The sequence below is a fragment of the Stenotrophomonas sp. YJH_SMC_48-3 genome, assembly GCF_059369375.1.
On record NZ_JCAFSQ010000007.1, the window covers coordinates 57467 to 166146 of the forward strand.

The 108680-nt window shown below is 66.0% G+C and carries 123 protein-coding genes, 1 other RNA gene and 1 pseudogene (1 of these 125 cut by a window edge); 54 read left to right on the top strand and 71 right to left on the bottom strand.

Going from position 1 to position 108680, the window contains the following annotated elements:
• The 4 genes from secD to queA form a co-directional block, all read right to left on the bottom strand.
• Window positions 1-723: the start of a protein translocase subunit SecD gene (secD, locus tag AC5P65_RS12390; RefSeq protein ID WP_019661260.1), read on the bottom strand. Its footprint begins 1134 nt before the window's first position; 723 of the gene's 1857 nt are visible here — the first part of the coding sequence; the start codon lies at window positions 721-723; the stop codon falls past the left edge of the window.
• A gap of 61 nt (window positions 724-784) precedes the next feature.
• Entirely contained in the window at window positions 785-1129 is a 345-nt protein-coding gene (gene yajC, locus AC5P65_RS12395; protein ID WP_006434333.1) for a preprotein translocase subunit YajC, read from the bottom strand.
• 133 nt (window positions 1130-1262) lie between these two features.
• Window positions 1263-2393 (bottom strand): tRNA guanosine(34) transglycosylase Tgt, encoded by a 1131-nt coding sequence (tgt, locus tag AC5P65_RS12400; RefSeq protein ID WP_005409256.1) that lies wholly within the window; start codon window positions 2391-2393, stop codon window positions 1263-1265.
• Between the two features lie 237 nt (window positions 2394-2630).
• On the bottom strand, window positions 2631-3707 hold the full coding sequence (gene queA, locus AC5P65_RS12405) for a tRNA preQ1(34) S-adenosylmethionine ribosyltransferase-isomerase QueA (protein WP_111104032.1): 1077 nt from the start codon (window positions 3705-3707) through the stop codon (window positions 2631-2633).
• 211 nt (window positions 3708-3918) lie between these two features.
• Between queA and AC5P65_RS12410 the strand changes: the two genes are divergently transcribed.
• Window positions 3919-5415, top strand: a complete 1497-nt coding sequence (locus AC5P65_RS12410) for an aminotransferase class III-fold pyridoxal phosphate-dependent enzyme (protein WP_111104026.1) — start codon at window positions 3919-3921, stop codon at window positions 5413-5415.
• A 183-nt stretch (window positions 5416-5598) separates the two neighbouring features.
• A complete protein-coding gene (locus tag AC5P65_RS12415; RefSeq protein ID WP_019661256.1) occupies window positions 5599-6192 on the top strand; it encodes an LOG family protein in 594 nt (197 codons plus the stop codon).
• Between the two features lie 20 nt (window positions 6193-6212).
• Here AC5P65_RS12415 and AC5P65_RS12420 read toward each other — a convergent pair whose 3' ends face one another.
• A complete protein-coding gene (locus AC5P65_RS12420) occupies window positions 6213-9053 on the bottom strand; it encodes a bifunctional diguanylate cyclase/phosphodiesterase (RefSeq protein WP_495215601.1) in 2841 nt (946 codons plus the stop codon).
• Window positions 9054-9300: 247 nt separating this feature from the next.
• Between AC5P65_RS12420 and AC5P65_RS12425 the strand changes: the two genes are divergently transcribed.
• The 5 genes from AC5P65_RS12425 (at window position 9301) to AC5P65_RS12445 (ending at window position 13484) form a co-directional block, all read left to right on the top strand.
• Window positions 9301-9819, top strand: coding sequence for an RNA polymerase sigma factor (locus AC5P65_RS12425; RefSeq protein WP_229301621.1), 519 nt, complete (start codon window positions 9301-9303; stop codon window positions 9817-9819).
• Window positions 9816-10820 carry a hypothetical protein gene (locus tag AC5P65_RS12430; RefSeq protein ID WP_180832330.1) on the top strand — a complete coding sequence of 335 codons (1005 nt, stop codon included), beginning with the start codon at window positions 9816-9818 and terminating at the stop codon, window positions 10818-10820. Before AC5P65_RS12425 ends, AC5P65_RS12430 begins: the two co-directional genes overlap by 4 nt.
• 40 nt (window positions 10821-10860) lie before the next feature.
• Complete coding sequence (locus AC5P65_RS12435; protein ID WP_021202638.1) at window positions 10861-11454, top strand: IMPACT family protein; 594 nt, start codon at window positions 10861-10863, stop codon at window positions 11452-11454.
• Window positions 11447-13219 carry an ABC transporter transmembrane domain-containing protein gene (locus AC5P65_RS12440; protein ID WP_021202639.1) on the top strand — a complete coding sequence of 591 codons (1773 nt, stop codon included), beginning with the start codon at window positions 11447-11449 and terminating at the stop codon, window positions 13217-13219. The genes AC5P65_RS12435 and AC5P65_RS12440 overlap by 8 nt, the downstream gene beginning before the upstream one ends.
• 70 nt (window positions 13220-13289) lie before the next feature.
• Window positions 13290-13484, top strand: coding sequence for a hypothetical protein (locus AC5P65_RS12445; RefSeq protein WP_019661251.1), 195 nt, complete (start codon window positions 13290-13292; stop codon window positions 13482-13484).
• Window positions 13485-13714: 230 nt separating this feature from the next.
• On the opposite strand, the gene AC5P65_RS12450 is transcribed toward AC5P65_RS12445, so the two are convergent.
• The 3 genes from AC5P65_RS12450 to AC5P65_RS12460 form a co-directional block, all read right to left on the bottom strand.
• The gene (locus AC5P65_RS12450) at window positions 13715-14839 is read right to left on the bottom strand and encodes a prephenate dehydrogenase (protein WP_180832332.1); all 1125 of its coding nucleotides are present in this window, start codon (window positions 14837-14839) and stop codon (window positions 13715-13717) included.
• Window positions 14836-15744 carry a pyridoxal kinase gene (gene pdxY, locus AC5P65_RS12455; protein ID WP_019661249.1) on the bottom strand — a complete coding sequence of 303 codons (909 nt, stop codon included), beginning with the start codon at window positions 15742-15744 and terminating at the stop codon, window positions 14836-14838. The genes AC5P65_RS12450 and pdxY overlap by 4 nt, the downstream gene beginning before the upstream one ends.
• Before the next feature lie 575 nt (window positions 15745-16319).
• Window positions 16320-17519 (bottom strand): MFS transporter, encoded by a 1200-nt coding sequence (locus AC5P65_RS12460; RefSeq protein WP_180832333.1) that lies wholly within the window; start codon window positions 17517-17519, stop codon window positions 16320-16322.
• 72 nt (window positions 17520-17591) lie between these two features.
• Between AC5P65_RS12460 and AC5P65_RS12465 the strand changes: the two genes are divergently transcribed.
• Window positions 17592-18389, top strand: coding sequence for an AraC family transcriptional regulator (locus AC5P65_RS12465; protein ID WP_019661247.1), 798 nt, complete (start codon window positions 17592-17594; stop codon window positions 18387-18389).
• Window positions 18390-18448: 59 nt separating this feature from the next.
• Here AC5P65_RS12465 and dnaJ read toward each other — a convergent pair whose 3' ends face one another.
• The 4 genes from dnaJ to hrcA form a co-directional block, all read right to left on the bottom strand.
• Window positions 18449-19570, bottom strand: a complete 1122-nt coding sequence (gene dnaJ, locus AC5P65_RS12470; RefSeq protein WP_111104896.1) for a molecular chaperone DnaJ — start codon at window positions 19568-19570, stop codon at window positions 18449-18451.
• Window positions 19571-19724: 154 nt separating this feature from the next.
• Window positions 19725-21647 carry a molecular chaperone DnaK gene (dnaK, locus tag AC5P65_RS12475; RefSeq protein ID WP_021202053.1) on the bottom strand — a complete coding sequence of 641 codons (1923 nt, stop codon included), beginning with the start codon at window positions 21645-21647 and terminating at the stop codon, window positions 19725-19727.
• Between the two features lie 181 nt (window positions 21648-21828).
• Entirely contained in the window at window positions 21829-22344 is a 516-nt protein-coding gene (gene grpE, locus AC5P65_RS12480; protein ID WP_111099308.1) for a nucleotide exchange factor GrpE, read from the bottom strand.
• A gap of 63 nt (window positions 22345-22407) precedes the next feature.
• Entirely contained in the window at window positions 22408-23472 is a 1065-nt protein-coding gene (gene hrcA / locus AC5P65_RS12485) for a heat-inducible transcriptional repressor HrcA (RefSeq protein ID WP_019661243.1), read from the bottom strand.
• Between the two features lie 115 nt (window positions 23473-23587).
• On the opposite strand from hrcA, the gene recN reads away from it, so the two are divergent.
• Window positions 23588-25249 carry a DNA repair protein RecN gene (gene recN / locus AC5P65_RS12490; RefSeq protein ID WP_180832335.1) on the top strand — a complete coding sequence of 554 codons (1662 nt, stop codon included), beginning with the start codon at window positions 23588-23590 and terminating at the stop codon, window positions 25247-25249.
• Between the two features lie 110 nt (window positions 25250-25359).
• Here recN and AC5P65_RS12495 read toward each other — a convergent pair whose 3' ends face one another.
• Window positions 25360-26277 carry a LysR family transcriptional regulator gene (locus AC5P65_RS12495; protein ID WP_019661241.1) on the bottom strand — a complete coding sequence of 306 codons (918 nt, stop codon included), beginning with the start codon at window positions 26275-26277 and terminating at the stop codon, window positions 25360-25362.
• A gap of 98 nt (window positions 26278-26375) precedes the next feature.
• Here AC5P65_RS12495 and AC5P65_RS12500 point away from each other — a divergent pair, with 98 nt between their 5' ends.
• The gene (locus tag AC5P65_RS12500) at window positions 26376-27620 is read left to right on the top strand and encodes an SGNH/GDSL hydrolase family protein (protein ID WP_111099306.1); all 1245 of its coding nucleotides are present in this window, start codon (window positions 26376-26378) and stop codon (window positions 27618-27620) included.
• Window positions 27621-27678: 58 nt separating this feature from the next.
• Here AC5P65_RS12500 and fur read toward each other — a convergent pair whose 3' ends face one another.
• On the bottom strand, window positions 27679-28095 hold the full coding sequence (gene fur / locus AC5P65_RS12505; protein WP_014646807.1) for a ferric iron uptake transcriptional regulator: 417 nt from the start codon (window positions 28093-28095) through the stop codon (window positions 27679-27681).
• A 103-nt stretch (window positions 28096-28198) separates the two neighbouring features.
• On the opposite strand from fur, the gene AC5P65_RS12510 reads away from it, so the two are divergent.
• The gene (locus AC5P65_RS12510) at window positions 28199-28591 is read left to right on the top strand and encodes an outer membrane protein assembly factor BamE (protein ID WP_005409234.1); all 393 of its coding nucleotides are present in this window, start codon (window positions 28199-28201) and stop codon (window positions 28589-28591) included.
• A gap of 36 nt (window positions 28592-28627) precedes the next feature.
• On the opposite strand, the gene AC5P65_RS12515 is transcribed toward AC5P65_RS12510, so the two are convergent.
• Window positions 28628-28885: an RnfH family protein gene (locus AC5P65_RS12515; protein WP_021202446.1), complete on the bottom strand. Its 258-nt coding sequence runs from the start codon at window positions 28883-28885 to the stop codon at window positions 28628-28630.
• A 3-nt stretch (window positions 28886-28888) separates the two neighbouring features.
• Window positions 28889-29314 carry a type II toxin-antitoxin system RatA family toxin gene (locus AC5P65_RS12520; RefSeq protein ID WP_312545608.1) on the bottom strand — a complete coding sequence of 142 codons (426 nt, stop codon included), beginning with the start codon at window positions 29312-29314 and terminating at the stop codon, window positions 28889-28891.
• Between the two features lie 57 nt (window positions 29315-29371).
• Here AC5P65_RS12520 and smpB point away from each other — a divergent pair, with 57 nt between their 5' ends.
• Window positions 29372-29875: an SsrA-binding protein SmpB gene (gene smpB / locus AC5P65_RS12525; RefSeq protein WP_019661238.1), complete on the top strand. Its 504-nt coding sequence runs from the start codon at window positions 29372-29374 to the stop codon at window positions 29873-29875.
• Between the two features lie 125 nt (window positions 29876-30000).
• Here the strand turns inward: smpB and AC5P65_RS12530 are convergent, their stop codons facing one another.
• A complete protein-coding gene (locus AC5P65_RS12530; protein WP_019661237.1) occupies window positions 30001-30573 on the bottom strand; it encodes a hypothetical protein in 573 nt (190 codons plus the stop codon).
• Between the two features lie 219 nt (window positions 30574-30792).
• Here AC5P65_RS12530 and ssrA point away from each other — a divergent pair.
• Both ssrA and AC5P65_RS12540 read left to right on the top strand, forming a co-directional pair.
• Window positions 30793-31146, top strand: a transfer-messenger RNA (tmRNA) gene (gene ssrA, locus AC5P65_RS12535).
• 105 nt (window positions 31147-31251) lie between these two features.
• Window positions 31252-32517 (top strand): tyrosine-type recombinase/integrase, encoded by a 1266-nt coding sequence (locus AC5P65_RS12540; protein ID WP_495215659.1) that lies wholly within the window; start codon window positions 31252-31254, stop codon window positions 32515-32517.
• A 3-nt stretch (window positions 32518-32520) separates the two neighbouring features.
• Here the strand turns inward: AC5P65_RS12540 and AC5P65_RS12545 are convergent, their stop codons facing one another.
• The 10 genes from AC5P65_RS12545 to AC5P65_RS12590 form a co-directional block, all read right to left on the bottom strand.
• Entirely contained in the window at window positions 32521-33033 is a 513-nt protein-coding gene (locus AC5P65_RS12545; RefSeq protein WP_495215604.1) for a hypothetical protein, read from the bottom strand.
• A 477-nt stretch (window positions 33034-33510) separates the two neighbouring features.
• Window positions 33511-34374, bottom strand: coding sequence for a hypothetical protein (locus AC5P65_RS12550; RefSeq protein WP_495215605.1), 864 nt, complete (start codon window positions 34372-34374; stop codon window positions 33511-33513).
• A 240-nt stretch (window positions 34375-34614) separates the two neighbouring features.
• Entirely contained in the window at window positions 34615-35361 is a 747-nt protein-coding gene (locus tag AC5P65_RS12555) for a LamG-like jellyroll fold domain-containing protein (RefSeq protein WP_495215607.1), read from the bottom strand.
• Entirely contained in the window at window positions 35358-37520 is a 2163-nt protein-coding gene (locus AC5P65_RS12560; RefSeq protein ID WP_495215609.1) for a hypothetical protein, read from the bottom strand. The genes AC5P65_RS12555 and AC5P65_RS12560 overlap by 4 nt, the downstream gene beginning before the upstream one ends.
• A gap of 9 nt (window positions 37521-37529) precedes the next feature.
• On the bottom strand, window positions 37530-38564 hold the full coding sequence (locus AC5P65_RS12565) for a hypothetical protein (RefSeq protein WP_495215610.1): 1035 nt from the start codon (window positions 38562-38564) through the stop codon (window positions 37530-37532).
• Window positions 38561-38836: an Rz1-like lysis system protein LysC gene (gene lysC, locus AC5P65_RS12570; protein ID WP_134730541.1), complete on the bottom strand. Its 276-nt coding sequence runs from the start codon at window positions 38834-38836 to the stop codon at window positions 38561-38563. The genes AC5P65_RS12565 and lysC overlap by 4 nt, the downstream gene beginning before the upstream one ends.
• Window positions 38812-39246, bottom strand: a complete 435-nt coding sequence (locus AC5P65_RS12575) for a hypothetical protein (protein ID WP_495215611.1) — start codon at window positions 39244-39246, stop codon at window positions 38812-38814. The genes lysC and AC5P65_RS12575 overlap by 25 nt, the downstream gene beginning before the upstream one ends.
• Window positions 39233-39457, bottom strand: a complete 225-nt coding sequence (locus tag AC5P65_RS12580; protein ID WP_495215612.1) for a DUF7940 domain-containing protein — start codon at window positions 39455-39457, stop codon at window positions 39233-39235. Before AC5P65_RS12580 ends, AC5P65_RS12575 begins: the two co-directional genes overlap by 14 nt.
• Window positions 39454-39771 carry a hypothetical protein gene (locus tag AC5P65_RS12585; RefSeq protein WP_100446478.1) on the bottom strand — a complete coding sequence of 106 codons (318 nt, stop codon included), beginning with the start codon at window positions 39769-39771 and terminating at the stop codon, window positions 39454-39456. Before AC5P65_RS12585 ends, AC5P65_RS12580 begins: the two co-directional genes overlap by 4 nt.
• Window positions 39768-40259 carry a glycoside hydrolase family 24 protein gene (locus AC5P65_RS12590; RefSeq protein ID WP_279920434.1) on the bottom strand — a complete coding sequence of 164 codons (492 nt, stop codon included), beginning with the start codon at window positions 40257-40259 and terminating at the stop codon, window positions 39768-39770. The genes AC5P65_RS12585 and AC5P65_RS12590 overlap by 4 nt, the downstream gene beginning before the upstream one ends.
• A 124-nt stretch (window positions 40260-40383) precedes the next feature.
• On the opposite strand from AC5P65_RS12590, the gene AC5P65_RS12595 reads away from it, so the two are divergent.
• The 3 genes from AC5P65_RS12595 (at window position 40384) to AC5P65_RS12605 (ending at window position 41798) form a co-directional block, all read left to right on the top strand.
• Complete coding sequence (locus AC5P65_RS12595) at window positions 40384-40863, top strand: hypothetical protein (RefSeq protein WP_495215613.1); 480 nt, start codon at window positions 40384-40386, stop codon at window positions 40861-40863.
• A 244-nt stretch (window positions 40864-41107) separates the two neighbouring features.
• Complete coding sequence (locus AC5P65_RS12600; RefSeq protein ID WP_495215614.1) at window positions 41108-41329, top strand: hypothetical protein; 222 nt, start codon at window positions 41108-41110, stop codon at window positions 41327-41329.
• 94 nt (window positions 41330-41423) lie between these two features.
• Window positions 41424-41798 (top strand): hypothetical protein, encoded by a 375-nt coding sequence (locus tag AC5P65_RS12605; protein WP_134730550.1) that lies wholly within the window; start codon window positions 41424-41426, stop codon window positions 41796-41798.
• A 145-nt stretch (window positions 41799-41943) separates the two neighbouring features.
• Here AC5P65_RS12605 and AC5P65_RS12610 read toward each other — a convergent pair whose 3' ends face one another.
• The 11 genes from AC5P65_RS12610 to AC5P65_RS12660 all read right to left on the bottom strand — a co-directional run bounded on the left by AC5P65_RS12610 (window position 41944) and on the right by AC5P65_RS12660 (window position 53410).
• Window positions 41944-44079 (bottom strand): hypothetical protein, encoded by a 2136-nt coding sequence (locus AC5P65_RS12610; protein WP_495215615.1) that lies wholly within the window; start codon window positions 44077-44079, stop codon window positions 41944-41946.
• Window positions 44079-45248 carry a hypothetical protein gene (locus AC5P65_RS12615; RefSeq protein WP_495215616.1) on the bottom strand — a complete coding sequence of 390 codons (1170 nt, stop codon included), beginning with the start codon at window positions 45246-45248 and terminating at the stop codon, window positions 44079-44081. The genes AC5P65_RS12610 and AC5P65_RS12615 overlap by 1 nt, the downstream gene beginning before the upstream one ends.
• Before the next feature lies 1 nt (window position 45249).
• Entirely contained in the window at window positions 45250-45906 is a 657-nt protein-coding gene (locus tag AC5P65_RS12620; protein ID WP_495215617.1) for a hypothetical protein, read from the bottom strand.
• Window positions 45903-46340, bottom strand: a complete 438-nt coding sequence (locus AC5P65_RS12625) for a hypothetical protein (RefSeq protein WP_495215618.1) — start codon at window positions 46338-46340, stop codon at window positions 45903-45905. Before AC5P65_RS12625 ends, AC5P65_RS12620 begins: the two co-directional genes overlap by 4 nt.
• The gene (locus AC5P65_RS12630; protein WP_111097957.1) at window positions 46337-46951 is read right to left on the bottom strand and encodes a hypothetical protein; all 615 of its coding nucleotides are present in this window, start codon (window positions 46949-46951) and stop codon (window positions 46337-46339) included. Before AC5P65_RS12630 ends, AC5P65_RS12625 begins: the two co-directional genes overlap by 4 nt.
• The gene (locus tag AC5P65_RS12635) at window positions 46951-47403 is read right to left on the bottom strand and encodes a hypothetical protein (RefSeq protein WP_495215619.1); all 453 of its coding nucleotides are present in this window, start codon (window positions 47401-47403) and stop codon (window positions 46951-46953) included. The genes AC5P65_RS12630 and AC5P65_RS12635 overlap by 1 nt, the downstream gene beginning before the upstream one ends.
• A 94-nt stretch (window positions 47404-47497) precedes the next feature.
• Window positions 47498-49978 (bottom strand): hypothetical protein, encoded by a 2481-nt coding sequence (locus tag AC5P65_RS12640; protein WP_495215620.1) that lies wholly within the window; start codon window positions 49976-49978, stop codon window positions 47498-47500.
• Window positions 49978-51390 (bottom strand): phage adaptor protein, encoded by a 1413-nt coding sequence (locus AC5P65_RS12645; protein ID WP_495215621.1) that lies wholly within the window; start codon window positions 51388-51390, stop codon window positions 49978-49980. The genes AC5P65_RS12640 and AC5P65_RS12645 overlap by 1 nt, the downstream gene beginning before the upstream one ends.
• A 69-nt stretch (window positions 51391-51459) precedes the next feature.
• Window positions 51460-51990 carry a hypothetical protein gene (locus AC5P65_RS12650; protein WP_495215622.1) on the bottom strand — a complete coding sequence of 177 codons (531 nt, stop codon included), beginning with the start codon at window positions 51988-51990 and terminating at the stop codon, window positions 51460-51462.
• A complete protein-coding gene (locus AC5P65_RS12655; RefSeq protein WP_495215623.1) occupies window positions 51990-52301 on the bottom strand; it encodes a hypothetical protein in 312 nt (103 codons plus the stop codon). The genes AC5P65_RS12650 and AC5P65_RS12655 overlap by 1 nt, the downstream gene beginning before the upstream one ends.
• Before the next feature lie 47 nt (window positions 52302-52348).
• Complete coding sequence (locus AC5P65_RS12660) at window positions 52349-53410, bottom strand: phage major capsid protein (RefSeq protein WP_482984793.1); 1062 nt, start codon at window positions 53408-53410, stop codon at window positions 52349-52351.
• Window positions 53411-53648: 238 nt separating this feature from the next.
• Between AC5P65_RS12660 and AC5P65_RS12665 the strand changes: the two genes are divergently transcribed.
• Window positions 53649-54137: a hypothetical protein gene (locus AC5P65_RS12665; RefSeq protein WP_146256785.1), complete on the top strand. Its 489-nt coding sequence runs from the start codon at window positions 53649-53651 to the stop codon at window positions 54135-54137.
• Between the two features lie 35 nt (window positions 54138-54172).
• On the opposite strand, the gene AC5P65_RS12670 is transcribed toward AC5P65_RS12665, so the two are convergent.
• The 7 genes from AC5P65_RS12670 to AC5P65_RS12700 all read right to left on the bottom strand — a co-directional run bounded on the left by AC5P65_RS12670 (window position 54173) and on the right by AC5P65_RS12700 (window position 60773).
• Entirely contained in the window at window positions 54173-55258 is a 1086-nt protein-coding gene (locus tag AC5P65_RS12670) for a hypothetical protein (RefSeq protein ID WP_495215624.1), read from the bottom strand.
• Between the two features lie 24 nt (window positions 55259-55282).
• Window positions 55283-57328 (bottom strand): hypothetical protein, encoded by a 2046-nt coding sequence (locus AC5P65_RS12675; protein ID WP_495215625.1) that lies wholly within the window; start codon window positions 57326-57328, stop codon window positions 55283-55285.
• The gene (locus AC5P65_RS12680) at window positions 57325-58680 is read right to left on the bottom strand and encodes a phage terminase large subunit (RefSeq protein WP_495215626.1); all 1356 of its coding nucleotides are present in this window, start codon (window positions 58678-58680) and stop codon (window positions 57325-57327) included. The genes AC5P65_RS12675 and AC5P65_RS12680 overlap by 4 nt, the downstream gene beginning before the upstream one ends.
• Window positions 58667-59185 (bottom strand): terminase, encoded by a 519-nt coding sequence (locus tag AC5P65_RS12685; protein ID WP_313216112.1) that lies wholly within the window; start codon window positions 59183-59185, stop codon window positions 58667-58669. The genes AC5P65_RS12680 and AC5P65_RS12685 overlap by 14 nt, the downstream gene beginning before the upstream one ends.
• A gap of 234 nt (window positions 59186-59419) precedes the next feature.
• Window positions 59420-59833 (bottom strand): hypothetical protein, encoded by a 414-nt coding sequence (locus AC5P65_RS12690; protein WP_495215627.1) that lies wholly within the window; start codon window positions 59831-59833, stop codon window positions 59420-59422.
• A gap of 29 nt (window positions 59834-59862) precedes the next feature.
• Complete coding sequence (locus tag AC5P65_RS12695; RefSeq protein WP_495215628.1) at window positions 59863-60393, bottom strand: hypothetical protein; 531 nt, start codon at window positions 60391-60393, stop codon at window positions 59863-59865.
• Window positions 60378-60773 (bottom strand): Ref family recombination enhancement nuclease, encoded by a 396-nt coding sequence (locus AC5P65_RS12700; protein WP_495215629.1) that lies wholly within the window; start codon window positions 60771-60773, stop codon window positions 60378-60380. Before AC5P65_RS12700 ends, AC5P65_RS12695 begins: the two co-directional genes overlap by 16 nt.
• Before the next feature lie 37 nt (window positions 60774-60810).
• On the opposite strand from AC5P65_RS12700, the gene AC5P65_RS12705 reads away from it, so the two are divergent.
• Window positions 60811-61029, top strand: a complete 219-nt coding sequence (locus AC5P65_RS12705) for a hypothetical protein (protein WP_495215630.1) — start codon at window positions 60811-60813, stop codon at window positions 61027-61029.
• Between the two features lie 33 nt (window positions 61030-61062).
• Here AC5P65_RS12705 and AC5P65_RS12710 read toward each other — a convergent pair whose 3' ends face one another.
• The 6 genes from AC5P65_RS12710 to AC5P65_RS12735 all read right to left on the bottom strand — a co-directional run bounded on the left by AC5P65_RS12710 (window position 61063) and on the right by AC5P65_RS12735 (window position 64958).
• Window positions 61063-61515: a recombination protein NinB gene (locus AC5P65_RS12710; RefSeq protein ID WP_495215631.1), complete on the bottom strand. Its 453-nt coding sequence runs from the start codon at window positions 61513-61515 to the stop codon at window positions 61063-61065.
• Window positions 61512-61682: a hypothetical protein gene (locus AC5P65_RS12715; RefSeq protein ID WP_495215632.1), complete on the bottom strand. Its 171-nt coding sequence runs from the start codon at window positions 61680-61682 to the stop codon at window positions 61512-61514. Before AC5P65_RS12715 ends, AC5P65_RS12710 begins: the two co-directional genes overlap by 4 nt.
• Window positions 61679-63160: a replicative DNA helicase gene (dnaB, locus tag AC5P65_RS12720; protein WP_495215633.1), complete on the bottom strand. Its 1482-nt coding sequence runs from the start codon at window positions 63158-63160 to the stop codon at window positions 61679-61681. The genes AC5P65_RS12715 and dnaB overlap by 4 nt, the downstream gene beginning before the upstream one ends.
• Entirely contained in the window at window positions 63157-64074 is a 918-nt protein-coding gene (locus AC5P65_RS12725) for a hypothetical protein (protein WP_482995144.1), read from the bottom strand. The genes dnaB and AC5P65_RS12725 overlap by 4 nt, the downstream gene beginning before the upstream one ends.
• On the bottom strand, window positions 64071-64442 hold the full coding sequence (locus AC5P65_RS12730) for a hypothetical protein (RefSeq protein WP_482984806.1): 372 nt from the start codon (window positions 64440-64442) through the stop codon (window positions 64071-64073). The genes AC5P65_RS12725 and AC5P65_RS12730 overlap by 4 nt, the downstream gene beginning before the upstream one ends.
• Before the next feature lie 261 nt (window positions 64443-64703).
• A complete protein-coding gene (locus tag AC5P65_RS12735; RefSeq protein ID WP_135273357.1) occupies window positions 64704-64958 on the bottom strand; it encodes a transcriptional regulator in 255 nt (84 codons plus the stop codon).
• A gap of 116 nt (window positions 64959-65074) precedes the next feature.
• Here AC5P65_RS12735 and AC5P65_RS12740 point away from each other — a divergent pair, with 116 nt between their 5' ends.
• The 23 genes from AC5P65_RS12740 to AC5P65_RS12850 all read left to right on the top strand — a co-directional run bounded on the left by AC5P65_RS12740 (window position 65075) and on the right by AC5P65_RS12850 (window position 75222).
• Complete coding sequence (locus AC5P65_RS12740) at window positions 65075-65536, top strand: hypothetical protein (RefSeq protein WP_253900843.1); 462 nt, start codon at window positions 65075-65077, stop codon at window positions 65534-65536.
• Between the two features lie 154 nt (window positions 65537-65690).
• Complete coding sequence (locus AC5P65_RS12745; RefSeq protein WP_157805986.1) at window positions 65691-65852, top strand: hypothetical protein; 162 nt, start codon at window positions 65691-65693, stop codon at window positions 65850-65852.
• Window positions 65853-66116: 264 nt separating this feature from the next.
• The gene (locus AC5P65_RS12750; protein WP_495215634.1) at window positions 66117-66467 is read left to right on the top strand and encodes a hypothetical protein; all 351 of its coding nucleotides are present in this window, start codon (window positions 66117-66119) and stop codon (window positions 66465-66467) included.
• 109 nt (window positions 66468-66576) lie between these two features.
• Window positions 66577-66852, top strand: a complete 276-nt coding sequence (locus AC5P65_RS12755; protein WP_495215635.1) for a hypothetical protein — start codon at window positions 66577-66579, stop codon at window positions 66850-66852.
• Window positions 66845-67168, top strand: a complete 324-nt coding sequence (locus AC5P65_RS12760; protein ID WP_495215636.1) for an XkdD/Y8K6 family phage-associated protein — start codon at window positions 66845-66847, stop codon at window positions 67166-67168. The genes AC5P65_RS12755 and AC5P65_RS12760 overlap by 8 nt, the downstream gene beginning before the upstream one ends.
• Window positions 67165-67314, top strand: coding sequence for a hypothetical protein (locus AC5P65_RS12765; protein ID WP_495215637.1), 150 nt, complete (start codon window positions 67165-67167; stop codon window positions 67312-67314). Before AC5P65_RS12760 ends, AC5P65_RS12765 begins: the two co-directional genes overlap by 4 nt.
• 43 nt (window positions 67315-67357) lie before the next feature.
• Entirely contained in the window at window positions 67358-67885 is a 528-nt protein-coding gene (locus tag AC5P65_RS12770; protein ID WP_495215638.1) for a hypothetical protein, read from the top strand.
• Between the two features lie 83 nt (window positions 67886-67968).
• Window positions 67969-68391 (top strand): hypothetical protein, encoded by a 423-nt coding sequence (locus tag AC5P65_RS12775; RefSeq protein ID WP_495215639.1) that lies wholly within the window; start codon window positions 67969-67971, stop codon window positions 68389-68391.
• A 72-nt stretch (window positions 68392-68463) separates the two neighbouring features.
• Complete coding sequence (locus tag AC5P65_RS12780) at window positions 68464-69213, top strand: ERF family protein (protein WP_495215640.1); 750 nt, start codon at window positions 68464-68466, stop codon at window positions 69211-69213.
• 3 nt (window positions 69214-69216) lie between these two features.
• A complete protein-coding gene (locus AC5P65_RS12785) occupies window positions 69217-69831 on the top strand; it encodes a lambda exonuclease family protein (protein ID WP_433897368.1) in 615 nt (204 codons plus the stop codon).
• Entirely contained in the window at window positions 69828-70343 is a 516-nt protein-coding gene (locus AC5P65_RS12790; protein WP_495215641.1) for an HNH endonuclease signature motif containing protein, read from the top strand. Before AC5P65_RS12785 ends, AC5P65_RS12790 begins: the two co-directional genes overlap by 4 nt.
• Entirely contained in the window at window positions 70340-70561 is a 222-nt protein-coding gene (locus AC5P65_RS12795) for a sigma factor-like helix-turn-helix DNA-binding protein (protein WP_111104734.1), read from the top strand. Before AC5P65_RS12790 ends, AC5P65_RS12795 begins: the two co-directional genes overlap by 4 nt.
• Window positions 70558-70779 carry a hypothetical protein gene (locus AC5P65_RS12800; protein ID WP_032962321.1) on the top strand — a complete coding sequence of 74 codons (222 nt, stop codon included), beginning with the start codon at window positions 70558-70560 and terminating at the stop codon, window positions 70777-70779. Before AC5P65_RS12795 ends, AC5P65_RS12800 begins: the two co-directional genes overlap by 4 nt.
• A complete protein-coding gene (locus tag AC5P65_RS12805) occupies window positions 70776-71081 on the top strand; it encodes a hypothetical protein (RefSeq protein ID WP_495215642.1) in 306 nt (101 codons plus the stop codon). The genes AC5P65_RS12800 and AC5P65_RS12805 overlap by 4 nt, the downstream gene beginning before the upstream one ends.
• On the top strand, window positions 71078-71296 hold the full coding sequence (locus tag AC5P65_RS12810; protein WP_495215643.1) for a hypothetical protein: 219 nt from the start codon (window positions 71078-71080) through the stop codon (window positions 71294-71296). Before AC5P65_RS12805 ends, AC5P65_RS12810 begins: the two co-directional genes overlap by 4 nt.
• A complete protein-coding gene (locus AC5P65_RS12815) occupies window positions 71293-71661 on the top strand; it encodes a hypothetical protein (RefSeq protein ID WP_495215644.1) in 369 nt (122 codons plus the stop codon). Before AC5P65_RS12810 ends, AC5P65_RS12815 begins: the two co-directional genes overlap by 4 nt.
• Entirely contained in the window at window positions 71658-72299 is a 642-nt protein-coding gene (locus AC5P65_RS12820) for a hypothetical protein (protein WP_495215645.1), read from the top strand. The genes AC5P65_RS12815 and AC5P65_RS12820 overlap by 4 nt, the downstream gene beginning before the upstream one ends.
• On the top strand, window positions 72299-72811 hold the full coding sequence (locus AC5P65_RS12825) for a hypothetical protein (protein WP_495215646.1): 513 nt from the start codon (window positions 72299-72301) through the stop codon (window positions 72809-72811). Before AC5P65_RS12820 ends, AC5P65_RS12825 begins: the two co-directional genes overlap by 1 nt.
• Window positions 72808-73008 (top strand): hypothetical protein, encoded by a 201-nt coding sequence (locus AC5P65_RS12830; RefSeq protein WP_313216152.1) that lies wholly within the window; start codon window positions 72808-72810, stop codon window positions 73006-73008. Before AC5P65_RS12825 ends, AC5P65_RS12830 begins: the two co-directional genes overlap by 4 nt.
• Complete coding sequence (locus AC5P65_RS12835) at window positions 73001-73207, top strand: hypothetical protein (RefSeq protein WP_313216154.1); 207 nt, start codon at window positions 73001-73003, stop codon at window positions 73205-73207. Before AC5P65_RS12830 ends, AC5P65_RS12835 begins: the two co-directional genes overlap by 8 nt.
• Window positions 73204-74256: a DNA cytosine methyltransferase gene (locus AC5P65_RS12840; protein ID WP_495215647.1), complete on the top strand. Its 1053-nt coding sequence runs from the start codon at window positions 73204-73206 to the stop codon at window positions 74254-74256. Before AC5P65_RS12835 ends, AC5P65_RS12840 begins: the two co-directional genes overlap by 4 nt.
• An 11-nt stretch (window positions 74257-74267) precedes the next feature.
• Window positions 74268-74486, top strand: coding sequence for a helix-turn-helix transcriptional regulator (locus AC5P65_RS12845; RefSeq protein WP_065183319.1), 219 nt, complete (start codon window positions 74268-74270; stop codon window positions 74484-74486).
• Between the two features lie 253 nt (window positions 74487-74739).
• Complete coding sequence (locus tag AC5P65_RS12850) at window positions 74740-75222, top strand: hypothetical protein (protein ID WP_031270551.1); 483 nt, start codon at window positions 74740-74742, stop codon at window positions 75220-75222.
• Between the two features lie 14 nt (window positions 75223-75236).
• On the opposite strand, the gene AC5P65_RS12855 is transcribed toward AC5P65_RS12850, so the two are convergent.
• Window positions 75237-75698, bottom strand: a complete 462-nt coding sequence (locus AC5P65_RS12855; RefSeq protein ID WP_111104902.1) for a methyltransferase family protein — start codon at window positions 75696-75698, stop codon at window positions 75237-75239.
• 145 nt (window positions 75699-75843) lie between these two features.
• On the opposite strand from AC5P65_RS12855, the gene AC5P65_RS12860 reads away from it, so the two are divergent.
• The 6 genes and pseudogenes from AC5P65_RS12860 to AC5P65_RS12885 all read left to right on the top strand — a co-directional run bounded on the left by AC5P65_RS12860 (window position 75844) and on the right by AC5P65_RS12885 (window position 81125).
• Window positions 75844-77856 (top strand): esterase/lipase family protein, encoded by a 2013-nt coding sequence (locus AC5P65_RS12860; RefSeq protein WP_111099303.1) that lies wholly within the window; start codon window positions 75844-75846, stop codon window positions 77854-77856.
• An 84-nt stretch (window positions 77857-77940) separates the two neighbouring features.
• Window positions 77941-78813, top strand: a complete 873-nt coding sequence (hchA, locus tag AC5P65_RS12865; protein ID WP_049483081.1) for a glyoxalase III HchA — start codon at window positions 77941-77943, stop codon at window positions 78811-78813.
• Window positions 78814-78818: 5 nt separating this feature from the next.
• Window positions 78819-79521, top strand: a pseudogene (locus AC5P65_RS12870) (PA1136 family autoinducer-binding transcriptional regulator).
• An 87-nt stretch (window positions 79522-79608) separates the two neighbouring features.
• Window positions 79609-79845: a hypothetical protein gene (locus AC5P65_RS12875; protein WP_021203968.1), complete on the top strand. Its 237-nt coding sequence runs from the start codon at window positions 79609-79611 to the stop codon at window positions 79843-79845.
• Between the two features lie 59 nt (window positions 79846-79904).
• Window positions 79905-80132, top strand: a complete 228-nt coding sequence (locus AC5P65_RS12880) for a hypothetical protein (protein WP_227200225.1) — start codon at window positions 79905-79907, stop codon at window positions 80130-80132.
• Window positions 80133-80270: 138 nt separating this feature from the next.
• Window positions 80271-81125 (top strand): endonuclease/exonuclease/phosphatase family protein, encoded by an 855-nt coding sequence (locus AC5P65_RS12885; RefSeq protein ID WP_021203969.1) that lies wholly within the window; start codon window positions 80271-80273, stop codon window positions 81123-81125.
• Between the two features lie 19 nt (window positions 81126-81144).
• Here the strand turns inward: AC5P65_RS12885 and AC5P65_RS12890 are convergent, their stop codons facing one another.
• Complete coding sequence (locus AC5P65_RS12890; RefSeq protein ID WP_021203970.1) at window positions 81145-81408, bottom strand: hypothetical protein; 264 nt, start codon at window positions 81406-81408, stop codon at window positions 81145-81147.
• A 140-nt stretch (window positions 81409-81548) separates the two neighbouring features.
• On the opposite strand from AC5P65_RS12890, the gene AC5P65_RS12895 reads away from it, so the two are divergent.
• Entirely contained in the window at window positions 81549-81926 is a 378-nt protein-coding gene (locus AC5P65_RS12895) for a VOC family protein (protein ID WP_111104702.1), read from the top strand.
• A 41-nt stretch (window positions 81927-81967) separates the two neighbouring features.
• Here the strand turns inward: AC5P65_RS12895 and AC5P65_RS12900 are convergent, their stop codons facing one another.
• From AC5P65_RS12900 to AC5P65_RS12925, 6 genes are all read right to left on the bottom strand, one after another.
• On the bottom strand, window positions 81968-83389 hold the full coding sequence (locus AC5P65_RS12900) for an efflux transporter outer membrane subunit (protein ID WP_019661226.1): 1422 nt from the start codon (window positions 83387-83389) through the stop codon (window positions 81968-81970).
• Window positions 83383-84120: an SDR family oxidoreductase gene (locus AC5P65_RS12905; protein ID WP_021203972.1), complete on the bottom strand. Its 738-nt coding sequence runs from the start codon at window positions 84118-84120 to the stop codon at window positions 83383-83385. The genes AC5P65_RS12900 and AC5P65_RS12905 overlap by 7 nt, the downstream gene beginning before the upstream one ends.
• 64 nt (window positions 84121-84184) lie before the next feature.
• A complete protein-coding gene (locus AC5P65_RS12910; protein ID WP_099494590.1) occupies window positions 84185-87355 on the bottom strand; it encodes an efflux RND transporter permease subunit in 3171 nt (1056 codons plus the stop codon).
• A 127-nt stretch (window positions 87356-87482) separates the two neighbouring features.
• Window positions 87483-88709, bottom strand: a complete 1227-nt coding sequence (locus tag AC5P65_RS12915; protein ID WP_019661223.1) for an efflux RND transporter periplasmic adaptor subunit — start codon at window positions 88707-88709, stop codon at window positions 87483-87485.
• Between the two features lie 91 nt (window positions 88710-88800).
• Window positions 88801-89571 (bottom strand): SDR family NAD(P)-dependent oxidoreductase, encoded by a 771-nt coding sequence (locus AC5P65_RS12920; RefSeq protein WP_019661222.1) that lies wholly within the window; start codon window positions 89569-89571, stop codon window positions 88801-88803.
• Window positions 89568-89795: a hypothetical protein gene (locus AC5P65_RS12925; RefSeq protein WP_019661221.1), complete on the bottom strand. Its 228-nt coding sequence runs from the start codon at window positions 89793-89795 to the stop codon at window positions 89568-89570. Before AC5P65_RS12925 ends, AC5P65_RS12920 begins: the two co-directional genes overlap by 4 nt.
• A gap of 146 nt (window positions 89796-89941) precedes the next feature.
• Here AC5P65_RS12925 and AC5P65_RS12930 point away from each other — a divergent pair, with 146 nt between their 5' ends.
• A complete protein-coding gene (locus tag AC5P65_RS12930) occupies window positions 89942-90973 on the top strand; it encodes a LysR family transcriptional regulator (RefSeq protein ID WP_005409107.1) in 1032 nt (343 codons plus the stop codon).
• A 222-nt stretch (window positions 90974-91195) separates the two neighbouring features.
• On the opposite strand, the gene AC5P65_RS12935 is transcribed toward AC5P65_RS12930, so the two are convergent.
• A complete protein-coding gene (locus tag AC5P65_RS12935; protein WP_005416156.1) occupies window positions 91196-91891 on the bottom strand; it encodes a YiaD family glycine zipper/OmpA-like lipoprotein in 696 nt (231 codons plus the stop codon).
• 140 nt (window positions 91892-92031) lie between these two features.
• A complete protein-coding gene (locus AC5P65_RS12940; protein WP_155030425.1) occupies window positions 92032-93447 on the bottom strand; it encodes a cryptochrome/photolyase family protein in 1416 nt (471 codons plus the stop codon).
• Between the two features lie 109 nt (window positions 93448-93556).
• Between AC5P65_RS12940 and AC5P65_RS12945 the strand changes: the two genes are divergently transcribed.
• A complete protein-coding gene (locus tag AC5P65_RS12945) occupies window positions 93557-94141 on the top strand; it encodes a hypothetical protein (RefSeq protein ID WP_495215648.1) in 585 nt (194 codons plus the stop codon).
• Between the two features lie 19 nt (window positions 94142-94160).
• Here the strand turns inward: AC5P65_RS12945 and AC5P65_RS12950 are convergent, their stop codons facing one another.
• Genes AC5P65_RS12950 through AC5P65_RS12965 form a run of 4 tightly spaced genes read right to left on the bottom strand, consistent with a single transcriptional unit; the run spans window position 94161 to window position 99778 of the window.
• Window positions 94161-94775, bottom strand: coding sequence for an inorganic diphosphatase (locus AC5P65_RS12950; protein ID WP_021203979.1), 615 nt, complete (start codon window positions 94773-94775; stop codon window positions 94161-94163).
• A gap of 10 nt (window positions 94776-94785) precedes the next feature.
• Window positions 94786-96135 carry a purple acid phosphatase family protein gene (locus tag AC5P65_RS12955; RefSeq protein WP_242015487.1) on the bottom strand — a complete coding sequence of 450 codons (1350 nt, stop codon included), beginning with the start codon at window positions 96133-96135 and terminating at the stop codon, window positions 94786-94788.
• A gap of 14 nt (window positions 96136-96149) precedes the next feature.
• Entirely contained in the window at window positions 96150-97268 is a 1119-nt protein-coding gene (locus AC5P65_RS12960; RefSeq protein ID WP_495215649.1) for a phytase, read from the bottom strand.
• A complete protein-coding gene (locus AC5P65_RS12965; RefSeq protein WP_495215660.1) occupies window positions 97265-99778 on the bottom strand; it encodes a TonB-dependent receptor in 2514 nt (837 codons plus the stop codon). Before AC5P65_RS12965 ends, AC5P65_RS12960 begins: the two co-directional genes overlap by 4 nt.
• Before the next feature lie 218 nt (window positions 99779-99996).
• Here AC5P65_RS12965 and upp point away from each other — a divergent pair, with 218 nt between their 5' ends.
• Window positions 99997-100629, top strand: a complete 633-nt coding sequence (gene upp, locus AC5P65_RS12970) for a uracil phosphoribosyltransferase (protein ID WP_005409099.1) — start codon at window positions 99997-99999, stop codon at window positions 100627-100629.
• Window positions 100630-100815: 186 nt separating this feature from the next.
• Window positions 100816-101109, top strand: coding sequence for a PsiF family protein (locus tag AC5P65_RS12975; protein ID WP_019661214.1), 294 nt, complete (start codon window positions 100816-100818; stop codon window positions 101107-101109).
• A gap of 40 nt (window positions 101110-101149) precedes the next feature.
• Here AC5P65_RS12975 and AC5P65_RS12980 read toward each other — a convergent pair whose 3' ends face one another.
• From AC5P65_RS12980 to rsmD, 6 genes are all read right to left on the bottom strand, one after another.
• Entirely contained in the window at window positions 101150-102037 is an 888-nt protein-coding gene (locus AC5P65_RS12980) for an MBL fold metallo-hydrolase (RefSeq protein ID WP_155029342.1), read from the bottom strand.
• A gap of 119 nt (window positions 102038-102156) precedes the next feature.
• Window positions 102157-103887 (bottom strand): gamma-glutamyltransferase, encoded by a 1731-nt coding sequence (gene ggt / locus AC5P65_RS12985; protein ID WP_207049292.1) that lies wholly within the window; start codon window positions 103885-103887, stop codon window positions 102157-102159.
• Window positions 103884-104165 (bottom strand): YfhL family 4Fe-4S dicluster ferredoxin, encoded by a 282-nt coding sequence (locus AC5P65_RS12990; RefSeq protein WP_010484376.1) that lies wholly within the window; start codon window positions 104163-104165, stop codon window positions 103884-103886. Before AC5P65_RS12990 ends, ggt begins: the two co-directional genes overlap by 4 nt.
• 132 nt (window positions 104166-104297) lie before the next feature.
• The gene (locus AC5P65_RS12995; RefSeq protein ID WP_010484374.1) at window positions 104298-104789 is read right to left on the bottom strand and encodes a hypothetical protein; all 492 of its coding nucleotides are present in this window, start codon (window positions 104787-104789) and stop codon (window positions 104298-104300) included.
• Window positions 104790-104849: 60 nt separating this feature from the next.
• Complete coding sequence (gene coaD, locus AC5P65_RS13000) at window positions 104850-105359, bottom strand: pantetheine-phosphate adenylyltransferase (protein WP_005416145.1); 510 nt, start codon at window positions 105357-105359, stop codon at window positions 104850-104852.
• Window positions 105360-105385: 26 nt separating this feature from the next.
• Window positions 105386-105964 (bottom strand): 16S rRNA (guanine(966)-N(2))-methyltransferase RsmD, encoded by a 579-nt coding sequence (rsmD, locus tag AC5P65_RS13005; RefSeq protein WP_021203984.1) that lies wholly within the window; start codon window positions 105962-105964, stop codon window positions 105386-105388.
• 648 nt (window positions 105965-106612) lie between these two features.
• Here rsmD and htpG point away from each other — a divergent pair.
• Window positions 106613-108505, top strand: a complete 1893-nt coding sequence (gene htpG / locus AC5P65_RS13010; RefSeq protein ID WP_058980285.1) for a molecular chaperone HtpG — start codon at window positions 106613-106615, stop codon at window positions 108503-108505.
• Window positions 108506-108680: the final 175 nt, after the last annotated feature.

Below are 108680 nucleotides of genomic sequence, written 5' to 3' on the forward strand. Positions count from 1 at the left end.
CTGGTTCACACGGTTGCGCAGGGTGTTGATGTTCTGCTCGATGGCGCCATTGGCGATCTGGGTGATCTCGGTCTCCGGCACGGTGACCGTGATGCGGTTGCCACTGACGTCATAGCCCAGCGTCGGCTGCGCCTTCACGAGGGCGGCGCGCGCACGCTGCGCGGCGTCGTCGCCGGCGGACGGGCTCAGGTTGGCCACGATGCTGTTGTCGGCACGGCGTTCCACCGACTGGTACGGAATGCGGGCGTCGCGCAGCGTGCTGCGCACGTCTTCGGTATAGGCATCCAGGCGCTTGTCGAGGGCAGCCTTCTGGTCAACCTGCAGCACGAAGTGCACGCCGCCCTGCAGGTCCAGGCCGAGCACCATCGGGCGGCCACCGAGTTTGGCCAACCAGTCCGGCACGGTCGAGGCCAGGTTCAGGGCCACGGTGTAGTTCTCGCCGACGGTGTCACGCAGGGCGTCGCTGGCGGCGGACTGCGCCTTCAGGTCCGGCAGGCGGACGATCAGGCTTTCCCCTTCCTTCTCGGCGCCGACGGGGGTGATACCGGCCTTCTTCAGGTCGGCCAGCACACGGTCGCGCAGCGCATCATCGATCTGCCCGCCACGGTTGGCGGTGATCTGGACGGCCGGGTCCTTCTGGTAGATGTTGGGCAGCGCATACAGCGCACTGAGCGCCAGTACGATCAGGATGACGACGTACTTCCAGCGTGGAAATTCGAGCATTGCTTGGGTCCCGCGCGGCGCCATCCCCGGCGCCGCGGTTGTGCATCGGAAAGGGAGTGGCTTACTGGGCCGACTTCAGGGTACCGGCCGGCAGCACGTTGCCGACAGCGCCCTTCTGCACGCGGATGCGCACGTTGTCAGCCACTTCAATGGTGATGAAGTTGTCGCCGATGTCGGTGACGATGCCGGCGATGCCGCCGTTGGTCAGCACTTCATCGCCACGCTTGATCTTCTCCAGCATGGCCTTGTGCTCCTTCTGCCGCTTCATCTGCGGGCGGATCATCAGGAAGTACATGATGGCGATCAGGATGATCGGGAACAGCAGCGTGGTCAGGCCCATGCCCTGCGGTTGGCCGCCGGCGGCCTGGGCGTGGGCGGCGGGAATCAGGAAAGCAAGCAGGTTCATCGTTGGTCCTTTGGTTGGGCGGCGCTCCCGTCCCTTGAGGGCCGGGGGTGTCGACCGCGGATCTGGGTCAGCCTTGAAGTATGCCACGGCCCCGGGCGTTCGTCCTTGGACCGTTTGGCAGGGGGCGTCCGGGTTAGAGGGGCGGGGCCACCGCCCCGCGTGCCGCGTAGAAAGACTCACGGAAGGCCAGGAAGGTTCCCGCCTCGATGGCCGCACGGATGTCGGCCATGAGCTTTTCGTAATAGAACAGGTTGTGCAGGGTGCCCAGCATCGGCGCCAGCATCTCGTTGCAGCGGTCCAGGTGGCGCAGGTAGGAACGGGTATAGCCACCGGTGCAGGCCACGCAGCCGCAGCCCGGCTCGATCGGGTCCATGTCGCGCGCGTACTGGGAATTACGGATGCGGACGGTGCCGAACGAGGTGAAATAATGGCCGTTGCGCGCATTGCGGGTCGGCATCACGCAGTCGAACATGTCCACGCCACGTGCGACACCCTCGACCAGGTCCTCCGGCCGGCCCACACCCATCAGATAGCGCGGACGGTCGCTTGGCAGCTCCGGGTCCAGGTGGTCGAGCATGGCGTTGCGCTCGTGCTCCGGCTCGCCCACGGCCAGGCCGCCGATGGCATAGCCGTCGAAGCCGATCGCCTGCAGGGCCTCGGCCGAACGGCTGCGCAGATCGGTGTGCACGCCCCCTTGGACGATGCCGAACAGGGCCGCGTCGTTGCCGAGCTCGTCATGCGCGTTGCGGCTGCGCTGGGCCCAGCGCAGGCTCAGCTCCATCGAGCGGCGCGCCACATCCTCGGTGGCCGGATAAGGGGTGCACTCGTCGAAGATCATCACCACGTCCGAATCGAGCACCTTCTGGATCTTCATGCTCTCTTCCGGGCCCAGGAACACGCGGGCACCATCGGTGGGCGAGGCGAAGGTCACGCCCTGCTCGGTGATCTTGCGGCGGTGGGCCAGCGAGAACACCTGGAAGCCACCCGAATCGGTCAGGATCGGGCCATCCCAGCGGCAGAAGCCATGCAGGCCGCCGTGGTCGGCGATGATGTCCAGGCCCGGGCGCAGGTACAGGTGGAAGGTGTTGCCGAGGATGATCTCGGCGCCCAGCGCCCGCACCTGGTCCGGCAGGATGCCCTTGACCGAGCCATAGGTCCCCACCGGCATGAAGGCCGGCGTTTCCACCGTGCCACGCGGGAAGGTCAGGCGGCCACGGCGGGCACGGCCGTCGCGGGTCTGGAGCTGGAACTGCAATCGGGACATGGAGCGGTCATTCGGGCAAATAGTTGCCCATTGTCTCCCAAAACCGCCCTCCCTGCTCCGGTAGCGCCGGGCCATGCCCGGCGGAGCGGTTTGCCCGGGATGGCCAGGGCTACCGGATTCATCACGCATGGTGTGGATCTACCTGGGCAGTAGAGCCACGCCATGCGTGGCTTTCCTGGTCTCCAGGCACCTGCAAGTGCGCACCAACGGTGCGCACCCACCACAAGCAGGCAGAGGTCAGCGCCCTACCCCCGCCTGCGGGAACAGCAGCATCGCGTCGCCGTAGCTGAAGAAGCGGTAGCGCTGCTCGATCGCGTGCCGGTAGGCCTCGAACACCCGCTCCTTGCCGGCAAACGCGGAAATCATCATCAGCAGGGTGCTTTCCGGCAGGTGGAAGTTGGTCACCATCGCGTCGACGCTGCGGATGCGGTAGCCCGGGGTGATGAAGATCTGCGTTTCACCGGCAAACGGCAGCAGCTCGCCATCGCGCATCGCACTTTCCAGCGCGCGCACCACGGTGGTGCCGACGCCGATCACCCGGCCGCCGGCGGCGCGCGTGCGCCGCACCTGCTGCACCAGTTCGGCGCCGACGTTCAGCCACTCGCGGTGCATCACGTGGTCCTTCAGGTCATCGGCGCGCACCGGCTGGAAGGTGCCCGCCCCCACGTGCAGGGTGACGTGGCCGAAGTCCACGCCCTTCTCCTTCAGCGCGGCCAGCAGCGGTTCGTCGAAATGCAGGCCGGCGGTCGGTGCCGCCACCGCGCCCACTTCGCGCGCGAACACGGTCTGGTAGCGCTCGCGATCGTCCACGCCCGGCTCACGCTGGATGTACGGCGGCAACGGCAGGCGGCCGGCGTGCAGCAGCCACTGCTCCAGCGACTCAGGCACGTGGAACTGCAGCACGTAGAACTCGCCGTCGCGACCCAGCACCTCGGCCTCCCCACCGGCATCCAGCGCAATGCGGCTGCCGGCCTTCGGCGACTTGCTGGCGCCGACCTGGGCACGGGCCTGCTGGCCACCGAGCAGGCGCTCGATCAGGATCTCCACGCGGCCGCCGCTGGCCTTCTGCCCGAACAGGCGCGCCGGGATCACGCGGGTGTCGTTGAACACCAGCAGGTCGCCCGGCTGCAGCAGGGACGGCAGGTCGCGCACCTGCAGATCGGTGAAGGCCGCAGGTGCGGCCGGCACCAGCATCAGGCGGCTGGCGGAACGTTCGGCCAAGGGAGCCTGCGCGATCAGTTCAGCCGGCAGGTCGTAGTGGAAATCGGACTTCTTCAAGGCAGTGGGCGGCAACAGGTCGACAATGGCGCGCATTGTACGTCCAGCGTCTGCGAGCCGGCGCGCTTCGCGGCGAACGTCGCGCAAAATGCTGCTATGCAGCAGGTTTCTGCGGGGTTATCGCGCAAAAAAACAAGTGCTAGCATCGAGTTGGAAGTCCGCTGCACGAGCCTGCCCCCAAGCGCGCGTGATGACGCGCGTTTTGCTTTTGATGGCCCGTGCGACCCATTGTTTCAGGAGATCTGCAATGAGCTTCATCGAACGCCTCGCCACCCTGCGCAACCAGCCCGGCACCCGCCTCACCACTGGCCTGGACGATGCCACCCTGACCGCCCTGTCCGCCAACCACCCGCAGCTGATCGCCGCGGTGGACGCCGCCGCCGAGGAATTCGCGCGCGTGCAGGCCGACCTGGGGCCGCTGCTGGCGCAGGACGAACAGGCGCAGATCGACGCGATGCAGGATGGTTTCGTCAACTTCTACGCCGATGACGCGGTGACCCCGTACGTGGCACTGGCTGCGCGCGGCCCGTGGGTGGTCACCCTGAAGGGCGCCGTGCTGTACGACGCTGGCGGCTACGGCATGCTCGGCTTCGGGCACACCCCGGACGCCGTGTTGGAGGCAATGGCCCGCCCGCAGGTGATGGCCAACATCATGACCCCCAGCCTGTCGCAGCAGCGCTTCATCACCGCCCTGCGCGCCGAGATCGGCCATCGCCGTGGCGGCTGCCCATTCGCCCGTTTCATGTGCCTGAATTCCGGCTCCGAAGCGGTCGGCCTGGCCGCGCGCATCGCCGACGTCAACGCCAAGCTGCAGACCGACCCGGGTGCGCGCCACGCTGGCGCTGCGATCAAGCGCGTGGTGGTCAAGGGCAGCTTCCATGGCCGTACCGACCGCCCTGCCCTGTATTCCGATTCCAGCCGCAAGAGCTACATGCAGCACCTGGCCAGCTACCGTGGCGAGGATTCGGTGATCACCGTGGCGCCGTACGATGAGGCCGGCCTGCGCAAGGTGTTCGAGGACGCCGCACGCAACCAGTGGTTCATCGAGGCGGTGTTCCTGGAGCCGGTGATGGGCGAAGGCGACCCGGGCCGCTCGGTGCCGCCGTCGTTCTACGCCGTGGCCCGCGAACTGACCCGTGCGCATGGCAGCCTGCTGCTGCTCGACTCGATCCAGGCCGGCCTGCGCGCGCATGGCGTGCTCTCGGTGGTCGATTACCCGGGCTTCGAAGGCCTGGACCCGCCGGACATGGAAACCTATTCGAAGGCGCTGAACGCCGCGCAGTACCCGCTGTCGGTGCTGGCGGTGACCGAGCATGCCGCGCAGCTGTACCGCAAGGGCATCTACGGCAACACCATGACCAGCAACCCGCGTGCGCTGGACGTGGCCTGCGCCACGCTGGCCCAGCTGACCCCACAGGTGCGCGCCAACATCGCCGAACGTGGCGCCGAAGCCGTACGCAAGCTGGAGCAGCTGAAGAACGAGCTGGGCGGCCTGATCACCAAGGTGCAGGGTACCGGCCTGCTGTTCTCCTGCGAGCTGGCGCCGCAGTTCAAGTGCTACGGCGCCAATTCCACCGAAGAATGGCTGCGCCAGCACGGCATCAACGTGATCCACGGTGGCGAGAACTCGCTGCGCTTCACCCCGCACTTCGGCATGGACAGCGAGGAGCTGGACCTGCTGGTGGGGATGGTCGGCCGTGCCCTGCGTGAAGGCCCGCGCCGCGAACAGGCCGCTGCCGCGTAAGCCTGCTTGGCGTTTGTAGAGTCGAGCCATGCTCGACTCGGCCTTTGCCGCGATCTGAACGAAGAGCAGCCGAGCATGGCTCGGCTCTACAGAAGGGCTCATAATCCAAGGACACCCCGTCCCCGACCGCCCTGCGGTTGGCGACGGGGCGTTTTCGTTTCCGGCCAAGAGACAGGAAGATCCATGAAATCGATCTGTGTGTACTGTGGTTCCAACGCTGGCAGCAAGCCGGCCTACACCGAACGCGCCATTGCCCTGGGCGACCGCATTGCCCGCGACGGCCTGCGCCTGGTGTATGGCGGCGGCAACGTCGGCCTGATGGGAACCGTGGCCAATGCCGTGCTCGCCGCTGGCGGCGAGGTGACCGGCGTGATCCCGCGCCAGCTGGCCGACTGGGAAGTGGCCCACCGCGGCCTGACCGAACTGGAGATCGTCGGTTCGATGCATGAGCGCAAGTCGCGCATGTTCGATCTTGCTGACGGCTTCGTCGCCCTGCCCGGCGGCTTCGGCACCATGGAAGAGATCTTTGAAATGCTGACCTGGCGCCAGCTGGGCATCGGCAACAAGCCGTGCGCCTTCCTCGATGTGGAAGGTTTCTACGCCCCGCTGATCGGCATGATCGATCGCATGGTGGAAGAGCGCTTCCTGCACCCGGACCAGCGCCAGGACCTGTGGTACGGCTCGGACATCGAAGCGATGCTGGAGTGGATGCAGAACTACCAGCCGGCCCAGGCCTCGAAGTGGATCGACGAGAAGCGTCGCGCTGCCCTGCGTTGATGCAGCCGCACGCGGTGGGCTCAGGCCGCCGCGTGCGACCACGGGGCGGGCCGCCCCAACAGGTAGCCCTGGCCGTAGTCGCAACCCAGTTCGCGCAGGGTCTGCCGCTGCGCCTCGGTCTCGATTCCTTCGCCGATGGTTTCGATGCCCAGCGTGCGCGCCAGCGACAGCACGCCCTCGACCAGCGCGCGCGTGCTCTGCACTTCCGGCCCATGCAGGCCAGCGATGAAACTCTGGTCGATCTTCAACGTGCTGATCGGGAAACGGTGCAGGTAGGACAGCGCGGAGAAGCCCGTACCGAAATCGTCCAGCTGCACCTGGATGCCGCGCTCGCGCAGCCCCTGCAGGATGCGCAGGGTGTGCGGGGCATCATCCAGCAGCGCCACCTCGGTTATTTCCAGCCGCAGCCGCTGCGGATCGGCCCCGTATGCGTCCAGCAGGCCGAACAGGCGGCCGCTGAACTCTGCAGAGCGGAAATGCCGCGGTGATACGTTGACCGATACATAGCTGTGCCCGCCTTCGGCGAGGCCAATGATCACCTGTTCGTAGATCAGCCAGTCGACCTGCTCGATCAGGCCGCTTTCCTCGCCCAGCTCCAGGAACGCGCCGGGCAGCAGCAGGCCACGGCGCTCATGCTGCCAGCGCAGCAGCGCCTCGTGGCCGACCACTTCACCGTCGGACAAGCGCACGATCGGCTGGTAGAACGGTACGAAATCGCGGTTGTTGATCGCACGGCGCAGGTCGGCTTCCAGGTCCAGGCTGCGCATGGCTTCTTCGCGCATGTCCTCGTCGAAAATCGCACAGCGGTCATGGCCCTGCGCCTTGGCCCGGTACATGGCCGCATCCGCATCGCGCAGCAGCTCTTCTCCGGTGCGGTAGCGCGGATTCCAGAGGGCAATGCCCAGGCTGCCGGACGGAAACAGTTCGCGCCCGGCGATCCACATCGATTCCTGCAACGCCAGCAGCAGCCGCTGGCCGAAATCCAGTGCCTGGGCCAGACCTTGCGGGCATTGCAGCAGCACCGCGAATTCATCACCGCCCAGCCGTGCCACCACGTCGTCGGCGCCGGCCATCGATACGATGCGCTTGGCCACTTCCTCCAGCATGCGGTCGCCGGCGGCATGCCCGATGCTGTCGTTGACCAGCTTGAAGCGATCCAGATCGAGGAACAGTACGGCGAACACCGGGCCACCCTCACGCCTGGCCAGCACCAGCGCATCCTGCAGTCGATCCAGCAGGTGCAGGCGATTGGGCAGGCCGGTCAGCGCATCGTGCATGGCCTGATGGGTGAGCCGCTGCTCGGCCCGCAGCCGCTCGCCGATCTGCCCGAGCAGCTTTTCGTTGACCTCGGCCAGCTCGCGGGTACGTTCTTCCACGCGCTTTTCCAGTTCGGCATGCGCCGAACGCAGCCGCTGCTGGTCGCGTTGACGGGCCAGGCCGGTACCGATGTTCTGCGCGACGAAGGTCAGCAGGCGCTGGTCGTGAACGCTGAACGTGCTGTTCTCGCTGTAGCTCTGCACCACGATCGCGCCGACCACTTCGTCGTCGCGCAGCAGCGGCACGCCCAGCCAGCAGTGCGAACGTGCACCGGATTCACGCACCTCGCCACTGGCCAGCAGCGCATCGATCTGCGCGCGCGAGGCCAGCAGCGGGCGCCGGTTGCGCACCACGTATTCGGTCAGGCCCCGGCTGAAGGGCCGTGGCGCGCGGCTGGCATTGTGCTCGTCCACCGAATACACGAAATCCAGGCCGTTGCCGGCCGGGTTGACCAGGGCGATGTAGAAATTGCGCGCGTCGAGCAGGCGCCCGACCACGCCGTGCACCTGCCCGTAGAACTGAGCCAGGCTGTCGGCCGACATCGCCATTTCGGCGATGTTGTACAGGGCGGTCTGCAGCTGTTCGGCACGACGACGCTCGGCTACCTCGTCCTGCAGGCTGTGGTTGGCCCGCTGCAGTTCCTGGGTGCGCCGCGCCACCTGCTGTTCCAACCGGACCTGCGCCTGGCGCCGATCCATCGCGGTCTGCACGTGCTGGGCGACGAAGCCCAGCAGTGCGCGCTCGGCCTCGCCGTAGCGGGCGGCCTGTTCATAGCTCTGAACCACGATGGCCCCGCAGACGCGGCCGTCGCGCAGCATCGGCACGCCCAGCCAGTCCAGGCTTTCGGGACCGCGCTGCGGGTCATGCTCCTGTTCCATCACCTGCGCCAGCAGTTTGCGCGAAGGGCCACTGAGCGGCTTGCCATGGCGCAGCAGCGCCACGGTCAGGCTGCGCGACATCTCGCTGGCGTCATGGCTCTGCGTGGGATCGGCGACGAAGTCATCGACCTGATCGGCGAAGTACAGGAACCGGATCTGGTCGCGCACATCGTCGTATTCGACGATGTAGCAGTTCTCGGCATACATCAGCGTGCCCAGCACGCCATGCACGTGGCGCAGCATCTCGGGCATTTCAAGGTCGGCACCGGCCAGGTCTGCAATCTGGAACAGGGCCTGCTGCAACCGCTCGGCCTCTTCCAGTGCCTTGATCTGGCCGGCCTGGCGGCCGCGCTGCAGCGCCAGCTCCATCGCCTGCCGGGCAACGCCCCACCATGCCGGCGAAGGCACTGCGCCTTCGACCGACAACAGCAGGCGCGCACCATCATGTTCCCAGCCGTGCTGGCCATCGCCCGCGCCGGGTGCCGCCGCATCACCTCCGGCAGCCGCTGTCGGCCAGCCCCCCTGGCCACGACCGAGCTGCGGGTCGTCCCAGCCGACGCGGACCACGGCCGTTTCCGGCAAAAGCGCATGCAACGCGCGCACCAGCGCCGTGCTCAGCACGGCCTCGTGTGGTGACTCTTCCGCCGGTTCAGCATGCGTGGACAAATGACAATCTCTTGGCGCCGTCTGTGCGTCGCCTCCCCTGAGCCGCCGAGCATAGCGCGCCACCCGGGGGGCAATGGAAGCCCGTAAACCCCGAATCGTGCACCCGTACGTTTTTCCTGCTGTCCGTAGCCCCATCCGAGCCATGACCCTCGCCCTGCCCGCCCCCGCCACCGGCTATGCGCCATCGCCCGCAGGCCTTACCCTGTACGCCGTGGAAGCCAGCGCACTGCCAACCGATGAAGCCTTGATGCTGGCCTGGGCCGGTGGCGACCTGCGCGCCTTCGAAAGCCTGTATGCGCGCCACCGCAAGCGCCTGTTCGGCTTCCTGCTGCGGCAACTGCGCGACAACGCGCTGGCCGAGGAGATCTTCCAGGACGTCTGGCAGCGGGTGATCAGCGCCCGCGCCGGCTGGCAGCCCGAGGCCGCGTTCAGCACCTGGCTGTTCCGCATCGCCCACAACCGCCTGAATGACCATTGGCGTGCCGCCCGTCATCGCCCCGCCGCGCCGGCCGACGCCGACCTGCGCCTGGCCGCGATCGAGGATGGGCAGACCCCGGAGGGCGAGCTATCCGAATTCGAGCAACGTCGCCGCATCCAGCTGGCGATGGAACAACTGCCGCCGGAGCAGCGCGAAGTGCTGCAGCTGCGGCTGGATCAGGAACTGAGCCTGGAGGAGATCGGCCAGATCACCGGCGTAGGCCGGGAAACCGTGAAATCGCGGCTGCGCTATGCGATGGACAAGCTGCGTGCGGGATTGAACGCATGAACCGAGACGAACCACTGACGCCGGAAGAACGCGAGCTGTCCCGGCTGCTCGGCCGTCGCGCCGAACAGGCACCGCCGGCTGCACTGGACACCGCCATTCTGGCCGCGGCCCGTGCCGCCGTGGATGCTCCGCCTGCCGATGCAGTGGCCTCTCCGGAGGCGCCGCGCACGCAGCGCACACGCCCGCGTTGGCCGGCCGTGTTCGGCATCGCCGCCTCGATGGTGTTCGCCATCGGCATCGCCTGGCAGCTGCGTCCGGAACCGCCGCCGATTCCGGCCGGTGAGGCGGCCGTGGCTGCGGCACCGGCTGCGGCAGAAGACAGCGCGGCTGCCGATCAGGCCGCTGGCAACCGCGCAGCCGACAGCGCGGTGGTGGCAGCGGATCCTGCTACTGCGCCCGCAGCACCCGAGGCGGCCCCCGTTGCCGCCGCCCCGGCACCGGCCATCGCGCGGGCGTCCAAGCCCGTTCCGGCCGAACCCGATGAAGCGTCGGCCCAGGCAGCACGATCGATGGCTGCGGATGCGGCCGCCGATGTCTCCTTTGCGGCCCTCCCGCCCGCACCGGCAGCGGCGCCGCCTGCGCCACCTGCGCCACCGGCACCGGCCGCCTACCCGGCACCCACACCGGCACCGGCCCTCGCGCCGGCAGCGTCCGGGGCACTGAAAGCACGCGCGGCCAGCGCACCGGCCGCCAATGCAGCCGAGGTCGAGCGGGCGCAGGCGCTGGATCGGGTGGAGATCACCTCGATGAAGCGTGAGGCTCCCAGCCGTTCCGCACCGGGCATCATGCGCCGCGGCAGCGATGCGCGCCTGAGCGCGGATGCCGTGCAGGCCGAAGTGGACGCCGACGCACGACTGCCGCGCCGGCAGTGGCTGCAGAAAATCCGCACACGACGCGACGACGGCCAGCGCGATCTGGCCCGTGCCAGCCTGGAGCGCTACATGCAGCAGTACCCGGAAGCGCGCCTGCCGCGCGACCTGCGGCCGCTGCTGGACGATTGAAGCGGACGGGAACACCCGGCAACCCCGTAGAATGACGGGAATGCTCGATACCCTCGCCCAGCCGGTCAGCCACACGCTGGAAGTCAAACACAGCCGTTTCATCGCCCAGGCCGCGCCCATCGACGGCGCCGCAGCGGCCATGGCGTTCCTGCAGCAGGTCGCGGTGACCGATGCCACCCACAACTGCTGGGCCTACCGGCACGGCCAGGACTATCGTTCCAGCGACGATGGCGAGCCGGCCGGCACGGCTGGACGTCCGATCCTGGCGGCAATCGACGGGCAGGGCTTCGACCGGGTGATGGTGGTGGTGACGCGCTGGTTCGGCGGCATCAAACTCGGCGCCGGTGGCCTGGTACGCGCCTACGGTGGCGCCGCCGCCGAGTGCCTGCGCACCGCCCCGCGCCTGCCGCTGGTGGCGCTGGCCCGGTTGCAGCTGCTGGCTGGCTTTGAGGACCTCGGCACCCTGCACGCCACCCTGCCCGCCTTCAGCGCGGAAAAGCGCGATGAACAGTTCGATGCCAACGGTGTGTGCCTGCGGATCGAACTGCCTGCCGATCAGGTCGACGCATTGAAAATCCGCCTGCGCGACGCCACCCGTGACCGTATCCGCATAGAAGACGACCAGGATGACTGACAAGGACGACGCCCCCGCTTCGACCCCGCCGCTGCGGCGCCTCGGCAGCCTGCGCACGCTGTGGCCATTCGTACGCCGCCACAGCGGGCTGTTCACCGCCTGGCTGCTGGCCCTGGCGGTGTCTTCGGCCGCCACGCTGAGCCTGCCTCCGGCGGTGAAGCAGATGATCGATCATGGTTTCAGCAGCGGCGGCCAGATCAACCGTGCGTTCGCCCTGCTGATGCTGGTGGCGGTAGTGATGGCGTTGGGCACGGCCGCGCGCTTCTACTTCGTGTCGCTGCTTGGCGAGAAAGTCGTGGCCGACCTGCGCAGCCAGCTGTATGCCCACCTGATCCAGCTGGGCGCCGGCTTCCACGACCGCAGCCGCAGCGGAGAGCTGGTTTCGCGCCTGACCGCAGACACCGAACTGCTGCGCAGCGTGGTCGGCTCGACCATGTCGGTGGCTCTGCGCAGCACGGTCACTGTCATCGGCAGCCTGGCGATGCTGTTTGTGACCAGTCCCCGGCTGGCGGCGTGGTCGCTGCTTGGCATCCCACTGGCGGTGCTGCCCATCATCATCGGCGCACGCAAGCTGCGCACCGTCGCACGCAACAGCCAGGACCGCATCGCCGACGCCAACAGCCTGGCCAGTGAGACGCTGGGAGCGGTGCGCACGGTACAGGCACATGCGCGCGAACCCTATGAACGCGGACGCTTTGACAAGGCACTCGGTGATGCCATCGGTGCCGCTCGGCGCCGCATCGGCGCGCAGTCGCTGGTCACCGCCAGCGCCATCCTGCTGGTGTTCGGCGCCATCGTCGGCGTGTTGTGGCTGGGCGCGCACGACGTCATCGACGGCCGCCTCAGCGCCGGCACGCTGGGTCAGTTCGTGCTGTATGCATTGATCGGCGGCGGTTCGGTGGGCGCGCTGGCCGAAGTATGGAATGAGCTGCAGCGCGCCGCCGGCGGCATGGGCCGCATCGGCGAGCTGCTGCAGGAAGACATCGAGATCCGCGCGCCGGCCCAGCCGCACGCGTTGCCGCAACCGCTGCGTGGCGAGATACGATTCGACGACGTGGTGTTCCACTACCCGCAGCGACCAGACCAGGCCGCACTGGACCACTTCAACCTGCATGTGCGCCCCGGCGAGACCGTAGCGCTGGTGGGTCCGTCAGGGGCGGGCAAGAGCACGGTGCTTTCGATGCTGCTGCGCTTCCATGACCCAGCCAGCGGCCACATCGACGTGGACGGCATCGACGTTCGCCAGGTCGACCCGGCCGAGCTGCGCGCGCAGCTGGCGCTGGTGCCGCAGCAGCCGACGCTGTTCGCGGCCAGTGCACGCGACAACATCCGCTATGGCCGCCTGCAGGCCAGCGACGCGGAAGTCGAGGATGCCGCGCGTGCCGCCGAGGCCGATGCTTTCCTGCGCGCGTTGCCGCAGGGCTATGACAGCGAGCTGGGTGAGCGCGGTGCCCGCCTTTCCGGTGGCCAGCAGCAGCGTGTGGCGATTGCCCGCGCGCTGCTGAAGGATGCGCCGATCCTGCTGCTGGATGAAGCCACCAGCGCGCTGGATGCACAGAGCGAACACAGCGTGCAGCAGGCATTGGAACGGTTGATGGCGGGTCGCACCACGCTGGTCATCGCCCACCGCCTGGCCACCGTGCTCAAGGCCGACCGCATCGTGGTGATGGACCAGGGCCGCATCGTCGCCGAGGGCACGCATGCACAGCTGCTGGCCGAAGACGGACTGTACGCTGAACTGGCACGCCTGCAGTTCATCGATTGATGACATCCGGCTAACATCGGCGCGGCCAAGCTGGCCGCGCAACAGCAGCATCCGCTGAAGGAGGTGCACGATGTCGTTCCGTCAGTTCCCCGCCGTCGACAGCAACGGCGAAAGCCACATCATCATCGAGTTCAAGCCCGAAGCGAGTGGCAGCGGGCACCACTCCGAAGCTACGCCACGCTATGAGCTGGATGACGGGCGCCAGCTGGTGCGCAATGGCCGCGAATTCACGACAAGCGGCGGTGAGCTGAGGCTGACGATCTGAGGCTCGCCAGGCATGCCCGGCGCTACCGGATTTCATTCCGCCCCGCTCTGGTGGGTGTCGACCTTGGTCGACATGCTTTTTGCCAAAGGCGGTCGAGCATGGCTCGACGCTACAAAAAAGCATGGTCAATTTTTCACCAGACATCTTGACAGCCTTGGCTGCCAAGGGCTGCGCGCGGTTATCCACACCTTTGCTCAGAAACCATCCACACCACCTGTGGATGAATGTGCTCAGCCCAGCACCCGTCCGATGCCGCTGGCGTCCACCTCGGCCGCTGCCCGACGGATCGCCGTCGGATCACTGCCGGCCACGAATCCGATACGGAAATGCAACTCGCCCCCGGGCGTGCGTGAGGAATGGATCGAGGCCAGGCTGATGCGGTGCTGCTCGAACACGTTCAACAGTTCACGCAGCGAGCCCGGCCGGTCCTCCGGCAAATGCACCGACAGCGCGTTGCGCTCGGTGAGGTCCGCCAACAGGTAACCCACGCGTTCGAACGTGTAGTTGCCGTCAGCCAGTTCCTGCTCGCCGAAGGCATTGCGATTGGCCAACAACAGCTGCTCACGGAATGCACTGCGTGCAGTGTCGTCGCCCTGCCCGACCTGGGCCTGCAGGGCTTGCAGCTGGCCGACCAAGCGCTCCAGCATCGGCGCCACGTACGGGTTGCCGAACTGGATGTCCTCGTAGATCGCGGGGTTCAGCGACAGGATGCGCGAGATGATCGCCGTATCCAGTTCGAACGATGCCGACCGGTACGGCATCATCGCGGCCAGGTCGCCCAGCTGCGGCTGGTACTGGCGCAGCACGCCGGCCTGGGCCAGGTGGGTGGCATGCACCATCGCCTGCACCAGCGCCATCATCTGGTCGTGATGCTGCGGCGTGGCGCGCACGCACTCAGCCTGCAACGCCGTGCACAGCGTATCAACCCACGGTTGCCAGTGCCGCAGCCGCGCTTCGCAGACCACCATCACCCGGCCCTTCAGGGTCGGCGCCTTGGGCGGCGCGGTCATCGGGTGCAGGCCGACCACTTCGGCTTGAGAGGCCAACATCGCCTGCACCGGCGCTTCTTTTACCGAGGTCACGTCCAGCCACAGCCGGTCCTGCTCGCGGCCGGCCGACTGCTGCATGTACGCGGCAATCAGAGCCGGCGTATGCCGGATCGGTGCCGAGAACACCAACACGTCAGCCTGCGCCAGCAGCTGTTCCGGCGTATGCGAGTCCGGATCGGCCGGATCGTGGCCGATCACCTGCAGCTGCATGTGCTGCTGGAAGAAGCGGGTCAGCCAGCGCCCGTAGGCGCCGGCACTGCCGATGATGCCGACCGTGCGCGGCGTGCGTGGGTCCAGGCCGCTCATGCCACGCGTTCGGCGCGGAAGCGCGTTCCTTCGGCCAGCGCCGCCGGCGCTGCAGCAATCACGTCGAACTCTTCGAAGCCGTTGTCGAGGGTCGCCTCCAGCGCCGCATGGGTGCCGGCAATCGCGCGCGAGATAGCTTGCTGCATCGATTCGCCGCGCAGCAGGAACGACACCACCAGCGACATCAGCACATCACCGGTGCCTGCCACGTCCACTGGCAGCAACGGCGAGGTCCAGCGCCAGGTTTCCTCGCGGCCAACGGCCAGGGTTACCAGTTCACCCGGGGTGCCGCCCACGCTGTGCGCGATCACCCAATGCGGGCCGCGATCCAGCAGCGTGCGCGCGGCGGCGATGGCATCGGCCTCGGCCAGCGCTGGCATGCCGGTCAGGCGATTGAGTTCAAAGGCGTTCGGGGTCACCAGCCAGGCATGGGGCAGCAGGCGCTCGGCGAAGATCGCTTCCAGGCCCGGTTCCACGTACGGGCCGGTGTGGGTGTCACCGATCACCGGGTCCAGGCAATAACGCAGTTGCGGGCAGCCCGGCAGGATCGCGTCCAGCCAGTCGGCGAAGGCGGCACCGTTGGCGGTGCTGCCGAAGTAGCCGGACACCAGCATCTTCGCGCGTTGCGGCAGGCCGCGCTCGTGGCTGCCGAGCAGCAGGTCGGCGAACCAGTCGGCCGGCAGCACGCGGCCACGCGTGGTGTCGTAGAACGGCGCGTTGCTGAGCAGCACCGTCGGAATGCTTGCCACACGCACGCCCAGCGCGCGCATCGGCGGGATTGCCGCGCTGTTGCCGGCATGACCGTAGACGAGTTGCGACTGGACCGAGATGACATCGATCGGCGACGGACCGTCGGGCCGCTGGCGGCGGCCGTGGACCAGGTGGTTATCAAGGGATTCGCTCATGGCCGCATTCTACGCCCAAGGGGGTTTTCGGCAGGGCTTGCAGCCCTGCACCTGCCGAAGCTGCAAGCAACGGCAACGGCAACGGCAACGGCAAAAGCGAGCTATCCGTGGGGTGGCGGGGCGGTGTCGGAGTGCGGGGACGCCGCAAGTACGTCCGTGTAGGCTTGGCAGCCGCATCCATGCGGCTGACACCCCGCACTCCGACACCGCCCCGCCTTCGACAGGTTCACGCGGCTGTTGGTAACTGCGGCTGTTGGTGGGTGTCGACCTTGGTCGACACATCTGTCAGATATCGAATGAATTCATCCACGCATGGCATGGATCTACCGTGTCGACCAAGGTCGACACCTACCAGTGCCGGACGCTGTTCCAACAGATCGCGGAAAACCGTCGAAGGCGGGGTGGGTCCGGTGGCGGGGGCGTGAGCCGCATGGATGCGGCGACCGAGCTTACATGGACGTACTTGCAGCGGCCCCCGCCACCGGACCCACCCCGCCACCCCACGGATAGCGCGCTTCGGCTGTTGCCGTTGCCTCTGCGGGTGCAGGGCTGCAAGCCCTGCAAACCAAAACCCCTCAGTGAGCAGCAGGCCGCGACGGCGGCAGCCACGCCGCCACGATGCCCAGCAGCGGCAGGAACGCAGTCAGCTGATAGACGTACTCGATGCTGGTCTTGTCCGCCAGCAGGCCCAGCACGGCGGCACCCAGCCCGCCCATACCGAACGCGAAACCGAAGAACAGGCCGGACACCATGCCGATCCGGTGCGGCATCATTTCCTGCGCATAGACCACGATGGCCGAGAACGCAGAGGACAGCACGAAACCGATCAGCACCGCCAGCACCGTGGTCCAGAACAGATCGGCATGCGGCAGCATCAGTGCGAACGGCGCAACGCCCAGGATCGAGGTCCAGATGATCGGCTTGCGGCCGATGCGGTCACCCAGCGGGCCGCCGAGGAAGCCACCGGCGGCGGATGCCACCAGGAACGCGAACAGATGCAGCTGCGCCTGTGCCACCGGAATGCCGAAGTGGTGGATCAGGTAGAAGGTAAAGTAGCTGCCGATGCTGGCCATGTAGAAGTATTTGCTGAAGATCAGCACCAGCAGGATCGCCAGCACCTTGGCCACGGTGCGCGACGGATGCCGCAGGGCCATCGACGCGGTACTGGCCGGACGCGGTGTGCCCAGGTGCAGTGCATACCAGCGGCCCACATAGGTCAGCAATGCGATGCCGATCAGGGCGGCGCCGGCAAACCACGATGCGGCATGCTGGCCATACGGCACGATCACCGCCGCTGCAATCAGCGGGCCCAGCGCGGTACCGAAGTTGCCACCGACCTGGAACACCGACTGCGCGAAACCATGGCGACCGCCCGAGGCCAGCCGCGCGATGCGCGAGGCTTCCGGATGGAAGATGGCCGAACCAATGCCGACCATCGCCGCCGCCATCAGCACCACCGCGTAGTTCGGTGCGAAGCCCAGCAGCAGCATGCCGCACAGGGTCGAGGCCATGCCGATCGGCAGCGAGTACGGCGCCGGGCGGCGGTCGGTAGCCATGCCGATCAACGGCTGGAAGATCGAGGCGGTGAGCTGGTAGGTCAGCGTGATCAGGCCGATCTGGGTGAAGCTGAGGTTGAAGCCGCCCTTGATCACTGGATAGATGGCCAGGATCAGCGACTGCATCATGTCGTTGACGACATGCGAGGTGGAGATGGCGGCCAGCACGCCGGGGGCCACCGGGCGTGAGGTGGTTGCGGGAGAAGCCAGGGTCGACATGGATACAGTCAGGTTGGGGGCGAGCCACGCATGCTACGGTGACCTCCCCCTCCCTTCTGCCGCGTTCGGGTCATGGCATATCGCAAAAAGGACATCCCCTGCCAGGTCCGCGAGACCGCGCCGTGGAACGAGGTTCCGGTGCACCGCCCAGTGACCTGCCGCGCCCGCCATTACAAGCCCGGGACCCACATCGCGCCCCACCGGCACCGGCGTCACCAGCTGGTGTTCGCCATGTCCGGACTGATGGTGGTGCGTGCAGACGGCGGCCGCTGGGTAGTGCCTTCAACCCGCGCGATCTGGGTCCCGGCCGGCATGGCCCATGCGGTGGACTGCATCGCCGAAGTACACATGCGCAGCCTGTACGTGGAGCCGGACTTCGCGCCGCAGCTGCCGGACGAAGCGTTCGCGGTACAGGTGGCGCCGCTGCTGCGCGAGCTGCTGCTGGCCGCCAGCCTGATCGAGACCGCGCATGTGGACGACAGCCGCGACGGCCGCGTGGTGCGCCTGCTGCTGGACGAGCTGCACCGCATGGACGTGCTGCCGCTGCACCTGCCCTCGCCCACCGACCCGCGCCTGCAGCGGATCTGCCAGCACATCCAGAAGCATCCCGGCGACGACGCCACGCTGCAGGATTGGGCGCAGGCCCTGCAGGTGGACGTGAAAACCATCCAGCGCCATTTCGCCAGCGAACTGGGCATGACCTTCGGGCAGTGGCGACAACAGGCGCGGCTGCTGGCCGCACTGGAACGGCTGGCCGTCGGCGACAAGGTCATCGATGTCGCGCTGGCGATGGGTTACGACAGCCCAAGCGCGTTCACCAGCATGTTCAAGCGGCAGCTGGGGCAGACACCTGCGGCGTTTTTCCGCTGACCGCATACGAAAACGCCGGGCATGGCCCGGCGCTACCGTTCAATGCTTGCGTTGAGAACTCAGGACGTCATGCGGTCCCAGAAGCCCTTCACGCCATCGATGAAGGTGGCCGACTTCGGCGAATGCTTGCGCGCTTCCTCACCAACGAAGGTGGCTTCGAACTGCTCCAGCAGCTTGCGCTGCTCGTTGGTGAGGTTGACCGGGGTCTCCACCACCACACGGCAGTACAGGTCACCCTCGCTGCGGCTGCGCACCGAACGTACGCCCTTGCCACGCAGGCGGAACAGCTTGCCGGTCTGGGTCTCGGCCGGGATGCGGATCTCCGCCTCGCCGCCGAGCGTGGCCACGCGCACGGTGTCACCCAGTGCCGCCTGCGAGATGCGGATCGGCACTTCGCAGTGCAGGTCGTCGCCATCGCGCTGGAAGATCGCATGCTCGCGCACGCGCACTTCCACGTACAGGTCGCCCGGCGGCGTACCGGCCGGCCCGGCTTCACCCTCGCCCTGCAGGCGGATGCGGTCACCGGTATCGACGCCGGCCGGCACCTTCACTGACAGCACCTTGTCTTCCTCGACACGGCCGTTGCCATGGCAGGTCTTGCAGGGCTTGGCGATGATCTGGCCACGGCCGCCGCAGTTGTGGCAGGCCTGCTGCATGGCGAAGATGCCGCGCTGGATGCGCACCTGGCCACGGCCATGGCAGACGTTGCAGGTCTCGACCTTGCCGTCCTCGGAGCCACTGCCATCGCAGTCGCTGCACTCGGCCAGGGTCGGAATCTCGATGCGGCGCTCGACGCCGCGCACGGCTTCTTCCAGGTCCAGCTCCATCACGTAGCCGATGTCGGCGCCGCGACGGGCCTGGCGCGGACCACCGCCGCCACCAAAGATGTTGCCGAAGATATCGCCGAAGATATCGTTCATGTCCGGGCCGCCCGGACCACCGCCGCCCATGCCGTGCTCGAACGCGGCGTGGCCATGGCTGTCGTACATGCGGCGCTTGTTGCCGTCGGACAGCACTTCGTAGGCTTCCTTGCACTCCTTGAAGGAGGCCTCGGCCGCCGCATCACCCGGGTTGCGGTCCGGGTGGAACTTCATCGCGCAGCGGCGGTAGGCCTTCTTCAGCTCGTCGTCGGTGGCGGTGCGGGCAACGCCCAGCACTTCGTAGTAATCGCGCTTGCTCATATCGTGAATCGGGTTCCGGAACGTCGGGATTCGTCAAAGCGGAAGAGCGGAACCAGGTCCGCTCTTGCGTCGGGCGCCCCGACACGCCGGTGGGCGGTCAGGACCCTGATGCGACAACGGGACGCTGGTGGCCAGCGTCCCGCGTCGGTCCGGATCAGGACTTCTTGTCGTCCTTGACTTCGGTGAACTCAGCGTCGACCACGTCGTCCTGCGCCTTGCCGGCATTGCCGGCGTCGGCACCCGGGGCACCGCCCTGGTCGGCCGAAGCAGCGGCGAACAGCGACTGGCCAGCTTCTTCCAGTGCCTTCGACTTGGCTTCGATCTGTGCCTTGTCGTCGCCCTTCATCGCGGTTTCCAGGTCAGCCAGCGCTGCCTCGACCTTGCCGATGACATCGCCGCCGACCTTGCTGCCGTGCTCGGTGATCGCGCTGCGGGTGCCGTGGATCAGGGCGTCGGCCTGGTTGCGGGCCTGCACCAGTTCCTGGAACTTCTTGTCTTCTTCGCGGTTGGCTTCCGCGTCGGCGACCATGCGCGCGATCTCCTCCTCGGACAGGCCCGAACCGGCCTTGATCTCGACCTTCTGTTCCTTGTTGGTCTTCTTGTCCTTGGCCGACACATGCAGGATGCCGTTGGCGTCGATGTCGAAGGACACTTCCACCTGCGGCAGACCGCGCGGGGCCGGCTCGATGCCGGACAGGTCGAACTTGGCCAGCGACTTGTTGAAGCGGGCCTGTTCGCGCTCACCCTGCAGCACGTGCACGGTCACGGCCGACTGGTTGTCCTCGGCGGTGGAGAACACCTGCGAGGCCTTGGTCGGGATGGTGGTGTTCTTCTCGATGATCTTGGTGAACACGCCACCCATGGTCTCGATGCCCAGCGACAACGGGGTCACGTCCAGCAGCAGCACGTCCTTGACGTCGCCGCCCAGCACGCCGCCCTGGATCGCCGCACCCAGTGCCACGGCCTCGTCCGGGTTGACGTCCTTGCGCGGTTCCTTGCCGAAGAACTCGGTCACGGCCTGCTGCACCTTCGGCATGCGGGTCTGGCCGCCGACCAGGATCACTTCGCTGATGTCGCTCGAACGCAGGCCGGCATCGTTCAGGGCGACGCGGCACGGCTCGATCGACTTCCTGATCAGGTCGTCCACCAGCGCTTCCAGCTTGGCGCGGGTCAGCTTGATGTTCAGGTGCTTCGGACCCGACGCGTCGGCAGTGACGTACGGCAGGTTCACTTCGGTCTGCTGGGCGCTGGACAGCTCGATCTTGGCGCGCTCGGCAGCGTCCTTCAGGCGCTGCAGGGCCAGCGGATCCTTGCGCAGGTCGATGCCCTGGTCCTTGTTGAACTCTTCAACCAGGTACTCGATGACGCGGTTGTCGAAGTCTTCGCCGCCCAGGAAGGTGTCGCCGTTGGTGGCCAGCACTTCGAACTGCTTTTCACCGTCGACGTTGGCGATCTCGATCACCGAGACGTCGAAGGTGCCGCCGCCCAGGTCGTACACCACGATCTTGCGATCCTTGTTGTCGCCCTTGTCCAGGCCGTAGGCCAGCGCGGCCGCGGTCGGCTCGTTGATGATGCGCTTGACGTCCAGGCCGGCGATGCGACCGGCGTCCTTGGTCGCCTGGCGCTGGCTGTCGTTGAAGTAGGCCGGCACGGTGATGACCGCTTCGGTGACCTTCTCACCGAGGAAGTCCTCGGCGGTCTTCTTCATCTTCTCCAGCACCTTGGCCGAGATTTCCTGCGGGGCCATCTTCTTGCCGTCGCTGGTGGCCACCCAGGCGTCGCCATTGTCATGGGCCAGGATGCTGTACGGGACGTGGGCGATGTCCTTCTGCACCTCACCGTCGGTGAACTTGCGGCCGATCAGGCGCTTCACCGCGTAGAAGGTGTTCTTCGGGTTGGTCACGGCCTGGCGCTTGGCCGAGGCACCGACCAGGACTTCGCCGTCCTTGGTGTAGGCGACGATCGACGGGGTGGTGCGATCGCCTTCCGAATTCTCGATGACGCGGGCCTTGCCGCCGTCCATGATCGCCACGCACGAGTTGGTGGTGCCGAGGTCGATACCAATGATCTTGCCCATGGGGGAGACTCCTGAGGATGCTTGTTGGGGTCAGTCCGGCCGTTCGGCCGGTGGATGAATACGATGTGGGGGAGGCCCGTGGAACATTCAAGCCATCCTCCGAACGCTGTGTTTCCGATGATTCGCCGCGTTCAGCGTCGGGTCGGGTGGCGGGTCTGTCCGCCGCCCCGGCCCTGCGGGATCACTCGGCGGCCACCACCACCAGCGCCGGCCGCAGCAGGCGCTCGTTGAGCAGGTAGCCCTTCTGGAACACGGTCACCACGCTGCCCGGGGCGGCGCCCGGGGTCGGCGCCTGACTGATCGCCTGGTGGTGTTCCGGGTTGAACGGCTGGCCGATCGGGTCCAGCAGGACCAGGCCGTTGTCGGCAGCGACCTTGAGCAGCTGCTTGTAGGTCAGCTCCAGGCCTTCGCGCAGCGGGTGCGGGTCGTCGCCGGCGGCCTTCAGGCCGGCGTCCAGGCTGTCGAACACGGGGAGCAGATCGCCCAGCAGCTTCTCGTTGGCGAACTTGCGGGCCTGTTCGATGTCACGGGCAACGCGCTTGCGCTGGTTCTCCAGGTCGGCGCGCTCACGCAGGGCATCGGCCTTGACCTGTTCGATTTCGGCGCGCAGGCGCTCGACTTCGTCGTTGACGCCGGCGGTGGCGGCCGCATCGGCGGCACTCTGCTGGGATTCGGTATCTGGCTGTTCGTGGTTCATGTCTGGGTCCCTGGCGGTCAAACTCCGCCTCCAACCACCCTAGTGTGGGCGGGATGCTGCGTTTCAAGCGTCGGATGTTCCCGGCGTGCGCGAGGCCGGTGAAAAGGCCGCGCCGAGCACATCGGCCGTGGCCTGGACCAGCGGGATCACGCGGTCGTAGGCCATCCGCTTGGGACCGATCACGCCCAGCACGCCCAGCACCTGGCCGTTGGCGGTGTACGGGGCGGTGACCAGCGAGACGCCCTGCAGCGGCATCATCCCGGTCTCCTCGCCGATGAAGATGCGCACGCCCGGCGCCTGGATGGTCCGCTCCAGCAGCTGCAGGATCTCGCGCTTGCTGGAGAACAGCTCGAACAGTTCGCGCAGGCGCTCCAGGTCAGACAGGTCCTGCACCCCCATCAGCCGGGTCTGGCCGGCCACCAGCATGTCGTCGGCCGGCGGCTGCAGGGCCTGTTCGGCCAGTTCGATGCTGTGCGCCAGCAGCTGTTCCAGTTCGGACCGGGCATCGCGCAGTTCCAGCAGCAGGCGGGTGCGGATCTCGGCCAGCGGCAGGCCGGCGAAATGCGCATTGAGGTAGTTGGCGACCTGCTCCAGCTGCCCCGGCGCAAACTCCTGGCGGGTCTCAATGACCCGGTTCTGTACCTCGTTGTCGGCGAACACCAGGATCGCCAGCACCCGCCGTCCGTCCAGCGCCACGAAATCGATCTGGCGGAAGGCGAACTGCTCCCGCCGCGGGGCGCTGACCACGCCGACGAAGTGGCTCATCGCCGACAACAGTTCCGAAGCGCTGCCGAGCAGGGCCTGGGTGCTGCCACCGCCGGCCAGCTCCTGGCGCAGCCGGGCCAGCTCGCCCTCGCCCGGCGGCTGCATCTGCAGCAGGCTGTCGACGAATACCCGGTAGCCGTGCGCGGTCGGTACCCGCCCGGCCGAGGTATGCGGCGAGGCCAGCAGGCCCAGGTCCTCCAGGTCGCCGAGGATGTTGCGGATGGTGGCCGGGCTGACCTCCAGCCCGGCCACGCGTGCCAGCGTCTGCGAGCCCACCGGCTCACCGTCCTGGATATAACGCGCGATCAGCGTGCGCAGCAGATGGCGCGCACGCGGGGCAAGCTGGTCGGGAGAACCGTGCATGGAATCAACCTGTGAGACACGGACACTAGATAATGGCGGCGCATCACCTTGGCAAGTCATTGGACCTCCCGCGCCCGCGTGCTAGCGTTGCGCGGCTGCTGATACCCCCTTACCCATGCTCAGACATCTTTCGATCAAGGATTTCGCCGTCGTCCGCGCTACCGAACTGGAGTTCGGGCCAGGCATGACCGTGGTTTCAGGCGAGACCGGCGCCGGCAAGTCGCTGATGGTCGACGCGCTGGGCTTCCTGTCCGGCCTGCGCGCCGACAGCGGCGTGGTCCGCCATGGCGCCGCCCGCGCCGAGCTTTCCGCAGAGTTCGTGCTGGACCAGCTTCAGGCTGCGCGCCAGTGGCTGGCCGACAACGAGCTGGACGACGAGGACCAATGCCAGCTGCGCCGCGTGATCCGCGCCGACGGCGGTTCCCGGGCCTGGATCAACGGCCGCCCGGTGACCCTGGCCCAGCTGGGCGACCTGGCCTCGTTGCTGGTGGAGATCCACGGCCAGCACGAACAGCAGGCCCTGCTGACGCGCCCGTCGCAGCTGGCGCTGCTGGATGCCTATGCCGGCAACGAGAACGAACGCCGCCAGGTACGGCGCGCCGCCGCGGCCTGGCAGGCACTGGTCGATGAATCGCTGGCGCTGTCGCAACAGGGCGACGTCAGTGACCGGATCGGCTTCCTCGAGCACCAGCTGCGCGAACTGGACCGGGAAGACCTTGAGCCGGAATCGATCGCGGCACTCGGCGCCAGCCACCGTCGCCAGGCCCACGCCAGCGCCCTGCTGAGTGCCTGCCAGGCGGCCAGCAACCAGCTCAACGGTGACGACGGCAGCTCCGCGCTGGACCTGTTGCAGCAGGTGCGCCACGAGCTGTCGCGCCTGATCGAACACGACCCACGGCTGGGCGAGGTGGACGGCCTGATCGAGAATGCCTCGATCCAGCTGCACGAAGCCCTGTCGCTGCTTGACCGCGTGCACGACGATCTGGATGCCGACCCGGAACAGTTCGAGGAGAACGAGCGCCGCCTCGGCCGCCTGCACGACCTGGCCCGCAAGCACCGCGTGCCGATGGACGAGCTGGGCGCGCAACGCGAGCGCATGCATGCCGAAGTGGAGCAACTGCGCGGCGCCGACGAGCGCCTGCAGCGCCTGGCCGGCGAGATCGACAAGGCCGCCGCCGCCTGGCGCGTGCAGGCTGAAGTGCTGTCCGCCAGCCGCCGCAGCGCCGCCGCCGAACTGTCGGCCACCACCACCGGCATCATCGCCGAGCTGGGCATGGGCGGCGGCCAGTTCCTGATCGAGCTGGAACCCCAGGACGCCGGCAAGCCCGACCCACAGGGCGCCGAACGCGTGGAGTTCCTGGTCGCCGCCAACGCCGGCCAGCCGCCGCGCGCCCTGCGCAAGGTGGCCTCGGGCGGTGAACTGTCACGCATCTCGCTGGCCATTGAAGTGGCCGCGCTGGATCTGGACGCGGTGCCGACGATGGTGTTCGACGAAGTGGATTCAGGCATCGGCGGCGCGGTGGCCGACATCGTCGGCCAGAAGCTGCGCGCACTGGGCGAGAAGCGCCAGGTGCTGTGCGTGACCCATCTGCCGCAGGTCGCCTCCAAGGGCCATGCCCATTACCGGGTCAGCAAGGCGCCGGTGGAAGGCATGACCCAGAGCGCCGTGGAAAAGCTGGACAGCAAGGCGCGCGAAGAAGAGCTGGCGCGCATGCTGGGTGGCGTGGAAGTGAGCAAGGAAGCGCGCGCCGCCGCGCGCAAGCTGCTGCAGGTGTAACGCCGCCCGAGCCGGGCATAGGCCCGGCTTCCGCGCGGTAGTGCCGGCCGCTGGCCGGCAACCCAACACGGGTGGGCGAAGATCGTGAGGTTGCCGGCCAGCGGCCGGCCCTACCCCCGTGGCTGCGTCAGATCGACCTGTTCCACCAGGAAATCGAGGAACGCGCGTACCCGCAGCGGCAGGTAACCGCCCTGCCCCAGGAACACTGCGTGTACTTCTTCCAGGTCACCCGGATTGGCCTCTTCCAGCACCGGCAGCAGGCGCCCGGCGGCGACGTCGTCCTGCACCTGGAACGCGGCCAGGCGGGCCATGCCCAGACCACCCAGCACCAGCTGGCGCAGTGCATCGCCGTTGCTGGCACGGGCGTTGCCGCTGGGCAGCACCATCCGCTCTCGCCCCTCCTGCAGCAGCGGCCAGCCCTGCATCGCACGCGCGTGGCCGATGTCCAGCCGGTTGTGCGACTGCAGTTCGTCGGCGTTGCGCGGCATCCCGTGCCGCTGCAGGTACGCCGGCGCGGCCACGATCATCATCCGCGTCGCGCCCAGCCGTCGCGCCACCAGGCTGGAGCTCTTCAGCGGACCAGCCCTTACCGCAACGTCGGTGCGCTGCTCCAGAAGGTCGATCACTTCATCATTGAGGGTCAGGTCCACCCCCACCTGCGGGTTGCGCGCCAGGAACGCCGGCAGCAGCGGCAACAGGAAATGCTGGCCGAACGGCACGTTGGAGTTGACCCGCAGGCGTCCACGCGGTTCGGCATGGGCACTGGCGCAGCGCTCTGCTTCTTCCAGATCGGCCAGCACCCGCAGGCCCCGCTCGTAGAACGCGCAGCCTTCCGGGGTCAGCTGCAGTTGGCGGGTGGATCGCTGCAGCAATCGCGTGCCCAGCCGCTGCTCCAATCGTGCCACGAGCTTGCTCACCGCAGACGGCGTCATGTCGAGCGTGCGCGCGGCGGCGGAGAAGCCGCCGGTCTCGATGACCCGCACGAACACTTCCAGCTCGCCGGATCGGTTGATGTCGGGTCGCGCCATGACGATGAATCCAGTTCACAGATGATTGTCCATGCGCAGTCTAGTTCACAGATGGCCGGAGAATCACCATGGCAATTCCTCCTTCCCGGGATTGCCCGATGAACCGCTTGAGCCAGTTCACCGCCGCCGCATTGATTGCCCTGTCCGGCGCTGCCAGCGCGGCCACGGCCCCGCACTGGGTCGCCAGCTGGCAGGCCAGCCCGCAACCGGTCTGGGGCGCGGATTTCCTCTTCCCAACCCTGGTTCCGGCCGCGCTGCATGACAAGACTTTCCGCCAGACCGCGCGCATCAGCCTGGGCGGGGCGCGGCTGCGGGTGCGGCTGAGCAATGCCTACGGTACCCAGCCGTTGCGGATCGGAGCGGCCAGCATCTCCGCACGCATGGGCGGCGCGCCTCACCCGCTCAGCTTCGACGGCCAGCCCAGCGTGGTGATCGGCCCCGGCCAGGAACGGCTGAGCGATCCGCTGGCGCTTGCCACGGATGACCGGCAGGCGCTGCAGGTCAGTGTCTTCGTGCCGGGGCCGGCGGCGGTCCAGACGTTCCATTGGGACGGTCGCCAGACCAGCTGGATCGCCGCTGGCGACCAGAGCCGGGCCCAGGCGCTGCGCGCTGCCAGCAGCACCACCGCGCGCCTGCTCCTGGCCGGTATCGAGGTCGAGGCCAACGCCAGCGCGCGCAGCGTGGTGGTGATCGGCGACTCGATCACCGATGGCGCCACGGCCAGCCTCGACCAGGACCAGCGCTGGACCGACCATCTGGCCGCGCGCCTCGCCCCGCGCGGGGTGGCGGTGGTCAATGCGGGCATTTCCGGCAATCGGCTGCTGAGCGACGGCATGGGTGAGTCCGCCCTGGCCCGTTTCCAGCGCGATGCACTGGATCAACCCGGTGTGGCGAGCGTCATCGTGCTGATCGGCATCAACGACATCAGCTGGCCCGGCACGGCGTTCGCCCGGGGCCAGGCCAGGCCAACGCTGGCCGAACTGCAGGCGGGCTATCGCACCCTGGCAGAACAGGCCCGCAGGCGTGGTGTGCGGATAATCGGCGCCACCCTGCCACCGTTCGCTGGTGCCCTGCCCGGCACGCCGCTGGACGACTACTACCACCCGGACAAGGACGCCCTGCGGCGGCAACTCAATGCCTGGCTGCGTACGGACAGCCCGTTCGACGCGGTGATCGACCTGGACGCAGCGCTGCGCGACCCGGCCGAGCCGTTACGGATGGCCGCCGCCTACGACTCCGGCGATCACCTGCATCCGGGTGATGCAGGGAACCGGGCGATGGCCGAGGCGGTGGACCTGGACCTCCTGATGGGATCATCCAGGCGTGGCGGGAATCTACCGTAAGCAACGAAAAACCCCGGGCAGGCCCGGGGTTTCGTCGCATCCAGCGGGCCTGAACGGCCTACTTCCGCTTCTTGCGCACGTACAGCACCAGCGAGTGCTCTTCCAGCTCGTAGCCATGGTCGGCCGCGATCTTGCGCTGCAGCTCCTCGATCTCATGGCTCTCGAACTCGATGATCTTGCCGCTGTCCACGTCGACCATGTGGTCGTGGTGGCCACCACGGTCCAGTTCGTAAACGGCCTGGCCGCCCTCGAAATTGTGCTTGAGCACGAGGCCGGCAGCCTCGAACTGGGTCAGCACCCGGTAGACGGTCGCCAGGCCGATCTCGTCGCCATGCTCGAGCAGCTGGCGGTAGATGTCCTCGGCGGTCATGTGATGCTGGTGATGCTGGGCATTGCGCTGCTCGAGCAGCGCCAGGATCCGCATCCGCGGATGGGTCACCTTCAGGCCGACTTTACGCAGGTCGTGGGTTTCCATAGGTCTCCGTTCATTGGCGATTTAGCGCCAGCTGCCTCGGATTGGGTCGCGGTGGCACGCCGGGAGTGTATCATCGGTTTGATTTCCCCAACCGCCAGTCCCGATGCGCAATCTCCTGTTGGTCGCCGCCGTCGCCCTGTCCACCACCGGGTGCGGCATCATCTACAAGCAACCCATCTATCAGGGCAACCTGATCCGGGAAGATGCCGTGGCCAAGCTGCAGGTCGGGCAGAGCAAGCAGCAGGTCACCGCGCTGCTGGGCACCCCGTCCATTCCCGACCCGTTCCACGCCCAGCGCTGGGACTACACGTCCAGCCAGCGCGTGAACCGCCTGGGCCGTACCGAAGTGAAGAACTTCGTGGTGTTCTTCGAGAATGACACCGTGACCCGCTGGGAGGGCGATTACTTCCCGGGCAACGACAAGGCCCTGGCCCAGCAGACCGTGCGCCAGTTCGGCCGCAACCTGCCCAAGGACAAGAAGAAGAAGGGCCGTTAAGCGCCCAGCCCCGTCCGCAGGGACGGGTTGCCGGGATCAACCGCCGAGCGCGCGACGCCGGCGGTTGTCCTTGGGATCGGCCAGCAGCGGGCGCAACAGCTCGACGCGGTCGCCATCCAGCAGCACCTGCTGCGGACGCGCCAGGACGCCGTGCACGGCAGCGGCCGGACAATCGGCACTGCCTTCCAGCGCCGCAGCGGCAATGGCGTCGGCCACGGTGGCACCCTCCTCCAGTTTCAGTCGGCACGACAGCACCCGCTGCGGCCAGGCCAGTACCACCTCGACCTCGATCATCGCTCAGTCCTCGTCGGCGACGCGGACGAAATCGTTGACCATCCGATCGGCCAAGCCCTGGAAGCCGATCGCCAGCGCCGGACCGAGCAGGCGCGAGCTGGGCTCGAACTCCAGGGTCAGGGTGACCTTGCAGGCATCCTCGGCCAGCGCATGGAATTCCCAGCGGCCGTGCAGCTGCTTGAACGGGCCATCGCGCAGCTGCATATCGATGCTGTGTGGGCGCTGCAGGGTGTTTTCGGTCTGGAACCAGGTGCTGAAAGAGCCCAGGCCCAGGTCCAGGCGCGCCACCAGGCGGTCCTCGCCCTGCTCCAGGATCTGGGCGGCCGAACACCAGCGGAAACGGCGCGGATAGGCCTGGACATCGTTGACCAGGTCGAACATGCGCGCAGCCGAATGTTCGACCAGGGCGCTGCGGCGGATAGTAGGCATGAATACAGGACGTTTCGGCAATCGACCGGGCGGGCCCGAATCGGAGACAATACGGAAATGAGCAAGAACAGCGGCAAGGATAAAGCAAAGAGCGCGACGGCCAACAAAACCATCGCGTTGAACAAGCGTGCCCGCCACGAGTATCACATCGAAGAGCGCTTCGAGGCCGGCCTCGCCCTGCAGGGCTGGGAGGTCAAGTCGATCCGCGCAGGCCGTGGCAACATCATCGACGCCTACGCCTATGTGAAGCGCGGCGAGATCTACCTGATCGGTGCACAGATCACCCCGTTGATCCAGGCCTCCACCCACGTGGTCGCCGAGGACCGCCGCGAGCGCAAGCTGCTGCTGCACCGGAACGAGATCGACAAGCTGATCGGCAAGGTCGAGCGCGACGGCTACACGATCGTGCCTACCGCGATGTACTGGAGCAAGAACAAGATCAAGCTTGAGATCGCACTGGCCAAGGGCAAGCAGAACCACGACAAGCGCGATGCCGCCAAGGACCGCGACTGGGCGATCGAGAAACAACGCGTGATGCGTCGCGGCAACCGCGACGCGTAAGGCGGCTGCGCAGCACCCTGTAGAGCCGAGCCACGCTCGGCTGCTTTGGCTTTCTGTAGAGCCGAGCTGTGCTCGACTGCCGTGAAGCAGCCGAGCATAGGCTCGGCTCTACAACACGATGCGGTTCAGCTGGCCAGAACGCCCTGCCTGCGCATCCTCGGCGCCAGCGCCGCATGCATCACCGCCAGGTGCATCACCACCGAAAGTTCCGGAGCGTGGCGATCATCACCGGCGCGCCACTGCTGCGCCAGCCGCGCGGCGTCGACGGGCAGCAGGGCCAGCAACTGGGCGTCGTCCAGCGCATCGGCGGAAGCCTGCAACTGTCGCGCAACTTGCCGCGACTGCCACACATGCACGCCAATGCTGAGGCTGGCCAGCGACATCAAGGTCAGGGCCAGGCCATGTTCGAACCACTGTGACAGTACATCCGGGCCCCACAGCAGCGCGGCGAGCACCGCCAGCGCCGGCAGCCGCCAGCCCAGCCAATGCAAGCGCCCACGCTGCGGCCAGTGCACCACCACCGCACTGGAGACCAGCGCGGCTGCCGCCGTCGCCGGCAGCTCGGTCGGCCAGGTGGCCGCCAGCAGCACCGCCAGCACCGCCCAGACCCAGCCGGGCGGCAACGCGCGCCGCTGGTAGTCGGCCCCGACGGGTCCAACCAGCTGTCGCAGGCTGCGTTGTTGGCTTGCCTCGGTCACCCACAGTCTCCCTGTCTGTCCTGGCTTGGATGGTCGTCGCCAGTGTGTCGCAAATTCGTGCCCATGACGTTACCAATCCGCTATGACGGAGGCTCTACAACTTGTTGTGGATTGCCACGGTGACTGTTCAGCTGTTTTGGCGTAGCATTGGCAGCGTTGGGCAGGCCCCGCTCGTGGCAACACGGCATTGGCCCTGTACATTGCAGCACTGTAGAAACCGGGGGTGCATTGGTTTCGACGGGGGTTGTGAAGTCGCCTGGCGCATGCCGAGGGGGTAGCTTTCCTCGTAAATCCAGCTGCAAAACTCTAGTTGCCAACGACGACAACTACGCTCTGGCCGCTTAAGGCCTAAGCCTCGAAACCGCTTGTGTCCATGCTCGCGGTGTAGAGTCACTATCATGGAATCGCGCTGGGCGGCTGCCTGTCAGCCCGGCACTAGAACACAACAGGCTGGTTCCCGGATGCGCTTTGCGCACCGTGCTGTTCGGGGACGAGATCCAACGGTGAGCTAAGCATGTAGTGCTGGGGATGGAGTGCCTTCGGACGGCGGTTCAATTCCGCCCACCTCCACCAACGAACGGTTCGTCAAGGACCGGAGAAGCCCGGAAACCCCCGCATCACAAGGGTTTCCGGGCTTTTTTATTGTCCGCAGCAGACCGGGGCAATCCGTTTCAATCCATGAGACGGTGGGGGTATATCAAGGGGTATCCGACCGCACCCACTGAAGCGATACCCCCAATGCCTCTGACCGACGCAGCCATCAGGCGCGCCAAGCCCAGCGACAAGCCGCAGAAGATCACCGACGGCGGCGGCCTGTACCTCTATCTCACCCCGACCGGCGCGCGCAGCTGGCGCTGGAAGTACCGCATCGCCGGCAAGGAGAAGCTGCTGTCGATCGGCCTGTACCCGGATGTCTCCTTGGCGCGCGCCCGCGAGGCCCGCGACGAAGCGCGCCGGCTGCTGGCCCGAGGCGTCGACCCGGGCGCGCAGAAGAAGGCTGCTGCCCTCGCCCACTCCGCCCTCGGCTCGGACAGCTTCGAGACCATCGCCAATGAGTGGCTGGCCACACGCCCTTGGGTGCCCAGCTATGCGGAGAAGGTCGAAGCCTGGATGAAGAACGACGTGTACCCGTGGATCGGGTCACGCTCTGTCGCCGACCTCACCGCGCCGGACTTCCTCCGGGTGGCCCGGCGCATCGAGGACCGCGGCGCGATCGAGTCCGCGCACCGAATCATGCAGAACTGCGGCCAGATCATGCGTTACGCCGTGGCCACTGGCCGGGCCGAGCGAAACCCCGTTGCCGACCTGAAGGGAGCGCTCGCGCCACCGAAGGAGGCCCACCACGCAGCGATTACCGACCCCGTGCAGTTGGGTGGCCTGCTGCGCTCCATCGAGGCATACAGCGGCTCTGCCATCACCCGCTCGGCGCTGCGGCTGGCGCCGCTGGTGTTCCTGCGTCCTGGAGAACTGCGGCATGCGGAGTGGGAGGAGTTCGACCTCGACGCGGCCGTGTGGACCATCCCTGCCAGCAAGATGAAGATGCGTGCTGCGCACCTAGTGCCGCTGTCCAGGCAGGCGCTGCAGATCCTGGAGGACATCAAGCCGATCACCGGCCGGCACAAATGGGTGTTCTCTGGCGCCCGCGATGCCAAACGCCCGATGTCGGAAAACGCCGTTACCGCAGCGCTGCGCAACATGGGTTACGACCGCACGATGATGACCGGCCACGGCTTCCGCGCGACGGCTCGCACCATTCTGGACGAGGTCCTGCACTTCCGCCCGGACATCATCGAGCACCAGCTTGCGCACGCGGTCAAGGATCCCAACGGCCGGGCCTACAACCGCACATCGCACCTGCAGGAGCGCGTGCGGATGATGCAGGTCTGGGCGGATTACCTCGATGGCCTGCGCGATGGCAACGTGGTGAAGCTGCGGGCTGGATGAGTTCTACACGCCCCGCCGCATCTGCTCCAGCCCTGCCCTCAACCGCGCCTTGCTGCGGATGTCCCTCGCTCGGGGTTTCGTCTCCGCCGGCGGCTTGCGCGGCTCCAGCGCCGCCTTGATCCGCTCGATCTCCTTCGCCCCAGCCTCAGCCAGGCGCCGGGCCTGTTGCTGCTGCTCGCGCGTCGGCGGCAGACCAGGCAGTGGCGGGGGCAACTGGATCGGCGTGCTGTCGGTCAGCCGAGCGACCGCATCACGCAGAGGCAGCTCGGGATACAGCCTAGCGGCGCACCAACGCTCGGCGTAGCGCTTCGCCTGCCGGACGTTGGCCGCGCGCACTTCCTTCACCTGCCACATCTTCTGGCCTTCCATCCATAGCCGGACGCCAGGACCGCCGTCGGGCGTGACGCTGGCCGTCTCGCGGCCGTTGTACCAGAGCGCCCAGCGCTCACCCGTCTGGACCCAGCCAGAGGGAATTGGGGCGGCTCGGAAGCCTTGGTAGCCGTGCGAGGGAAGCATGGCCGGAAGAATACGGCCGGCCGTCGCAGATCCTGCGAACGCGTCTGCGACCTGCCTGAATCGTTCGGGGAGAGTCGAGTCTGGCTCGACTCTGTGCCGGCGCAGCGCTGCTCACGCGCCCCTGGGTTGAGCTGCCTGCGGCCCCGGATCCGGCAAGGACCAGGGGCCATCCCGCGCAGGCAGGGCATCAAGCAGCGGTGCCGAAAGTGAATAAGGCTGCAGCCCGACCAAGCGCGGGCTGCAGCAATCTGGGCAGTTAGATCATTAGAACCGCTGGGACAGCAATAGCCGTAATTGCACAGATAACATATCGACGCACCTGCCCAAGCGGCCAACCAAGAACAACTCCGAGGCACGCCAAGCCAATAGCAGACCACCAATAGACGTGGCTGACACCACTATTGATATTCTGCATCGTCATCACGCACAAAATCACAGACACGACGAACAGCACCTTTGAAACACTGACCATACTAACTAATCCGAGCTGCACGTTATGGACTCCTGACGCTCTTGACCATCTGCCGTTGACTTCAGGATAGAAGTGCATACCACGCCACCAGGCGCACTACCGACAGAACCAACGAATGTTGCGCCTAATGCTACCGCTTGGTTGACGAACCGCCCCTGATCCATCGAGTTATTGAAATGATACTGCCTAAAACTGTCAACCCCGCCAGTCAACTCTGACTTTGTGGCAGGAATTAGATTGTTACTGGAATCACGCGTGGAGTTAGGCAATCGCTGCCACTTTTTCTCGATGGGATCGAAAACAACCACCGCATAACTTCCATCTACAGCATGAAGGGTTATTGAAACCTTCACCTTATTGAGATCAAACACTGGAATGTTCACCAGCATCTGAGCGCGCATCAGTAGTGTATTGAAACTATTCTCAGGGGTGGTCCTCACCCAATCCAGCATGGTTGCTTCTCTTGCCGGATTGTTAACAACATCATACATACTGTCTGGCAGCCCCGCCCCCATTGGCATGAAGTAAGTTTTGCCATCAATCTGAACTGCAATCGAGAAATAGTCGGTAATGGGAACTGGCACCGCGTACTCGACTGCAGACCCGTAACTTGTCGAACCGTCTGGAATTTGACCTGGAACATCTTGGCCAGGCTGATCGAGGGTCACTGCGTAGCGACGAATCTTACCCTCGTGACGATTTATGACATATATTTCACTATACGAATTCCCGCTATAGGCCGCCGTCATCATCGCCCATTCCTGCATCTCTGCGGGAGTACAACCATCGCAAGAAATGGTTTCAGCGCCTGCACCACTTGCATAGCCTGCGGCGAGCAGCACAGAAGAAAATAGTATCTTCTTGATCATTACTTCGTCCTTGATCCATTCGATAGGCGAGCCCTAGCGGTCAAGATTTAACATTTATTAATAGTTAAGTCAATCTATGACGCCAGTGCACTCGCCGATGCTATCGGCCAGGGAGCCGCCAGCGATGGAGGCATATCGCGTCAGCCGCGCGGTGAACACGCCGCGAACAATCGCGAGGATCTGCTGGCGCAGATGGGATGAGGCAGGGTCGACTCTGGATCGACCCTGCCTTAACAAGCATCAACCGTAAGTTTCGTTGAAGTAGTCGCGCCACTGGGCCAGAAGGCCGGCTTGGGACGCCTCCAAGACTGGAACGCTCAGGATCACGATATCGCTGATGTCCCCGATGAAACGGTTATTGCTATTGCCACCGATGCTGAGCTCAGAATTGGCTGGCACTGGTCCGGTAGGGACTGCTGTCCGTTGTGCATACCCGTCAACCTGAGCGCGGAAGGTCGTTCCATCGAAGCTCGCGATAATCAGTTGCGGAGTGGAGTCCGGCGGAGACGGGCCCGTCAATGTCAAGCCACTGTTTTTGTGCCATGCCTGCCAAGCGCCGTCAGCCCCGCACTGCAGCGCAGTCATTGCGCCGCCAGTCCCTGCGGGTTGAACAATCGGCGCAGCTACTGCGCTGATCGTCCCTCTTCGGCAGTACGCCAGAATTGAGAACTGTCCAGCGAAGTACGAGGCCGTGCCTAGGAGAGAGCGGCTCGTAGCCGCGCTGTCATACAGCGCAACGGAGAACCCACCGTACGCGCTCCTGTCGGCAAGTGTCGGGCCGGTCGCGGCGCCTGCGGGGGCGAGCTGTACCCCAGTACCAACCGGCCGCAGCGAGGAAATAGCGTTGTTCACATCGATAGTCGCGTGCTCAGCGTCCATCTGGTACCAGGCGCGCGTGCTCGGTAGCGCTGCCAGATGGGTTTTCATCGGGCCATCGTACGGAAGATCCGAATCAGTGGCCGCACCGCGCGTCAGAATGGTACTCATACGATTGCCTCCTCAAAAATCGGCAGGTAGAAACGGATCTCGTTCGGAACGCCGTAGCCCATGGCCGCAAACGGCGACCGCTCGCCGCTTGGCGCATAGACCTGGCCGCGGTATGGCGACCACTTGGCATCTGCTGGTGCCTGGGCCACAAGGCCGTACCGCAGGACTTTGTTGTTCCCCGACGGCACTGCACTGAGCGTCACGGTAATCTGATTTCGCCCGGTGATAGCGACCTGCGACACCGTTGCACTGCCGGTGCTGTCAGAGAAGCTGAATCCGAAGTTCGCGATGGCCTCCACCCAGTCCGTGTCGAACAAGATAGGGCCGCCGGGGTTATGCAGATCGACCACGATCGTAGATCCGTTCCGGCTGATGCTCCGAACGTCGAGGGGCTGCCAAGTACCGGTTCTTTCGATGCTGCGAAGTGCTAGCGCCGTGAGCTCTCCCTGCATCATCCTTCCCAACGTGCTGTAGTGGGTCACGTCGCCATCGAGGTTAACGAATGGCAGCGAGTACGTCGGAGCCACCAGCACGGTGTTGCTGTTGGGCCTACCTCGCGCAACATCTCGGTGAGCCAACGTCACGCCACGAGTCACCGCTTGGCTGTAACAGATCTGCCAGATCAACCATGGCATCTCCTTCTGATGATTGGATCGGACTTCGCTACGGGCATCGTCTATCAACGAATTCAGCTGAGACGCATAGATCTCGCGACCATCAGGCCCCGCTTCACCCTGCACCCACACTACGTGAGGCTGATAGTCCCGTGCATACGAGCGGCATACCGCAATAGCCTGGGTGATCGAGGCCATAAGGTTGGTCCAGTTGCTTGTACCGCGTACAAACGAACCGAGCGGCATGGATCCCTGCCAATCTGTCCTGCTGAACGTCGCAGGTGAGGACTCGCCATGTGCACGCGCAACAGCTTCGAGTGCATAGGCAGTCGTCACACCTGGAAAAGGCCTCAGGGAATCATCTGCCAAGGGCTTGAGCTCATTGAGCGTCGCAGGATCCACTACCGCGTCTCCATACTGCTGCTTACCCACAGAGAAGGTGAGCGCGTGATGGATGAACTTTGGATCCTTCAGCACGGCTACCGCAACACCACCTCCACCTGCATTGCTTTGGCCAAAGTGATGTACACCGACAACTGGCTGATGGGACGTTGAGACTGCCACGGGCTCAATACCATTTCGCGGCTGCTGAACCTCCCCGCACCAGCCGCCGTTTACCGTCATAGCCCTGGTGATGTCTGAAGACGCCCGAACGTCAAACGGCGAGGCGACTCCACGGACGACAGGAGTAGGGCCATTGCCAATATGGTCGGCGATGAAATCCAGCAACGCGTCGCTCGGACGGAAATCGGCATGGCCCTTGTCATTGATCAAGAAGAGACGATTGCCGACTTCGTCCCCGATGCTGAAGAGGCCACCTCCCGGGCTGCGATGCCGCATGGTGTTGGAGAACATTCCGAGATTCTTGAGCCAGTGGCGGAAATCTCGGTCAACTCCGTGCACTACCTTCCCGGAGCGATTCAGAGTTGAGTGTCGATAGAGAATGCCGGTTGACCTGCGTCGACCAGGTAGCGCGTCCGTCTTGTTCACCAGAGCCGCGTTCACATCAGCTGTGTTCGCCTTCGCCGCGAGCATATCGCTGCGCAGAAACTCCCAGGCGGTACCATTCCATCGGTACTGACCCGCGCCCGTTCCATTCAGAACGAACGCACCTTGGCCAACATAGGTGCCCGATACAGCCTGAAGATCAGGAAGAGTATTGGCGTAGATGGCCTGCGTCTGCTGCCCATCCACCAAACCGTCGATCTGCGATTGCAGCTCCTGCTGCACCGCTCCAGTGGCCGCTGCAAGCTGGTCCGCTTGGATGGCACTGTCTGCCTTGAGACCCTGATTCGCGGTCGCAAAGGCCGTCACTGGCTGGTACGCCGCCGAATCGAGAGCTTCGGTCAGGTTCTCAAGTGCCCCTACCTTGAAGTCCAACGCATCTGGATCTGAGGACCCATCCACGCCAACCTTTCGCTGCACAGCTTCGATGGCGTCGTTGGCGTCGCCATGCTGATCTGAATGCGTGCGCGCCTGCGCTTGACTGTCGTTCGGCCGCGGGTTCTCGAACTGGTCGATTTCGGCAGGAAATTTCGTAGTCATCGGGCTACCTCAGGAGATGCGGACGCATAGGACGGAACCGTTGCGGTACATCGCACCGACAGCCACACCAGCGGCAGCGGCGGCGGCGTCGTCAACGGCATTGGGAAGGGTGGCCAGCGACGCGATGGCCACGAAGTCGGCGGCGGCGTGCGTGGCGGCACTGCCAAGGCCGAGGGCGTCGGCGATGTCGGTCGCGGTCACGTCGCCCTGCAGGCCCACCACGGAACGGGTGGCGTCCACGTCTGCGGCGTCCAGCGAGACGGTGCCGGTCTGACCGTTCACGGATTGCACCAGGTCCGGCGGCGTCTGGAGCAGCGTCCAGTCGGCCATGGTGCCGGCGCTGCCGCCGTTCTGGATGTAGGTGCGGCTCTGGTCCGTGCGCACGGCAACATCGCCCTCCTGCGCAACCAGCGCCAGTTGGGCGGCCTGGCTGTTCACCACGAAGGTGGAGGTGATCGCCAGCGCCGGCAGGTACTGCGTGGGGATCTTGCTGGCCGCGTCCAGCGGCGCCAGGCCGTTGGCGGCGCCCTTCTGCGCGGTGATACGCGCATCGGCCCGTGAATCAGCACGCGCGGCGGTGAAGTACAGGTTGCTGCCGCCCTCGGCCAGGTCGTCGGTGCTTGCTGCCGCAGTGGCGATGACGCGGCCGTACACGTCCCGGGTGATCTTCACCAGCGCTTGGCCGTCTTCGGTGTTGCCGACTTCCTCCAGCCGAACAACGGTATCGCCATCGCGGCCATTGCCGTTGACGACGGTGATGCCACCACCGGCGCGGAAGGTGCGCATGCGCCAGTCGGCCGGGCCCACAAGCACGGGATAGCCCATCCCCGACAGCTGGGCCAAGGCAACGATGTTGCGGGGCACGCCGGTCAGGTTGCCCCAAGGCGTGCTGCTGTTGCCGCTGCCGCCGCCGAGTTGGGCAGGATCGATCAGTGTCTTGCCATCCGCCGCGTACAGATTGACGCCCACGATCGCGCCCTTGGTGGCATCTGCGTTGATATTCACCACACGGCCGAGATTGTCCTGGAGCTTGACCTTGCTCACGGCTGGGTCTTCCCCTCGCCCAAGCTGCGGATCTCGCCCATGCGGTTGTCGCAGTCCTGCAACGTCACCAGGTTGGCGTTATAGGCGGCCACCACGGCCTCGACCGTGCGGGACGTGGCGCGTTTGGCCGGGCACGGCTTGGTCAGGCGGGCGTCGACCGGTACCTGCTTCTCGACGGGTACCAGCACCTTTTCCGGAATGGCCGGTCGCTGCGGCGCGCTGGCACAGCCGGCCAGCACCAGCAGGATCAAAGCAGCGGGATGGAATCGCACAGGGTCTGCTCCAGTTGTGCCCGGCACGCGGGCTGGGTCTTGGCGGCCTGCAGGGCCTTCTCGGCGGCAGTGGCGCGGCGCTGACCGTCCGCCGCCGCCGCTTCAGCACGGCGGGCCGCCGCGTCCGAGGCCTTGCGCGCCGCCTCGGCAGCATCGATCGATGCCTGGGTCTGTCGGTTTACCTCCTGCAGCAGTTCGCCGGCGGCGTTGGCCGCACGCAGGTTCTCTGCAGCCTCGGCGCGCGCGCCTTCCAGCTGTCGCTGCACGGCCTCGATCTGCTCACGATCATGCGCAGCCTGACGGTCCTCGCCTCGCTGGCACCCGGCCACGAACAGGCCGGCGGCCAGCACCACCACTAGGCCCCAGCGGATCAGGTCTGCGTACGGCCGAATCGGGTCAGGGATTTGCATCGGGGCGCCTCCTGGCCTTCAGCACACGGGCCACCACGCCGACCGCGCCAAGCGCACGGATCGACCACTTCGCCGGCTCGGGCAGCTCGTCCATCCAGCCCATGGCGGCGATTGCGTCGTACATATCCGGGAACAGGCACACCAGGCCGAACACCCACACCGAGGCCAGCTTCCACGCGCGGCGCCACCCGTAGATCAGCTCGACCTTCATTTCAGCCCCCTGAGCTGCTTCAGCTCCTTGATGTCGGCCTTGTTCTGCTCGACCTGCACGGCCTGCTTGGCCAGTTCGAGCTTCAGCGCCGGCACGTCGGCCAGCTGGGTGTTGAAGGTCTGCAGCTGCTGCTGCACGGTGGCCATCTGCTGGTTCGTGACCTGCTGCTGGGTCAGCACAGCCTGCATGGAGCTGATCAGCCAGTACCCGCCAGCAACGATGAATCCGGCGAAAGCGGTCACGAACCACTTTTCCACGGGGCCGAGGGAAACGCGGGTGCGGCCGTCCTGGCTCGGCTGGGCTTCCATGCTCATACGCCCCCACCCAGAGTGCCGCCGGCCTTCTTGTAGATCTGCCGCAGCTTCTCCAGGCTCTGTTCGTGCTGGCCGTAGTTGGCGCCCGGCAGGCTGGCCCACTCCTTGGCGCACAACGCCACGGCACGGTCGAACTGGCCAGCCTTCACCGCATCGAGCGCGCGGCGGCCGCGGATCAGCTCGATGCAGCCCTTGTCCTGGCTCAGCGGGCCGAAATCGGGCAGCTTCAGCCGCGCCTGCAAGGTGGCCCAGGTCCGTTTCAGGAACTGGTACCGGCCAGCAGCAGTGGAGCTGAGCGTGGAATTCAGCCGCACCAGCCGCTCGGGGTGCTTGCTGAGGTCGGAGAACAGGCCACCGCCCACCAGGACGTCGTAGCCGTGCTGTTTGGTCGGCTGCCGGCCGTTATCGGTCCCCTCGGACCAGGCCAGCATGTCCAGGAACGCCACGACGTTCTGCCCGCCCGCCTCCTGTGCTGTGATTCGTGCCACTGTCGGCCCCCTCGGAAGTGATGGGCCTACGGTGCCTTTTGGGGGGCGGCGATCAATGGGAGGAATCCGTTCTCCGGTAGAGTTGGCGGCGCCAACCAACCCAAGCACTACCGGAGACGGACAGATGGAACTACTTGACAGGGCATACCAGCTGCAATTGCTCCAGCGTTTGGCCGAGAGCTACCCGGAGCCAGTCGATGCAGGGACGATGGCCCAGGGTGAGTTCAATAGGGCCAACGTGAACATCGCCTACTTGCATGAGCACGGTCTAGTGAAGGGCCAATGGCTTGGCAGCTTGGACCGTGGAAACATGCTCATGCAGGCAACCATTACCGCTCGAGGTATGGATTTTCTGGCTGACGATGGCGGATTGGGCGCAATCCTCGGTGTCGTCACGATCAAACTTCACGACGACACGCTAAAGGCACTCATCGAGGCCAAGGTGCTCAGCTCGGATCTGCCTACGCCCGATAAGCAGCGATTCCTTGATCAGCTTCGAGAGCTGCCCGGCGAGACCACCAAACACCTTGTACTGAAGTTGGTGGATGCTGGTCTGGACAACTGGCAGAAAGCACTTCCGCTGCTGCAAAACATGCTGGGTTAGACGCCACCCGCCGGAACAGGATGACGGCATCGGCATGCAGCGGAACGGTGAATTCGTCGCCGGGACATTCCGGCCACTCGATGAACATGGCTTTCTCGGTGACGACAATGGCGGCTGACAGCATGGCGGCCTCTGGGTTGATCGGTAGGGGCCACCCTACCCCCGGCCCCGGGCCCATCAATGGGCGCTGGACGCTTGGACCGGCGCGCGGGCTAGAATCCGGGCTCCAACCAAGGAGATGGTGATGAGCAACAGCAAGCAGTCCTCAGAACAGGAACTGGCGCGTCAGATCTTCACCGCCGCCGCTAGCGCCGCCATCGCGGACGACCCCTCAACGGCTGATTTTGAGGGCTTGGCCGAGTACGCGTTCATCGCCGCCAAAGCATTCGGGGAAGTGGAGAAGGAAAGGCGCCCCAAGCTTCCAAAGATCCAGCAGCAGCATCTGGACGCGGCAAAGAAGAAGTGACGCAAGGCCCGGGCAACCGGGCCTTTCCTTTGGCAGTGGCCGGCCGGGGCTGGTGGTACCATTCGGCCAACGCAGCCAATCCAAGGACGGACACATGAACAGCCTAAAATTCATCTTCTTCCCATCAAGTAGGTGGCTGAATGGGAAGTGGTGGCACCGATTGGCCTTTGTCGCGGCGTGGGCTTGGGTGGCTTTCACGGCGCTCTGGGTTTTGAACGCTGGGGTCCTCCAGCCAAGAGCTTCCTGTCTGTCGCTGAAGTACGGGGCGATGAAGGTTTCTGAGCTGGATTGCGGTACGAGCCTGTTGGATTACGCTTACATGAGCTGGCGGGCGATGTCGCCAGGTGACTCAATCCAAATCATCGTTATCGGATTGCTGCTCTGGTACCTCTTCCTTTGTCTCCCTGTATTTGCGTACCGCATTGGACTTTTCATTTTCGCGCCCAAGCATCAGGACAAGGCCGATTGAAATGATTGAAGACCGATTCAAGGACACCGGGCAATTCCATCCAGAAAGGGCCTGGAGCGAGATCCGGCGCAAGGACTGGGAGCGCAAGCACGAGGCCGGGTCCCGCGGTGGCGGCTGGCTGGCGCTGGCATTACTCGCCTGCGCCCTACTGATCGTCGTCTGCGTCGGTGGATTCCTGCTGGGCCTTCCCAAGCTGCTCGGCAATTTCCTGTAGTTCTGCATCCCCTGTGCTTGACGCGATGTTCCGGAGCGAAGCCAGCGAACCGGTCACAGATCCCACCGGCGCGGTCGTCGCCCGAGACAGCCATTTCACGAAACGCGGGTTGGTCAGCAGCCTCGCTCCACCATTCGCGCCCAGGCCTGCTCCGATCAACTGGGCGGTCGTAGTTCCTGTGACATCCATCAACGATGCCACCAGAGCGGCGCCATAGGTGTAGGCTGCGGCTCGATTGCCTGTTCCGCTCGGATTGGCGAACACCTGCGATCCGCTTTTGATGTTGTCAGCCACCCGTGCGATCTGGTCCATATCCTTGGCGAACCCGGGGCCGTAGTGGCCGAACAGCTCCCGCCGTGCCTCGTCGGACAGCTTGCTCCAGTTCGTCATGAACGTGCCTGGGCTGAACTGCTCGGCAGGCAACCCGGCCTGGCCCGGTGTCGGGCGGCCCATGCGATTCAGCACCGCGGCCGTCAGCGACTTCTTCCCATCATCCGGCAAAGCCTCCATCACGCGCTTCAGCGTGGTGCCGCCTTCGCCAGCACCGGCCATCACGGCGTTGTAGACCTTCTCCGGGCCGCCGGCCTTGTTCACCACGCGCTCCAGCTGCTTCAACTGTTCCTGCGTTGACTTGAAGTAGGCGTTCGCGCGCGCCAGCGCCTCGGGGGCCTTGCCGCCCTGAGCCTGCACAGCCGCCTCGATGTCGTCACCCATGGCGCGGTACACGCCGCGCAGCTGCGAAGTAGCTCGGTCAGGGGTCAGCGTGAAGTCGAACAGGCCGTTGCCCAGGTTCGACCGCAGATCCTTGAAGGTCTGGTAGGGCAGCGCAGTGCCACCTTCGCCCAGGTCCGAGGCGATGTTGCGCGCCAACTGCGTGACCTCGTCCGGGATCATCGACGCGGCGGACGCCGGCGCGCCGGGATCGACCGCAGTCAGCCGTGCCAGCTCGGCATTGGTCCGGTCCAAGCGCACTGGGGTATCCGACGGCACCAGCTGGTCGACGGCGTCATACAGCGCCCGGCGGCGTGCAGTGACGTCGCCCTTTAAGGCTGCGACACCCTTCTCGATGGCCATGCCAGCGTTCTGTCGGGTGGGGTCTGCCGCCAGTGCGCGAGACCGCTCCCCGAGGTTCTTGGCGATGTCGTTACCCTGCCCTTCGGCGAAACGGCGCATCACGCCCGAGCTGGTCGGCGCGCCCGCCAGCAGGTTCTCCACGCCCTGCAGGTTGGTGTTACCCGATGCCTGGCCGACGGATGGGGTCGTGCCCAGCGCTTCGAAGTCGGCGATGGAATTCCGCATGGCCTCACCGGACCGGCCACGCACGGCACCTCGGACTGCTGCAGCGCCGCCCTGCATGAGAGCCGCCGGGCCGATACCACCGGCGAGCGCGGCCGCCAACTGTCCAGCTGGACCTGCACCGCTTTCCCGGGCCAGGCCTGCCGCACCAGAACTGCCGATCGTGCTGATCGCCTGAAGCACTGGCTGAGCAGTGAGGAATTCTCCAGCGCGCTCGGCAAGACCAGGTACTGCCGTGGGCGTCGGTGCAGCTGAAGTCAGCGTGGGTGCCACCGCACGCCCTGCATTGAGGGCTGCACCGCCGCCAAGCGTCAGTGCGGTACCGGTCAGCGCTTCGCCGACATCGCCCAGCACGCGGTCGCCGGCAGTCTGCGCCTGTGGCAGGCCCAGCACATCAGCCAAGCGCGCAGCATTGTCCCGGAAGCTGGTCACGGGACGGCCGGTGATCTTCGTTTCCAATGCGCCCAGGGCATCGCCGCCGAGGGCGCCCAGCAGGCTGCCGCCTCCCTGCAGCACCGAGCGCAGGCTGAACGCCGCATCCCTCAGTGGGCCAGCGCGCCACCCATCGGCCTGGCGGCCGGCCGCCGTGCTGTCGACGGTAGAGGTGACCTCGGAAAAGTCCGGCGGCAGCGCCTGCACCGCTGGAAGATCGGTGACGGGCATCTGCCCCTCGCCGAACTGTCGCTGCAGCACTGCATTGATCTGGTCGTCAGGCATGCCGTCTGGAAACTCGGCGATGCTCCCATCAGGCAGCTCAACTTCGATCGGCATTACTCGATCCTCCCGGTGGCCGGGTTGAAGCGACGGCGCGCCGGAACGGCCGGTACCGGTGCTGGTGCAGCGCCACCGCCGAAAGCCTCTACGGCGCTGGGCATTGCGCCGGGGCTGGCACTGCGGCCGTAGTTGCCGTTGATCAGCGCAGCCTTGCGCTGCTGCAGCTCGACCGCCTGCTGGTTGAAACCTGCCAGGCGCTTCAGCGCCGCCGCCGCGGTGGCCGGATCGTTGGCGCTCATGAGCTCATTGGCTGCGCGCTGCGCATCGCCCTCGGTCTGCACGCCCTTGTTGAGGCGCAGGGACTCGTTGACGATCTTGGTCAGGTCGGCCTGCCATTCGTTGTAGTTCACGTCGCCGGGTGTAGCGATACCAGCAAACGTGCGGCCGCGCGCCAGCAACGAACTGGTTGGACTGACCCGCAGCGATCCATCTGCGAGGCGCTGAGCGTTCTTGCTGATGATGTCGGCCAGCACCTGCGTGCCACCCAAGGCATCCTCCACTCCCAGCAGCTCCTTCAGAGCCGACACAGGCAGTGGTGAGCTGCCGCCGGCGTTCTTGCCACCTGGGTTCCACTGGCCAGCACGCTGCAGCGCGAACTGGGCGCCGTCGATGCCCATGGCCTGGCGGGTGCGCGCCGCAGATGCGAATGAGCTCGCGGCGCTGGCATCCGAGGCGCGTGCGCGAGCGGCATCAGCCAGCATTCCGGCGCGCCCCTGCTCGGTGGTACTGACGCCACCGCCGCCGGGCAGCAATCGGTTGTTGATCAGGTTCTGGCCCTGGATGGCGGCCAGCTCGACGGGGCCGTTCGCCACGCCCATCAGGTAGGCGTTGCCGCCGCCGAAGTCACCGGCAAGCGATCGGGCTACCGCGCCTTGGCGGAAATCCTGCTCCTGCAAGTCGCCGCGGTATCCGCTGATCTGGGTCGGGTTGAAGCCGGCCCGGAGTGCATTGGAAAGCACGCTGGCCTGCTCAGGCGCATACCCGGCATCTGCAAGGCTGGCCTGGAACTGGTCGCGCGCCATCGCCTCGTCGCGCTTGATCTGCGCACCAGCCAGTAGCGTGGCCAGCTGTGCGGCGCGCGTCTGGCCAGCCTGATACGCCCGCTCCTGCACCGCGCCGCCGCCTGCAAATGCCTGGCCCAGAGAGGCCCATCCGTTCGTCGCCATCTCAGCGTCCCCACAGGTTCGAATTCTGGTACCAGGTGCCGGCCTGGTTGCCGAAGTTGGCCGTAGCGCCTGCATTGGTCTTGGGCGCAGCACCACCACGCGCTGCCATGCCGCTACCGATGCCCTGGGCGATCTGGCCAGCGGCGGTCAGCCACGGGTCGGGCCGAATGGCCTGCAGCCGGAGCTGTGCCAGGAAGTCATCGCTGGCCGCCTCGCGCCCAATCAGGCCCAGCTGCGATGCGAGATTCCCACTCTGTAGCGCCTCGCGCCTGCGCTGCTGCTGTGGCGCGTCGATTCGGGCCATCAGGCCGGCTGCGCGCTGGCCGTAATCGCTGATCCCCAGCGCGGCATCATTGGCCGAAGTTCGATATGCGTCACTGACTGCGCCACCCTGATTCAGGCCCCGGCTTGCCGCCATCTGCGCGGCCTGCGACTGGTCCATCAGGCTGCGGGTGACATTGGCCCGCTCGGCGCTGCCCTCGTCGGTTGCGCGCTTGGTCAGCAGCTGGTTCACCGCATAATCGGCCCGCTCCTGATTGGCCGCCTGCTGGTAGATCCGGTTCGCCGCCTGGTTGTCAGCCTTCTTGGCGGCCTGGTGCTGCGTGTACTGCTGCGTTGCGGCGCCGATCACCGCGATGGCCGTTGCGACCCACGTCATGGCTGTGCCTCCAATTCCAGCGGCTCGTCGTCGGGCATGATCACCAGCGCCTCGATCCGATCCAGATCCGTTTCGTCCGTGAGGTGGACAGTTACCAGTTCGCTCGGCGCGTGCGCGTAGATGGCGCGCTTCATGCCCGGCGGCGAGTCGATGACGTGGAAGCCTTGTAGCTCGACCATGCCGTCGGCGGTGCGCAGGGTGACGTGGCCGGAGACAATTAGGGCATGCCGGAAGCGGTGCCGCTTCCCCACCACCAGCGCGCCGGCTGGCATCGACATACGGCGCAGGTACTGGCCGGGGAGGAAAGTGTGCTCCACCGGCATATCTGCCTGCGGCAGCTGCGCGCACAGGTCCTGCAGCTGCACGATGTCAGCCAGCGAAGGCTGGCTCACCAGCCGTGCCATGGTGCTGATCACGTCAGGCATCGCGCTCATCGTGCACCGCCGTAGCCGAAGCCGGGCTGGTACAGCGTGTTGTAGACGTCCCGGAAGCCCCTGCGATCTGCAGCTGCCTCGCGGCTGCGGGTGTACACGTCAGCCAGGCCACCGAAGATCTCGCCCAGCGAATCAGCCCGCAGCCGGCCCTGCGCGGCCTGCAGGTTGCCCTGCAGCGCCTGCGCCGACTGCGTGGCGCCGCTGGTCAGGCTCATGCCGCCGGCGACCTGCGACAGCAGGTTCTGGCGTGAGGTCTCGTCCGATGCCTTCAGGTCGGCCAGCGCTCCCTGCGCCAGGCGCTCGGCATCCAGCACGCCGCGCTGATAGTCCTCGCCCAGGCGGCGATTGGCGTCTACGGCCGCAGATCCGCCGGCGAGGCCACTGCGGGCCATCGCGAACTTCAGGCTTCGGTCTGCCTGCTCCTTCTGCCGACCGAGCTCGCCGCCGTAGAAATCCCGAGTGGCGCCCAGGAAGTCGTCGTAACCGGCCTGCCGCGAGGGTGCGCTGTAGAGCCGGTTCACCTGGTCGGTGGCGCGATTGATGTTCGAGGTTCGCCATGCCTCGGTCTGTGCCGCGGCGTTGGCCGCCTTGCTTCCGCTACTGCCGCCCATCAGGCACCTCGCATGCGTGAAAAGTGAGCGATGTCCTCGCCGTTGGCGCCCTGCCCGCTCCAGACACCGTCGTCCTGCATCCCCAGCGATCGTTCGAACCACTCGATGGCTGCCAAGCGGTCAGCCAGAGCGTTCACCTGCAGCCGCCGCGCTCCGGCTGCAAACAGCTGGTCGATCAGCCAGCGACTGGCCTTCGTCATGGCGCGCCACTGCTCGGCCCAGCCCTGTTCCGTGCCAACCATCCACGATTGCCAGATCCCCGGGCCGACCGGCTCGAATCCACCAGCGGCAGCCGGCGTGCCATCGGCGCGCAGGACAGTGAGGGCATACGGGGAAGAGGTGGCCCATGCATTCACCAGCGCGTGTGCCGTGGTGTCGGGGCTGTAGGCGGTGCCGCCCAAGACGGCCCGGAACTGGCGCTGCTCTTCGTGCCGAAGGATGTCGGCCAGCACCACCAGGTGGAGTGGCCGACAGGGCACAACATTGCGCGGGAGACGGGGGGAAATCATGCCGAAATGCTGACTTCCTACCCCCCTTGATCAATGGTCACGCCATCGGGCGGAAGTCCTGCACATAAAGGCCGAAGGCATTCCACTGCCACGCCTCGGTGCCGTCGTAGACCAGCCGCACCGCAAACGTTGGCGCCGCCATCGACATTGGCACCGGGCCACCGGTGAGCGTGTCCGGATCGACCTGGTATGCAGGGGTGAACGCCCCGCCGTTGGTCTGGTCGAAACCGATCTGAATGCCGACCTTGCCCCGCCCGACCACCTCGAACCCGTACAGCATCTTCGTGACGCCCGCCGGGCCGAAGTCCAGCCACGGCCACTGGATGACGCCTTGGAACGGGGTGAACACGCCTGGGGAGAGCTCGTCCCCGATCGCACCGTCCACCATGCGATAGATGCGGTTGGCCGAACGCAGATAGAGTGCGTCGCCCTGGATGGCCCAGGTGTGCACCTCGAACGGGAAGATATATCGCGACCACGCGCCGACCTGTCCGATCTGCGTCATGGTGTAGACGAACACCTCTGTCTGCCCGTCCTTCGCGAACATCAGCCAGTACTGGCCGGCGGCCGGGAAGTACAGTCCGCGCGGCACCACCGAAGGCTGGGCCAGCCACGCCTGCACCAGCGGGTCGATCGGCATGCCCACGTCGCCAGCCTGGAAGTTGGTGCTGCTGGCAGCGATGCCCACGCTGCGCACGCCCTGGCTGGCCAGGAACAGCAGGTCGTTGCCCACAGCTGCGATGGCGCGGTGCTGGGTGCTACCCACCGGCAGCGCGTCGAGCAGCGACATGCTGGCCGGGTCTTCATCGATCTGCCACAGCTGAAATGCCTCGGCGTTGAAGACGGTCAGGTTGCCGCGATAGAGCCCCATCGCTGCCACTGGGTTCGCGCCGTAGTTCTGCAGGCCGGTGGGGAGGAACCCTGCATCGTTGGCGCTACTCCAATCCTTCGGCGCCACGGTGGCGCTGTAGGGCACGGTGTCGCCATCGCCGGCGAAGACCTTCGAGGCACCGATCAGCACCACCTTGCTGTTCGGGCAGTTCGGGTCCTCCACGCGTCGGCTCACGGCTTGCCACGTCACGCTGCCATCCGCGACGGTGCCGCCCACGCTGGTCGGCCATGCTGGCTCACTGCCGCCGCTGACGTACAGCGGAGAGGCCGTCCAGGTCACGCGGGTGACCGCGACAGCTTCCCAGGTCACCCCGCCATCGACCACGCGCTTGCCCAAGATGTTCGGCCAGGCCGGTTCCGAGGCACCGGTATGAGCTACCACATCCTGCACGGCGCGATACACCAGGCCAGCAGGGAGACCGTTCACCGCTCCACTGACAGTGAGATTGTCGGCGTAGGTCAGGTGGTCGTGGTCACCCACCGACCACAGCGCGACGACGGCCCTGGCATATGCCGCGCCGCTGGGCTTCTGCGAGACGGCAGTGGAGATCGCTGCATCGCTGCTGACAATGTTCCCCTGCGCGTAGGAGATCATCACGTCGTCCTTGTCGTACCACCGGACCTCCACCCAGCCGCGCGTGGCGCCGGCCTTGGCCGGTCCTTGCTCAATCAGGCAGTTCGCCGTGAGCGATGCACCATCAGCGACCACAAAACGCGCCTTGTTCACCGCGGCGCCGTCGCTGATGCGCCCCGGCAGTTGCAGCTTGCCCGCAACGATCTGTGCACCGCCTTCCAGATCCCAGCCGGTATTGCCGTCCGTGAAGTTGCCATTGATCGGCGCCGTGTCCGTCGGGCTGGGCAGGTTCACCGGCCGGATCAGGTCGCCCTTGGCTACCTGCTTGGCAGCAGTCCACTGCGGCACCGAGCCGCCGGCCGTGCCGCTGCCGGCATTCCCCAGCGGGTTCTCCAGTGGAACGTCCTCGTTCACGGTGCCGCCGGTAATGCCTGGCCACTGCGGCTCAGTGTCGCCGGAGCGCGCGTTCGCTCCGCTCACCGAGCTGACCGTGTACTTGAAGCCGTTGTTGGCAGACGGCACCACCACGTTGCCGACCGTGCGCGCGGCGTAGGCCTCCCACGGGGCATGGCCACCACCGGTGTCGACCAGCGAATAGGCCAGGCCGTTCGGGGCGGTCGGGCTGACCAGCGCACCCGGCAGGTAGGTGGTGTTGGCTGCCCACGGCTTCCCCTCTTCCAGCCAGTAGTGATAGGTCGACCCGTCGGAGAACTCGGCCACCACGTACAGGAACCCAAGGTATGGCAGCGAGTAGTGGATCTCCTTCAGCGTCGCCGCGCCGTTGCTCGGGTGCTTCAGCACCACCACCGAGTAGCCAGGGCCAGCCGGCATCACCTGGTCGGCGTACACGACAAACGCTCCCTTGAAGGAAGTCAGCCCGATCGTCCCGGGCGGCAGGTCCAGCTGGATACGTGCAGCCTGGCGCATGCGGATGGTACGGGCAGCGGTCACGTAGCCATTGAGCAGGTCGAACAGCGCATCCTCCGATGCGCCGCCCTTGTCGCGCAGGCGGGTGATGCCGGCCTTTACGGCGGTCAGGTAGGTGGCGCGCATCAGTAATCCTCCGGCCAGCCGCCAATGGGGATCGGGCGCCGCGCCGGCGGAATCTGCCGCGTGCCGGGAATGTAGCGCCGGGTGCCATGGGACCCGGCGATCAGCTGCCGCACGTAGGCCTGGGCCTGCTGCATGTAGTTGCCCGCGTCGGGCTGCTTGTAGTGCGCCTTCGCATTCGCCAGCGCGTGCAGGAACACCGCGCGGCTGTTCACAGTCAGCAGGTCGTCGTCACCGGAGAGCCACTTCAGCCCAAGGTGTCCACGGATCTTGATCGTGTAGGCACGGTCGGGCGCCGGGAAAATCTCGATGCAGCCGGTGATCCGGTAATAGGCCGGCTTGCTCAGCGAGGTGCTGGTGTACAGCACCGGGTCGATGCCCTCGATCAGCGGCGTCCACTGCACGTCGTCCTGAATGCCTGCCCACGTGATGCGCCGGAAGTCCAGGTACTGGTCCAGATCCAGCGGCACGTCGTACAGGTTGGCGCCGGGCACGCACTGAATGGTCCACCAGCGCTCGGTGCGCAGTTCCTTGTACTGCTGGTACAGCTGGTCCTGAGCGTCACGAATGAAGCTGTCGACCATCGCATCGAGGTCGAATGGCCGGCGCTGCGCCATCTCCTGCAGGCGGCCGTAGTAGGCCTCGGCGTCCTTCTGGCCGTACTTCGCCTTCGCATCGGCGATCGCCTGCATTTCCACGGCCACGCCGTCGATCAGGGTCTTGTCGTCGCCTTCGACCAGCGGCGCCTTCCCGTCGCTGTAGCGATCCATGGCGTACCGCTGCAGCAGTGAGTCCTGCGCGGTGTTGATGATCTGGTCCACATCCGCAGACTTGGCCACCGTGGTGATGTAGCCGCCCAGCTGGTCGTAATAGGCCTTCGCGTCCTGCTGGCCGTGGTGGGCCTTACCGTTGGCCAGGGCCAGCAGGAAGACGGCCCAGGGATCGAGCGTGGTCACGTCGGCGTCGTCATGGAACGGTGCCAGCGGCGTGCTGACGCTCAGCCGGTACTGGTGCTGCAGCGCCACCTGCGCTTCGGAAAGGAAGTTGGTCAGCAGCTCCTTCACGCCCGGCGACCAAGCGTCTGCCGTGGCCTGCGCGGAGAAGCCAAGCCGGCGCAGCAGGTCCAGCCGCAGCGATGCCATCGTGCGCGGCGCAGGCGTGCCCACGTAGGTGAAGCCAAGCGCCGTCGATACCGTCTGCCTCAGCTGGTCGAACGTGCGCTGCACCTTCACCGGCTCGACCACGAAGCCAAGCCGGCGGATGACCTCCTGCCGTGCCTTCTTCAGGGTCCATTCCACGCCCAGCGACGACAGGTTCACCTGCCCCGTGTCGTAGTTGATCGGCGCGTCATACCCCAGCGGGCTGTCGTAGACGTTGCCGCCGTTGACCATGATCGGTGCGTTGTTGCCGCCCATATCGTTCTCCAGAAAGAAAAACGGCCGACCGAGTCGCCCCGGCCGGCCGCCAGCCCGCCGCCAGCGGACTTAAACGGTTTCGCTGCCCTGGTCGCCCAGCGCCGCGCTGATGGCGTCGATCACGCCCTTGCGGTTCTTGCCGGCCTTCTCGATCTCGGCCAGTTCCTGCAGGGCTTCGTCGGTCAGGTTGACCAGCTCGGCTTCGATCTCGGCGACGGTCTTGCCGGCGAGGGCTTCCAGCTCGGTCGGCTGGTCGTCCTCTTCCTCGTCGTCCTGGTCGACCTGCTCGGCTTCGTCCTTGGCCGCGTCGATGCTGGAGGCAACCGCCTTGGCGAAGTCGCGCTCGTTGCGGTAGGCGAACTTCAGTGCCTCGGCACCCTCGGCAGTTCGGCCGTACTTGTTCTGCAGGCCGGCGAACACTTCTGCCATATCGAAGTTGCTGACCTCGATGGCCTCGCGCTTCGATTCGCTGATGGATTCCGGCGGATACAGCTCTTCCACGATCGGCAGCTCGTAGTCGAAGATCTGCACCGGCAGCTTGGTGGTTGCGTCGCGGTCGATGACCAGCGTCAGCAACAGCAGGGATACGGTCTTGGCCATTACTGCACGCCCTCCAGGGTGATCAGCGCCGTCGCGGCGGTGCCAGTGCGGATGAAGTCCGGAAGGTCGGCAATCTCGACCACCGGCGCCAGGTTGGCGGCCGCGCTCAGCACGGTGAACCAGCCCGAGCTGCCAGCGGCCGGAGTGCTGCCGTCGGCCGGGGCTTCGTGGCCCTGCAGCAGCACGCCAGTGGTCACGGCGGTGTTGCCGCCCAGGTTGGCCAGGCCCTCGCGGCCCCAGCCGCCCAGCAGCGGGGTCTTGTTGAGCTTGACGATGGTGCCCCCGGTCGGGAGCGTCTTCACGTTCGGCATTTCGTTCTCCTGCCGGCGAGGTATGCCCCCGCCGGCGTTGCGTGGGGTCAGGCGATCGAGAAGACCGCGTTGCTGTTGCCCTTCTTCAGCGTCAGGCCGTAGTGGGCCGTCATGCCGAAGTAGTGGGTGTGGCGGTCGTACACGCGCGGCGGCGTACGGCGGACCATCCAGCGGCCCTTCACCGGGCGCAGCTTCAGCGACTTGCTGTTGAGGAAGTAGCCGCGCTTCTTCCACGGCACCGCGATGGTGCCCAGCAGGTCGTCCAGGGCGTCGAAGGTCGGATCCCACACCACCGGCACGCCCTTGAAGGCCAGGGCCTTGGTGGACGGATCGAGGGTGACGCCACCGGTGGCCGAGGTGCCCATGGTGATCTGGCGGCTCATGACCTTCAGCGCGTCCGCTTGGATGGCGTCGTACATGTCCGAGCCGACCACGATGAAGTCGGGCGCACCCAACTTGCCGTAGGCGATGGACTTGCGCCACAGGGTTTCCAGGTGCGAGATCAGGTTGCCGGCGGTACCGGTGCTGATGCCGATGTCGGCCCAGTTGCGCCAGTACGGCGTGGCCGCGCGATCGATGCCGCCGACGGTGCCCACGGTCGGGGTGGTGCTGACCAGCGCGTCCAGACCCGGAACAGCCTTCGGGTTGGTTGCGCCGTCCAGGTGCACTTCGATGTCCCAGTTCTCCTGGAAACCGTCCTTCAGGGTGGTCCAGTTCTCGTCCAGGATGTTGACGATCTGGATCTTCTCGGCCTCGGTCATCACCGCATTGCGGTCATCGGTGAGGATGATTCCGTTGTTGGCCAGCTCGGTTTCGTTGAGGGTGAAGCCGTCGAAGGCCTCGTAGGCCTGGAACGGGGCCAGGCGCACGGTCTTCTTGCGGTTGTAGGTGACTTGGTCGTCACCGGTGTAGTTCTGGTAGTTCGAGTCGTTGGTGTAGCGGATCTTCTCGTTGAAGACGCCGTTGCCGAAGATCGAATCCTGGCGGTTCTGGATCAGCCAGTTGGCAAGCGGGCGCTGGGTGGTGAACTGATCGATCGGGTCGTTGGTGGCGTAGGACTGCAGCTGGGTATTGGCACCAGACAGCAGTTGCGCAGCGGTAAGCGGCATGGGAATGGCCTCGGAAGGAAAGATGGCCAGCCCGCAAGGGCTGAGGGTCTTTCCGCGTTCCGAGGGCGCGAGGCTCGTTACAGCGCTACCGGCGGCGAACCCGGCTTACGTCACACGCGGGGCGGCTGGTGTGCCGCTCGGTGGTCAAGATGCCAGCGCTGGTGGACCCGTCAATGGGCGCTGGCGGTACACTCGGCGAGCCGGGGCAAGCCGGCTATCCAAAAACAGGGGCAATGGAATGATTTTTCCCGCAGAAGCATTTTTCGCTGCTGAAGCACGCGAGGTTCCCGCCGGTCATTTCTATTTGAAGGACGGCAATTGGTTTCTCTCAGTTGATGCAAACCAGGGCCAAGGCGGGTACATGTCCGCCGTGCAGCTCACTGGCGATTTGGTAGGGCTGTTTCTCCCCAACCCGGCCGGCGTTTCGACCTACATCGGCGGCGGATGGAGGGTGGAGGCGCGCATCGAATGGATTTCTGAAACCGTCGATGGCCAACGCGGAAACTGGAACGCCGCATTGGTACTGGGCGACAAGCCCTACCTCTACGCCCAGTACGGCCAAGGCGACAGGTTCTTTGGCTTGGACGGTACCCAGTCGAATGGAAGTGGTCTCAGCGATTCGCGCCGTCGCTTCACCCAGTGGTCTGGATGGATGGTCGGGCCGGATGGCGATGACATCGGCGACCAGCCATTGTTCGAAGTGGTTTCGGTGCCGCGAATCTACTGATCCAGAAGAGAAGGGGCCGAAAGGCCCCTTCTCCGTTATTGACCGCGTGCCCGGGCTGCTTGGACACCGATGTCGAACGCGTTCTCGGGAGTGATCTTCGGTGCCACCGGCGCAGCAGAGTTTGCCCGGACCGGATTGGGGGCGCTCCGGGCGACAGGGGCGACCGCAGCAGGCGCGGCGACCGCGGTGGCGGGCAGAGCCAGGTACGCGCGATGGATCTCGGTCTGCCACTGGGCCGGCGGCAACGTGCGCTGGATGATGTCGATCGTCGGCGCCAGCAGCGCCAACTTCTGGTCGAACTGCGCATCACCAGCGCGGAGCTGCGCGCCCAGCTGCTGCACCGACACAAGTCCCTGCTGGTACTGCAGGTCCTGCCGCTGGCGATCCTGCTGCGCCTGGGTGTGGTTCTGCTGCAGCTGGCCGGTCTGCCGGTGCTGAGCCAGTTCCAGCGCCACGTCGCGGGTGATGTCGCCCGAGTTCACGCGGCCGGCCAGGTCCGGGTGCGCGCTCAGCGGGTCGAAGCCAGGCGCCTCGCGGCCCAGCTGCTGGCCCAGCCACTGCAGTTCGCCCTGCATGCGCTCGTAGGCGTCTGCCATGCGCCTCGGGTCGCCGGAGTTGATGTCGGACAGGTACCGCAGCGCGCCGCCGAACTGCTCCGGCGTGGCGCCGGTGCTCTGGACGGTTTCCTCCCACTGGCTGACCCGCTCGCGGGCATCCCGCGCCTGGGTGTGCAGCTCCTGGAAGCGCTCGGCTGCTCGTTCCTTCAGGCCCAGCTGCTTGACCTCGTCGTCAACGGTCGGCTGCTGCGGCTGCGCGGGCGGTGCCGGCTGCTGCTCACCTGCAGGCGGCGCATTCGGGTCGACGGCAGCCGGCGTTGCCGGTGCGCCGTCCTGCGGCGGCTGGCCGTCTACGGCAGCCGGGGCATCGCCGGGCAGCGCGTCCTCGCGGGCTTCCTGCTCGCGCGCGGCTTCAACGCCAGCGGAGAAGGCATCCAGGTCAGCAGCAGCGGGCTGCGGTGCGTCCCCACCGTCGGCAAGCGGCGGTGCGCCAGTGTCGGCCGGCTGGACGTCGGTCGGGATGGTATCCGGCGTGGCCGGGGTGTTCGGGTCTTCGATGTGCATGGTGGTACCTCTGTTGGCGGCGGGTTAGAGAGGCGGGGCGACAACGCCGCCCACGGGTGCTGCGGTGGGTACCGGCGCTTCGGCCGGCGGGAGGGCTTGCATCGGGTCGGCGGGGGGCATGCCGGGCATGGCCGGCGCATCGATCACGGCGCCGGGCGCAACCTGCGGCACCTGGGGAATGAAGGTGTAGGCGTCGATCGACGTGTCGCCGGTGCGCTCGATGGTTTCGACCATCAGCTGCTCCAGGCTGTTGGCGATGTCCAACGGCGTTGCGCCGCGCATCTGGCCGATGGTGACGACGGCCTCCTGCAGCTGCGGCAGGATCGCGCCCCACTGCTGCCGGCGCAGGTTTGACGCCGGGCGTCCCGAGCTGCCGGCGCGGATGTCGACGTTCAGCAGCGCGGTGACCAGCTCCGGCAGGGGCGCGTTGAACCACAGCGCTTCGGGCCCGGCGATGTCGCTGACCTCTTCCGGCGACAGGCCGGCGGGTGACATGGCTTCCTCGGCGGTGTACTGCGCGATCTCGCCCAGGACGTCGTCCAGACTGTCACGGCTGTAGCCCAGGCGGGATTCGGTGCCCTGCTGCTGGATGTCGGCCTCGGTGGCCGTCTTCGCAGTCTGGATGCTGGAGGACAGCGCCTCCTGGATGCCCCAGATCAGTTCCAGCTCGGCGCGGATCGGCGCTGTGTCGTACAGCGCGGCATCGATCTGGTTGTACTGGATGGGGAACAGCACGTTGCCGGTGGGCTGGCCCTTCAGGTCCAGGCCGACCATCTCCCCGACGCCTGCGCCTTCCAGCTTCGCCGCATCGTCCGGCTCTACAGCGCCGCGATCGAAGCCCAGCTTCGGGATGGCTCGGCGGCGATGCTCGCGGTAGTTGGTGCGGGTGCGGTTGTACTCGTCCAGCAGGGCTCGCGAACGGTCCACCAGCGACTGCGGATGCCGCTCCCCATCCACCCACAGCGGCGCCCACTGGAAGAACGGGTAGAAGCGCGTGCTGCGCTGGTCGGGCGTGTAAGGCTGGCGCAGGTTGCGGCGCAGGCCAGGCGTGATGGTGTGCACCAGGTTGGTGGTCAGGTCCCACACCTCCCAGATGCACAGGAAGCGCGGGCCGGCGTCACTGCCCTGCCCCGCTGCCGTTGCGCTGCGGAACACCTCGGCATCGCTGTCGCTCACCACGCCATCGGCCGGGGCGAAGCCGCCTTCGCGCGTACGGCTCTCCGGCTGCACGTGGTAGTAGGCCTCGGCCTTCCCCAGCTCGTCCCGCACCTCCGGGAACGTGGCCTGCGCCTTGTCGTACGGCATGAAGGTGCGGTGGGCGATCCACGGCGAGATGGCGTAGTCCTTCAGGGTGGCCACGTCCATGGAGACCTGGATGTCTTCGCCGCGCACGAAGTCGAAGACAAGGCCGTTGTAGATGATGTGTTCGACCTGGGATTCCAGCGTCTTCATCTGCTGCTCGTATTGAGCCTTCAGCAGGTCCGGGTTGGCGGCATTGCCCTCGGCCAGCTCCGTTTCCATCAGCGACAGGGCTTCGAGCTTGGCGCGCAGGTCGGCGATGCGCTGGTCGGTGGTCGGGTCGCGCTCGGTCTCGCGGTGCCATGCCGCCTTGATCCATCCGATGCCGATGCTCAGTCCCGAACGCACCATGGCGTCGGCTGCGTGCTTCAGGCGCCCGCGCTTCCATAGCGAGGCGATGACGATCTCCAGCGTGCGGCCGACCTGCTTGGCCAGCTTCACCCGGCTGGAGCCGACCGACTCGGCGGGCTGCACGGCCGGTTCGGGGTCGCGCGCGTACAGGAACGACGTCAGCAGGTTCACGTAGGTGCCGGCGATCGGCACGCTCACGTCGTAGACGGGATCCACCTGGTTGCGGCAGTAGCGCCGATCCAGCGCATAGCCCTTGCGGGCGTGCTTGTCGAACTCGCGCGATTCCCTGATGCGCTTGTGCCAGTTGGAGACGTCCGCCTCTTCCTGTGCCAGCGCCTGGGCCTGCGCCTCGCGCTCTGCGTCGGCTGCCTGCTCGGCCGCCAGTGCGTCGGTGAAGCTGTCGGCGGTGGGCATGGTCACAGAGCGGATCTCCTACGTTCGGCAAGTGAGGGCTGGTCGGAATGCTCCAACCACTGGCGGCTATGGGGCACCAGCACCCGAGGCCGTTCAATGGACGGTCGGTCGCGCGCGCTTACTGCGGCGGGGAATTTGCTGTGGATGAAGTAGCCCAGGGCGTCCGGCGGATGGTCGAAACCGGTCGTTTTGTCGGGCAGCCCGTTGGCGTCGTACGGCTGCTTCTCCAGCGCCTCGGTCAGCTTCGGGCAGTTGCGCACGTTCACCAGGAAGCGGCGGCGGCGCTTGGCGTTGAGGATCATGGCGTTGACGCTCACCACACGGGAGCGGATGCGCGGGTTGGCCGCCGGCACCACGATCGTCATCGACCGCTCGGCGCGGATCAGGCCCAGATCGGACGCGCTGGCGTTGTTGGTGTGCTGGCTGTCGCCACTGGCATCCGGGTAGATCGTCATGCGGTGGTTGCCGTACTGATCCCGCAGCGCCTGGATCATCGCCGGGGTGTCGCGGATGCCGGTCAGCTCGGCCAGCGCCATAGGCTCGCCGTCGCGGATCACGCAGACGATGGCCGTCATGTTCAGCACGTTGAAGTCCATGCCGATGTGCAGCGCCTCGCCGTCCTGGATTTCGGCCGTCGTGTTGTTGGCGGTGCGGGAGAAGGCCGGGTAGACAGACCCTGTGGTCAGGTTGACGAACATCCCGTCGATGTAGGCCTGCACCAGCTGTGGCGGGTAGCTCTCGAACAGCGACTGGATGTAGTCGTCCGGCAGGTTGGCCTCGTTGTCGTAGGTGCTGGCATGCACCAAGCCGTACAGCGCCTGCAGCTTCGGGTTCTCGCTGGGCAGCTGGTGGAACTGCTCGTAGACGAAGTTGAACCCCTCGGGTGTGGTCGTCACATCGATGCCGTTCTGCAGGCCGTCGGCCTTCACGCGCAGGCGGGCGATGATCTTGCGCCAGGCGTCCTGGGCCTTCCGCTTCTTCAGGGTGTCGATCTCATCGACCAAGGCCTTGCCGACCTTGAAGCCGACGATGCTGGCCGGGTTGTCCATAGACCGGCAGATGACTGTGCCGCGGTACTGGCGCCCTGAGTAAAGGTGGGCCTCCTTGTTCGACTCGACAATGCGTGCGCGCAGGCCCCAGTCGAAAGCCACTTCCTCGATGGTCGGATAGAAGATGTCGCGGATCTGCGGATAGCTGGGGGCGAAGTAGCCGGCCGGCACGCGCGGATGCGTCCACACGTGGCTGCACAGCGAGCCACAGCCAACCCAGGTCTTGCCCGAGCCGAACCCACCCACGAAGGCGCGGAACTTGTGCGGTAGCTGCAGGAACGCGGCCTGCGGTTCGTTAAGGGTTGGCATTCCGGCGGCGCCCGCTGACCACGTTCACCGTGACCGCGACCGGTGCTGGTGTATCGCCGTCGTCCTCGCCCTCTGGCTTGTCCCGCCAGCTGCCCGGCTTGCGGTTCTTCAGCCAGAAGATCGCCGCGGTGGTGTCCGGCGGGAACTGCTTGTCGGTCGAGGTGACGACAATCTCCCCCTCCACCACCCGGACGTCGTCCTCTCGGCAGCGGTAGCCGGTTGCCCGTTCGAACAGGGCGCGCTCCACCCGCAGGTCGGCCTCGGCCTTACTCAGCTTTAGGGCTTCCGAAAACTCGGGGTGCTTGATCTTCCACAGGTTGACCGTGGACAAGGCTACGCCGAAGAACTCCGCCACTTCCGGGTCGGTGCAGCCCCTGCGGCCCAGCAGTGCGGCCTGGCGCGTGAACTCCGCGCGGTACTTGGTGGGCCGACCACCCTTGGAAGGTGCCTTGGCTGCCTTCTTGGCCGGTTTGGCCTTCGGCGTGTCTGGCTTCTTGCGGGGCATCAGCTCGCCCTCTGCGGGCAAGACTGCCGATTCCCGGGGGCATGAACGTCACCATGGAGAGGCAAGTCCCCATGGCCGCCGCAACGCGGCATTCCCCGTGTCGGCTGCACGCTGTTGTCGACACCTGCGTGCTGGTCGTCCCGGTACTCGCCCCGGGTGGCTTCCTGACTGGATGGCGTCTGGCGGTCGCTCATGCTGCTGTTATCCCAGCCTGGGCATTCCGATCAATGGCGATCAGGCAGCAGCGAACAATTCCAGCTGCATCGGCCAGCGGACGGGCTCGGGCTGCTCCCAGCTGTAGTGCTCCCGCAGGTCCTCAGCGATCTGCTCCGGGCTGGGGAAGCTGACCCGCTTACCGTCGGCGGTGTCGGCGCCGTAGAGCCCGAACAGCCAGTCGGGGTGTTCCCGCAACATGCCCTCACCCGCTGCGGAGCCGATGCGCAGGGCGAAGATGCAGCAACCAGGGTCGCCGAAGACATAGCTACCCTCTCCCTGGGCGTTTCGGATATCGCGCACGCGGGAAAGCACCTTCCTGGCCACCACCAGCACGTCCGCCTCGCTGGCCACGGCAAGGCCGACCGCTGACCGGCGGAACTGCCGGTGCGGTGCTGCCTGCCTGGTCGTCTGGTTGTCGGTCTTCTTGCGCATGGTCGTTCCCCCGGTGGGGTTCGTCGGGATCAGGCTGAGGCCTCGTCGGTGATGTGCGAGGCCAGGTGGGTGTTTTCGAACCACAGGGCGATCAGCAGCGCGTCGGCGCGGCCGTTGTCCTTCTTGCGGCGCAGGGACGGCGCGGCTGATGGGAACCGGCTGATCGCCAGCACGCGAGCGGCGTCCTTCTCCTGCTTCAGCAGCCCGAAGGACCGCTTCCAGCTGGCCGGCTCAGCCCTGGTGGTCGGAATGCCCAGCAACTCCAGCACGGCCTTGGCCTTGCCGTAGGTGTCGCCGAAGTTCATGGACGACTGGGCACCCTGCTTACGGCCCTTGGCCGGCATGGCCCGAACTCGCTCGATGCAGGCCGAGACGTGGGCACCAGGGTTCATCTCCCTGGCGGCGCGGATGAACAACGCCAACGCGCGCGCGTCGAGCTCAGTGTGGCCATCCACTTCCATGGTGGGGGTGTCGATCACCGGCCCGGCCTCGCCGTCTACCAGCGTGGCGATGGCGCCGCTCAGGCCCGGGTCGATGCCGAAGGTCAGGCTGCGCGCCATGGCCGCACCCTCCCCCAGTACTGATCGAGCGCGGTGTTCTGCAGGTCCAGCAGGTAGTCGTCGTTGCCGATCTCCTGGCGGAAGCGGCGCGGCTGCTTGGCGTAGGACGGGCCGAACAGTGCTTCGCAGGTGTCCGCGTCCATGCCGCCGAAGGGCTCACCGCGGTGCGACCACGGGTTCAGTCCGATGGTGAAGTCGTGGCCTCGCCGCTTCTGACCGTGCTTGCCGCCGACCGTCAGGTGGTGCACCTCACATGGCACTGGCTTCTCGCCGAAGGAAATGCCCAGCGCGTAGGCCACGATGCAGCCAATCTCGGCTATGGCGTCCATACGCTGCCGTTGTTTGATGTTCGGCTTGCCCGTCGATCGTCCGCGCTTCATGCTTTGGCTCCTTTTGACAACCCAATGGACTGACGACATGCAGCTACTCCCATACGAGGCGGCGTTCCTGGCCTCTCTCGATGCCGTTGTTGATGAGATTCAGCGCAACGAGAGCCCAACCCTCGTCGATCTGATGAACTGGAAGCTCGCCGAAGAACGCGGAGCGAAGATCTACCTGACCGGGATGGGACATCAGCTGCGTGGAGACCTGCGCGCCAAGAGCAACCAGTCACCCCCGCGCAAGAAGGGTTTCTAACCTTCGAGAAGTGCGCAGACTGCAGAGCGATGCTCACGCCGCATACCTCTGCAGTCGCTTCGGCGCCTGGTCGCTCAGGCGCACGTTGTTGTCCACGGCCCAGGCCTGCGCGAAGGTGATCAGCTCGGCCATCTGCCCCACGGTCATGCGCCGGGTCTGGATGGACAGGTTCACGATGCTGGCGCCGTCGAGGGACGGCACCACATCGCCCTGCTGGCGGTTGGACTCGCGCGCCCAGGCGTCGACCAGCAGGCGCTTCCAGCCCTCGGCGTCGATGTAGCGGCCGGCCCACTTCAGTTGGGTGGCCATCTCGCCGCAGATGGCGTGGAACATGGCGTTCTGCTCCAGGCTACGGCTGGGCTTGTACTCCTTGACGGTCACACACACGTCCTGCCCCAGCTTCAGGAACTGGCAGGCGAAGTGCCACGCAGCCGCCATGCGGTCGCGGGCATTGCCGGCGCGGAGAATGAAGGTTCCCAGGTTCATGCGGCGCGCTCCTCTTCCGTCGCCAAGGTTGTGGCCATACCCCTGCACCAGCCAGCGATTGCGTAGCCGATGGGGACCAGATCCAGTTCGGCATCCACCGGTGGCAGGCCTGCCTCGATTTCCTCGGCCTGCTGAATGCACCACTTCGCCCTCTCGTTCGGTGTCATGCGCGCCCTCCAGTTGCCATGTCCTTGCCGCTCCTGCGGCGATCGCGCGGCGCGTCGAATCCGCCGCTGTCATCGTCTGCATCGCGCAGCACGGTTTTGAGCGAGTAGTTCGGCTTCTCGCCGTGGTAGTTCTCGAAGCGGCTGCACTCCAGGTGGTGCCGCAAGTAGGCGGTACCGGTCTCGCCCTGGCGGTTCTTGGCCAGGATGAATTCCGAGATGCCGGGAGCGCCGCAGGCGTCCTTCGTGTAGTAGTCGTCGCGGTAGATGAAGGCGATCACGTCAGCGTCCTGCTCGATGCCCCCCGACTCGCGCAGGTCGGCCATCACCGGGCGCTTGTCGGTGCGGGTCTCCAGCGAGCGGTTGAGCTGCGACAGCGCGATCACCGGGCAGCCGAGCGTCTTGGCCAGCTTCTTCAGCGTGCGCGAGATGTAGGAGACTTCCTCGGTCCGGTTACCGGCCTTGGCCGGCCCCGACAGCAGCTGCAGATAGTCGACCGCGACCACGCCCAACCCGCCCTTCACCTTGGCGTGCATGCGGGACGCGCGCGCGACCAGTGAATCCACCGGCAGCGAGCCGCAATCATCGATCGCCAGCGGCAGGCCATGTAGGAAGTTGCGGGCGATGCTCAGCTTGTGCCAGTCGTCGTTGGTCAGCTCGCCCTTCACGCGCATGCGCGACAGCGGCACGCCCGAGTGCATGCTCATCAACCGCGCCAGCAGCTGCCGGCGGGCCATCTCCAGGCTGAATACCGCAGCGTGCTTGCCCTGCACTGCCACGCTGTAGACCCACTCCAGCATGTTCGCCGTCTTGCCCATCGACGGCCGGGCCGCGAGGATCATCAGGTCCGTGGGTTCCAGACCGGGGAGCTTCCTCGCCACGTTCTGCCACGGCGGAACCAGCCCCAGGTCGGCAGTGCCATCGAACCGGGCCTCCATTTCCTCCCACATGCCCTGCAGATCGCTGCGCACCATGACCAGGCCACCGTTGCCGCCTGCCTGCACGCTGAGGTTGGCGAATTTCGCGGTGGCGCTGGCCACCAGCGCATCGGCGTCCTCGTCGGCAGTGCCGTAGGCATCGTTGGCGATCTCGGTCGCGCGCTCGATCACGCCCCGCAGCAGCGCCTTGTTGCGCACGACCTCGGCATAGCCGCGGATGTTGGCCGCTGACGGGGTGGTGCTGGCCAGCTCGACCAGGTACGCGCCATCGCCCACCAACTCCAGCTGCCGCTGGTTCTCGAACCAGTTGATCAGCAGCACCGTGTCGAAGGGCTGTTCACGGTCAGCCAGATCGCAGATGGCGTGCCAGATCAGCTGGTGGTCGCGGCGGTAGAAGTCCCGCTCGGTCAGCACATCGCGGACCTCGCTCAGCGCTTCCGGCGCCAGCATCAGGCCGCCGAGGACGGACTGCTCAGCGTCGATCGAATGCGGCGGCACCGGCAGGTAGGCGTAGTCGTCGCGGTAGGCAGGCTGGGCGCTCATGGGGCCTGCTCCTGCTCACGGGCCTTTTCGGCGTCACGCTCACGGGCCAGCTGCACACCAGCCGTCGTCAGTTCGCAGCCACCTGCAGGCGGCAACCACCAGAGCTTGAACCAGTTCCGGCGGACGGCATCGCGGAAGTGGGCGCGCCAATCCTTCTGCAACCGGCCGCTGTCGCGATGCCGGCCAGCGAACTCCCGCCATGCCAGGTGCAGGAAGTCCTTCGGGATCCCAGCGTCACGGGCGAAGGCAAAGATCGGGTCCGTCCTCGGGATGGCCGATTCGCCAGCGTCCTGGCACTGGTCGAGGAACGCAGCGAAGGTGATCTTCTCCCGCTTCTTCCGCCCTGGCTTCGCCCCTTCGGCGGCAGCCGGAGGGGTATGGGGAGGTTCTTCTGCTTTTGGAGACGGATTCGGAGACGGAGACGGATTCGGAGACGGGGCATTGCCAGAATCTGCTAGCGGCAGATTTCCGCCTGCTACGGGCATGCCACTACCCTGCTCGTTCTGTGCTTGTAGCAGCTTGGCCGCATACTCTGGCATCAGTTGCGATGCCTCCTGGCGACCGTGCCGGCGGCACAGTGCAGCCCATTTCGCCTTCTCCGAACGAGCCTCAGCACCGGCTGACCAGGGCTGATGCTCGGACCAGTCGTGCAGCTGGTAGGCGCCCTCGCTGCCATCGAGGAATCCGACCGAGGCCAGCTCACGCACCAGCGCGTCGTTGTCGCCAGCCCAGTCCGCAGCCAACTCGATGTCTTCGGCGGTCATCCCTTCCAGATCGCCATCCGGCCGGTTGGCGCGCGCCCACAGGATCAGACACACCAGCGACCAGCCAGCGGCAGGACCCAGCCGACGAACCAGCTTCTTCGTCTTCGGGTGGCCGGGCAAACCCGTGCTGAGACGCGCGTCCGTGCTCATGCGCCCCTCAGCATCCCGGCCAGGCGCGACACTTCCGAGCGCCAGCACGGGGGCTCCATGGCAGCCTGCAGATCGAAGAACTGGCGCAACAGGTTCGACTCAGTCGCAGCGCACAGCGGGCCGACCAGCCGGCGCGGGATCGGACGCATGCCGCGGCGCATGCGCGACACGTAGCTCTCCGACTTGCCGATGGCAGCGGCGACGTTGGCCAGCTTGTGATCGCCGGCCTTCATCGCGATGGCCAGTGCTTGGTCCGGCGACTCGATCTGCCGCACGACCTGCAGCGGTGCGTCCTTCGGCTTCCTGGTCACGCAGATGCCCAGGTGAAGCCGTCCAGTTGGATCCGTCAGGTTGTCAGTGATTTCCATGATTTGCCTTTTCTTGCCAGGGGGTTGGGGGCGGAAATGGAGGCCCACCACAACGGAAGGCCCCGATGCCCGGTTCACTGCGGAATGCCCACGGAAACGTCGTCCAGATGATCTGGACCGGTGGGCGGTGCTTTGCCCTCGTAAGGGCGGGTGGAAAGACCCACGTGCGACCGCTGAAGCGGAAGAAGCGCGAGCCGATGGCGGCCGGTGCGGTGGGCGTGGTTGTGCCCTTCCCCACCAGGCCGGTGTGAGGTGGCCATGTCAGGCAGCCGAATCGGTGGGTTCATTGGCCGGCGCCGGACCGAAGACGTCGGGGCGCAGTTCGCTGCGGTTGACCCGCCCCCGGGTGGCGCGGTGGATCTCGTTTGCAAGCTTCGGACTGGGCTGCTTGTTCCCCAGCGCGATCTGGTAGAGCGTTCCAACGCTGCAGTTGGCCTTTTGGGCAACCGAAACCAGAACCGGGCACTTCAGCGTGCCGGTTCCCCCTTTGCTGGTGGCGTAGTTGGTCAGGTTCATGCGCCGCACATTACCGTTTTGGTTATTGGCGGTCAATACCGTTTCGGTCATTCCCCCGCAGGTCGTCGCTTGTGACCATTACCCCTATGGACGCAAGCACTGCCCGAACCGAAAACATGCGCCGTCTGGTCAATCAGGCGGGAGGCCCAGCCGAATGGGCGCGCCAGTACGGCGGCAGCCGCTGGGCGCAGCCGCAGGTCAGCCAATGGATCTCCGAAGGGGCTCCAAAGGGCATAGGAGGAAGGTTGGCCCGTGACCTGGAGGCTGCCATGGGCCTTGTCCACGGCGAACTGGATCGCCCACCCGCTTCAGCGTCTCAGTCTGTGGGAATAGACGTGGCTACGCTCCGTTCCGCCCATCGGCTACTGCAGCTAGTGGCGGAAATCAGGGGAGAACCACCTGTCCCAGACATCAATGTGGTCGCACTGGCCGTCGCCTATGAGACGGTCAGTGCGGAAGCGGCTGCTCTGGATGACAGCAACGTTCTCGACTTCATGCGGGCCTTCGTGGCACGGCTGGAAAAGGCAAAGGGAGCGAATGATGGCTTTGAGCGAAGAACGGTTGAGGGAGCTGGCTAGCCGGATGGCGAAGGCGATGGGGTCCGAGGTAGGTAGCGATCGGCCTAAGCTTCGCCTGGTAAAACCACAACCTCCCCCGCGCGGCATGGATGACCTGATGCGGGAGTCGCATTGCAAGATGATCAGACACTTCCGGCGACGCTGGGGGTACCCCATGCAGATGATCATCGACCAGGCAGTGTTTGGCCTTGCGGGTATCGAGCAGCTCGATGATGAAGCGCTGATCCAGCTGCACAAGGATATGGAGCGCGCGCAGGAGTGCATGCTGGACGGTGTCAGCTTTGAGGACGCTGGACTGCTCCGCTATCGCTACTGAAGTTTCCCCCTGATCTTCCACCGGAACCCCGCCAGCGCGGGGTTCTTTGCGTTTGGGCCCACCAACCCGAACCGGTCGCAAAAAAATTACCGTTTCGGTATTGACCGTCGATAACCGTTTCGGTAATGTTGCCCCGTCGGCCCACCCGGGCCATCCAAGACGGGGTCCACCATGGCAGAAGCACTTCTCTACCTGATCGCCTGGGCAGCGCTGGTTGCCAGCGCGGTGCTGCGCTATCGCCGCCAGTGTGGGGAGGGCTGAGCCATGGCCTTCCACACTCCCTCGGACCGGGCACGTAGCGCCCAGCGCAACTGGGACGACCAGGAAGATCCATGCCTTGAACAGGAGTACCGCGCCGAGCAGGCCGCGGATCTGGCCAAGACCTACCGCACCGACCCGGCGAAGCTGCGCGAGGCCGAGGAACTGACGGCCGGCACCTTCAGCGGTACCCACTACACCGAGGTGTCGCTGGCGCTGCACCGGCTGCACCACACGGACCCGGCCGACCTGATGGGCTCGGGCGTGCTGCAGGACCTGTACCGGCTGGCCCGCGACGAGGCCGCCGCAATCGACGAGCAGCTGCTGGAAATGGCGCTGCAGCAGGTGGCCGCATGACCGCCGCCGAACGCGAACATCGCCACCACGTAGTGGCCACTGTCGTCGCCAATTCCCTGTCGTTCTGCCTGGGTGTGCTGGCCGCTGTGCTGGTGCAGGCGGTGCTGTCGTGAGCGCCGGTCTGCTGGACGCGCTGGAACACGCAATCGCGATGGCTACCGAGCGCGCTCAGATCCGCGAGTTCGAAGTTCTGCGCGATGCCCATGACTTGGCAACCGAGCTTCTTGCTGCCGCCCACGCCTCGCTGACCGCCCGGGACCTGGCCGACCAGCTGGCCGCCGACGACCGCCTGCGCGCCGCTCTGGCCGCGTGCGAACCCACCGACACCGATCACAACCGCGAGGCCGTGGACGGCCTGTGCGTGGAGGAGAACGACGATGAATAAGCACACGCCGGGGCCGTGGGAGATTGAGAAGGTTTCCGGCGGCTGGGGTGTCCGCGCGCCGAACTGGGGCTATGTGGCCATCCACAACACCAGCGGCCTTCCCCACTGGGACGAAGGGCAGGAGGCGAATCGCCGCCTGATCGCCGCCGCACCGGAGCTGCTGCAGGCGCTGGAGCGAATCGCCCGGCCGCACGACTGCGGGTGCGTTCCCTGCACTGGGCAGTGCCGTAGCCAGATTGCGCTGGAAATCGCAGTGGAAGAAATGCAGGAACTGGCTCGCGCCGCCATCGCCAAGGCGACAGGCGGTGCGCAATGAGCGTCCGCCTCCGCATCGCCTGGGCCGCCGTCGCGCTGTTCGCCGCCGTTGTCGTGCCGCTGCGCATCGCCGAGATCCACCAGGCCCACTCCGACCGTGACGCTGCCAAAGCCCGATGGGCTGCGACCAGCAGCGTGCGCGGCTGACCATCCCCGCCGGCGCGGCCGGCTCCTACGAGAGGCACCACCGATGTTCGAACTCAACGACGCGACTGCCAAAGTCGCCAACTTCAACCCCCGCGCGGAGAAGCACGGCGACGAGAACAAGCCGGCAGGCGACCTGAAGCTGGTCGTGTGCGTGGCAAACGGCGTCCTGGACTACTTCCAGAAGGGTCTGCGCCAGGCGCTCTACCGCAAGCCGAACCAGGGCGAGCAGCAGGATCTGATCGAAGGCAGCGACGGCCTGACCGCGGTGAAGTTCCCGAAGCTCGGCGCGCTGTCGTGGGACGAGGAATACCCCGGCTACAGCATGGTGATCGGCGGTGGCCTGGGCCTCGAAAAGCCGCTGGTCATTGTCGACGTGACTCTGAAGAAAATCTCGTTCGAACCGCTCGAAGGCGGAAGTCTGCAGATCACGTTCAGCGCCGCCTTCCACCCGACGAAGCTGGAATCCGGCCCGCTGTGCGAGCTGATCAAGAGCGACGTGCAGGTGACGCTGGTGTCGCCGCTCAACACCAGCAAGGGCGACAAGCCCGTGCAGGAAGACCTCGCCGCGTAACGCATTCCCCCGCCCTCACGGGCCCCGCGCCGGCCGGGATTCCACGACGCCGGCATTCATTCCAAGAGACCAAGGACAGACCCATGAAGATCAAGATCACCGTCGGCGGCAACGACCGTATCGCCATCATCCTGCCCAGCGACAGCGCCGGCCTGGCCGCTGAACTGATGGCGCGCGCGACCATCTTCGAACGCGACGGCCACTACAGCACGAGCGGTTGGAAGCGCGCCGAGGAAGGCGTTCGCATTGAGTACACCGAAGGCGGCGAGCTGGAGCCGACCCATCCCCTGGTCGAGAAGGCGCAGAAGGAAGCCTCCGAGAGGAGCAGCCAGTGGTACGCGGAGTACACGAAGAACCAGAAGTTGGCCAAGGAACTGGATGAGCTCAAGGCCCAGCTGGCGGGCATCCAGTCGGTGACCAACTGCACGGTCACGCCGGCCGAACCGGAAGCCGCGCCTACCAGCGAAGTAATCACCACCGACAACGGTGAAGACCTCCCGTCCTGACCCAGCAAGGACGCACCCGCCCGCCCGGCGGCGGCTCCGAGAGCCGGGCACCTATTCGAACCCGAGGCATCTATGAACCAGATCATCACCACCACCAGCGAAGGCCAGCAGGCGACCGGCCTTGCCGCGGCGCTGCAGCAGGCGCTGCTGCTCCCCGATCAGGGTGTCGAGCGCTTGGAACGCATGTGGGAAATGCACAAGGAAATGCAGGACCGTGATGCGGCCCGCGCCTACGCGGACGCCATGAAGGCCTGCCAGAAGGAGATGCCGGCGATCCAGAAGCGCGGCAAGAACAAGCAGACGAACAGCCGCTACGCGCTGCTCGAGGATATCAACCGCCTCATCACTCCGATCTACACCCGCCACGGCTTCTCCCTGTCGTTCGGCACCGACCGGTCGGAACTGGCCGACCACGTGGGGATCGTCTGCGACGTGATGCACGACGGCGGGTATTCGAAGACCTACACCTACGATGCCCCGATCGACAACGTCGGTATCAAGGGCGAGAAGAACAAGACCACCACGCACGGGCGCGGCTCGGCCATCAGCTACGGCCGGCGCTACCTGGTGATGATGATCTTCAACCTGACGATCGGCGACGACGACGACGGCAACGCCGCCGGCGAGAACGAGCAGCAGCGCATCGCGCGCGAGGTTGCTCAGGAGTGGGTGCAGGTGGCAGACGGCCTGCAGTCCTACGAGGACTACACGAAGCGCAAGGCCGAGGTACTGCAGGCCTACGGCGGCAGGGGGTCGAACCTTCCCCCGGAAGTGCGCGAGGCCTTCAACCGCGCCGCTGCAGCGACCAAGCCGAAGGACTGACCCATGGCGCAGATCCTGACCTTCGAACAGCGATCGCCGGAATGGTACGCCGCCCGCCGCGGCGTGCCGACCGCCAGCGAGTTCGGCAGCATCATCACCCCCAAGAAGGGCGAGTACGCGGCTGCCGCTGACACCTACATCAACCAGCTGATCGACGAGGTTGTGCGCCCGGACGCTGGCCAGTCCTTCACCGGCAACCGGCACACCGAGCGTGGGGAATTCCTCGAGGACGACGCCCGCGAGCTGTACGCCTTCGAGCGGGAGGTGGTGCCGCAGCAGGTCGGGTTCATCCTCAACGATGCCGGCACGCTCGGCTGCAGCCCGGACAGCTTGATCCAGCTGGACGGCGGGCTGGAAATCAAATGCCCCGACGGTCCCACCCACGTGAAGTGGCTGCGCGCTGGCGGTGTGCCGGACGAACACAAGCCCCAGGTGCACGGCAGCCTGATCATTACCGGGCGGGCGTATTGGGATTTCCTGTCGTACTGCCCTGGCTACGACCCGCTGATCGTTCGCGTCACGCCGGACGGGTTCACAGAAAAGTTGCGCGGGCACCTAGACCGCTTTGTTGCTGAGTACCACGCCGCGCGCGCCAAGTTCTTGGGGCTCGCAGCATGAGCGCCTGGCTGGAAGATCGCGCATTGCCTGAACCGAATAGCGGCTGCTGGCTGTGGATGGGCGCCATGCAGACCTCTGGCTACGGAAAGGTAAAGGAGCCGAAGTCCAGGCGCGTCATCGGTGCGCACAGGCTTTCCTACAGGCTGCATAAGGGCCCTATCCCCGATGGGATGGACGTCTGCCACAAGTGCGATACCAAGCTTTGTGTCAACCCAGATCACCTGTTCGTTGGAACACGTGCCGAGAACATCCGGGACTGCGCGGCGAAGGGTCGGATTTCTCGCGGCCTCCGACATGCCATGCGTCAGGCCGGTGAAGCTGGAAGCAACGCCAGATTGAACTGGCCGGCAGTCCGTGAGATCCGAGCAGCGCAGCGGGAAGGCCGAGCCACCCAAGAAGAGTTGGCCAAGCGCTTCGGCGTATCCATGCCCACCGTCCAGGCGGCTGTACAGCGCAAGACCTGGAAGTACGACCCACTGGAAATGGCCGCAGAAACGGAGGGTTTGAAGTGAAGGGCCTGAACTACGTCTATCCCCACCGGGGCACGATCCGTGGCGGAAAGGCCAAGGCGGCGCTCTTTGCCCGAGTGGTCGAGGGCAAGAGCTACACCATGCGCCAGATCGCCGAGCAGCTGGGCGTGTCGCTTACCACCGCCGACAGCCGGGTGAAGCGCGGCCCCTACCCGCTCACCTGGGAGAACCTCAGCAAGTCGCGCCTGGAGCAGCCATGAAGACCTGCACGAAGTGCGCGGCCCGGCTGCCGCTGCGGTTCTTCCCACTGATCAACGGCAAGGCCACCGCCGCGTGCGCGCCCTGCCGGAACACCGAGCGCCGCCTGCACGATCCGCTCCGGCCCCTGCGCCGCGATCCGCTGCAGGTGCGCCTTAACAACCTCACCAACCTGTGGCACGGCCCAGTGCGCCGCGTGCCGCTGCGGAGCCACGCATGACCACGGAACGTTTGACGGCCGCGATGGCCGAACGCATCACCCGCTCGAAGGATCCCGCCTTCGCAGTGGACAGCATTCTGCAGGGCGTCGAGTCTGCGGCAGAAGCCGGCAAGCGCGAGTACATCACCCGCGATTACGGCTTCGGCGATGGCTCCTGCTACACGGCCGAGGACAACTACCCGGCGCTGTGCAAGGCGATCCTGAAAGAACTGCGCGACCTTGGATTCAAGGCCGATATTGGCTCCAGCTGTGGCCAGTTCGTGGACGTGTGGCTGTACGTGCGGTGGGGTGAACACGCATGACCAGCATCCACGTACAGCCGACCTTTGACCTGGCCACGCAGGCCGAGAAGAACCGCCAGCGGGCCGAGATCGCCGACGACGTGGCGCAGTTCCTGCGCTCGGGCGGCAAGGTCCAGATCCTCGGCAACAGCCCCATCGACCGATCCACCATCAGCCGCCGCCAGGTGGTCGAGGGTGGTCACGACAGCCGCACGAAGAAGGGAGCGCGCGCATGAAGACCATCGAGTACACCATCAGCGAAGCCGACGCCGTACGCCACCTGATCGTGTGCGACACACAGTTCGCCTGGGCCGGCGTCACCAACCTCACGATGCCGCAAATGATGGACCTGCAGGTCCGCGGCTGGGTGGTGGAAGGCGACGACAACGGCGAATTCCAGTTGACCGAGGCTGGCGAGGAAGTCGTGGCCAGGGCGCTGAAGGCCGGGAGCGGCAGCGACGATGCGCTGCAGAAAGTGGCCCGCAAGATTCGCGCACGCGCCGCGAGCGAGGGCACGGCTCAGCAACACGGAAAGCAGTACGTGGCAGGCCTTCGCACCGCTGCGAACATGATCGACGCCGCAATGGGAGCATCCGCATGACCACCGACAACAAGACCCTGGCGGACGTGCAGCCCGGTGGGAGGGTGAGGCTGCCGCAGGCGGGGCAGTTCGATTCCGAATTGCTGTGGTGGCTGATGGATGCAGCAAGCACGCTATCCGAAGGCGGCAACGAGTCACACGCCGAACGCCTGCGGTCGCTGCATGTCGCCCTCTCCGCCCAGCCCTCCCCGGGTGGTCAGGGGGAGCTGGCCGCTTTGGTGTCGAAGTGGCGTAACGAGGCTAGCGCATACGACGACCAGCAGGCAAAGGAAACTGGTTTCGAGGTCGATTGGACTTACGACGCAAAGGCGCGTGCCTTGGATCGGGCAGCGGACGAACTGGAAGCCGCCCTCGCCGCCAGCCAGCCGGTTAGGTCCAGCACAGTCAGCGACGACATGATGGACGTTGTGGACCGCCTTGGATCTGAGCATGACGAGGTTGACCCGCGCGCTTGGGATCACATGCTGATCTACGCACCCACGGAAAAGCTAGCTGCCCGACTCGCCGCCCGCCAGCCGGTGGGGGACCATATTGCGCAAGACCGCAAAATGGTCAGCCAGCCGGCGGCATCAAATCAGCTGTCCGGAAATTCCGGAGAACTCGCCGTTGATGGCGCCCGCCAGCCGGAGGTGAATTGATGGCTATCGTAGACAACGCATTCCGTGAGTGGATTGCTGATTTCAAGGCTACAAATCCCGGTGTCGCCGATTCCCGCGCCATCCTTGACACTGCGCAATACGCTTTCGCAGCAGGCCGGAAAGCACAGCGCGAGATTGACGCCGCCCGCCAGCCGGCGGGGGAGCTGCATCTACCTCCGGATGGGTTCTACAAGATTGTGTTTGACGACGCCGAGGTGCCGGACGAGAGCTTCGCCCGTTCCGGGGCACTGGATGCAGCGTTGCGCCGGTTCGAGCAGATCAGCAACAAGTGGAATGCTCATCTGTTCGTGCGCTTCGCCAACAACACCCGTGACTGCACGGTGCCCAATGCAACGCCCGCGCAAGCCGTGGACCTGGGGCAGTTCAATGCTCTTGCGGCCCTTGCCAACGCGGTTGTCCATCATGGAGACGAGTCTCCTATGAAGAACGGCTTATTCGCGGAGGCTGAGCGCCTGCTGGCCCTGATCGACGGCAAGGCGGTGGGCAAATGAGCGCCGACACCGAGAAGGATCCGCCGCGCTACGTTGTGCTGAAGGCATCCGGCAGCCGGTACGCCTATGTCCAGGACACCCATGAACGGCGCACCGTGACCCGATGGGACATTTTCCGCAAGAACGGATGGTCGAAAGCTGATCTGCAATGCAAGCGGCTCAACGAAGAGCATGAGCGAGGGCAGGCCCATGGCTGACCAGCTGCTCACCGCTGCACAGGCCAAGCACACAGCGCGCGTCTTCCTCAGCGAGGCGCGAGCGCGGAGGAATGGCCTTGGCTACTGGTTCTCGTTCAACGCCGCTCAGCGCGCGCGTTTGCGCGCCACCTCCCCCGCCCCACTGCCGGAACCGCCGCGCGCACCGGCACTGCCGGCCCAACTGGACCTGTTCGCATGAACTACTACAGCGAATGGGATCCCTACGCAGCGCAGTGGATCCGCAACCTCATCGATGCCGGGCTCATTCCGCCTGGCCACGTCGACACCAGGAGCATCACCGATGTTCAACCCTCAGACCTCGCCGGATACCGGCAATGCCACTTCTTCGCCGGCATCGCCGGTTGGTCCCTTGCAGCTCGACTTGCTGGGTGGCCCGACGACCGCGAGCTCTGGACCGGCAGCGCCCCGTGCCAGCCGTTCTCCGTCGCGGGTAAAGGAAAAGCCCAGGATGACGATCGGCATCTGTGGCCCCACTTCCTTCGCCTCATCCGTGCCCGACGGCCCGCTGTCGTCATGGGAGAACAGGTTGCGGCGGCGGTTGGCAAGAACTGGCTCGACGGAGTGTCTGCTGACCTGGAAGGAATCGACTACGCCTGCCGGGCGGCCGTTGTCCCGGCTTGTGCCGTCGACGCGCCCCACCGAAGGGATCGGCTCTGGTTTGTGGCCCACACCGACAACCCGGGACTGGAAGGACAGTCCCGGCATGTCATTCGCGCCGCGCAAGGACGGTGCGAGCCGACTGGATCTTCTGCCGCGGCAGGTGTACTGGATCGCGCAGAACGCGCCGGCGGCCTTGTGGCCAACGCCATGCGCGAGGGATCACATGCCACCTCACACCCCGGAGTACATCGCAGAGAAGAAGGCGCTGGGGCATGGAATGTCGATCCTTCCGGACTATGTGGCGATGGCGATGTGGCCGACCCCAACGGCGGTGGACGGGAACAGGGGGGTGACCACCAGACCGCAGGATACGGGCAAGCCTCTTCCCCAACGCGTTGGAGAAGTGCTTGGGGTTCCGCCGGCGGGATCGTCGGACACGATGGGAAAGCGCGCAGGATTGAACCCAGCATTCGTCTTCTGGCTCATGGGGTTCCCGCCCGAGTGGGTAAATTGCGCGCCGGCGGCAATGCCATCGTCCCGCAAGTCGCGGCCGAAGTGATCGGCGCCTACATGGACTGCTACCCGGATCCAGACGAGCAGCTGCGCGCTGCGCTGGCCACGAACTGAAGGAGGACAACATGGCTACCGAGCCGCTCGTTTTCATCAAGATGCCCGAGGTCAAGCGCCGCACGGGCCTGGGCAAGACCACGATCTATGACCGGATCAGCGCCGGCACCTTCCCGGCGCCTGTGCCGCTGGGCGGTAACGCGGTAGGCTGGATCGAGGCTGAGGTGGACGCCTGGCAGGCCGCCCGGGTTGCCGAGCGGGATGGAATTGAACCCGCAAAGGCTGCATAGAGTGGGGGTATTGCTGGGGGTATAAGTTTCTGACACCAGCACCAACCGCCTTCACCATCAACAACTTACGTTCACATTGCGGTAGGGCCCACCTCCACCATCTGTATGGCCTGTCGAGGCCGCAAGAAGCCGGATCTCCCGTCAACCGGGGTTCCGGCTTTTTTGTGCCTGCACGTCGCGGAGGATGTGTGGCGCATAATCGGGATGACACCTCCAACAGCCCCTCACTCCGCGATCGCCAGAAGGATCTGCCATGAAAGCCCCCCTCGCGATGTCCCTGCTCCTCACCGCCCTGGCCGCAGCCCCAGCCACGCACGCCTCCACACCCACCATCGCGCCGCCAGGCACCGCAACGTTGGAAGCCCTGCTGTCCTGCAGACCTGGCTCCAACTTCAGCGAGGCCGAAGCCATCGATGCCCTGCAGGCAGCCGGCCTGGCCAAGAAGCCGGGCGGTACATTCGAACCGGAGGACAAGCCGGTCGCGCTGTTTGGTGGCACGGTCACCAGTGCCGATGTGAACGTGGCCGAAGGCGAGAGGAGCCTCTTCGTGTACTTGAACGGTGTCGGTGCCAAGCGCCTGGCCAAGGCCTGGTCGGTGACCGAAGTCAACGAGCACGCCAATACCGAAGAACCGTCGTACGCGAAGCGCATCGACAAGCGCCATACCCTGCACGTGATCGCGGGCGACGACTACGAGGGCTATTCGGCCGCAGTGAAATGCCAGATCAGCCGCTGATGGCGTAGCCAACGCTACAACCAGCGCGGCACGCGACGACGGTACTGCGCGTACGCCTCGGGAAAGCGCGCCATCAGTGCCCGCTCCTCCGGCAGGATCTGCAACCGCGTGATGTACGCCAGGAACAGCGGGACCACGATCAGCGCGATCAGATGCTGCAGGTACACCATGGCTCCCAGCAGAACCAGCGCCTGGCCCAGATACATCGGATTCCGTGTGCGGCGGTAGACCCCGCTGGTAACCAGCACGCTCGAGGCCGAAGGTCGCAGAGGATTGACGGTGGTGCCTGCGCGCCGGAAGGAGACCTTGGGCAGCAGGTTGAGCACCACACCGAGCGCCATCGTCAGACCCGCCAGTAGCGCCGGCACCGGTGCCCGAAAGGCAGAACCCGGCCACAGCCTGCACGCTGCATAGCCGACAGCTGCACACAGCAGCATCACCATGGGCGGGGGAACACGTGTTTCCAGCCAGGTCATCACGATCACCAAGCACGTTCCACCACAGTGTCACACGGGAATGCCCGGATCGCACGGCGGACGCATCGGCCAGGCCCAATCCGGCCAGTGGATTCCGCTTTGACAGACCGACCGCTAGAGTGGCGCCTCCGCGCAGGAGGATCGCATGGCTACCACGGGCTTGGGCTTGATCGGCCGCACGACCCTCATCATCACTGCGCTGCTCAGCCTGGGAGGTTGCGCGACGCTGCGGCAGTTCGGGCCTTCGGTGCAGGTCGCCTCGGTCACGCCCGGCCAGTACATCGCGCTCAAGCGCGGTGACATCCTCACCTCCGGCAAGCTCAGTGCGGCGACCACGGAGACGCTGCGCGTGGCCGGCCTTGATGAAGGTGTCTGCGCCAAGCCCGGCCTGCCCTGCATCGAAGCGATGGAAGCCAGCATCGTCGTGCGCGAGGAGGACAAGCGCTCCAGCCTGGCCGAGCTGTGGCTGCAGCATGCGATGACCCTGCCGGCGCCGAAGCGCGAGTACTCCGCCTCGGGTCGCGCCAAGACCGCAATCAACGAGTTGGATGCCGACTTCCAGCCGCGCCTGGACGCATGGATGCAGGTCGCGCGCCAGGCCTACGCCTACCTGTTCTTCACCGAGCGCACCGCCAACCAGCGCGGCTTCGAAGACCGCCAGACCCAGGTGCGCGACTATTACAACCTGGCCGTGCAGGAGGCGTCGGTGCAGCTGTACGACGCCTACGCCACCGGGCGCGTGCACAACGATGCCAACCATCTCCAGCTGGGCCGCTGGACGTTCGTGCTGGCCCCTCCAGGGGAAGCATCGGCGTTGGACGAGCGTACACCGACCGAACTGGTACCCGCCGCCTCGCTGTCGTTCACCGGCACGCTGCGCAGCGTGCACCGCCGCGATGGCTTCGGTGCCGAACTGGTGGCCGTGATGGATGACCCGGCCGCAACCACGCCCAGCACTACGCCGGCAGCGGTGCAGGCAAGCCCTTCCGCCACGCAGAGCTGGAGCGAGATGCCTTCGCCATCGATGACGGTGCTGCTGCGCTTCTCGGGAAAGAACCTGTGGGAAGTGCTGCACGATGACGAGCCGGAGCTGGAGATTCACGATCCCTACCAGGTTTCGGAAGTAACCCTGCACGGCCAGCACGTGCCATTGGCGGCCAACTTCACCGCCGGCTATGCGTTGTGGCTGGCCCGTTCCAATTTCAGCCGGCAGTCGCTGCGCTCGCTGTTCGGGGGCAAGGGCGGCATCGACACGCCGCATCTGTACATGATGCAGCCCTACGATCCCAACCGTCGCGTACTGCTGATGATCCATGGCCTGGCCAGCAGTCCGGAAGCCTGGGTCAACGTGGCCAACGAACTGCTGCGCGACGACGAGATCCGCCAGGACTTCCAGGTCTGGCAGTTCTACTACCCCACCAACATGCCCATCGCGATGAGCCACGATGCGATGCGCCACACGCTGGATGAGGTGTTCAAGCATTTCGACCCCAGCGGCAAGGCGCGGGCTTCGCATGACATGGTCCTGGTCGGGCACAGCATGGGTGGGGTGATCGCGCGGTTGATGGTTTCCTCTTCCGGCGATCATCTGGTCGATACCCTGCTGGCAACCGCGCAGATGACGCCGGCACAGCGTGAACTGCTGCGCACCAAGGGCGCACCGGTGCTGACCTTCCTGCCGGAACCGGCAGTGTCGCGGGTGGTGTTCATCGCCACGCCACACCGCGGCACCGATGTGGCGGGCACCCGCCTGGGCCGCTGGATCGGTCGCCTGGTGCGGTTGCCGCTGACCGTGCTGGAAGACGTTGCCACCATCGCCAACGACGGCCAGATCGACCGCACCGACGGCAAGCACGGCTACCAGATGAACAGCATCCAGAATCTGGACAAGGACGATCCCTTCGTCCGCGCCGTGGCAGACCTGCCGATGTCGCCGAAGGTGCACTACCACTCGATCATCGCGCGGGCAAAGGCCGATGGTCCGCTGGGAAAGACCAGCGACGGGCTGGTGCCCTACTGGAGCTCGCACCTGCCGCATGCGGACTCGGAGAAGGTGATCGTCTCCGGGCACAGCGTGCAGGAAGCCACGCCGGCCATCGTCGAACTGCGGCGGATCCTGCATGAGGACATGCAGCAACACGGAAACCAGGCCAATTAGCCGTGGGCAGCTGAGGGAAATCCCTCATCGCGCGTGCGCACCCACCCTCCTATGCTGGCCTCACATTTCCCGCAGGAGATCTGCATGAACACGCAAGAGCCCAGCCGCCAGCCCAGCCCCGACCCGGCCGAGCGCGATGCCTTCTTCCCGTCGCCCTACTCGCTGTCACAGTTCACATCGCCCAAGAGCAACCTTTCCGGTGCCGACTACCCGGATGCGCGCCGCGATGGCCGCTGGAAGGTGCTGATGATCGCTGCCGACGAACGCTATCTGCCAACTGCCAATGGCCACCTGTTCTCCACCGGCAACCATCCGGTGGAGACCCTGCTGCCGATGTACCACCTCGACAAGGCCGGCTTCGGCATCGATGTAGCCACGCTGTCGGGCAACCCCGCCAAGTTCGAGTGGTGGGCATTTCCAAACGAGGACAAGGAAATCGGCGGGCTGTACGAGCGTTATGCCTCGTGCTTCCGCCAGCCGCTGCCACTGGACGAGGTGGTTGCCGGGCTCGATGCGGATTCGGACTATGCTGCAGTGTTCATCCCCGGTGGCCATGGCGCCCTGATAGGACTGCCGCAGAGCCGCGCGGTGAAGTCCGTCCTGCATTGGGCGATGGCCCAGCAACGCCACATCATCACCCTTTGCCACGGTCCGGCCGCACTGCTGGCTGCGGGCGTGGACGAGGCCGATGGCGGTTCGCTGTTCCGCGGCTACCGCATCTGCGCCTTCCCCGATGCGATGGACCGGCAGACGCCGGAGATCGGCTACATGCCTGGACAGTTGCCGTGGTTCTTCGGTGAGCGCTTGGCACAGCGGGGCGTGCAGATCGTCAATGACGGCATCGATGGCAGCGTGCTGCAGGACCGCCTGCTGCTGACCGGCGACAGCCCGTTGGCTGGCAATGCGCTGGGCAAACTGGCTGCACGCGCCCTGCTCGACGCCTTGGCCGGGCGCTGAGCCGGATGACCGAGCTGGTGCAGGCGCTGCTGGAGCTGGAACGCGCCAGTTCGCTGAGCGCGGTGGGTGCAGTCCTGCGAGGCATCGCGGCACCGCTCGGCTTCGACCGCGTGCTGGTGTTTGCCACCGGCACCGGGCTGGAGCGGGGTACGCAACGCGTGTACTGGATCGAGGGCGACTGGTTCGGCGATGGCAGCGATACCGACCTTGCGCGCTACCTCCACGCCTGCCCCGTCAATCGCCACGTGCTGGACAGCAACGCGCCGTTCTTCTGGAGCAAGCGCCTGGGTTCGCGGCGAGCGCTACCAGGTGGTGAAGCAGCCTCGCGGCGAAGGCCTGCATGGGCTGCAGGTGCCGGTGTTCGGCATCACCGGCCTGGAAGGCGCGGTCAGCGTTGCCGGTACGTCAATCGACGCGTCGGCCAACGCGCGCCTGCGGCTGGAAGCTGCTGCAACCGCAGCATTCCGGGCCGCGCGCCGTCTGGCCGAATCACCTGCCGAGCGTTCGGGAAGCGCACTGAGCAACCGCGAGCGCGAAGTGCTGCGCTGGGTCGCCGCCGGCCGCCGGCAAGCTGAGATCGCGGCCACGCTTGGGCTTTCCACGCGCACGGTGGAGAACCACCTGCGCCACGCGCGGCAACGGCTGGGTGTGGCGACCACCGCGCAGGCAGTGCGTGCCGCCAGCCGTCGCGGCGAGATCGAAGACTGATCGCGGCGAGGCACTTCCGGAGCTCTGGTTCGCGTGTTACACACGCCATGCGCATGTGCGCGATTGCAGAAAGCAAGGATGATGCTTATGAAACTGCAACTGGCCGCGATGGCCGCATTGATGTTGGCATTGGGTAGTGGGATACCGGCGACTGGCCACGCGGCCGGGTCCCCCGGATCGACGACCGATTGCGTGCCCGTAAGACTTGGGCCCAACCTCGTGCATCAGCGCTGCACCGTCACCCGCACTCTGGCAGACGGCACCGTTTTCACGTCGGTGTACTGGATAGACGAGAACGGTCAGTGGTACCTCCCGGCAGACTGATCTGCATCGGACACCGACTACGGCTACAAGGAGTGTGATCAATGACGCTGCACAATCGAATGACCGCTTTTTCTTTCGCTGCAGTAGTTGCACTTGCGGCCCTGGTGCCCTCGCCGCCGGCGAATGCAGCCGAAGAGGTCGGCCTGCAGGAGGAGTGCGTGCCCTTCCGCATCAGCGGCAACGTGTTCCACCAGCGTTGCACGCTGTACGTGGTCCATGACGACGGCACCCGCGTGGCCAGCGACCACTACAACCGCGACGAGAACGGGATGATCTACGACCCCTGATCGGGCAAGGGGCATCTGCCGGGCGGAGCGTCCAGCGCCCGCCCGGCGTCTCCAAGTCGCCTGTCCCGGCATACCACTGCCCCCGCCTTCCATGGCATGCTCCATGAAACCGTTTTCATGGGATGGAGGGATTCCACGATGTTGTCGCGTTTCCGTCGCCCGGCGCTGAGTGCGCTGCTGGCGCTTGCTCTGCCTGCCGTTGCCTGGGCCGTCACGCCGGCGCCGTTGAAGGTGATGTCATTCAACGTCCGTACCCCGGCTGACACCGAACCGGGCAAGCGCTGGCCCGACCGCCGTGATGCGATGGTCAAGGTGATCCTCGACGCGCACCCGGCAGTGATCGGCACCCAGGAACTGGTGAAGGAACAGGCCGACTACCTGTCAGGGCACCTGCCCGGCTACCGCTGGTTCGGTGAAGGCCGCCGCGGTGGCAGCGGCGATGAGCACATGGGCGTATTCTACGACAGCAAGGTGCTGGCCATCGAGGAATCCGGCAACTTCTGGCTTTCGGATACGCCGGACGTCCCTGGCAGCATCAGCTGGGGCAACCTGTACCCGCGTATGGTCACCTGGGCCCTGTTCCGGCGCCTGGACGATGGCCGTCGCTTCTACTTCCTCAATACCCACCTGCCCTACCGCGACGAGGACGAACCGCGCCGGGTGAAGGGTGCCGAGCTCATCGGCAAGCGCCTGGAAGCACTGCCGGCCGACCTGCCGGTGGTGTTGACCGGTGACTTCAACAGCGAGCCAGGCGGTGACACCTACAAGGCGTTCACCCGCCTGCTGCAGGACACCCGTACCCAGGTGAAAACACCGCAGGGTCCGCGCCCGACCTTCCACGACTTCACCGGCAAGGCCACCGTGCAGCTGGACTGGGTGCTGGTGCGTGGCTTCCGTGCGCGCAGCTTCCTTACCGATGATCGTCGCATCGACGGCGTGCTGCCGTCGGATCATTTCCCGCTGGTGGTCGAGCTGGACTGGCCGAAGCCCTGAATTCCCGCGGCAGCCGTGGCTACGGCGGCGGCTGCCGCGACAACAGCCGGTACAACGCCTGGTGCTGGTTGCGCGCCTGGCAGATGCGGGCGCCGACGGCAAGGAACACGGCAACCCCGATCAGCCCGAGCCCCAGCATCGGATCGGGCAGTCGCAGGAAACCGATCGCAGCGGCCATCGTCGCCAGCACCAGCAGCACAACGACCGCCACCGAAAGGCCCGCACCGGGTGGCCCCGGGTCGCCAAACAACATGCGCTGGGTATCCCGCCTGTCATCGCTCATCATGTGTACTCCCTGGAATCTGCCCCACTAGTTACACGGCGGACACGGCTTCCGGCAGAGTCAGAAACGTCACGACTGTGACAACGTCCACAGCAGACGCCGCGCTACCCTGCCCCTGTTCCCGAACTGTGGAGAAAGGCATGGCACACCAGAGTCGCCTGGCCGGTTTCATCATCGATTGCGAGGGCATTCCCGCCGACGAAGGCGCCCGCTTCTGGGCCGCCGCGCTTGGCCTGCAGGCGCAGCCCGCCCGTGCCGAAGACGCCGCCGAGTACGCCGACCTGCTCGGTGCTCCGGCGGGCCTGGACGTTGAAGTCCAGCGCGTCGATCACCCGTCACGGGTGCATCTGGACATCGAGAGCGACGACATCGATGCCGAAGCCGACCGCCTGGAGAAGCTCGGCGCGCGACGGATAGGCTTCGTCAAGCGCTGGTGGGTGATGGAAGCACCAACCGGCCATCGCTTCTGCATCGTGCGCATGCGCGAGCGTGAGGTACCGGCCAACCACTGGCCCTGAAAGAACAAGGGGACGGAAGTCCCTGCTTCCGTCCCCTGCGGTTACTGCGCCTGCGCCACGCTTGGCGGCTGCGGTGATTGACCCCAACCACCCAGCGCCTTGTACACACCCACCACGCTGACGTTGACGTCGGCCTCGGCCGCCGCCAGCGCATCATCGGCTGCCAGCTGGGTCCGCTGCGCGTCCAGCAGGGTCAGGAAGTCCTCCGATCCCTCGCGATAGCGGATCTGCGCCAGCGATTCGGCACGCCGAGCCGCCTGCGCCTGCTCCACCACGATTGCCAACCGTGCCTGCTGCTTGGAATAGCGGGTCAGCGCGTTCTCGGTGTCCTCCAGGGCGAGCAGTACCGCCTGTTCGTACTGCGCGGCCACGCCTTCGGCTTCAGCCTTGCTGGCACGCAGGCGCGCACGCACGGTGCCGAAGTCGAACGCGGCCCAGCTCAGCGAGGGCGTCAGCGACCAGGCCTTGTTGCTGCCATTGACCAGGCCACTGGCATCGCCGCCGAGGAAGCCGACGAAACCGGACAGCGACAACCGCGGGAACAGGTCCGCTGTGGCCACGCCCACGCGTGCGGTCGCGGCAGCCAGGCGACGCTCGGCCATACGCACGTCTGCACGCTGGCGCAGCAGTTCGCGGGTATCACCCAGCGGCAAGGCCTTGGCGAACGCCGGGACTTCCTGCGGCGCCAGCATCGCCGTCAGCACTTCCGGGCGCTGGCCCAGCAGCACGGCCAGCCGGTTGCGCGACTGCGTCTCGGCTACTTCCAGCAGCGGGATATCGGCCTCGATCGCCTTCAGGCGGGCGCGGCTGCTCTGCACGTCCAGTTCGCTGCCGGCCCCAAGTTCCCAGCGTGCTTCGGTCAGCTTCTGCGTATCGCGCAGGTTCTCCAACGTGTGCTGGGCCACTGCGATGCGCTTCTGGGTGCCACGCAGTTCGAAGTAGTTGCGCGCCACTTCAGCAGCAACCAGCACCTGCGCGTCGGCCAGGTTGGCCTGCTCGGCGTCCAGGTCGGCGCGCGCGGCTTCTGCAGCACGGCGCTTGCGGCCGAACAGATCCAGCTCCCAGCCGGCGTCGAAGCCGAGCTGGTAGCTTTCACTGAACACCCGCTGCCCACCCAGCTGCGGATCGGGTTGCTTGCGGCGGTCGTAACTGCCGCCTGCGGTGATGTGCGGGGCCTGGTCGAAACGGCTTTCGACGAACACAGCACGGGCCTGGCTGACGCGGGCCACGGCCACGCGCAGGTCCAGGTTGTCCGACAGTGCGCCGTGCACCAGCTCTTCCAGCACCGGATCGTCGAACTGCGCCCACCAGCTGGCCACCGGCGAGACGGAACTGAAGACCGGCTGCTGCGCGCTCTTCAGCACCACCGGCTCCTGTACCGGGGCCTTGTAGTTCGGGCCGACGCTGACACAGCCTGCCAGCACCAGGCTGGAGACGGCCATCGCCAACGTGCGGATCACCATGGCAGCACCTCGCCCAGGTAGGTGAAGCTGCCGCTGGCACCGGACTCACCGATCAGCGCCATTTCCACGCTGGAACGCGCGCCTTCGCTGATTTCGATCTCGCCATTGCCGCCGTTCATGTCGGTCTTTACGTAACCCGGATGCACGGTGTTGACCTTGATCGGCGTGTTGCGCAGCTCATAGGCCAGGCTCAGGGTCCAGCTGTTCACTGCGGCCTTGGACGCGTTATAGGCCGGGATCTTGAAATCGTAGATGCCCGAGGTCGGGTCGGCATGCAGGGTCTGCGAACCGAGCATGCTGGACACATTGACGATGCGCCCGGACTTGGCCTGCCTGATCAGCGGCAGGAAGGCCTGGGTGACTGCCACCAGCGCATAGACGTTGGTGTCGAAGGTGCGCTTCCAGGTCTCGAGCGATTGCTCCGACGGCGCCTGCGCGGGATTCTCGATCATGATGCCGGCATTGTTGACCAGGATGTCGAGGCGGCCATGGCGCTGGCGCACCTGCTCGACTGCCTCGGCGATGCTGGCCGCGTCGGTCACGTCCAGCTGCAGGGCTTCCACCGGCAGGCCCTCGGCCTGCAGCTTCAGGGCCAGCTCCACCGCCGTTTCGCGCTTGCGACCGGCCAGCAGCGTGTGCACGCCCGCCTGGGCCAGCTGGCGCACGGTTTCCAGGCCGATGCCACGGGTAGCGCCAGTGACCAGCGCGATCTTGTTCTGATGGGTGTTCATGGATTCATGCCTCGTGAGGGAAAAGCCGCCGCCGGCCGGTAGCCGGCGGCGGCGGGGTTCCATGTCAGTGATGGATGGTCGGTTCGCCATGCTGCACCAGCTGGCCGCCACCGTTGCGGGTAACCAGCTTGCGCAGTGCCACGTAGAACACCGGGGTGAGGAACAGGCCGAACAGGGTCACGCCCAGCATGCCGGCGAACACGGTGATACCGGTCACCGAGCGCACCTCGGCGCCTGCGCCGTGCGACAGCACCAGCGGCACGGTGCCGGCGATGAACGCGATGGAGGTCATCACGATCGGGCGCAGACGCAGGCGGCAGGCTTCCAGCGCGGCTTCAACGATGCCCTTGCCGCCCATCTCCAGCTCTCTGGCGAATTCGACGATCAGGATTGCGTTCTTGCACGCCAGGCCCATCAGCACCACCAGGCCGACCTGCACGAACACGTTGTTGTCACCACCGGTCAGCCAGACGCCGAACAGCGCCGACAGCAGGGTCATGGGCACGATCAGGATCACCGCCAGCGGCAGCGACCAGCTCTCGTACAGCGCGGCCAGCACCAGGAAGGCCAGCATGATCGCCACCGGGAACACGATGAAGGCGGCCTTGCCCTGGGTTGCCTGCTGGTAGCTCAGGTCGGTCCATTCGGTGGTCATGCCGACCGGCAGTACCTTGCCGGCGATCTCGGTCAGCTTGGTCATCGCCTCGGCCGAGGACAGCAGGCGCGGGTCGGCCTCGCCGGCCAGGTCCGCTGCCGGGTAGCCATTGAAGCGCAGCACCGGATCCGGGCCGAAGGTCTGCTTGATGGTGACCATCGAACCGATCGGCACCATCTCGCCACGATCGTTGCGGGTGCGCAGCTTGCCGATGTCCTCGACCGTCTCGCGGAACGGACCGTCGGCCTGGGCGATCACCTGCCAGGTACGGCCGAACTGGTTGAAGTCGTTGACGTAGGCCGAACCCAGGTAGGTCTGCAACGTGTCGAACAACTCAGTGAGCTGCACGCCCTGTGCCTTGGCCTTGACGCGGTCCACCTCGGCATCCAGCTGCGGCACATTGGCCTGGTAGCTGGAAATCGGGAAGGCCATGCCCGGGGTCTGCGCAACGGTGCCCTGCATCGCCTGCACGGCATTCTGCAGTGCGCCGTAGCCCAGGTTGCCGCGGTCCTCGATGAACATCTGGTAGCCGTTGCCGTTACCCAGGCCGAGGATCGGCGGCGGCATCATCGCGAACGCGAAGCCCTCCTGCAGGCCAGCGATCTTCTGGTTGATCTCGGCGTTGATCTGCGCGGCAGTGCGGCCATGGCGCTCGGCGAACGGCTTGAGCGGAATGAACGCCACACCGGTGTTGGGCGTGTTGGTGAACTGCAGTGCATTCAAACCCGGGAACGAGATGGTATGGGCCACGCCATCGGTTTCCTGGGCGATCTTGGCCACCTTGCGCAGCATTTCATCGGTGCGTGCGATCGACGAACCTTCCGGCAGTTTCACGCCGGCAATCAGGTACAGCTTGTCCTGGGTCGGGATGAAGCCCGGCGGCACCAGCTTGAAGATCACGCCGGTACCGACCAGCAGGATCGCGTAGACCACGAACACCGCACCACGACGGCCGAGGATGCGGGCCACGCCACGTTCGTACTTCTCCGAGCTGGACTTGAAGAAGCGGTTGAACGGACGGAACACCCAGCCGAACAGGCGGTCGATCAGGCGGCTCGGGCCGTCCTTCGGCGCACCATGGGCCTTCAGCAGGCGCGCGGCCAGGGCCGGCGACAGGGTCAGCGAGTTGATCGCCGAGATCACCGTGGAGATGGCGATGGTGACGGCGAACTGCTTGTAGAACTGGCCGGTGACACCGGACAGGAACGCCATCGGCACGAACACGGCGCACAGCACCAGCGCGATCGCCACGATCGGGCCGGACACTTCGCGCATGGCCTGGTGTGCCGCCGCAGTGGGCGACAGGCCTTCCTCGATGTTGCGCTCGACGTTCTCCACCACCACGATCGCATCGTCGACCACGATGCCGATCGCCAGCACCAGGCCGAACAGGCTCAGCGTGTTGATCGAGAAACCCAGCAGGTACAGCGCGGCAAAGGTACCCACCACCGACACCGGCACCGCGATCAACGGAATGATCGACGCACGCCAGGTCTGCAGGAACAGGATCACCACCAGCACCACCAGGGCGATCGCTTCCAGCAGCGTGGAGACCACGGCCTTGATCGAGTCGCGCACGAAGATGGTGGTGTCATACACCGCTTCGTACTTCACATCGGCCGGCATGGTCTTCTGCATCTCGTCCATTGTCGAGATGACCTGGTCGCGGATTTCCAGCGCGTTGGCACCCGGCGACTGGAAGATGCCGATACCCACCGCGTTCTTGCCGTCCAGCTGCGAGCGCAGGGTGTAGTCGCCCGCGCCCAGTTCCAGGCGGGCCACGTCGGACAGGCGCACGATCTCGCCATCCGTGCCGCTCTTGAGCACGATGTCACCGAATTCCTTTTCGGTCTTCAGCCGGCCCTGGGCATTGATGAGGGTCAGGAACTTGCTGTCCGGCAGCGGTTCGGCGCCGAGCTGGCCGGCCGACACCTGCACGTTCTGCTCGCGCATGGCGCGCACCACGTCGCTGGCGGTCAGGCCGCGCGAAGCCACCTTGTCCGGGTCCAGCCAGGCACGCATGGCGTAGTCGCCGCCACCGAAGATCTGCGCGTCACCCACGCCCGGAATACGCGCCAGCGCATCCTTGACGTGCAGGCGCGCGTAGTTGCGCAGGTACAGAGTGTCGTACTTGCCTTGCGGCGAGGTCAGGTGCACCACCATCAGGAAGGTGGGCGACTGCTTCTGCGTGGTCACGCCCTGCCGGCGCACGTCCTCGGGCAGGCGTGCCTGTGCCTGCGCCACGCGGTTCTGCACCTTCACCGCCGCCGCGTCCGGGTCGGTGCCCGGGCGGAAGGTGACGGTCATCTGCAGCACGCCGTCCGAGCCGGCAACCGACTTCAGGTACATCATGCCTTCGACGCCGTTGATCGCCTCTTCGAGCGGGGTAGCAACGGTCTCGGCAATGACCTTGGGGTTGGCGCCCGGATAGACCGTGCGCACGACCACCGACGGCGGCACCACTTCGGGGTACTCGCTGATCGGCAGGATTGGAATCGTGATCAGGCCTGCGGCGAAGATCACGATCGACAGCACCGCCGCGAAGATCGGCCTGTCGATGAAGAAGCGGGAAAAGTCCATGGAGGAATTCCTGGGAAAGGCATTCGGCGGGCAACAGCCGCCCCGCCCCTCGCCAATATGACGAAGGCAGGGAAGGCTGCCGCTGGCGCCGGCAGCTAAGCGGGGACGCGGATCAGGAGCGGGCGGATCAGTGGTTCAGCGCAGCGGTGGCATCGCGGCCCGGTGCGGGCTTTGCGGCCGGTGGCTGCATGGCCACCGCCTTGGCCTGCACCGGCATGCCCGGCATGAAGACCTTCTGCACACCGTCGATGATGACCTTGTCACCTGCGGCCAGGCCATGCTCGACAATGCGCAGGCCGTCGGCGGTACGACCGAGCTGGATGTCGCGGCGCTGGGCCTTGCCATCCTTGTCGACCACATAGACGTACTTGCGGTCCTGGTCGGTCAGCACGGCCTTGTCGTCGATCAGCAGGGCCTGGAACTGGCCGCTGCCAAGCAGCTGCACGCGGGCGAACAGGCCCGGTGTGAACTGGCGGTCGGCGTTGTCCAGCAGCGCACGGACGCGGATGGTACCGGTGCTGCGCGCCACCTGGTTGTCGAGGAAATCGACCTTGCCCGAGTGCGGATAGCCCTCTTCCCCCGACAGGCCGACCTTCACCGGCAGCTCGCTGTCCCGCTCGCTCGGGCGCTCGCCCTTGCGCGCCATCTGGGCGTAGCGCAGGAAAGTGCTCTCGTCGGCATCGAAGTAGACGAACACCGTGTCCAGCGAGACCAGCGTGGTCAGCACGCTGGCGCTGTCGCCAGCAGTGACCAGGTTGCCGGCGGTGACCATCGCGCGGCCGGCACGGCCGTCAATCGGCGCGCGCACCTTGGTGAATTCCAGGTTGAGCCGGGCTGCATCCAGGGCCGCCTGCGCGGCCTGCACGGCAGCCCCCGCCTGGTCGGCAGCCGCGCGACGCTGCTCGGCGGTCTCGGTGGAGATCGCCTGCTGCTCGGACAGCCGCTTGGCACGCTCTGACTCGCTGCGGGCCAGGCTGGCCTGGGTGCGGGCACGGGCCAGCTCGGCGGCTGCGCGGTCGTACTCGGCCTGGTAGCTGCGGGCGTCGATGGTGAAGAGCACATCGCCCTTCTTCACTTCCTGGCCTTCGACGTAGTTGACCTTGTCGATGTAGCCGGACACGCGCGGGCGCAGTTCAACGCTCTGTACCGCTTCGACGCGGCCGCTGAACTCGTCCCACTGGCTGACCTGCTTGACCAGCACCGGCGCGGCGCTGACCTGCGGCGGCGGCGGTGCACCGGCCTCTTCGGCATGGCCGCCGCTGCAGGCCGCCAGCACGGCCGCTGCGAGGATCGACACGCCAACCATCGCAATGCGATGGCCGAAACGATGTGGGGTGGTATTGGGGGAAGTCATGGCATGCATCCGTACGGAGGGGTGGTACAGCAATATGGGAACGTGTTGCAAAAATCGGCGGCGCATACTGCGACCTCAACCTTGGTCGAGGTCAAGCGACGCCTGCGGTATCGCGCCACAAAGGGGGAACTTCCAGGTGCAGCAGGCCGCGTGGCAGTTCGGCATCGCTGCTGTCGCAGCGGACGATGGCGCGGTTGTCCCGGCAACCATCGAGCAGCGAGACCACGCGGCGGCCGACCAGCAGCGAGCTGGGCCACTCGATGCAGGCGTTGGCCGCGTTGGCCGGGGTACACACCGGGCTGCAGACTTCCAGCATCTGCGCGCGCACGCCCAGCGCCTGCGCTTCCTGATGCACCACCTGCGCGTACATGCGCAGCGCGGCGGTAGTGATCGAGGTCTCGCCGTAGCCCGCCCAAGGCTTGGCGCTGGCCGGGCTGCCGATCATCACATAGCGCCGCGCATGCACGTTGTCCTGCAACAACGGCAGCAGGTGGCGCACCGCATGCACATGCGGCATCAGGTCGGCCTGCATGGCCCCGAGCAGCTCCTCGCCGTTGCGGTCGATCACCCGGCCGCGACGGTAGGGCCCGCCCATGGCCGCGATCACCGCGGCCAATGGACGCGGGCGCTGCCCGATGCGTTCGGCCAGGGCGCGTGCCGAGCCGTCATCGCTGAGTGAACCCAGCAGCGTCTCCAGGCCCGGCTCATCGGCGAACTGCTCATGCAGCGCAGCCAGCCGGCCCGGATCGCGACCAACCACCAGCACCGGACTGCCGGCTTCCAGCAAGGCGCCGACCACGCCCTGGCCCACGGCACCGGTACCACCAAGGACCAGAACTTCGGGCGTCAGTATCCCATTCACGGGACATTTCCTCCCAAATCCGGGATAGTCCCGATCCGGCGCAGCCGGTCACCCTTGTGGGGGGCCAAGCGGATGGCGCCGCCACGCTGCTGACGCATGGGCGCGGTAAACTCACGAAAGTCCTTGTGTACCAAGGAACTCGGACGGGCTTCGACGGTCATCGCCAGGTCCAGGGTGCTCTGGCCGGCGTTCCGGAGTCGGGCAAGAATGTTGCGCAGGCTCATGGCGGACGGGCTCCAATTAACGAATGGCGCCACGATAGACCTCAAACCTTTACTTGATTAGTCCTGATTAAGGGGAATAATCATCCCGCTCCCGGTCCAATCGTTCTGTCACGATTGTCCCATCCCCGACGTCCAGGATCCCGACCATGTCCCACGATCTCAACGAGACGCTGATCTTCGTCAAAGTGGTCGAGCAAGGCAGCTTCATTGCCGCTGCCAAATCGCTCGGCCTGCCCAAGACCACGGTCAGCCGCAAAGTGCAGGAGCTGGAAACGCGCCTGGGCGCGCGCCTGCTGCACCGGACCACGCGCCGCCTCGGCCTGACCGAAGCTGGTTCGATCTACCACGAACATTGCCAGCGCATCGCACGCGAGCTTGAAGAGGCCGAAAGCGCGGTGAGCCAGCTGCAGTCCGGCCCGCGCGGCTGGCTGCGCTTCACCGTGCCCTATTCGATCGGCATCACCTGGATCGCCCCGCTGCTGGGCCAGTTCCATGCGCAGTACCCGGAGATCCGCCTGGACATGCACATGGGCAACGAAAAGCTGGACCTGATCGCCGGTGAAGCGGACCTGGCGCTGCGCGTGGGTGCCCTGCCCGATTCCAATCTGGTCGCGCGCAAGCTGGGCAGCCTGCGGACGCAGGTGTTCGCCAGCCCGGCCTACATCGAGCGCTACGGCGAGCCGCTGCATCCGGAAGAACTGCAGTTCCATCGCATCCTTGCGATGCGCAAGCCGTACCACACCGGCAACTCGCCGCGCTTCACCTGGCAGCTGGGCGAGAACGGTGGGGAACTGCGCGACTTCCCGGTTACCCCGCTGATGACCGCCAACGACATGTCTGCGTTGAATGGTGCATTGGTCTGTGGCGAAGGCCTGCTGCTGACCGGCGACGTGATGGCCAAGCCGTTCGTTGAATCGGGCATGGTGCGCCGCGTGCTGGCTGGCTGGACCGGCCCGGAAGTGGACTTCAACGCCGTGTTCGCCGGCGGCCGCCTGGTCTCGCCAAAGGTGCGTGCGTTTGTCGACTTCCTGGTCGAGAAGCTCAACTTCGACGCCAATTACATGCTGGCGCAGTGCCCGGGTGCGAAGCTGGCGCAGCAGCAGAAGGAAAAGGAAGACGCCGCTCTGGAAAGCAGCGGCAAGCGGATCCTGGAGAAGGTGGCCGCTTCGGCGGCGTAGCCGGGGGTATCCACGCATGGCGTGGCTCTACCCGGGCGCGCGATGCCGGTTTCTGTAGAGTCGAGCCACGCTCGACTGCCTCTGGTGAGTCGAGCACGGCTAGACTCCGCATACGCCATCGGTGTGCCGAGCAACGCTCGGCACCCACAAAAATGCCGCCTGCAAGGGCGGCATTTTCGCTCCGGCCGATGGCCGGACCGGCTCAAGCAATAACGCTACGCGTTACTGCTTGAGCGGAATCACCCGAATCTCGACGCGGCGGTTCTTGGCACGGCCGGCGTCGGTGCTGTTGTCGGCAATCGGATACGCCTTGCCGGCGCCCAGCGTTTCGATACGTACGCTCTGCACGCCCTGGCCGATCAGGTACTGGGCGACCGAGTCGGCGCGTTCCTTCGACAGTCGGTTGTTCACAGCGTCGCTGCCGATGCTGTCGGTGTGGCCGACCACTTCGATCATGGTCTGGTTGTACTCACGCAGCGTACCGGCGACGCCGTTGAGCGAGCCGTAGAACTGCGGCTTCAGGGTGGCCTTGCCGAAGTCGAAGGTGATGCCGTCCGGCAGGTTCAGCATGATGTTGTCGCCCTGGCGCTGCACATCGATGCCGGTGTTGGCGGTGCGCTCGCGCAGCGCGCGTTCCTGGCGATCCTGGTACTGGCCGACCGCGGCGCCGCTGAGCGCACCGATACCGGCACCGATCAATGCGTGCTGACGGCGCTCGGTGGCGCTGTCGCCGGTCAACAGGCCGGCAGCCACGCCGATGGCGGTACCGATCAGCGCGTTACGACCAGTGCGGTTCTGCTGCTCGGTCGGATTGCCGTACTGGTCACTCTGCACGTAGGAGCCGCCGGTGGCGCAGGCCGACAGGACGGCCGCACTCATCAGGGCCAGTGCGACGTTGCGGGTGGTGTTGCGGATCATGAGGTTCTCCTTGGTTTCCGGACGGGCCGGCGGCTTGCGGGCGCAGAGAGAATAAACAGCCCGATGCGACGTCGGGATGATGATCCGGTGCGCCGACAGGGCCGCGTTCAGCTAACTGACCGGATCGCTCGGGTCACCCTTTACCCCGCCCCCGACTGGCGGTATGCCGCCAATGCGGCGTCGCGGCCCGCGGCCAGGTCCACCAGCGGCGTACGCGGATAGCCCGGGGCATGCGCCGCCAGCAGCAGCGGATGCTGCCACGGCGCAAACCGGGCCTTCACCGGCAGCGCGGCCAGTTCGGGCACCCAGCGGCTGATGTACCGTGCCTGCGGATCGAATTTCTCGGCCTGAGTCACGGGGTTGAACACCCGGAAGTACGGAGCGGCATCGGCGCCAGTCCCCGCCACCCATTGCCAGCCCATGGTGTTATTGGCCAGGTCGGCGTCGACCAGGGTGTCCCAGAACCAGCGCGCGCCATGCAGCCAGTGCGCGCGCAGGTGCTTGCACAGGTAGCTGGCCACGATCATCCGCACCCGGTTGTGCATGTAGCCGGTGTGCCACAGCTCGCGCAGGCCGGCATCGACGATCGGCACGCCGGTATTGCCGCGCTGCCAGTCGTGCAGCTGCGTGGCACTCGGAGTGGCCCACGGGAAACGGTCGAAGCGCGGGTTGAGGTTGTCGGTCGGCGTCTTCGGGAAGTGATGCAGCAGGTGGTAGGCGAAGTCACGCCAGCCCAGCTGGCGCAGGTAGCCGTCGATGTCGGCATCGGTGGCCGCACTGCGCAGCCCTTCCAGGGCTTGCGCGATGCGCCACGGCGCGATCTCGCCGAAGTGCAGATGGGGCGACAACCGCGAGGTCCCGACACGGTCCGGCAGGTCACGCTGCTCGCGATACCCGCGAAGGGCACCGTCTTCAAAGACGGACAGTGCTTCCAGCGCACCGGCTTCACCCGGCTGCCAGTGCTCCCAGAAGCCGGTATCCCAGTCCAGCGTCGGTGCCAGCTGGAGATCATCCAATGCCAGGCTGTCGACCGCGTGCGGCGCCAGTGCTTCCGGTGCAGCCTGCAGTGCCGGCAGGCGCCAGTGACTGAGTACATTGCGCCAGTACGGCGTAAATACCTTGTACGGCTGGCCCTGCTGGGTGGCAATGTCCCAGGGTTCGAACAACAGGCTGCCATTGCAGCTCTGCGCATCGATGCCCTGCTCGCGCAGCGTGCGCTTGATGGCCGCGTCGCGGGGCTGGGTGGCCGGTTCGTACTTGCGGTTCCAGTACACCGCCTCGGCGCCCGCCTGCTCGATCAGCAACTGCAGGGCCGGCAGGCTATCGCCGCTGCGCAGCACCAGCGAGGAACCCCGCGCGCGCAGGTCCGCATCCAGCGCGGCCAGTGAACGGTGGCGCCAGGCATCGGAGGCCGCACCGGGCACCCATTCGCCTTCCTCGTGCGGCGCGTGGATGTAGACCGGCACCACATCGTGACCTGCATCCAGCGCGGCCTGCAGGGCCGGATTGTCCTGCAGCCGCAGATCACGGCGGAACCATACCAACGCTACCGACACAGGCACTGCCTTCGTTGTGGAAGGCACACATGATAGCCAGCGGTGGTGAAGGCGATGCGCGCAGACGCTGTCTGCTAGGCTGCACGGCCGCTACCCGTTGGACTCTGACATGGAAGATCTGCACGCCTCATTCGCCCGCTTCGGGCTGCTGCATGCCCAGCACGAGCGTGACTGGCAGGGCCCGTTCCCGCTGCCCCCCGTACTGGCACGTTTTTACGCGCAGGTGGGGCCGCAGGGCGAAGAGATCAATGCCAGGGTTGGCCGCGCCGGCATCACCGTTCCCGGCCTTGATGTCTGGATACCGCCACTGCAACGCCTGTGGAGCCAGCAGGCCGGCTATCGTTGGCACGGCGTCAGCGGCGAACGGATCAACGACTGGCCATCGAACTGGCTGGTGATTGCCGATCGCAGCGCCGATCCGTTCATCCTCGACCTGGACGATGGCCGTGTACTGTTCAGCCATCACGGTGCCGGCCTGCTGGATGCCGGCGAGATCACCGCCGATGTGCCGACCCTGATGGCGGCTCTGGCTGCAGCGGGCACGGTATACCTCGATGCCGGCGATGACCTCTACAACGACGATGACGATGGCGGTATCCGCCCTGAACACCAGGAGGCAGCCGTACAGGCGGTGGCCCGGGTACTGGGCGACCGCCTGCAGGCCGAATCGTTCATCGAGACATTGCTGGACTGAATCCACGCATGGCGTGGATCTACTTTTCGAAGCGCTTCATCGCTTCGCTGATCAGCGCCCGCGCCTCGGCGGCGTTGCCCCAACCGTTGAGCTGCACCGGGTTGCGCCCGGCCGGCAGGTCCTTGTAGACCCGGAAGAAGGCCTCGATGCGCTGGCGCTCGACCTCCGGCAGATCCTTCAGATCGCGGATCGTGGCGTAGGTCGGGTCGACCTTGTCGGTCGGTACGCCGATGATCTTTTCGTCGTGCTCGCCGCCATCGATCATCTTCAGGTAACCGATCGGCCGGAAGCGCACGATCACGCCCGGATGCAGGGGTTCACGGGTCAGCACCAGCGCGTCCAGCGGATCGTTGTCGCCAGCCAGCGTGCGCGGCATCGAACCGTAGTTGGCCGGATAGGCGACCGGCATCGACTGGAAGCGATCCACATGCACCAGGCCGTCTTCCTTGATCTCGTACTTGGTGAAGCTGCCGGCAGGAATCTCCACCGCCAGGTGAACTTCATCCGGGGCCTGCTTCGGCTGGTCGGCCAGGAACGGGTGCAGCACGGTATCGGCAGCGGTCACTGCACTGGCCAGCAACAGCAGTGCCGCACCGATGGCAGCGAGAGGAACGATACGGCGGTGTGTGGTCATCGGCATCTCCTCATTCCCAGCAGCGGTCGGTACGACCCTTGGCCGTCTGTGCGCGCGGGCAGTCGCGTGGCGTAATGCGGCCTTCGGTCAGCTCCGTGCGCTGCTTGCCCCCCTTGGCATCGCGGCGCAACTCGAAGGCATCGTAGAGACGACCGGTCACGGTACGCGCCTCATAGCGCAGGCGCTGCGGATCGATGTTCAACACCTGGAACAGCTGGGTGTCCTCGGCCACCGGATCCATCGTCTTTCGTGCCTCGTCGGAGAGACGGTACTGCTTGGGCCCGGCCACGGTCACCACGTACTGCGGGGTTGCGGCCTGCCCTTCGCCACGGCGGCCGTAGGTGTGATCGTGGCCCTGCAACACCAGGTCAACATTGTGGCGGCGCACCACCGGCAGCAGCACGTCACGCAATGCGGCGTTCTCGCGGCCTTCGCGCGGCGAATAGAACGGCTGGTGCAGCAGCACGATGGTCCACGGCTGGGGATTTCCGGTCAGCACCTTGTCCAGCCATTGTGCCTGTGCCGTGGCGGTGCCCAGGTCGAGTGCTGACGTGCCATCGACCACGGCCACGCGCACGCTCTGCGCGTCGAACCAATAGCTGGTCTGCTGTGCAGCGGTGGCACCATTTCCCGGCAGTGCGAACGTCAGCGGCCAGTGCCTGCCCAGCACGCGGCGTTCCTGCGGAGTGTCCTCGAACTCCTCGAAATACTCGTGGTTGCCGATCGCCGGCGCCACCAGGGTCTCCTGCGCCAGCCAACTGGTCGCAGCGAACCACTCACCCCACTCGCTGTCATCGGCACCATCACCTCCACTGACCAGATCGCCAGCGAACAGGCTCATGCGCGCCTCGGGTGCGGCCTTCTGCGCGGCGCGCACCACCCGGCTGACGTGGCTGACGTTCTTGTTCTGGGTGTCGCCAAAGTACAGCAGGGTCAGCGGCTGGTCGGCGGCGGCCAGCGTACGCAGCTGGTTCCAGGCGCTCCAGCTGCCGTTGCCCTGCACGCGGTAGACGTACAGGGTATCCGGCTGCAGGCCATCGATATCTGCTCGATGGTGGTGTGACAGCCCGTTCTCGGTCTGCAGCGCGCGGGTCGTCGCGTGTATCTGGCGGATGCCCTCGATGGCGGGCGAATCCCAGGCGGGGGCAATCTCCAGCAGCGGTGCCTGCACGCTGCCGTCGGTACGCCAGGCCACGGCGAACCCATGGCTGGGATCGGCCGACGGGGAGGCGACGATGCGGTCAGGTACCGTCGTCGCCGCGTAGTGGCGGCTGCCCGCCGGCACCTGGGTATTGGCTTCGGCTGCTGCGAACGACAGCGACGGGAGGGCCAGCAGCAGGCCCAGTGCCAACGTAGGCATCACGCAGTGCCGGCTCATGCACCACACTCCAGGGGTAGCGCCAGCTGCTTGGCGATGCTCTCCCAGTCGAAGGCCACCACGCCCTGGTCGTCGTGCACGGCGTACAGCGCACCATGCGGGAAGCGCGCGCTGGGCTGCTGCATCATCCAGATGCCATCGGTGTTGGCCACGGTATTGCCCTGGAACGCGCCGACCGGTTTCAGCGTGTGCCGGTCGAACAGGTGGAACACGCTGCGCTGCTTGCCCTGTTCGGTGGTGATCCACCAGCCGTCCTTGCCACAGGTGCGCAGGGTCACGCCTTCGGCCTGTGCCTTGAACACGTCGCGGCCGAAGGTGGTGCCGGTGAAGCGGCCCGCCAGGGTGTAGACCTTGAACTCGCTGGCGTAGCTCTCGTCCTCTTCGGCGATCAGCAGGCGGTCGTTCTCGGGATCGCCCCAGATCGACTCGACCACGCGCAGCGCACCGGCCTCGGTGGTGTCACCGATACTGGCGACAAGCTTCGCGTCGACCTTCGCGCCATTGCGGGACACGTGGTACTGGCGCACGCGCTTGTCCAGCTCGGCCAGCGGCGGCAGGATGTCACGCCCCTGCGCATCCTCGCCGTTGTCCCAGGAGTCGGTGACGTAGACGCTGTAGCCATCGGCACGGCGGTCGACCCACAGCCCGTACGGCTTGCGCAGGTCGTCGGCAGCGAACGTCGCCAGCGGCGTGAAGTCCGGCAGGCTCAGCACCTGCACACGGTGATTGTCGCGCTCCACGATCCACAGCAGGTCGTCGATCACCGCGATACCGTTTGGGCGGTCGAACTGCCCCGGTGCGGTGCCGCTGCTGCCGACGTCACGCAGGTGCTGCCCGGTGCTGCCGTCGTAAACCACCAGCTTGTCGGTGGCCTTGGCGGTGGCGATCAGCCACAGTACGCCGTCCGGCGCGCGCCAGGCCGCCGGCGAGTCGATGTTGTCGGCCGGGGTCATCGGTGACAGGAACGCTTCGGCGATGGTGGCAACCTTGCGCTCGCCCCCGGCGGCCGGCGCGGCTACTCCCGCAACCGGATCGGTGCCGGTGGCCGGCGTGCAGCCGGCGACCAGCGCGGCTGCCAGCGCGGCGGCCAGGACGGTGAAGCCACGCCCCCTCACAGCGCCACCTTCAGGCCCAGCGCATAGGTGCGGCCGTACTCTTCCATCTGCAGGGTGCGCGAACGGGTGCCCTGGTAAAGCTCCAATGGCTTGTCCAGCAGGTTCTGCGCTTCGAAGTACACGCTCACGCGCGCGGTGAATTTGTAGTCAAGCGAGAAATCGAGCTGGGTGTTGGGTGCCACGTAGATGTCGAACGCGCGGCCCTTGCCGATGCTGTCCAGATACTCGCTGCGGTACACGGCCGCCAGGCGCGTGCTTACACCATACTTTTCATAGCCGATGTGTGCGCTGTAGACATGCTTGGAAGCGCGCGGCAGCGTGAAGTCCTCGCCCGCACGGTCCTTGATGCCGGCATCGAACTCGGTATCCAGCCAGGTGCCACTGGCGCCGACCAGCAGGCCATCCAGGCCCTCCGGCAGGAAGGCCAGCTGCTGCTGCCAATTGAATTCGGCACCACGCACGGTGGCCTTGCGGCCATTGATCGGTTGGGTCACGTCGTATCCGCCGTAGGCCGGATCATTGGTGCGCACGGTCTCCACGATGTAACCGTCGATCGATTTATGGAACAGGCCCAGCGAAACGATGCCACTGCTGCCGATGTACTTCTCCACCGAGAGGTCGATGTTCTTCGACTCGTACGGATCCAGGTCCGGGTTACCCAGGCGCACTTCCTCGTCACCACGGCTGTAACCCACGCGCGGCGAGACGTCGCCGAAGGACGGGCGCGATACGGTCTTGTTGGCCGAGGCGCGCAGCACCCAGTCATCAGCCGCGTCATAGCGCAGGTGCAGGCCCGGCAGCACGTTGGTGTAGCTGCTGTTGGCCACGCGCGGGGTGACGGTGAAGCTGCGGCCGTTGGCAGCGACGTCCACCTGGTTGCCGATCGCCTTGAACTGCGTGTTTTCCACGCGAATACCGCCGATGATGCGCAGTGCGCCCACGTCCCAGGTACCCATGGCATAGCTGGCGAAGATGTCCTCGCTTGCCACGTAATCCTCTTCCAGCGACGTCATCGCATTGCCACCGGCGTCCTGCGGGCGTGCGCTGTACTGGCCGCCGTTGGCCGCCCAATAGGCACGCATCGCGGGCGAATCCATGCCGTCACCGATATCGCCGTGGCGGTGTTCCGGCGAGGTGGTGGTCCAGCTCGACAGCGCCACCTTCGGGCCGACACGCAGTTCGCGCTCGTCCACATTCACGTCGCGGTCGCGCCAGCGGCCCAGCAGGCCGAACTTGATGCTGCTGCTGCCGCCGTCGAAGCGCACGTTGACCTGCGCGCTGTGTTCCTTGTCATTCACCTGCTTCGGCGAGATCACGAAACGATCGAACGCGTAGTTGGCATTGTCCAGCCACTGCGGATTGTCGAAGCTGTAGCTGGGCAGGCGGCTGCGCTGGTCCAGCGTGCCGTTGAAGGCCTTTCCGTTGAGCTTGAAGCGCGCCTCCATCTCGTCATTTACCCGCTCTTCGGTACGGGTGTAGCCGATCCGGTAATCGACCACGGCATTGGTCAACTTGTTCTCGCCGCCCAGGCTGGCCGCGAAGGTGTTTTCCTTCTTGGTGCGATAGCGCATGCGCTTGTCGATGGAATCCTTCGGCATGCCGTCCAGGCGGTACTGGTCGGTGCCGGTCTTGACCATCTTCCCGTCATCGAAGTTGAAGATCACGCGCTGACGGGTCTCCGCATCATCGAACTGACTGTACAGCGTGCGCAGGTAGTACTTGCTGTTTTCGTTCGGCCGCCAGTCGAGGTTGAGGTTGGCGCCGATGCGCTTGCGCTCGATCTCGTACTTGCGGTGCTGCAGGTTGATCGCGGTGACGTCGCTAGGTGCGGCGTCATCCTCGCCGTCGTACTCCACTTCGGTGTTGTCCGACTCGAACTTCCGCTTCTGGTAGTTCACGCCCAGGGCCACGCCGAAGGTGTCGTTGAACACTTCGCTGTAGTTGAAGGCGGCCTTGGGGCTGGTCTCGCCGGACAACTGCTGGTGGCTGCCTTCGATCTTGCCACGCAGGCTGCGACCGTCGCGGTCAAAGGCCGAGGCCGATTCCACCAGCACTGCGCCACCGATGGCGTCGCCGGGCATGTCCGGGGTCGGCGACTTGACCACGCGCAGGCGCTCGGTGGAGTCGGACGGGATAACGTCCAGTGGCGCGGCGCGGCTGGAATCTTCCGGCGTGCCGACGGCGATGCCATCCACGCTGACGCTGTTGAGATTGGCATCCAGGCCGCGGATGACCACGAAGCGGCCCTCGCCCTGGTCGCGGGTCACGCTGATGCCCGGCAGGCGCTGCAGCGACTCGGCCACGTTCTTGTCCGGGTATTGGCCCAGTGCGTCGGAGGACACTGCATCCTCGATGGCGTCGCTGCTGCGCTTGAGGTCGACTGCGCGGATCTGCGACTCGAGCTGGGCGCGTACTTCGATGCGGTCCAGGTCGACCGCGTCGGCGGCCACGGCGCCGGTGGCGGCTACCGCCTGCTGCCCGGCCGCCTGCAGCGGTGCGGCGGCCCCCATTGCCAGGGTCAGGGTGATGGCAACGGCCAACGGAGTCTTGATATGCACTGGGAATCCCCATTCCTGTTAAGAATGGGTCTGCACGATATGTCCGCAAGGTTGCATGGCCATGACATGCACCTGCACATTTCCGGTCACGCCGCTCCGGGGCCGGTTTGGGATTCGACACGCCAATCCGGCAAAATGGCCTCCTCTCTCTCCTTTCCCCCTTCCCGACCATGAAGATCGTCGAAGTGCGCCACCCGCTGGTGCAGCACAAGATCGGCCTGATGCGCAATGCCGCGCTCAGCACCAAGGATTTCCGCGAACTGGCCAATGAGCTGGGTACCCTGCTGGCCTACGAGGCCACCGCCGACCTGGACACCGAGCCGCACACCCTGCCCGGCTGGGCCGGCCCGGTGACGGTTCAGCGCATTGCCGGCGCCAAGATCACCGTGGTGCCGATCCTGCGTGCCGGCCTGGGCATGCTCAGCGGCGTGCTGTCGCTGATCCCGGCCGCCCGTGTCAGCGTGGTGGGCCTGCAGCGCGATGAGGAAACCTTGCAGCCGGTGCCCTACTTCGAGCGCCTGACCGGCCGCCTGGAAGAGCGCGACGCACTGATCCTCGACCCGATGCTGGCCACCGGCGGCACGCTGATCGCCACCATCGACATGCTCAAGCGCGCCGGCGCCCGTCGCATCAAGGGCATCTTCCTGGTGGCCGCGCCGGAAGGCATCGAAGCAGTCAAGGCCGTGCATCCGGACGTGGAGATCTACACCGCGGCCATCGATGCCCAGCTCAACGACAAGGGCTACATCCTGCCGGGCCTGGGTGACGCCGGCGACCGCATCTTCGGAACCCGCGTCGGGTAATCCCGGTGAACGGGTCGGATCCCTCTCCGCAGGAGAGGGCTCTGACCCGCCAACCACTCGCGGGCGCGCTTCGCCGCGGCACGTGAACGCCCGTGGACGCGGGCGTGGCCGACGCGTGGTTCTTCACGTGGCCTTACCGGTCGGAAGCGAATGCTCCGCGCACCCGCCACCGCTTGGAGCATTCCGATGAAAGCCGCTTTCCTGCTGGCCGCCGTCCTGCTGGTTGGCCTGCCCCTCGCTGCCAACGCCACCACCCCGCAGCAGCAGCGCATGGCCGAATGTTCGGCCAAGAACAAGGGGCTGAAGGGTGATGCCTACAAGACCGCGCAGAGTTCCTGCCTCAGCGGCCACGCCGCCGAAACCAAGGCGGTCAATCCACAGCAGGAACGCATGCGCAAGTGCAATGCCGACGCGGGTGCGAAGAAGCTGGCAGGCGATGCGCGCAAGACCTTCATGAGCAGCTGCCTGAAGGCGTCGTAACGAGAGTGATGTAGAGCCGAGCCCACGCTCGGCTCTGCCGTTAACCCAGGGCGCGCGCCTTCAGCTCGCCCTGTTCGTGCAGGGTCACGAAACGTCCCTTGTCATCACGGCCCAGCTGCGCCAGCGCCACCTGCGGGTCGTGGGTGAAGAACAGCCGCACGTTGCGCGCCAGCTTGTCTTCAAGGAACTGCCGCTTCTCGTCGATCAGCAGCTCGGCGTTGCGGTCGTAGCCCATGGTGATCGGCACGTGTACCCATGAGCGCCCCGGGATCAGGTCGGCACAGAACACCACGCCACCGTGCGCATCTTCACCGGCATGCGGATGACCAACGATCTCGGCCAGCATCAGCCCCGGCGTATGCCCGTCGCTGTAGCTGAAGCGCACGCTGCGGCCAAGTGCCTTCGAGTACTCCCCCTCCACCACTTCCAGGCGGCCACTGGCCTGCAGCAGGCCGGGCAGCTCAGGAATGAAACTGGCCCGATCGCGCGGGTGTGGCTGCACGGCGCGCTGCCAGTGCTGCGCACCGACCACATAGGTTGCGTTGGGGAACAGCAGCTCGGGCTCGCGCCCTTCGCTCCATGCGGCAAGCAGACCACCGGCATGATCGAAATGCAGGTGGCTGAGCACCACCACGTCGATGTCCTCGTGCTCGAAACCTGCTTCGCGCAGTGAATCGATCAGCACGTGCTGGCTTTCCTGCACGCCGTAGCGCTCGCGCATGCGCGGATCGAAGAACGCCCCGATACCGGTTTCAAACAGCACGGTCTTGCCTTCCAGCGGACTGGCAAGCAGCGCACGGCAGGCCAGCTCGATGCGATTGAGCTCGTCCGGTGCCGCCCATTTTTCCCACAACGCGCGCGGCGCGTTGCCGAACATCGCGCCGCCATCAAGGCGTTGCGAGTTTCCACGAATAGACCAGAGTTTCATGTGTCGATTATCGGCGCCGGACCGTTAAATAATCGCTAGAAAGCAAACGGAAAACCCCGCCGGCGAAGACGGGGTTTCGATATCCGCCGAGGTGCCGGCCAGTGGCCGGCACTCCCACGTCAATGGGCCGGCACGACCTGGGCACTGCCCACCGGATTGCGCGGGTCGCTGCCGCCGAACAGTCGGTTCGCCTTGCGGTCCCATTCCACGGTCTGCAGGTTGCCCCACACGTGGCTGGAACCGCGGCCGCCTGCGGCGACATTGCCCGGCAGGTCGATCTTGTGGCCCATCGCCTGCAGCTGCTTCACCGTCGCCGCGTCGAGTGCATCGTCCTCAGCTTCGATCAGGTCCGGCAGCCACTGGTGGTGATAGCGCGGCAGCGCAGCAACCTGCTGCGCGTCCAGGCCGGCGTCGTAGCCGAGGATGCCCAGCAGCACCATGGTGATGATGCGGCTGCCACCCGGGGTGCCCAGCACGATCACCTTGTCGCTGTTTTCCATGAAGGTCGGCGTCATCGAGCTGAGCATGCGCTTGCCCGGCTTCGGCGCATTGGCCTCGTAGCCCATCACGCCGAATGCATTGGGCGTGCCTGGTTTCAGCGCGAAGTCGTCCATCTCGTTGTTCAGCAGCACGCCGGTGCCCTTCGGAATCAGGCCCGAGCCGTACAGCAGGTTGACGGTCTGGGTGGCGCCGACGCGGTTGCCGTCACGGTCGATGATCGAGAAGTGCGTGGTCTCGTCATCTTCCAGTGGCGTCGGGTTGCCCGACAGCAGGTCGCTGGGCGTGGCCTTCTCCGGATGGATGGTCGCGCGCAGGCCCTGCGCGTAGTCCTTGCTGGTCAGCACCTTCTGCGGGATCTGCACGAAGTCCGGATCGCCGAGGAAGAAGGTACGGTCGCGGTAGGCACGGCGCATCGATTCCACCACCAGGTGGGTGCGGTGCGCCGGGTCCATCTTCCTGATGTCCCAGCCTTCCAGGATCTGCAGCATGCTGGCCAGCGCGATGCCACCGGATGACGGCGGCGGCGCGGTGGTGATCTTCCAGCCGTTGTAGTTGAACACGATCGGTTCGCGCTGCTTCACGCGATAACCGGCCAGCTCTTCAGCGGTCCAGTTGCCGCCAGCCTGCTTCACGCCGGCCAGCAACAGCTTTCCGGTCTGGCCCTTGTAGAAGCCATCGAAGCCACCCGCAGCCAGCCGCTCCAGCGTCTGCGCCAGTTCCGGCTGCTTGAACAGGTCTCCGGTAGCGATCGGCGTGCCGTTGCGCAGGTAGACCTCGCGCGTGCCGGGATAGCGCTCCATCACTTCACGGCGCGAGGCGTAGCCCTTGGCCATGCGCTCGTACACCGGGAAGCCTTCGCGCGCGATGCGGATGGCCGGCTGCAGCGAGGCCGACAACGGCAGCCTGCCGTGCTTGGCCGACAGTTCGACCAGCGCTGCAGGCAGGCCCGGGATGCCGGCCGACCAGGCGCCGTTGACCGAGCGGTCACGGTCCAGGTTGCCCTGCTTGTCGAGGAAGGCCTGCGGGGTCGCGGCGGCCGGCGCGGTCTCGCGCGCGTCCAGCATCACGTCCTTTCCGGTGGCCGCATCGTGCAGCAGGAAGAAGCCGCCACCGCCCAGACCGGAACTGATCGGCTCGACCACCGCCAGCGTGGACGACACCGCCACTGCTGCGTCGAAGGCGTTGCCGCCCTGGGCCAGGATGTCGATACCGGCCTGGGTGGCCAGCGCATGGCCGCTGGCAATGGCGGCGCCATCAGGGCGCTCGGCACGGACCGGGCTGCCGGCCCAGGCAATCGGGCTCAGCAGCAGGCCGAGCAGCAACAGGGGGCGGACGATCAGCGTCTTCATTCGGATGGGGGCTCCGCGTAGAGTTCGGGGTGATCGTGCTGCAGCTGGCGCAGCTTGGCCAGCAGCTGGTCTTCCGTTTCCACGATCTCCGGGTCCGGGTCGATGCACTCGACCGGGCAGACGACCACGCACTGTGGCTCGTCAAAATGACCGACGCATTCGGTACAGCGCGCAGGGTCGATCACGTAGATGGTTTCACCCATCGAAATGGCCTGGTTCGGGCAGGCCGGCTCGCAGACGTCGCAGTTGACGCAGAGCTCGTTGATTTTCAGCGACATGGCGATACTCCTCGCCCGCGCCTTGGGACAAAGGACCGGCCAGCGCGGGCGCGCGGGCCGGTCAGGTCATCAGCGGCACCCTTGCGGGGTGCCGCCCGGGCCATGCCGGAGCATGGCCGCCATGGCTCGGTATTACTTGGCTTCGACGAAAATGTACTCGGCGCCGGTCGGCTGGACCGCCGCCTGCACGCGGGCGTTGTCGGCCGACTGGCCGATGAAGACGACGCGCACGCCCTTCATCGAATCCGGCGCCACGTCCTTGAACACAGCCTGGATCATGTCAGCCATCTTGCCCGAGGCCGACGAACCGAAGGCCAGCATGTTGCCCGGCTGCACGCCACGGGCCACCGCCTGGGTCGCGCTCTCGGTCTGGCGCTCGTACTTGGCCTGGAAGTCCGGGTCCGATTCCGGCGAGAGGTAGTACAGGAACGGGCTGTTGCTGATGTTGCCCATGTTCTGGATGGCCACTTCCTGCAGGTACTTCTTCCAGCCGGCATCGTCATCCTTGGACGGCGCGACCAGGGCCTGCTTGGCCTCGTCGACAGGAGCGGCCTCTTCCTTCTTGCAGGCGGTGAAGGCCAGGGCCAACGAAGCGATCAGCATCGCGCGCATGGTGGTGTTCATGGGTTTCCTCCCGGAATGGTGCGTGGTGGTGTACGTAATGGGGTGCGGGTACAGCGGGGCTTACGACTGTGCCGCCTTCGCTTCGCGGACCTTGCGCAGGGCTTCGAGCACCGCGGCCGGCACGAAGCCGGACACGTCGCCACCCAGGCGGGCGATCTCGCGGACCAGCGAGGACGAAATGAAGCTGTGCTGCTCGGCCGGGGTCAGGAACAGGGTCTCGACCTCGGGGATCAGGTGGCGGTTCATGCTGGCCATCTGGAATTCGTATTCGAAGTCGGACACCGCGCGCAGGCCGCGCAGCAGCACCCCGCCCTGCACCGAACGTACGAAATGCGCCAGCAGGGTATCGAAGCCGATGACCTCGACATTGCCGTGATGGGCCAGGGCGCCGCGTGCCAGCTGCACGCGCTGCTCCAGCGGCAGCGCCGGGCCCTTGGACGGGCTCTGCGCCACGCCGACCACGACTTTTTCGAACAGCGGCGCGGCCCGGCTGACCAGGTCGATATGACCGTTGGTGATCGGATCGAATGTGCCGGGATACACGGCAATGCGGCGGTTGGCCACGGTCATGGGCGGGTGCAGATGTTCAGATGAGGTCAAAGTGTAGCAGTGGCGCGGCGGTACAGGGCAAAGCGCACCTCGCGGGTGCCGCCCTCGCGGTGCAGCAGCCAGTCCGGCGGCAGCACCGGCACGTGGCCGGCCGGCGATTCCAGGTACAGCCAGGCATCGGCGGCCAGGTGCCGCGGCAGCTGGGCCAGCACGTCCTGCCACAGGCCATCGGCGAACGGCGGGTCGATGAAGACCAGATCGGCCTGCTGCGCCTGCGCCCCTTGCAGCCAGCGCAGGGCATCGGCCTGCACTACGGTGATCTGGTCGCTGGCCTGCAGCCTGGTCACGGCGGCGGCCAGGTTGCGCCCCAGCTGAGCATCACGCTCGACCAGGGTGGCGTGAGCAGCGCCGCGCGAGACCGCCTCCAGGCCCAACGCGCCACTGCCGGCGAACAGGTCCAGCACCCGCGCGCCGCCCAGTCTGGGCATCAACCAGTTGAAAAGGGTCTCGCGCACGCGGTCGCTGCTGGGCCGAAGCCCTGGCAGGGTCGGCACCGGCAGGCGGGTATTGCGCCAGCGCCCGCCGATGATGCGGACCTGACCGTCATTGCCCCCACGGCCGCTCACCGGCGCCCCCGGCGGGAGGTATTCAAGAATTTCAGCATGAGTGGGATTGTAGTTCGGCCGGCCCGCGGCCGGCACCCGCAGAGGCCGAAGCGACAGCCAGAGCAACGGCAAAAGCTGGTTCCCTGGGGGTAGGCGGGGTAGGTCAGGCTGTGGGGGACGCCGTAAACCCGTCCATGGGGGCTTGGCCGCGGCATCCATGCCGCGGACACCCCCACAACCTGACCCACCCCGCCTTCGACAGTTTCCTGCGAGCTGTCGGAACGACTCTTGGGGTCAGATCCGTTTTCCTGCGGAAAACGGATCTGACCCAAGTTTTATTTCGATATCTGACAGATGTGTCGACCAAGGTCGACACCTACCAACAGCCGCGTGAACCTGTCAGAGGCGGGGCACTGTGGGTTCGCGGGGTGTGAGCCGCATGGATGCGGCGACCAAGGCTACATGGACGTACTTGCGCCGTCCCCGCGAACCCACAGTGCCCCGCCATCCCACGGAATGCCGCTCTGGCTCTGGCTTTGGCAGTTGCAGTTGCACTGGGCGGGTGCCGGGCGCAGCCCGGCCGACCAACCCCTTGATTTCGGGACAATCAGCCATACCCCTTGGCGAGGCCGCACGCGCTGGCGCGGCATTGCACATGGAGCCCTATCGATGACCGACACCATCCAGACCGAAACCCTTGGCTTCCAGACCGAAGTCAAGCAGCTGCTGCAGCTGATGATCCACTCGCTGTACTCCAACAAGGAAATCTTCCTCCGCGAGCTGGTCTCCAACGCCGCCGACGCCGCCGACAAGCTGCGCTTCGAGGCCCTGACCCAGCCGGCGCTGCTGGAAGGCGACAGCGAACTGCGCGTGCGCGTCAGCTTCGATCCCTCCGCCCACACCATCACCATCGACGACAACGGCATTGGCATGAGCCGCGCCGAAGCCATCGCCCACCTGGGCACGATTGCCAAGTCCGGCACCGGCGACTTCCTGCGCCAGCTGTCCGGCGACCAGAAGAAGGATTCGCAGCTGATCGGCCAGTTCGGCGTCGGCTTCTACAGCGCCTTCATCGTTGCCGACGAAGTGGAAGTGACCTCGCGCCGCGCCGGCCTGGCCGCAGGCGAAGGCGTGCGCTGGACCTCGCGCGGCGAAGGCGATTTCCAAGTGGCCACCGTCGACAAGGCCGAGCGCGGTACCCGCATCGTGCTGCACCTCAAGGACGGCGAGCACGGCTTCGCCGATGGCTGGCGCCTGCGCAGCATCCTCAAGAAGTACTCGGACCATATCGGCCTGCCGATCCAGATGCCGAAGGAAGGTGGCGAAGAAGGCGCCGCGGCCGAATGGGAAACCGTCAACCGTGCCAGCGCGCTGTGGACCCGTCCGCGCACCGAGATCAGCGACGCCGAGTACACCGAGTTCTACAAGCACGTTGCACACGATCACAGCGATCCGCTGGCGTGGAGCCACAACAAGGTCGAAGGCAAGCTGGAGTACACCTCGCTGCTGTACGTGCCTGGCCGCGCGCCGTTCGACCTGTATCACCGTGATGCGCCCAAGGGCCTGAAGCTGTATGTGCAGCGCGTGTTCGTGATGGACCAGGCCGAGCAGTTCCTGCCGCTGTACCTGCGCTTCATCAAGGGCGTGGTCGATTCCAACGACCTTTCGCTGAACGTCTCGCGCGAGATCCTGCAGTCCGGCCCGGTCATCGATTCGATGAAGGCCGCGCTGACCAAGCGTTCGCTGGACATGCTGGAAAAGCTGGCCACCGACAAGCCGGAGCAGTACGCCACGTTCTGGAAGGAATTCGGCCAGGTGCTGAAGGAAGGCCCGGCCGAGGACTACAACAATCGTGAGAAGGTGGCCGGGCTGCTGCGCTTCGCCTCCACTCGTGGCGACGGCGATGCACAGACTGTGTCGCTGGCCGATTACCTCGGCCGCATGAGCGAAGGCCAGGACAAGATCTACTACCTCACCGGCGAGAGCTACAGCCAGGTGCGCAACAGTCCGCACCTGGAAGTGTTCCGCAAGAAGGGCGTGGAAGTGCTGCTGCTGACCGACCGCATCGACGAGTGGCTGATGGGCTACCTGACCGATTTCGACGGCAAGGGCTTCGTCGACATCGCCCGCGGCGACCTCGACCTGGGCGCGCTGGAAACCGAAGCGGACAAGCAGGAACAGGAAGCGGCGGCCAAGGACAAGCAGGGCCTGGTCGAGCGCCTGAAGACGGTACTGGGCGATGACGTGGCCGACGTCCGCGTCTCGCACCGCCTGACCGATTCGCCGGCGGTGCTGGCCATCGGCGAGCAGGACCTGGGCCTGCAGATGCGCCAGATCCTCGAAGCCAGCGGGCAGAAGGTGCCGGACAGCAAGCCGGTGCTGGAGATCAATCCGGGCCATCCGCTGATCGCCAAGCTGGATGCAGAAGCCGACGGCGCACGCTTCGATGATCTCGGCCGGGTACTGTTCGACCAGGCCGCACTGGCCGCCGGTGACAGCCTGAAGGACCCCGGCGCCTATGTGGCGCGCCTGAACAAGCTGCTGCTGGAGTTGTCGGCCTGATCGAGGCGGTGGTCGCCGGGCATGGCCCGGCGATGCTCTGGTTGGTGCCAACCTTGGTTGGCACTGCAGCAGAGGCCAACCTTGGTTGGCGCCCCAAAAGCGTGCCAACCAAGGTTGGCACCTACTCAGGGGGGCGAGCGTGTCAACCCAGGTTGACACCCACCAAAGCCGGGCG

Coding starts and splice junctions, on each gene's coding strand:
- yajC (WP_006434333.1), bottom strand. CDS start 1,129: ATGAACCTGCTTGCTTTCCTGATTCCCGCCGCCCACGCCCAGGCCGCC.
- tgt (WP_005409256.1), bottom strand. CDS start 2,393: ATGTCCCGATTGCAGTTCCAGCTCCAGACCCGCGACGGCCGTGCCCGC.
- queA (WP_111104032.1), bottom strand. CDS start 3,707: ATGCGCGCCATTGTCGACCTGTTGCCGCCCACTGCCTTGAAGAAGTCC.
- AC5P65_RS12410 (WP_111104026.1), top strand. CDS start 3,919: ATGAGCTTCATCGAACGCCTCGCCACCCTGCGCAACCAGCCCGGCACC.
- AC5P65_RS12415 (WP_019661256.1), top strand. CDS start 5,599: ATGAAATCGATCTGTGTGTACTGTGGTTCCAACGCTGGCAGCAAGCCG.
- AC5P65_RS12425 (WP_229301621.1), top strand. CDS start 9,301: ATGCTGGCCTGGGCCGGTGGCGACCTGCGCGCCTTCGAAAGCCTGTAT.
- AC5P65_RS12430 (WP_180832330.1), top strand. CDS start 9,816: ATGAACCGAGACGAACCACTGACGCCGGAAGAACGCGAGCTGTCCCGG.
- AC5P65_RS12435 (WP_021202638.1), top strand. CDS start 10,861: ATGCTCGATACCCTCGCCCAGCCGGTCAGCCACACGCTGGAAGTCAAA.
- AC5P65_RS12440 (WP_021202639.1), top strand. CDS start 11,447: ATGACTGACAAGGACGACGCCCCCGCTTCGACCCCGCCGCTGCGGCGC.
- AC5P65_RS12445 (WP_019661251.1), top strand. CDS start 13,290: ATGTCGTTCCGTCAGTTCCCCGCCGTCGACAGCAACGGCGAAAGCCAC.
- AC5P65_RS12450 (WP_180832332.1), bottom strand. CDS start 14,839: ATGAGCGGCCTGGACCCACGCACGCCGCGCACGGTCGGCATCATCGGC.
- pdxY (WP_019661249.1), bottom strand. CDS start 15,744: ATGAGCGAATCCCTTGATAACCACCTGGTCCACGGCCGCCGCCAGCGG.
- AC5P65_RS12460 (WP_180832333.1), bottom strand. CDS start 17,519: ATGTCGACCCTGGCTTCTCCCGCAACCACCTCACGCCCGGTGGCCCCC.
- AC5P65_RS12465 (WP_019661247.1), top strand. CDS start 17,592: ATGGCATATCGCAAAAAGGACATCCCCTGCCAGGTCCGCGAGACCGCG.
- dnaJ (WP_111104896.1), bottom strand. CDS start 19,570: ATGAGCAAGCGCGATTACTACGAAGTGCTGGGCGTTGCCCGCACCGCC.
- dnaK (WP_021202053.1), bottom strand. CDS start 21,647: ATGGGCAAGATCATTGGTATCGACCTCGGCACCACCAACTCGTGCGTG.
- grpE (WP_111099308.1), bottom strand. CDS start 22,344: ATGAACCACGAACAGCCAGATACCGAATCCCAGCAGAGTGCCGCCGAT.
- hrcA (WP_019661243.1), bottom strand. CDS start 23,472: ATGCACGGTTCTCCCGACCAGCTTGCCCCGCGTGCGCGCCATCTGCTG.
- recN (WP_180832335.1), top strand. CDS start 23,588: ATGCTCAGACATCTTTCGATCAAGGATTTCGCCGTCGTCCGCGCTACC.
- AC5P65_RS12495 (WP_019661241.1), bottom strand. CDS start 26,277: ATGGCGCGACCCGACATCAACCGATCCGGCGAGCTGGAAGTGTTCGTG.
- AC5P65_RS12500 (WP_111099306.1), top strand. CDS start 26,376: ATGAACCGCTTGAGCCAGTTCACCGCCGCCGCATTGATTGCCCTGTCC.
- fur (WP_014646807.1), bottom strand. CDS start 28,095: ATGGAAACCCACGACCTGCGTAAAGTCGGCCTGAAGGTGACCCATCCG.
- AC5P65_RS12510 (WP_005409234.1), top strand. CDS start 28,199: ATGCGCAATCTCCTGTTGGTCGCCGCCGTCGCCCTGTCCACCACCGGG.
- AC5P65_RS12515 (WP_021202446.1), bottom strand. CDS start 28,885: ATGATCGAGGTCGAGGTGGTACTGGCCTGGCCGCAGCGGGTGCTGTCG.
- AC5P65_RS12520 (WP_312545608.1), bottom strand. CDS start 29,314: ATGCCTACTATCCGCCGCAGCGCCCTGGTCGAACATTCGGCTGCGCGC.
- smpB (WP_019661238.1), top strand. CDS start 29,372: ATGAGCAAGAACAGCGGCAAGGATAAAGCAAAGAGCGCGACGGCCAAC.
- AC5P65_RS12540 (WP_495215659.1), top strand. CDS start 31,252: ATGAGACGGTGGGGGTATATCAAGGGGTATCCGACCGCACCCACTGAA.
- AC5P65_RS12545 (WP_495215604.1), bottom strand. CDS start 33,033: ATGCTTCCCTCGCACGGCTACCAAGGCTTCCGAGCCGCCCCAATTCCC.
- AC5P65_RS12550 (WP_495215605.1), bottom strand. CDS start 34,374: ATGATCAAGAAGATACTATTTTCTTCTGTGCTGCTCGCCGCAGGCTAT.
- AC5P65_RS12555 (WP_495215607.1), bottom strand. CDS start 35,361: ATGAGTACCATTCTGACGCGCGGTGCGGCCACTGATTCGGATCTTCCG.
- AC5P65_RS12560 (WP_495215609.1), bottom strand. CDS start 37,520: ATGACTACGAAATTTCCTGCCGAAATCGACCAGTTCGAGAACCCGCGG.
- AC5P65_RS12575 (WP_495215611.1), bottom strand. CDS start 39,246: ATGCAAATCCCTGACCCGATTCGGCCGTACGCAGACCTGATCCGCTGG.
- AC5P65_RS12580 (WP_495215612.1), bottom strand. CDS start 39,457: ATGAAGGTCGAGCTGATCTACGGGTGGCGCCGCGCGTGGAAGCTGGCC.
- AC5P65_RS12585 (WP_100446478.1), bottom strand. CDS start 39,771: ATGAGCATGGAAGCCCAGCCGAGCCAGGACGGCCGCACCCGCGTTTCC.
- AC5P65_RS12595 (WP_495215613.1), top strand. CDS start 40,384: ATGGAACTACTTGACAGGGCATACCAGCTGCAATTGCTCCAGCGTTTG.
- AC5P65_RS12600 (WP_495215614.1), top strand. CDS start 41,108: ATGAGCAACAGCAAGCAGTCCTCAGAACAGGAACTGGCGCGTCAGATC.
- AC5P65_RS12605 (WP_134730550.1), top strand. CDS start 41,424: ATGAACAGCCTAAAATTCATCTTCTTCCCATCAAGTAGGTGGCTGAAT.
- AC5P65_RS12610 (WP_495215615.1), bottom strand. CDS start 44,079: ATGCCGATCGAAGTTGAGCTGCCTGATGGGAGCATCGCCGAGTTTCCA.
- AC5P65_RS12615 (WP_495215616.1), bottom strand. CDS start 45,248: ATGGCGACGAACGGATGGGCCTCTCTGGGCCAGGCATTTGCAGGCGGC.
- AC5P65_RS12620 (WP_495215617.1), bottom strand. CDS start 45,906: ATGACGTGGGTCGCAACGGCCATCGCGGTGATCGGCGCCGCAACGCAG.
- AC5P65_RS12625 (WP_495215618.1), bottom strand. CDS start 46,340: ATGAGCGCGATGCCTGACGTGATCAGCACCATGGCACGGCTGGTGAGC.
- AC5P65_RS12630 (WP_111097957.1), bottom strand. CDS start 46,951: ATGGGCGGCAGTAGCGGAAGCAAGGCGGCCAACGCCGCGGCACAGACC.
- AC5P65_RS12640 (WP_495215620.1), bottom strand. CDS start 49,978: ATGCGCGCCACCTACCTGACCGCCGTAAAGGCCGGCATCACCCGCCTG.
- AC5P65_RS12645 (WP_495215621.1), bottom strand. CDS start 51,390: ATGGGCGGCAACAACGCACCGATCATGGTCAACGGCGGCAACGTCTAC.
- AC5P65_RS12650 (WP_495215622.1), bottom strand. CDS start 51,990: ATGGCCAAGACCGTATCCCTGCTGTTGCTGACGCTGGTCATCGACCGC.
- AC5P65_RS12655 (WP_495215623.1), bottom strand. CDS start 52,301: ATGCCGAACGTGAAGACGCTCCCGACCGGGGGCACCATCGTCAAGCTC.
- AC5P65_RS12660 (WP_482984793.1), bottom strand. CDS start 53,410: ATGCCGCTTACCGCTGCGCAACTGCTGTCTGGTGCCAATACCCAGCTG.
- AC5P65_RS12665 (WP_146256785.1), top strand. CDS start 53,649: ATGATTTTTCCCGCAGAAGCATTTTTCGCTGCTGAAGCACGCGAGGTT.
- AC5P65_RS12670 (WP_495215624.1), bottom strand. CDS start 55,258: ATGCACATCGAAGACCCGAACACCCCGGCCACGCCGGATACCATCCCG.
- AC5P65_RS12680 (WP_495215626.1), bottom strand. CDS start 58,680: ATGCCAACCCTTAACGAACCGCAGGCCGCGTTCCTGCAGCTACCGCAC.
- AC5P65_RS12685 (WP_313216112.1), bottom strand. CDS start 59,185: ATGCCCCGCAAGAAGCCAGACACGCCGAAGGCCAAACCGGCCAAGAAG.
- AC5P65_RS12690 (WP_495215627.1), bottom strand. CDS start 59,833: ATGCGCAAGAAGACCGACAACCAGACGACCAGGCAGGCAGCACCGCAC.
- AC5P65_RS12695 (WP_495215628.1), bottom strand. CDS start 60,393: ATGGCGCGCAGCCTGACCTTCGGCATCGACCCGGGCCTGAGCGGCGCC.
- AC5P65_RS12700 (WP_495215629.1), bottom strand. CDS start 60,773: ATGAAGCGCGGACGATCGACGGGCAAGCCGAACATCAAACAACGGCAG.
- AC5P65_RS12705 (WP_495215630.1), top strand. CDS start 60,811: ATGCAGCTACTCCCATACGAGGCGGCGTTCCTGGCCTCTCTCGATGCC.
- AC5P65_RS12710 (WP_495215631.1), bottom strand. CDS start 61,515: ATGAACCTGGGAACCTTCATTCTCCGCGCCGGCAATGCCCGCGACCGC.
- AC5P65_RS12715 (WP_495215632.1), bottom strand. CDS start 61,682: ATGACACCGAACGAGAGGGCGAAGTGGTGCATTCAGCAGGCCGAGGAA.
- dnaB (WP_495215633.1), bottom strand. CDS start 63,160: ATGAGCGCCCAGCCTGCCTACCGCGACGACTACGCCTACCTGCCGGTG.
- AC5P65_RS12725 (WP_482995144.1), bottom strand. CDS start 64,074: ATGAGCACGGACGCGCGTCTCAGCACGGGTTTGCCCGGCCACCCGAAG.
- AC5P65_RS12730 (WP_482984806.1), bottom strand. CDS start 64,442: ATGGAAATCACTGACAACCTGACGGATCCAACTGGACGGCTTCACCTG.
- AC5P65_RS12735 (WP_135273357.1), bottom strand. CDS start 64,958: ATGAACCTGACCAACTACGCCACCAGCAAAGGGGGAACCGGCACGCTG.
- AC5P65_RS12740 (WP_253900843.1), top strand. CDS start 65,075: ATGCGCCGTCTGGTCAATCAGGCGGGAGGCCCAGCCGAATGGGCGCGC.
- AC5P65_RS12745 (WP_157805986.1), top strand. CDS start 65,691: ATGCAGATGATCATCGACCAGGCAGTGTTTGGCCTTGCGGGTATCGAG.
- AC5P65_RS12750 (WP_495215634.1), top strand. CDS start 66,117: ATGGCCTTCCACACTCCCTCGGACCGGGCACGTAGCGCCCAGCGCAAC.
- AC5P65_RS12760 (WP_495215636.1), top strand. CDS start 66,845: ATGAATAAGCACACGCCGGGGCCGTGGGAGATTGAGAAGGTTTCCGGC.
- AC5P65_RS12765 (WP_495215637.1), top strand. CDS start 67,165: ATGAGCGTCCGCCTCCGCATCGCCTGGGCCGCCGTCGCGCTGTTCGCC.
- AC5P65_RS12770 (WP_495215638.1), top strand. CDS start 67,358: ATGTTCGAACTCAACGACGCGACTGCCAAAGTCGCCAACTTCAACCCC.
- AC5P65_RS12775 (WP_495215639.1), top strand. CDS start 67,969: ATGAAGATCAAGATCACCGTCGGCGGCAACGACCGTATCGCCATCATC.
- AC5P65_RS12780 (WP_495215640.1), top strand. CDS start 68,464: ATGAACCAGATCATCACCACCACCAGCGAAGGCCAGCAGGCGACCGGC.
- AC5P65_RS12785 (WP_433897368.1), top strand. CDS start 69,217: ATGGCGCAGATCCTGACCTTCGAACAGCGATCGCCGGAATGGTACGCC.
- AC5P65_RS12790 (WP_495215641.1), top strand. CDS start 69,828: ATGAGCGCCTGGCTGGAAGATCGCGCATTGCCTGAACCGAATAGCGGC.
- AC5P65_RS12800 (WP_032962321.1), top strand. CDS start 70,558: ATGAAGACCTGCACGAAGTGCGCGGCCCGGCTGCCGCTGCGGTTCTTC.
- AC5P65_RS12805 (WP_495215642.1), top strand. CDS start 70,776: ATGACCACGGAACGTTTGACGGCCGCGATGGCCGAACGCATCACCCGC.
- AC5P65_RS12810 (WP_495215643.1), top strand. CDS start 71,078: ATGACCAGCATCCACGTACAGCCGACCTTTGACCTGGCCACGCAGGCC.
- AC5P65_RS12815 (WP_495215644.1), top strand. CDS start 71,293: ATGAAGACCATCGAGTACACCATCAGCGAAGCCGACGCCGTACGCCAC.
- AC5P65_RS12820 (WP_495215645.1), top strand. CDS start 71,658: ATGACCACCGACAACAAGACCCTGGCGGACGTGCAGCCCGGTGGGAGG.
- AC5P65_RS12825 (WP_495215646.1), top strand. CDS start 72,299: ATGGCTATCGTAGACAACGCATTCCGTGAGTGGATTGCTGATTTCAAG.
- AC5P65_RS12830 (WP_313216152.1), top strand. CDS start 72,808: ATGAGCGCCGACACCGAGAAGGATCCGCCGCGCTACGTTGTGCTGAAG.
- AC5P65_RS12835 (WP_313216154.1), top strand. CDS start 73,001: ATGGCTGACCAGCTGCTCACCGCTGCACAGGCCAAGCACACAGCGCGC.
- AC5P65_RS12840 (WP_495215647.1), top strand. CDS start 73,204: ATGAACTACTACAGCGAATGGGATCCCTACGCAGCGCAGTGGATCCGC.
- AC5P65_RS12845 (WP_065183319.1), top strand. CDS start 74,268: ATGGCTACCGAGCCGCTCGTTTTCATCAAGATGCCCGAGGTCAAGCGC.
- AC5P65_RS12850 (WP_031270551.1), top strand. CDS start 74,740: ATGAAAGCCCCCCTCGCGATGTCCCTGCTCCTCACCGCCCTGGCCGCA.
- AC5P65_RS12855 (WP_111104902.1), bottom strand. CDS start 75,698: ATGACCTGGCTGGAAACACGTGTTCCCCCGCCCATGGTGATGCTGCTG.
- AC5P65_RS12860 (WP_111099303.1), top strand. CDS start 75,844: ATGGCTACCACGGGCTTGGGCTTGATCGGCCGCACGACCCTCATCATC.
- hchA (WP_049483081.1), top strand. CDS start 77,941: ATGAACACGCAAGAGCCCAGCCGCCAGCCCAGCCCCGACCCGGCCGAG.
- AC5P65_RS12875 (WP_021203968.1), top strand. CDS start 79,609: ATGAAACTGCAACTGGCCGCGATGGCCGCATTGATGTTGGCATTGGGT.
- AC5P65_RS12880 (WP_227200225.1), top strand. CDS start 79,905: ATGACCGCTTTTTCTTTCGCTGCAGTAGTTGCACTTGCGGCCCTGGTG.
- AC5P65_RS12885 (WP_021203969.1), top strand. CDS start 80,271: ATGTTGTCGCGTTTCCGTCGCCCGGCGCTGAGTGCGCTGCTGGCGCTT.
- AC5P65_RS12890 (WP_021203970.1), bottom strand. CDS start 81,408: ATGAGCGATGACAGGCGGGATACCCAGCGCATGTTGTTTGGCGACCCG.
- AC5P65_RS12895 (WP_111104702.1), top strand. CDS start 81,549: ATGGCACACCAGAGTCGCCTGGCCGGTTTCATCATCGATTGCGAGGGC.
- AC5P65_RS12900 (WP_019661226.1), bottom strand. CDS start 83,389: ATGGTGATCCGCACGTTGGCGATGGCCGTCTCCAGCCTGGTGCTGGCA.
- AC5P65_RS12905 (WP_021203972.1), bottom strand. CDS start 84,120: ATGAACACCCATCAGAACAAGATCGCGCTGGTCACTGGCGCTACCCGT.
- AC5P65_RS12910 (WP_099494590.1), bottom strand. CDS start 87,355: ATGGACTTTTCCCGCTTCTTCATCGACAGGCCGATCTTCGCGGCGGTG.
- AC5P65_RS12915 (WP_019661223.1), bottom strand. CDS start 88,709: ATGACTTCCCCCAATACCACCCCACATCGTTTCGGCCATCGCATTGCG.
- AC5P65_RS12925 (WP_019661221.1), bottom strand. CDS start 89,795: ATGAGCCTGCGCAACATTCTTGCCCGACTCCGGAACGCCGGCCAGAGC.
- AC5P65_RS12930 (WP_005409107.1), top strand. CDS start 89,942: ATGTCCCACGATCTCAACGAGACGCTGATCTTCGTCAAAGTGGTCGAG.
- AC5P65_RS12935 (WP_005416156.1), bottom strand. CDS start 91,891: ATGATCCGCAACACCACCCGCAACGTCGCACTGGCCCTGATGAGTGCG.
- AC5P65_RS12945 (WP_495215648.1), top strand. CDS start 93,557: ATGGAAGATCTGCACGCCTCATTCGCCCGCTTCGGGCTGCTGCATGCC.
- AC5P65_RS12950 (WP_021203979.1), bottom strand. CDS start 94,775: ATGACCACACACCGCCGTATCGTTCCTCTCGCTGCCATCGGTGCGGCA.
- AC5P65_RS12955 (WP_242015487.1), bottom strand. CDS start 96,135: ATGCCTACGTTGGCACTGGGCCTGCTGCTGGCCCTCCCGTCGCTGTCG.
- AC5P65_RS12965 (WP_495215660.1), bottom strand. CDS start 99,778: ATGGGGGCCGCCGCACCGCTGCAGGCGGCCGGGCAGCAGGCGGTAGCC.
- upp (WP_005409099.1), top strand. CDS start 99,997: ATGAAGATCGTCGAAGTGCGCCACCCGCTGGTGCAGCACAAGATCGGC.
- AC5P65_RS12975 (WP_019661214.1), top strand. CDS start 100,816: ATGAAAGCCGCTTTCCTGCTGGCCGCCGTCCTGCTGGTTGGCCTGCCC.
- AC5P65_RS12980 (WP_155029342.1), bottom strand. CDS start 102,037: ATGAAACTCTGGTCTATTCGTGGAAACTCGCAACGCCTTGATGGCGGC.
- ggt (WP_207049292.1), bottom strand. CDS start 103,887: ATGAAGACGCTGATCGTCCGCCCCCTGTTGCTGCTCGGCCTGCTGCTG.
- AC5P65_RS12990 (WP_010484376.1), bottom strand. CDS start 104,165: ATGTCGCTGAAAATCAACGAGCTCTGCGTCAACTGCGACGTCTGCGAG.
- AC5P65_RS12995 (WP_010484374.1), bottom strand. CDS start 104,789: ATGAACACCACCATGCGCGCGATGCTGATCGCTTCGTTGGCCCTGGCC.
- coaD (WP_005416145.1), bottom strand. CDS start 105,359: ATGACCGTGGCCAACCGCCGCATTGCCGTGTATCCCGGCACATTCGAT.
- htpG (WP_058980285.1), top strand. CDS start 106,613: ATGACCGACACCATCCAGACCGAAACCCTTGGCTTCCAGACCGAAGTC.